The organism is Salinispora goodfellowii, from assembly GCF_059570675.1.
Map to the genome: position 1 here is coordinate 352,372 of NZ_JCANTD010000001.1, position 115,343 is coordinate 467,714.

A 115,343-nucleotide genomic window follows, 5' to 3' on the forward strand; every position below is an offset into this window, starting at 1 on the left:
CTGACGGTCGTCCCATCACCCAACTGGCCCGAGACGTTGAGGCCCCAGGCCAGCACGGTGCCGGCGGGCGTCAACGCCAGACTATGGCGGTTGCCGGCGGCAACGGCGGTGATCGTGATGCCGCCGGGCACATCCACCGCAACAGGAGTGCTGCTACTGACGGTCGTCCCATCACCCAACTGGCCCGAGTCGTTAAGGCCCCAGGCCAACACGGTGCCGGCGGAAGCCACCGCCAGACTATGGAAGCGGCCGCCGGCAACGGCGGTGATCGTGATGCCGGTCGGCACATCCACCGCAACAGGGGTACTGCTACTGACGGTCGTCCCATCACCCAACTGACCGGAACCGTTGGCACCCCAGGCCAACACGGCACCGGCAGAGGTCAACGCCAGACTGTGGAAGCCGCCGCCGGCAACGGCAGTAATCATGGTGCCGCCGGGCACATCCACCGCAACAGGAGTGCTACTGCTGACGGTCGTCCCATCACCCAACTGTCCCAAGTCGTTGAATCCCCAGGCCAGCACGGTGCCGGCGGAGGTCAACGCCAGACTGTGGAAGTTGCCGGCGGCAACGGCGGTGATCGTGATGCCGGTCGGCACATCCACCGCAACAGGGGTACTGCTACTGACGGTCGTCCCATCACCCAACTGACCGGAACCGTTGGCACCCCAGGCCAACACGGCACCGGCAGAGGTCAACGCCAGACTGTGGAAGCCGCCGCCGGCAACGGCAGTAATCATGGTGCCGCCGGGCACATCCACCGCAACAGGAGTGCTACTGCTGACGGTCGTCCCATCACCCAACTGTCCCAAGTCGTTGAATCCCCAGGCCAGCACGGTGCCGGCGGAGGTCAACGCCAGACTGTGGAAGTTGCCGGCGGCAACGGCGGTGATCGTGATGCCGGTCGGCACATCCACCGCAACAGGGGTACTGCTACTGACGGTCGTCCCATCACCCAACTGACCGGAACCGTTGGCACCCCAGGCCAGCACAGTGCCGGCGGAGGTCAACGCCAGAGTGTGGAGACCCCCGCCGGCAAGCGCGGTGATCGTGGTGCCGCCGGGTAAGTCCACCCCAACGGGAGTGCTGCTGCTGATGGTGGTCCCATCGCCCAACTGGCCGGAACCGTTGTCGCCCCAGGCCAGGCCGGTGCCAGGAGAGCCCGCTGCCGCCGACGGCAGGTCCTGTGCAAGGACGCGCGCCGTACCGACCGAGGTTGTGCCCAGCACGATCGCCACCATCAGCAGTACCGCGAACAGCTTCCGCAGACTCGCGGGCCGGGCCCAGCTTCTTTTCACGTCCGCGACCGTGCCGGTCCAGAAACTCGCCACTTAGCCCTACCCCAGCCTTGTCGAAAGCTCACCTGCCGCAAGGTATAAGCGAACGAAGTAGGCATTGGTGACGAATGACCCGAGCCGACGAAGACCCAGAACGGCGACCAGCAGCCGGAGAAGAAGCTCGGGACAGCGCGGTTCATCTCTGGCTGAGATCGTGAGACCGCTCAACCTGCATCTGCACTTACCAGAGAGGCGACGGCATGGCGTTCAAGCTGGCCCTGGGTCTAGCGTTGATCATTTTTGGGTTGGTGCTCAGACTGTTCTTTCCAGACACCGAGCTGCTCTGGTTCCGGGGTGAACCGCTCGGGCTGGTGCTCATCCTGGTGGGTGTAATCGACGTGTTCCAAGCTCTCCGCCCTCGCCGCAGGTCGAAGCCCAAGGGGATTCTTGGCGAGCTCGCCGACGATCTGGGCATCAGCTCCCGGGATCGTCGGCGCGAGGACCGACCGCACTGACGGGTCCAGCCTCAGCGCTGGCAGAAAGCACCGCCGGCGCGACATCCGACGGGACCGCGAACGGCAGGACCCGGGACGTCCACCGACGCACCTGTCGACGGCCGCGCAATCGCACCACCATGACCGCCGGGCCCCGCTGCTGGAGCAGCTGGGCTACGCGCTCACCCGGGCCTTTCTGCGTTCGCCACGCCCATCGGATCACGTGATCGGGGTCGGTCAGGACGGTCCGCAGCGGGGGCTCGACGTTGCCGTTCCACAGCACCTCACGCCGCCAACTGCGGGCCATCGTGCGGGCGATCACCTGCCGCATCACCAACTGCCGGGGATGGTCCAGCCACACCACCAGATCGGCTTTGCCGGAGAGAATGTCGCCGAGCTCGGCGGTGTACTGCCACTCGGTCACCCAGCGCGGCCCAGCGGCAAATCGACTCACCTCGGCAACGAAGCTCGGGCGCGGTACCCAGTGCTCACCGTGGTGCAATGCGTCGAGCTCCACCCGAGGGAGCTGCCATGCCTCGGCGAGCGACGTCGCCAGGCTCGTCTTGCCCGCCCCAGAGGTTCCTGCGACCAGGACCCGGCTCGGCCGCCAAAGTAGCGGGTCACGCCAGCTCAGCAACGGCATGGCGGCATCCTACGGGTCCCGGCCAGGCCGCCCTCCGCCATTGTCGGGCCGGGCCGGACTCCGCCCGGCCCCAGCGGGTCACGACCGCCGACTCATGGGCGCTGGTGGGGTGGCCGACGTCGGTGGGTGAGGTGGATGAGGGTGACTCCGGTGAGGATGAGCAGGACGGCGGCACCCACGGCGCTTGACACGTTGGGGCCGGTGATCGGCAGGTCCGGGTCGGTGGGGGTGTCGGGCTCGGTGGGGGTGTCCGGGTCGGTGGGGGTGTCGATGGTGATGGTGGTGGCCTCGGACCGGCTGTTGGGGCAGGTGTTGGTGCTGGCGTAGTGGGCGGTGAGGGTGTGGGTGCCGGGTGGGAACCCGGTGGTGTGGGTGGCGGTGTTGGTGCCACCCAGCGGCACGGTGGCGAGGTCGGTGGTGTTACTGCGGAAGGTGACGCTGCCGGTGGGGGTGTCGGTGGTGCAGGTGACGGTGGCGGTGAGGGTGACATCCTGATCGGCCGTCGGGTTCCGGGGCGAGACTCGCAGGGCTGTGGTGGACGCTGCTCGCGCTTCGACCAGGGCCAGGCTGTGGCCGCTGCCGGTGGCGATGGCGGTGATCGTGGTTGCCGTGGGCAGGCTGGCCGCGACGGGCGTCCGGCGGACGGTGGTGGTCCCGTCACCCAACTGGCCGACGATGTTGCTGCCCCAGGCGAGGACGGTATTGACAGAGGTGATCGCCAGGCCGAAGAGATCGCCGGCGGCGACCGCGGTGATCGTGACGCCGGAGGGCAGGCTCACCGAGCCCGGCGTGTTCCGGTCCCTGGCGGTCCCATCGCCCAACTGACCCCAGTTGTTGCTGCCCCAGGAGAGAACAGTGCCGACCGAGGTCAACGCCAGACTGTGGGTGAGGCCGCCGGCGACGGCGGTGACCGTGGTGCCCGGGGGCAGGCGGACGGGAACGGAAGCGTCGCGGTTGATATTGCTCCCGTCGCCCAACTGGCCAACGAAATTGTTGCCCCAGGCACGGGCGTTGCCCGCCGAGGTCACCGCCAGGCTGTGCGAGCCACCGCCGGCGACAGCGGTGACTCTCGTGCCCACCGGCAACCCCACCACCACCGGCGTACTGCGGTTCGTTGTGCTCCCGTCACCCAACTGACCGGAGGAATTGTCGCCCCAGGCGAGGACGGTGCCGTCCGACGTCAACGCCAGGCTGTGTACGCCACCGCCGGCGACAGCGGTAATCACCGTGCCGGGCGGGAACCTCACCGCCGCCGGCGTACTGCGGTTCGCCGTGCTGCCGTCACCCAACTGACCGACAGAATTGTCACCCCAGGCAAGGACGGTGCCGGCGGAGGTCAACGCCAGACTGTGGTTGAAGCCGGCGGCGACGGCGGTGACCGTGGTGCCCGGCGGCAGGGAAACGTCAACGGGAGTGCGGCGATTGGTGGTGCTCCCGTCACCCAACTGACCAACGCGGTTTCTGCCCCACGCGAGAACGGTGCCGGCCGACGTCAACGCCAGACTGTGCGCGTCACCGGCGGCGACAGCGGTCAGCTCAGCGCCGGTTGGCAAGCCCACGGGGATGGGCGTGGTGCGGTAGTTGTTGGTGGTCCCATCACCCAACTGGCCGTAGTAGTTGTCGCCCCAGGCGAGGACGGCATCCGAGGTGGCGGTGGTCGGCGACGACGCCTGCTGTGCGAGCGACGTGGGGTGCGCGATCGCGACCGACGCGCGGTGTGCGATCGCGGGCGACCCGCCCGCCGCCGGGGTGGCTGTCACGGCCACCACGAGGGCGAACCAACCTCCGGCGGTCCTTCCTCGCCAGCGCTTTCGGGCACCACAGCCTGCATGCTGGCGGAATCTTCGCACCGCCCAACACCTCCGAGCGCACCACATCCGCAAATAGGACTAAAGCCATGTTTACCGCCCTATTGCTGGAAAGGCGAGGCGAAACGCCTCGAAGGCGTCAGAGGCGTACCAGGACCTTCTCATCGACCACGTCGAAGGCGGTGTTCATCCCCGCCTCGGCCGTGATCTCCGCCAGGTAGTCGCGGACCGCGCGCCCGTCGGGAGTGTCCACCCGGTACGGCACCGGCTCGTCGTTCTCATTGATCAGCACGGGTACAACCTCAACCCACCTGATGCTGCCGTCGGCGATGTGGAACCGGGCGATCGCCGACTTCCGCCCCTCGGCCTTCAGATCCCGGCCGGGGGCGCGCGACTGGTGGAACCTCTGGGCTGCCTCGAACCATTCCCGGTTGAACGACCGCCACCAGCGCTCGTTGAGGTCGAGGGCGAAGTTGCCGAGGCTGTAGAAAATGACTCTGCCCTGGTAGACCTCGACCGGTTTGAGGATGTGCGGATGGTGCCCGATCACCGCGTCCGCGCCGGCCTCGATCGCGGCATGGGCCACCACCGGCTGGTAGTCCGCGAGCCGCGAGCGCTGGAAGTGCAGGCCCCAGTGGAGCGACACAAACAGCACGTCCACCTGCTCCCGCAGCCGGGAGATGTCCGCGATAAGGGCGGCCAGGTCGGCGTCGTTGGTGTGGGTGGAGATCAGGGGCGGCCCGCCGGGCTGGTCGGGCTCGAACGCCTCGTAGTGCGTCATCGCCCGCATCGGCGCGACCCCGTGCTTGTGCCGCCCGGCGTAGTAACCCTCCGGCGCGACGGAACAGTAGGCCAGGAAGCCGACCCGGGTGCCGTCCCGCTCGATGATCCCCGGCCGCCGGGCCTCTTCGATATCCGCCCCCGCACCCACCACCGTGATGCCGTCGCGTCGAAACCGTCCGATGCAGTCGAGCAGCGCGTCGGCACCCCAGTCGCCGGTGTGGTTACTCGCCATCGAGATGACATCGAAACCCGCGTGTGGGATCGCGGCATAGTTCGACACGTCGTGTGGGACGGCGCCGCGCGGCCCGGAGGAGCCCCGGGAACCCTCCTCGGAGTACGCGGTCTCCAACTGGCCGAAGGTGATGTCGGCCCCGACCAGTTGGTCCCGCACGTGCCGAAAAATGTCATGCGGACGATCCCGCACAATGAGCAGATCCCCAACGGCGGCGACGACGAGCCCCTCAGCATCACCCACGGAATCGACGCTAGCACCGTTGGTAACCGGCCACCGGTGGCTCGTCACGATCACACCCGGCCACGCGCGCTACACCGATCCCACCCCAGCGCCGCGCTGCCCGGACTAGCCTCAGGACGGAGGCCGGGGGCGACTCCCGCGGAGGTGATGCCGACATGGCCGCAGCCAGTGACGCGCCGGCGCTCGTCGGGGTCGGCTCGGAACGGGACCTGCCGCTGGTCGAGCTCGCCGCGCAGGAAGCGGCCGCGTTCGGGCACCCCCTCCAGCTGATCCACACCTTCGACTGGGGGGCAGCCTTCGCGGCGGAGTCGGTCGCCGGCACGCACGACGCGGCCACGGAACTCCTCGATCGTGCCGTCGAGGTCGCCCGGGAGGTCGAGGAGACGCTGACGGTAGGTCACGAGATCGCCGAAGGCTCGCGGGTGCAGCCACTGATCCGCAGGTCGGAGACGGCTTTCCTGGTCGCCGTCGGCGACAGCGGCATGAGTACCCGACAGCCCGGCTGCGCCCTCCCCGCCGACACGCCGGCGGTGCAGCTCGTCACCCAGGCCGGCTGCCCGGTGCTGGTGGCCCGCCGCGAACCGCCGACGAAGGGGCCGGTGCTGGTCGGAGTGGACGGCTCGGTCGGCTCCCGGCAGGCCCTGAAGTGGGCATTTGACTGCGCCATCCGTCGGACCGGCCGCCTGGTCGCCGTCCGGGTGGTGGAGCGCGGCTACGACGACACACCGGCGATCCTCGCCGACACGGTGGCGGAGATCGGCGGCCCGGAGCCGGGAGTGCCGGTGGAGTGCCACACCATCCGCGGTGCTCCCGGCGATGTCCTGGTGGAGCAGTCCCGGTCCGCACAGCTGGTGGTGGTGGCCGCGCGCGGCCAACAGCCCGGCCGGGGAATGATCGGCGCAACCTGTCAGACCCTGCTCTACCACTCGCCCACGCCCACGGTTGTGGTGCGGGGAGTCCCTCCGGCAGAGAGTCCGTGAGACCCGGGACCAACGCCTCTTAGCCCGGCGGTAGCCGTCGGCGAGGCTAGCCACAACGCCCCGGATGCGCCACACCCGACCGAGAGGCTCAGGCAAGCATGAACATCGCAACCGCCCAGCACAAACCCCTGACCGAAGAAGAACTACGCCGACTGGACGCGTACTGGCGGGCGGCGAACTACCTCACGGTCGGGCAGATCTACCTGCGGGGCAACCCGCTGCTGCGCGAGCCGCTCACCGTGGACCACGTCAAGCCGCGCCTGCTCGGGCACTGGGGCACCAGCCCCGGCCTGAACCTGCTCTACGCGCACCTCAACCGGGTCATCGTCGCCCGCGACCTGAACGCCATCTACATCACCGGTCCCGGCCACGGCGGTCCCGCGATCGTGGCGAACACCTGGCTGGAGGGCACCTGGAGCGAGCTCTACCACGGCACCGGCCGAGACGAGGCCGGCATGGCGCAGCTCTTCTGCCAGTTCTCCTTCCCCGGTGGCATTCCCAGCCACGTGGCCGCGGAGGTGCCAGGATCGATTCACGAGGGCGGTGAGCTCGGGTACGCGCTCAGCCACGCCTACGGTGCCGCGTTCGACAACCCGGACCTGCTGGTCGCGTGCGTGATCGGCGACGGTGAGGCAGAGACCGGGCCGCTGGCCGGCAGCTGGCTGTCGAACGTGTTCCTGAACCCCGCCCGCGACGGCGCGGTGCTCCCCATCCTGCACCTCAACGGCTACAAGATCGCCAATCCTACGGTGTTGGACCGGCTCCCCGAGTCCGACCTGCTGGATCTGATGCGCGGGTACGGCCACGAGCCGTACCTGGTCGCCGGGGACGATCCGGCCACAGTCCACCAAACGCTCGCCGCGACCATGGACCGGGCGTTGGACGAGATCGCCGCCATCCAACAGCGAGCCCGCTCCGGTGGCAAGATCGAGCGCCCGCGCTGGCCGATGATCGTGCTCCGTACGCCGAAGGGCTGGACCGGCCCGCGCGAGGTCGACGACAACCGGGTGGAGGGCACCCACCGCGCGCACCAGGTGCCGCTGCCGCAGGTGCGCCAGGACCCGCAGCACCTGGCCGAGTTGGAACGCTGGCTTCGCAGCTACCGCCCGGAGGAGCTCTTCGACGCGACCGGGGCACCGGTGGCCGAGCTGTTGGACCTGCCGCCGGAGGGCGACCGCCGGATGAGCGCCAACCCGGTCGCCAACGGCGGGCAGGTACTGCGTGACCTGGTCCTGCCCGACTTCCGCGACTACGCGGTTGACGTGCCGCGTCCCGGTACGGCGGTCACCAGCGCCACCGGCACGCTCGGCAGCTGGATCCGCGACGTCATCGCCGCGAACCCGGACACGTTCCGGCTCTTCGGCCCGGACGAGGTCGCCTCCAACCGGCTCGGCGCCGCCTTCGAGGTCACCGACCGGGCCTGGGTGGCGGCCACCGTCCCTGGGGACGAGAACCTCTCCCCCGACGGTCGGGTCATGGAGGTGCTCTCCGAGCACCTCTGCCAGGGCTGGCTGGAGGGGTACCTGCTGACCGGCCGGCACGGCCTCTTCACCAGCTACGAGGCGTTCATCCACATCGTTGACTCGATGGTCAACCAGCACGCCAAGTGGCTGAAGGTAACCCGGGGCATCCCCTGGCGGCAGCCGGTGGCCTCGCTGAACTACCTGCTCTCCAGCCACGTCTGGCGGCAGGACCACAACGGCTTCTCGCACCAGGACCCGGGCTTCATCGACCACGTCGTGAACAAGAAGGCCGAGGTGGTCCGGGTCTACCTGCCACCGGACGGGAACACCCTGCTCGCCACGATGAGCCACTGCCTGCGCAGCCGGCACTACATCAACGTGGTTGTCGCGGGGAAGCAACCCACACCGAGCTGGCTGTCGATGGAGGAGGCGGTCCTGCACTGCCGGCGCGGCATCGGCATCTGGGACTGGGCCAGCAACGACGGCGGTACGGAGCCGGACGTGGTGCTCGGCTGCGCCGGGGACGTCCCGACGTTGGAAACCCTCGCGGCGGTCGACCTGCTGCACCAGCACCTGCCCGAGCTGAAGGTCCGGGTGGTCAACGTGGTGGACCTGATGCGGCTACAACCGTCGAGCGAGCACCCGCACGGGCTGCCGGACTCGGAGTTCGACACCATCTTCACCACCGACAAGCCGATCATCTTCGCTTACCACGGCTACCCGTGGCTCATCCACCGCCTGACCTACCGGCGGACCAACCACTCCAACCTGCATGTTCGCGGCTACAAGGAGGAGGGCACCACCACCACTCCGTTCGACATGGTGATGCTCAACGACCTGGACCGGTTCCACCTGGTCATCGACGTGATCGACCGGGTACCCGGGCTCGGCGCGCGGGCGGCGCACCTGCGGCAGGAGATGGTGGACGCCCGCCAGTCGTGCCGGGACTACACCCGCAAGCACGGCGCCGACGACCCGCGGGTGGCGCAGTGGCGGTGGGTCCGGGAGACAGACGCCGGCCTGGGCGACTATCAGTGAACGGAACCGAGATCCTGGTCGGCTACGACGGCTCGCCGGACGCGGTCCGGGCCCAGGAGTGGGCCCGGACCGAGGCCGCCCGGAGTGGGCGGTCGGTGCACCTCGCGTACGTCTTCGAGTGGCTCACCATGGCCGGGTGGACCGGCCCCGGTGGGGGGCCCAGCATCTGGCCCGACGACACCGCTCGGCGGCAGGCGGAGGAGCTGGTCCGGCAGGCCGCCGGGGACGCGACCAGCCCGGAGCTGACCGTCACCGGTGCGCTCTACGAGGGGCCACCCGCGCTGGTGCTCCAGGAGCTCTCGGCCCGGGCTGGCCTGCTGGTACTCGGCACGCGCGGGCTCGGCGGCTTCGCCGGCCTGCTGGTGGGCTCGACGGCGGGATCCGTGGCCGCGCACGCCCACTGCCCGGTGGTGGTGGTCCGGGGCGACGCCGACCGCCGGGGGCGGACCGGGCACGTCGCGGCCGGGGTGGACGGCTCGGAGCAGTCGCTGCTCGCCCTGGGCTTCGCCGTCGAGCAGGCCGCCGCCCGGAAGGTACCGCTACACGTGCTGCGTGGGTGGCATTCACCGCCGGGTCAGCGTCCACCATCCGCCCCGGATGCCCGAGCGGATGCCCGGGCGGTCCGCGGCGAGCTGGAGGAGTCACTGGCTCGCTGGCGGCGAGCGTTTCCGGATCTCCAGATCACGGTGGAGGTGGCCGAGGGCAACCCGGCCGAGTTGCTCGTGACGGCCAGCCGCAACGCCCAGCTGGTCGTGGTCGGCAGCCGAGGCCGCGGTGGCCTGGCCGGGATGCTGCTCGGCTCGGTCAGCCAACAGCTGCTGCACCACGCGCACTCCCCGGTCGCCGTGGTCCGCGAACGCTGAGACTGGTCACCGTCGCCGAGACTGGTCACCGTCGTAGGGTGCCCGGGCCGAGTAGGGCGCGCAACGCGTTGAGGATCACCAGCACGTCGATACCCTCCTGAAGGAAGGCACCGGCCACCGGCGGCAGCCGCCCGAGGGCGGCGGCGAACATGGCCAGCACGGCGAGCCCCATGCCCACCGTGGCGCTCTGCACGGCGATGCGGCGCGCGTACCGGGCGATCTCCACCGCGTCGGCCAGGCGCTCCAGCCGGTCAACGGTGAGCACCGCGTCGGCGACATCCGCCGACGCGGTGGCCCCGGTGGCGCCCATCGCCACACCGACATCCGCGGTGGCCAGGGCGGGGGCGTCGTTCACCCCGTCCCCCACCATCACCGTGACCGCCCGATCCACCTCGGCGCGGACCCGGTCCGCCTTCTCGGCCGGTGCGCAGCGGGCGAGGACGTCGTCCACCCCGACCTCTCGGGCCACCCGGCGGGCGGTGGCCGGCCGGTCGCCGGTGACCATGACGATCCGGCGCAGCCCCGCCGCCCGCAGTCGGCCGACCGTACGCGACGCGTCGGACCGGACCGGGTCCGCCAGCAGGATCACGCCGAGCGGCCCGTCGGCCGCACCGACCCACACCAGCGAGTGCCCGGCCTCCTCGGCGCGGTCCCGGGCCGGGGCCGCCCACTGTGGCGGTGTGCTGTCGAGCTGCCCCACCCACAGGTCACGGCCCGCCACCCGCCCGCGTACGCCCCGGCCCGGCTCCTCGGTGACCCCCTCCGGCTCGGCGAGGCCGAGCTCCCGCTCCCGCGCCCCCTCCACCAGCGCGGTGGCCAGCACATGTGGGGAGAGCTGCTCCACGGAGGCGGCGAGGCGCAGCACCTCGTCGGCCGTGGTCCCCGGGGCCGGCACCGTCTCGGCCACCTTGGGCCGGCCGGCGGTCAGGGTTCCGGTCTTGTCCACCAGCAGGGTGCGGGCCCGGCCGAGCAGTTCGAGCGAGCCGCCGTCGCGGACCAGGACCCCGTGCCGGGCGGTACGGGACAGCCCAGAGACGATGGCGATCGGGGTGGCCAGCAGCAGTGGGCAGGGCGTGGCCACCACCAGCACCGCCACCGCCCGGACCAGGTCGCCGGAGACCAGCCAGCCCAGCCCGGCGAGCAGCAGGGTGAACGGAACGAAGGCGATGGCGTACCGGTCGGCCAGCCGGACCGTCGGCGCCTTCTGCGCGGTGGCCTCCCGGGCCAGCCGCACGATCCCGGCGTACGTGCTGGAAGCCGCGTCCGCGGTCGCCCGCAGCCCGAAGGCGGCACCGGCGTTCACCACACCGCTGCCCACCCGATCCCCCGCGGCACGCTGGACCAGCCGCGACTCTCCCGTCACCACCGACTCGTCGAGCGTGGCCGCCGCCGTGAGCTGCCCGTCGACCGGTACCACGTCGCCGGGGCCGACCAGCAGGTTGTCGCCGGCGACAACCTGGTCCGCCGGGACCACCTCGATCGTCCCGTCCGGGGCGCGTCGGCGCGCGCTGCGCGGGGCGTGCGCGAGCAGCGCACGGAGGTCGCGGGTCGCCCGCCCCTGGGCGTACGCCTCCAGCGTCCGGCCGGTGGCCACCATCACCGCGATCACCGCCCCGGCCAGGTACTCCGCCACGACGAGCGCGCCCGCCAGCGCGAGGACGGCGATCACGTCGACGCCGTACCGCCGGTGCCAGAGCTCGCGCAGCATCGACCCGGCGGCCGGCACCAACGCGGCCACCGTGGCGACGGCCCAGAGCAGGTCCGCGAGGCCGGACCGGCCGGCGAGCCACGCCACCACGCCAGCGAGCACCAGCGCGGTCAGCCCGCCCAGCGGCACCCAGAGCAGCCGGCCGCCCGGCCTGGACCGCGCCGGCTGCTCGGGCACGCACTCCGGCTCCGCCGCCATCCCCGAAATCGTCCCAGCGGGTCGGTCGGGGTGGGCGGCACATCACCGAACCCACCGGGTCGAGAGTCGTTCCAGCGGGTCACCGAGGTGGGCAGCGCGTCACCCGGGTCGAATGGTCCAGCGGCGACGGGACCTGCGCCCCATGTGATTGGCGGACGAATGTCGCAGGATGGATCGGCAACCGCACCCGGGTGCCCGCCGGGTGCGGCACGATGTGTTCGAGGGAAGGGTCGAGAGCATGAGCCAGACGGACCACGCGCTGACCACCGCGCTCGCGCAGGCCGCCGCGACGGCCGGTCGCGCCCCCTCGGTGCACAACACCCAACCGTGGCGGTGGCGGGTCCTGCCCGACGCGCTGGAGCTGCGGGTGGTCCGCGACCGGCAGCTCACCGCCACCGATCCGGAGGGGCGGTTGCTCGTCCTGAGCTGCGGTGCGGCGCTGCACCACGCCCGGGTCGCGTTGGCCGCTGAGGGGTGGCAGGCGGGGGTGGAGCGGATCCCCGACCCGGATGAGGTGGAGCGGACCCCCGACCCGGATGATCCGGACCTGCTGGCCCGGCTCACCGGCCTGACCCGGGTGGGGACGGACCCCGAGGCGATGCACCTGGTGCAGTGCATGCGAATCCGGCACACCGATCGCCGACCGATCGGTGACGAACCGATCACTGACTCGGCCCTTACCGAGATCACCGAAGCGGCCACCGCCGAAGGGGTCCGGCTCCAGCAACTTGACCGGGACCAGGTGTTGCAGCTGGCAACCGCCGCGTCTCAGGCCGACACCGTGGAGTCGGAGGATCCCCGGCTGCGCGCGGAGCTGGCGTACTGGACGAGCCGGGCCGACAATGTCGGTCTGCCGGCGGCGGTGTTGCCGGAGTCGCCCCCACAGACCACCGTGCCCGGCCGGGACTTCGGCCGGGCCGGCACGCTGCCGGTGGGGCCCGGTCATGACCAGGCAGCCGCGTACGCGCTGCTCTACGGCGACGAGGACGAGCCCAGCACCTGGTTGCGGGCCGGTGAGGCACTGTCGGCGGGTTGGCTCACAGCGACCCGGCTGGGCGTCTCGGTGGTGCCGTTGAGCGGGGTGATCGAAGTGCCGGGTACCCGCGCGGAGCTGCGCGGGGTACTGGCCGGCATGGGACACCCGTATCTGGTGCTGCGCCTGGGCCGCGCGGATCCGACGCACGCCGGCCCGCCGCACACGCCGCGGCTCCCGGTGGAGCAGGTGGTGGACACCACAGCGGTCCGCGGAACCTGACGGGCGTGTCACGTGCCTGGCCGGCGACGCTAGCATCGGCCGGTGACACCCAGTCCCGAACACGAACCGCACGCCACCCCTTCGCTCGGGTTGACCCCGTTGTCCCGGGTCCATCTGGACGAGCTGCTGCAGGAGATGCTGGAGCGGGTCAGCCAGGTGGTCGCCAGTCGAGAACGGCTGCGGGCCCTGCTCGACGCGGTGGTCGGCATCAGCACCGACCTCGACCTGCGCAGCACGCTGCAACGCATCGTCGAGGCGGCCTCTGAGCTGGCCGGGGCCCGCTACGGCGCGCTCGGCGTCCTCGGCCGGGATCGGACGCTGCACGACTTCGTCACCCACGGTCTCGACGATGAGCAGCGCGCCAAGATCGGTGATCTGCCGCACGGCCGCGGCGTCCTCGGCCTGCTGATCGACGATCCGCGCCCGGTGCGGATGCCCGACATCACCCAGCACCCCGCCTCCTACGGTTTCCCGCCGCACCATCCGCCGATGCACAGCTTCCTCGGCGTCCCGGTGCGGATCCGGGACCAGGTCTTCGGCAACCTCTACCTGGCCGAGAAGCGGGACGCAGCCGAGTTCACCGAGGACGACGAGGAGATCGTGGTGGCGCTGGCCGCCGCGGCCGGGGTGGCGATCGAGAACGCCCGCCTCTACGAGCTGGAGCACCGGCGGGAGCGGTGGCTTGCCGCCGCCGCCGAGATCACCACGCTACTGCTCGGCGAGGTCCGCCGTACCGACGCGCTGTCGCTGGTGGCGCGGCGCGCCCGGGAGGTCGCCGAGGCGGAGCTGGCGCTGGTGTTGCTCTATGACCCCGGCGCGGACACCTTCACCGTGGACGTGGTTGATGGCGCGGGTGAGCAGGCCGCTGCCCTGGTCGGCACGGTCCTGCCGGCCGCCGACACCAGCTTCGGCGCCGCCGTCATCCACGGCCGGCACGACCGGGTGGCGGACCTCGCCCACGCCGCGCCCTGGCCGGCGCTGTTGGACACCGGGCCGGCGGTGCTCTCTCCACTGGCGACCGCGGACACCCTGCACGGCGTGCTGGTGGTGGCGTACAGCGCCGACCACGATGAGACCAGCGAGGACGATCTGGCGCTGCTCGGCAGCTTCGCCGCGCAGGCCGCGCTGGCCATGGAGCGGGCCCGGGGCCAGGAGGAGCGGGAGCTGCTGGTGGTGCTGGAGGACCGTGAGCGGATCGCCCGGGACCTGCACGACGTGGTGATTCAGCGGTTGTTCGCCACCGGCCTGCAGTTGCAGAGTGCGGTGCCGATGAGTACCCGCCCCGAACTCGCCAACCGGATCAACGCGGCGGTGGACGACCTGGACGCCACGATCAAGGACATCCGTCGCACCATCTTCGAGCTGCGCACGCCGATGACCGCGCAGCTGCGCTCGGAGATCCGGGAGGCGGTCGAGGACGCCGCCGAGTCGCTGGGTTTCCGACCCGCGCTGGAGTTGGCCGGCCCGATCGACAGCGCCGTCTCGGATGAGCTGCGTCCCGATCTCACGGCCGTGCTGCGGGAGGCACTGTCGAACACGGTGCGCCATGCCCGGGCCCAGCGCGTCGCGGTCACCGTTCGGGTGGCGGCCGGTCAGGTTTCGGTGACCGTCACCGACGACGGGATCGGCTGCGATCCGGCTGCCGCCCGGGGCGGGCTGGTCAACCTGCGCGAACGTGCCGAGCGCCACGGCGGGGTGTTCGAGGTACGACCGGAGCACCCGCACGGCGCCCGGCTGCACTGGTCCGTGCCGCTGGACAGCTGAGCCGCCAGCGGCACCGGATCACCCCCGCCGGGTCAGTGGGTCTTGCCGAGCAGGCGGGTGGCGAGTACGGCTGCCTGCGTCCGCCGTTCCAGGCCGAGCTTCGCCAGCATGCTGGAGACGTAGTTCTTCACTGTCTTCTCGGCGAGGAACATCTTGCCGGCGATCTCCCGGTTGGTGAGCCCCTCGGCCACGTACTCCAGAATCCGCCGTTCCTGCTCGGTCAGGGACTTCAGCTCCCGTGGCTGCTCGACGCCGCTGCGGATCCGCTCCAGTACCCGAGTGGTGATCGCGGGGTCGAGCAGCGACTGCCCGGCGGCCACCCGCCGGACCGCGTCCACCAGATCGGTGCCGCGGATCTGCTTGAGCACGTAGCCGGCCGCGCCGGCCATGATCGCTGCGAAGAGCGCCTCGTCGTCCTCGTATGAGGTGAGAATCAAGCCCTTGATCGACGAGTCTAGGGCCCGGATGTCCCGGCACACGTCGATGCCGTTGCCGTCGGGTAGCCGCGCGTCGAGAATCGCCACGTCGGGCCGGAGCGCCGGGATGCGGCGGGCCGCCTCCTGGGCTAGGCCGGACTCGCCGACGACCTCAATGTCACCGCTGGCCGTGAGCAGGTCGGCAAGGCCACGACGGACGACTTCATGGTCGTCGAGTAGGTACACGCGGATCATCCCTTGTTTCTACCCTGCTGGCGGCTGTTCTGCAGGGGTCGAAGGTCCCGACCCGCCCCGGCCGGGCGCCCGCTCGGCGATTCCCGCTCCACAGGAACGGACAAGAGGGACAATGCGGACAGCACGGGCTGATAGTACGAACGCCGGGAAGCGGTGAGTCTGGGGCAGGACAGTCGGTCCCGCTGGGAAGGGACATCCGGCCCTGGAAATCCGGGCCCCGTCTGGGAGACGGTGGACGAAGCAGCAGCCGTGGCGCGCCAACGGAGGGGAGCGACACCATGGACGCTTACTACACCGTAGCGCAGCTACGTGCCGCCGCAGCCGACGCCATTCGCGCCCCATCGCTGCACAACACGCAGCCGTGGCGGTTCCGCCTGCGCGACGGCGGGATCGAGGTGCTGGTTGACCCGTCCCGACGGCTACCCGCCACCGACCCGAACGGCTGGGGTATCCGCATCGCCACCGGTGCGGCGCTGTTCAACCTCCGGCTCGCCCTGGCCGTCGCGGAGACACCGGCCGCCGTCCGGCTGCGCCCGTACCCGGCCGAGCCCGACGTGGTGGCCCGCCTGGTCCCGGACGCGCCGCGCCGCCCCACCCCGATCGAGCAGGACCTCCACGGGGCGATCCCCCGCCGGTTCAGCAACCGCGCCCCCTTCCAACCCGACCCGGTGCCCGCCGACGCGCGGTGGCGGCTCACCGAAGCGGCCCGGGCCGAGGAGTGCTGGCTGGAGCTGCTGATCGGTACGAGCGCGGTGAACGCGTTCGCGGAGATCGCCCGGGGCGCCCACCGGGTGCTGGAGCGCAACCCGTCGTACCGCGCCGAGCGGGAGAAGTGGGTCCACCACGACGAGGCCCCCGACGGGGTACCCGCGAACGCCGGCGGCCCGCCGTTCGAGCCGCAGGACCTGCTGCCCGCGCGCGCCTTCGGCGGCCGGGAACGTGCCCCCGGCCGCGACTTCGAACCGGAACCCCTCGTCGCGGTGCTCGGCGGCCCCGGCAACACCGCCGTTGACCAGGTCATCGCCGGCCAGGCCCTACAACGTACGCTGCTCACCGCCACCGACGCCGGGCTCTCCGTGTCGATGCTGTCCCAACCCATCGAGGTACCAACCGCCCGGGAGCAGCTTCGGCTCTCGCTGGGCCGCTACGGCACCCCGCAGATGGTGATGCGGATCGGGTACGGCCAACCCGGCTGGCCCACCCCCCGCCGCGACGTCAACGAGGTGCTCGACCTGACCGTCCCCCAGCTCTGACCGTCCGGCCACTCTGACCGCCTGACCGCCTGGCCGCTCTGACCATCCGGCCGCCTGGCCGCTCTGACCATCCGGCCGCCTCGCGGCGCGCGGTCAGCGTCCGGTCGACAGCAGTGCCGCCTCCCGGGCCGGGTCCAGGCCCACCGGGGCGCGTTGCGGACGGCCCGCGCGGGGCGGCACCACGCCAACCGCCCGCAGCCAGGACCAGGTGTCGGCCACGGTGTCGGCCACCGGGCGGCACCCCAGTCCGGCGGCGTGCGCGGCCCGCACGTCGCGCTCCTGCAACCAGCGGTAGGGATGCCCGGCCGGAATCCAGATCGGCAGGTCGGTCCAGGGCGCCACGCCCGCCGCCAGAATCCGCTCCGGTGCGATCCAGCGCAGCCGGCTACCAGCCCCCGTCACCGCCACGCAGGCGGCGAGCAACTCCCCCATCGTCGCATGCCCGGTACGGCTGACCACGTTGAACGTCCCACCGGACACCTCCGGGTCGAGCAGGAACGCCGCCAGGTCGCGGACGTCGACGTACTGCAGGGCGAGGTCGGCCGGGCCGGGCGCCAGCACGGCACCGCCACGGGCGGTCCGCTGCAGCCACCACGGCAGCCGACCGATGTCCTCACCCGGTCCGAGGATCAAGCCGGCCCGGGCGATCAGCGCCCGCTCGCCGTAGACCTCCCGGACGGCCCGCTCGGCGCCGGCCTTGTTGGCCGCGTAGTCGGCCTCGGCGGCGTCGGGCGCGGCGTCGACCACCGGAGCGTCCTCCGCCGACCCCAACGCCACCGGCTCGGCGTAGACCGACCCGCTGGAGACGTAGCCGTAGCGTCCGACCTGCCCGGCCAACGCCCGTGCCGAATCCCTGGCGGCCCGGGGCGCCCCGTCCCAGGTGTCGACGACCAGATCCCACTCCTGGCCGGCGAGTGCGGCCAGCCCGCCCGGTGCGGTCCGGTCACCCCGGAGCCGCCGCACACCGGCCGGCGTCGTCCCGTGGCGGCCCCGGTTGAAGACCGTCACCTCCCACTCCCGGCGCAGCCCCGCACCGACCACCGCCCCGCCGACGAAACCCGTACCACCCAACACCAGCAGTCTCATGCCTCCACCGTGCCGGCCCGCGACGGCTGCGCCTACCGGCTTCTGCCGCCAGCAGTTCTGCTGACGGCAGAAGACCGGACCGCGACCTCAGCTGGCGTGGACGCCGACCTCCTTCAGCGAGTAGCCCCAGTCGGTACCGCGCTCCTGACCCTGGACGCGGAGGTAGCGAACCGACGTCGGGTCAAAGATCGCCGTGTCCAGACCACCGTCACCATCCGATATGGAGGCCACGGTCTGCCAGGAGCTGCCGTCGGCGCTCACCTCGATCCGGTACGCCTTGGCGTACTCGCCCGCCCACTCCAGGGTGACCCGCCGGACCTGCTGTGCCGAGCCGAGATCCAACCGCAGCCACTGGTCGTCACTCCACCAGCTCGCCCAGCGGGTCGTCGGGTCGCCGTCCACGGCGCGACGGGGGGCGTAGGTGGTGAACGGATACCACGCGGTCGAGCTGGCCGAGGCGGACGCCCCGGCGGCGAGGTTGACACCGGGGACGTGGCCTTCCGTGGCGCCCCACATGCCGAGGTACGACTCGGCGCCGCGCAGCAGGTCGTCCACCACCTCCTGGCCGCCCAGGACCCGAATCTCCTCCACCCAGTCCGGCACCAGTCCGTAGTGGGCGGCACCGTCAGCATTGATGTCCCAGGTCCGGTCACCGGTGGTCTGCCGGTCCATGACGGCACCTCCCTGCGCGGACTGGTACGGGTACTGGACCGGGTTCGGGGTGTCCGCGCCCCGAGGGCCGGGCCAGCTGCCGAAGCCGTTCATGTCGGTGCCGAAGCCGTACCCGACGTCGTAACTGTCGCGCAGCTCCTTCGTCCGATCCGCGTCCGTGATGAACCGCTCGGCACCGTGCATGTACTGCGTGATGAACCCGCCGAGTCGGTAGACCCGCTCGCTCCAGAGCAGGTCCATCCAGCTGTGCGAGGAGACCACACCGGGGTACGACACGGACTCGAAGATGTCCAGCGCCCGGCCGGTGGCCTTGACGCTCATGTGGTCGATCTCCACCATCATGTTGCGGTCCATCAAGCCCCGCAGGGCGTACTCGCCGAGGTTGGTCAGCCCGCGGACGTTGCACCGCGCGTCGGACGAGTACGACGGCATCTCGACGTCGGACGGGAGCAGATCCCCCAGCCCAGCGAGGTCTGCGGAGGCGATCGGGTTGTCCTGCTGCGGCCCCCGGCACTGCTCCGTCGTCCAGAAGGTCCCGGTCGACAGGAACTGCCCGGCGTTGACCGCTATCCCGGTGGTCCCGGAGTCGAATCGCACCCCACAGAGCGCGTTGTCGAACTTGTGGCAGAGGAACACACTGCGTACGCCGATGTCGTGCAGTTCGTCGAGCCCGCGATCGATGTCCTCCTCGTCGCACTGGGCGATGTCCAGGATCTGTTTACAGCCGAACGGCTCGGAGGTCTCCACCCCCAGGACGACGGCGAGCTTGCCCTGCGCGATGACCTCGCGGGCCTGGTCGCTGTCGGTGACGACGCGGAACCATCCCTGGCCCGCTCCGCCGTACATCTGGTCGATGTAGTCCTGCATCTCGTACGTCTTGGCGGCCTGAAGCCGAATCGAGGTCATCTCGTCGCAGCTGCGGTCCTTGAAGAAGTAGACCGAGCAGATCACCCCGTTGGTGACCAGGTGGTTGACCATGACCCGCTGGCCACCACGCCAGGCCCGCTCGATCCAGGCGTAGTAGTTCTGCTGGTGGGTCTGCGAGTCGTGGGCCGGCCAGTCCGCGAACGTCGGCCAGCCGTCGGGGTCGTGCTGGCCGTCACCACCGTTGGTGAGGAAGTCGAACAGGGCCAGGGAGCCGTCGGGGTAGTGCTCCGGGCAGTCCTTGAGCGCGTCGGTGATGCCCGCGTCGGAGAAGGGCTTGCCGCAGAGGAGCCGCCCACCGAAGGCCTCGTTGGACATAATGTGGTTGTGCGCGTCCACGAAACCGCGCACCTGCCCCTGCGCGTCGGTGCCGGTGAACGGCGCTCCGGTGACCCCGATCGCAGAGTCGGGCGCCGGCCGGTCGGTCGGCGTCCACCAGTCGGGCTCCTCCGCCGCGCTGGGTGCCGCCGTGCTGAGCAGCAGGGTGATCACGGCCAGCAGGACGGTCGCCACCACGGATCGTTGCCGGGTCGCTCGGCTCGCCATCAGCGGTCGTCGCCGCCGGGTCAGGAGTGACATCGTTCCTCCAGGGCAGAACTCGGATCGGTGTGCGCAACACCGAAAGGCGATCCGCCGTGGCCTGCCCGGAGGTAGGACCGAGGTGCGGCCGGACTGGTCGTGGCGGGCCGTTACCGGCAGGTCTTCCGGTGCCGCCCAACCGGGCGTTTCGGCGAGATTACGGACCGCGGCCGAGCAAGTTACCGTGGAGTAACCGACTTATTGCAAAATTTAAAATTAACTATTAACAGATCGACTACGGCCAGGCACGACAGCCGGCACGGCGAGCAGGCCACCCCGCCCGCCCACTACACCTAGGTCGACCGAAAAGCCGGAACTATCCCTTGCCGCAGCTCACGAAAAATAAACGAACATCTATCGGCAAGAGCACCTAGACCACGAGCTGGACGTGCCCGTAACGACGTTGTCAGCTTGACTGGGCTCAGATACCTCGACCGCTCGGAACTCCCGGCCCGGGCAGCAGCACCTCGCTGACCCGCTCTTGCACATTCAATGGTGGGCGATACTGGGTTTGAACCAGTGACCTCTTCCGTGTCAAGGAAGCGCGCTCCCACTGCGCCAATCGCCCTGAACCACCGCAACCCGGCGATCCGAGCTGGCGGTGAACGAGCGGACGACGGGATTCGAACCCGCGACCCTCACCTTGGCAAGGTGATGCGCTACCAGCTGCGCTACGTCCGCGTGCCGCCGAACCGCGTCGGCGACGAGGTTTACTCTACCCGACGGCAAGATCGCCGAGATCGGACCCCCCGTTACCTTGTTGATCGTCCCCAGCCGGGGACTGCTCGGTCGCCCAGCCTGGTATGACTACCGCCCCTGTCGTACGGACGATCCGGGGTGTTGTCGCCGGGCCGGGTGGCGTCGACGGACCGCTGATAGCGCCTCCGCCTGTCAAGCGGCCGCTGGGTGTGCTTGTTTCCGATCTCTGAGGACCCGTCGGTAGATGGCGCCGTTCTTGCACCCGCGTCCGACCACGACAGTTGCGGCCATCCCAGACCGAAGGTCCGGGCGTAGGTTATGGGGCCACCGGGTCGTCGTCTCCCTCCAGAGACGGAACGCCTCGCCGAAACCGTCCTTCGGATCGTTGCCCATCTGGTCGATCAGCGAATCGTCGGCGATGACCAGCGCGTCCCCAAACGCGGCATTCATGAACGCGATCCGCCGGTCGATCGCCGCAGCCGGCACCGGCACATGCCGTCGAACCTCGTCAAGAATGGCCGGCGACCAACGCGGCTGATACAAGTCCTCCTCCGCCAGGCGCAGCAGGAAGTCGCAGAGTGCGTTGGGAATCAGAACATTTGCGTCCAGAACTGCGATCGTCGTCACGCATCAGGCCGCGTCGTCCGTCTCGACCGGTGCGGGCTGCCCGTACATGCCCATCTCTACCGCGTCGGCGGTAAGCTCATCGAGGATCGCCCGCCTGGCTTGAGCCCGGCGATCACGGTAAGCCAGCACTTGATCCAGCGGAATCCGGCGCGACGAGTTCGGCCGCGAGTAACCGATCTCGCCGGCCTCCAATAGCTTGATCAGTGTCGGCCGGGACACTCCGAGCAGTCCAGCCGCTTCCGTGGTCGTCAACTCCCGATCCACTGGCACGATCGCCACACCACGACCAGACGCCAGAACGTCGGCAATCCTGGTCAACACGTCCTGGACCGACACCGGAACCTCAAGCTGAGACCCGCCGCGACGAACCGCTAGCTCCCCCGAACCTTCATGAAGCAAGCTGGCCAGCTCGGCCAACGCAGGACGTTCCCCATCCCCTGGCATGATCGCCTCTGTGGCCATGGCCCTCCTCCAATCCAGCACCAAGCACCAAGCACCATCATCCCGCAAAGTGAAAAAAGTGCAACGCCTTCAACTGGCATATGATACCGACGGGCAGTTCCCTCTTGATCAGATTGAGGCTGCGATCAGTAGCAGGTGCGGCAACCCCGCGGAACCCGATTGAGCTCCCGCGCCCGGGGCTCGGTGGCTACACATTCCCGGCAGGCCCGATGTCGCCAACCCACCCCTGAGTGGCGTCAACCAGGTTGCCACGTGGTGCGAGGGCATCAGGGTTTCCGGAGGCCGGATTGCCCACAAACCAGGCCAGCTACCGCCCGGGCATCGTCACGGATCGGGAATGCGTGCAGTTCGAGGAAGTTGGCCGACGAAGCGGCTCCTACGAGCCCTGCCGCTACAACTCGGAAGACATCGACCTTAAACGAAAATGGTGGGCGATACTGGGTTTGAACCAGTGACCTCTTCCGTGTCAAGGAAGCGCGCTCCCACTGCGCCAATCGCCCTCGATGATGCTGAGGTGGGGACGGGATTTGAACCCGCGTACACGGCTTTGCAGGCCGTTGCCTCGCCTCTCGGCCACCCCACCGGGTTGCCCCCGGTCAAACGTGGCGGCATCTCCGAGCGGACGACGGGATTCGAACCCGCGACCCTCACCTTGGCAAGGTGATGCGCTACCAGCTGCGCTACGTCCGCACGCCCCGGCTTCCCGGTGACGGATGAGAACTTTAGCCGAGTCGACGAACAGTTGCCAACTCGACCCCCTCGGCGCGCCCCCGCCACATCTCGACCAGGGCCAGGACCCACCCTGGACCGACCGAGCCGCACCACCGAGGCGCCCCGCCGTGCACCACCGAGGCGCCCCGCCGTGCGGCACCGAGGCGCCCCGTGGTGCAGCACCGAGGCGCCCGTGGAGCAGCACCCGGACGAACTGTCCTACTTCCGACTGCGGTGGGGCGAGTTCACCCTGGGTGGTAACAGCTCGTACCCGTTCGGGTGCACTACGGTAACGGTCGTGACGAGACGTGCGGCCGAAGTCCGCCTGGATGCCCTGCTGCGCACCGCCTGCGACGTGATCGTGGAACGCGGGTTGGCGAACACCCGCACCGCGGACGTGGCCCAGGCGGCCGGGGTGAGTCAGGCACTGGTCTTCTACCACTTCGCCACCAAGGACCGGCTGCTCGCCGAGGCGTTCGCGTACGCCGTCGAGCAGGATCTGAGCCGGCTGGACGCGGTGCTGCGCTCCAGCGCCCCACCGCTGGCCAAGCTCCGCCGGCTGGTGCGGCTCTACACCCCCGCCGGTCGCCCCACATCGTGGGCGATGTGGATCGACGGCTGGGCCGAGTCGCTGCGTACCCCGGAGTTGGAGAAGACCTCCCGCCGGCTGGACCTGCGCTGGCGGCAGGACCTGGCGACGGTGATCGCCGCCGGGGTAGCCGACCACACCTTCGAGTGCGCCGACCCGGCTGGTGCCGCCTGGCGGATCAGTGCCGTGATGGACGGTCTCGCCGTCCAGCTCGCGGTGCACGACCGGGTGATCTCCCGACGCCAGTTCACCGAGTGGGTACGCCTGGTGACCGCCCGGGAGCTGGGCCTCGACCCGGCGCAGCTGGACTGAGCACAGACCGGACCGGGCCGTAACCCCGCCGGTTCGGCTGCGGGAGAATCACGCGGTGTCCGAACTCGCCAGCGCCTTCGTCCGACTACACGCCCGTCTCGCGCCGGTCCCCTTCGTCCCCGAGGTACGACTCCACCAGGCCGACGACGCGGTCGGGCTCTGGGAACTGACCGAGGGTGAGTTCCGCAGCGACCAACCACCCCCCTTCTGGGCCTTCGCCTGGGCCGGTGGGCAGGCCGTCGCCCGATACGTCACCGATCATCCGGACCTGGTCGCCGGTCGGCGGGTGCTCGACCTCGCCGCCGGTTCGGGGCTGGTGGCCATCGCCGCGGCCCGGGCCGGCGCCACCGCCGTCCGCGCGGTCGAGGTCGACCCGCTGGCCGTCGCGGCCGTCGCCGTCAACGCCGAGGCCAACGGGGTACGCCTCGACGCCGAGCTGGCCGACATCCTCGACGGCGACGCGGGCGACGCCGAAGTCGTCCTCGCCGGAGACGTGTTCTACAGCGCGGCGATGGCGCGGCGGATGCTCCGCTTCCTACTCACCGCCGCCCGCGCGGGCGCCACGGTGCTGGTCGGCGATCCGGAACGCGCGTTCCTGCCCCGCGACCGCTTCGACCCGCTGGCCAGCTACGAGGTGCCGGTGCCCGAGACGCTGGAGAGCGTACGCGTGAAGCGGGCCACGGTGTGGCGGCTCCGGGCCGGGCTGCCCGGAACGGCCGGCTAGCGTGTCCGCCGTGCTGTTCCGGAGCTGGACGAAGACCGCCGGCACCCACTGGCCGGCCGTCACCCGGGTGGCCGACCAGCAGGGCACCGAACACCTGGTGGTGACCGAGCACGCGCTGGTCCGGCAGGTGCTCACCGACCAGGTGACCTACCGTCCGGACAATGCCCTGGACGCCGTCACCCCGATCCCGGTAGCCGCCCTGCGGGTGCTCGCCGGGCACCGCTTCCGCCTCCCCCCGACCCTGGCCAACAACGGCGGCGTGAACCACCCGGCGATCCGCGCTCTCGTCGCCGACGCGCTCCACCCGACGAAGGTCGCCGCCCAACGGCCCTGGCTGACCGAGCTGGTGGCGGAGCGGGTGGCCGCGATCCGCGCCACCCTCGACTCGGGTGGCTCCGCCGATCTGCACGCCGAGCTCAGCGCCGACCTGCCGCTGCTGGTCCTGGCCCGCCTGGTCGAGCTCCCGGACGCCCCGGTCTCCGCGGTGAAGCAGTTCGCCCGTGCGGCGCTGGAGTTGTTCTGGGCCCCGCTGGACACCGACCGCCAACTGGCCCTGGCCGACGAGGTCGGCCGGTTCCACCAGGTGCTGCGGGAGTTCGCCGACACCGGCGGTGGGCTGGCCGCCGCCCTGCGGGCCACCGGGCACCCGCCGGATGTGCTCGTCGGGGCGCTGTTCTTCCTACTGGTAGCCGGCCAGGAGACCACGTCGCAGTTCCTCACCCTGCTCCTGCACCGTTTGGCCGGCGAGCCGACGGTTCGCGCCGCGCTGCGGGACGGCAGCGTCTCGGTGCCGAACGTGGTGGAGGAGGGGCTGCGGCTGGAGCCGCCGATCGTCACCTGGCGTCGGGTCGCCGCCGTGGACAGCACGTTGGGCGGGACCGCCGTGCCGGCGGGCACCAGCGTGCTGCTGTGGCTGGCCCGGGCCGGCCGGGACCCGGCCATCGTGCCGGCGCCGGACGAGTTCCGGCCCGGCCAACGGGGGTCGCGTCGGCATCTGGCCTTCGGGGCGGGCGCCCACCGTTGCCTCGGCGACCAGTTGGCCCGGATGGAGGCCGCGGTGGTGGTCGAGCGGGTCACCCCGCTACTCGACGGGGTAACCGTGGTGCGCGCTCCGTGGTATCCGGACAACCTCACCTTCCGGATGCCCGACGCCTTCGTGATCCGCCGTCGACCAGCCGGCTCAGCGGAACACTGACGCCACCTGGCCCAGCGGGGCAGTGGCCAGCCGGGCAGTGGCCAGCCGGGCAGTGGCCAGCCGGCCCAGCGGGGCAGTGGCCAGCCGGCCCAGCGGGGCAGTGGCCAGCCGGGCAGTGGCCAGCCGGCTCAGCGGACCTCCTCGGCCCAGGCCCGCCAGTCGTCGAGCACGCCGTACAGCGCCGGGGTGAGCCAGCCCGGCGCGGACCGCCGGAACACACCCGGATCGATCGCCCCGGCCCCGGCCGGCAACGCCCCGACCAGATACGGCACCAGGTCGGTCAGGTTCGCCCAGTGGACCAGCTCCGGCTCGGCCGGCCAGGCGCCGAGCAGCACCCCCGCCGGCACCGCCCGGCGTTCCAACGCCTCCAGGGTGAGCGCGGTGTGGTTGAGGGTGCCCAGACCGGCCCGCGCCACCACCACGGCCGGGCAGCCGAGGGAGACCGCAAGATCGGCCATCGTCCACGGCTCACCCGACGGGCGTAGCCCCATCGGCACGAGCAGTCCGCCGGCCCCCTCGACCAGGACCAGGTCGTGCTTGTCGGCCTCCGCGCGGACGGCGTCGACCGCCGTGTACAGCTCCAGTGGCGGCAACTCGGCGACCCGGGCCGCGGCCAGCGGGGCCAGCGGATCGGGGAAGCTCGCCAGCGTCCGCCCGGTCAGCGGTGCGGCGAGCCGGGTGACTTCGTCGATGTCGACCGGGTCGCCGGTGGCCGTACCGGACTGGCCGGGCTTGACCACCGCGACCCGCAGCCCGGCGGCCTGCGCCGCCGCGGTGACCGCCGCGGTCGCCACGGTCTTGCCGACCCCGGTGTCGGTGCCGGTCACCAGTACCGGTCCCCGCCACGGCGTCACACTCACGGCGCGCACTCCACGATGACCTCCAGGGCCCGCTCGAAGTCCGCCCGGGGGACACCGACGTTGACGGTCAGCCGGAGCCGGGAACGGCTGTCCGGGGTGGAGGGGGGACGGAAGCAGCCGACCGCGACACCCCGGTCCCGGCAGTCGGTGGCCCAGGCGATGGCCGCCTCCGGTCCGGGTGCGGTCACCGACACGACGGCGCCCTTCGGCGCCGACCCGGTCAGCCCGGCGGCTCGCAACCGCCGAACGGCGTACGCGACCCGGTCGCCAAGCTCCACCCGTAGCTGCTCGCCCCGCCAGGCGAGCCCCAGGGCGGCCCGTACCCCGGCCGCCACCGCCGGCGGCGGGGCGGTGTCGAAGATGAACGTCCGCCCGGTCTCGACCAGGTGCCGGACAAACTCCGCCGGAGCGGCGACGACGCCGCCGGCTCCACCCAGCGCTTTGGAGAGGGTCGCGGTGATGATCACGTCGGGTTCCCCGGCCAAACCGGCCGCGGTCGCTCCCCCGGCACCACCGGGCCCGACCACGCCGAGCCCGTGGGCGTCGTCAACCAGCAGCAGCGCGTTGTGCTCCCGGGCCACCGTGTGCAGCTCGGCGAGGGGAGCGAGGTCCCCGTCAACCGAGAACACCGATTCGGTTACCACCACCGCCGGGCGACCCGGCGCGGCGGCGAGCGCGGCCCGGACCGCGTCCACGTCGGCGTGCGGGGTCACCATGGTCTCGGCACCGGAGATCCGACACCCGTCGATCAGCGACGCGTGGTTGTGCGCGTCGGAGACCAGGAGCGTCCGTGGTCGCACCAGGCCCCGGACCGCGCCGACGTTGGCCAGGTAGCCGGAGGAGAAGAGCAGGGCACGTTCGGCCCCGAGCCAACCGGCCAGATCTTCTTCGAGGGCGTGGTGCGGTGCGGTGGAGCCCCGCACCAGCCGGGACCCGGTGGCGCCCAGCCCGTACTCGTCGAGCGCCGCGGTGGCCGCCGCGGTCACCGCGGGGTGTCTCGACAGGCCGAGGTAGTCGTTGCCGGCCAAGTCAACGATGTCGTCGTCGGCGGCCCGAGGGCGGAGGGTGCGGGTCAGCCCCGCCTTGGCGCGCAGCTCGGCTCGGCGGTCCAGGGCCGCAAGCCAGTCCGACACCGCCGCTCCTTCCCCGGCTCCCGCTCGCCGGGCGCCTCCGCCGGGGCGAACGTACCACCTGGCCGGACCCCGATCCGGCGTGCCGCGCGCCAACCCGGCGCGCCACGCTCCGGTCCCGCTGGTGGTTGGCCCGCGCCGCACCGGGCACCCCTTCCCGCGGCGACGGCCTTGTAGGGTACGGCCATGCCAGAGATCCTCGACCAGGCCCGCACCCAGGTACTGGAGAACGGCGTCGGCCTCGACGAGGCCGGCGTCCTCGCCGTGCTGAACCTCCCCGACGAGCACCTGCCCGCCGCTCTCCAGCTCGCGCACGAGGTACGCATGCGCTGGTGTGGGCCGGAGGTCGAGGTCGAGGGAATCGTCTCGCTGAAGACCGGTGGCTGCCCGGAAGACTGTCACTTCTGCTCGCAGTCCGGCCTGTTCACCTCGCCGGTCCGCGCGGTGTGGCTGGACATTCCGTCGCTTGTGGAGGCCGCGAAACAGACCGCGAAGACCGGCGCGACCGAGTTCTGCATCGTGGCCGCCGTGCGCGGCCCGGACGACCGGCTGATGCGGCAGCTACGGGAGGGCGTCGCCGCGATCCGGGCGGAGGTCGACATCCAGGTGGCGGCCTCGGTCGGCATGCTCACCCAGGAGCAGGTCGACGAGCTGGTCGAGATGGGCGTACACCGCTACAACCACAATCTGGAGACCTGCCGCTCGTACTTCCCGAACGTGGTCACCACCCACTCCTGGGAGGAGCGCTGGGAGACGCTGCGGATGGTTCGCGAGTCCGGCATGGAGGTGTGCTGCGGTGGCATCCTCGGCCTCGGGGAGAGCGTTGAGCAGCGCGCCGAGTTCGCCGCCCAGCTCGCCGAGCTGGACCCGCACGAGGTTCCGCTGAACTTCCTCAACCCCCGGCCCGGCACCCCGCTCGGGGACCGCTCGGTGGTCGAGGGGAAGGACGCGCTGCGCGCCATCGCCGCGTTCCGGCTCGCCATGCCCCGCACGATCCTCCGGTACGCCGGGGGCCGCGAGCTCACGCTCGGCGACCTGGGCACCCGGGACGGCCTGCTCGGCGGCATCAACGCGGTGATCGTCGGCAACTACCTGACCACGCTGGGCCGTCCGGCAACGACGGACCTGGAGCTTCTCCAGGACCTGAAGATGCCGGTCAAGGCGCTCTCCGAGACGCTGTGACCCGGCCGGGATGAGCAGCGACACGACGGGTCCGGCCCCGCTTGGTACGTCGACGCGGTTCGGCGGCCCGGCGGGGGCCGGCGCCTCCTGGTGCGACCGGTGCGGTACGCCGGCCGGCGAGGGGGACCACACCGCCTGCCGGGCCGCCCGGCAGCTGGAGCCACCCCGCTACTGCGGGCACTGCCGGCGACGGATGAAGGTGCAGGTACTGCCGGTCGGTTGGGCGGCGGTCTGCGTCGAGCACGGCGAGACACGGGCCTGACCGCGTCCGGAGATTCCTCACAGCATCCGCGATCTTCGATTTAGTCTGGTTATTCGGCCAGGTCAGGATGGTGGCAGGGCGACTCCACAACCGCTGGACAAGCGGACCGGAGGCAGCCCGCCGTCCTGACATACGAACGTACTGTTGCCGCCCCCACTCACGGCGGGCGACAGTACGCCACACCAGCGGTGCCATCGACGCCGCCGCTCCCCGGACAACCCTGAGGAGATCGCGATGGCTCTACGACTCGCCGACGGGACCGCCTGGTCCGAGGTCCTCGACCGCGCGGTGGCCGCCGTCCCCGAAGCCTTTTCCACCCCGACCGACGGCCTCCGAACGCTACACAACCTGATCGAGGGCGACTGGCGGGCGGTCGGCACCCCGGCCGCCGTCCGCACGCCGGTCGACAACACCGCCCTGGTCCGCCTCCCCCGCCTAGACGCGACCGCCGCCCGCGCCGCAGTCGCCCACGCCGCCGCCGTCCACCGGGACTGGGCCGACACCCCGCTCGCCGAACGGAAGGCGCGGGTCGTCGAGGCACTGGACGCCCTGACCGCCCACCGCGACCTCCTCGCCCTCCTGCTCGTCTGGGAGATCGGCAAGCCGTGGCGGCTCGCCGCCGCCGACGTCGACCGAGCCCTGGACGGAGTCCGGTGGTACGTCGACGAAATCGACCGGATGCTTGCCGACGGCCGGGAACCACTTCCCGGGCCGGTGAGCAACATCGCCTCGTGGAACTACCCGATGAGCGTCCTGGTCCACGCCGAGCTGGTGCAGCTCCTCGCCGGGAACGCCGTGATCGCCAAGACCCCGTCCCAGGGGGGCGCGGTCTGCCTCACCGTCGCGCACGCGTTGCTGCGCCGCGCCGGCCTGCCCGCCACGCTGATCTCCGGCAGCGGGGAGGAACTCTCCGAGGTGCTGGTCCGCGCACCGGAGGTCGGCGCGGTGGCGTTCGTCGGCGGGCGCTCCAACGGCGGAAAGGTGGCGGCGGCCCTGCTGGACACCGACAAGCGGCACTTCATCGAGCAGGAAGGGCTCAACGCCTGGGGGATCTGGGACTTCTCCCGATGGGATCAGCTCGCCGCGCACCTGAAGAAAGGCTTCGAGTACGGCAAGCAGCGCTGCACCGCCTACCCGCGCTTCGTCGTACAACGAAACCTGGTCGACCAGTTCCTCGACATGTACCTGCCGGTGGTCCGATCCGTACGGTTCGGACACCCGCTGGCCGTCGGCGACGGATGGTCCGCTGGTGCCCCCCTGCCCGAGCTGGACTTCGGGCCCCTGATCAGCACGGCCAAGGCCGACGAGCTGCGCCGCAAGGTCGACGAGGCGGTCCGGGGCGGTGCGGTCCCGCTGCACCGGGGCCGGCTCGACGGGGCGCCGTTCCTCGACGGGCAGGACACCTCCGCCTACGTGGCGCCGTCGGTGCTCCTCGCGCCGCCCGGCCGATCTCGGCTGATGCACGCCGAGCCGTTCGGTCCGGTCGACACGATCGTGGTGGTGGACACCACCGACGAACTCCTCGCCGCGATGAACGCCTCCAACGGCGCGCTGGTCGCCTCCCTCGCCTGCGATGACGAGGACGAGGCGGCGAAGCTCGCCATGGACGTGCAGGCGTTCAAGGTCGGCATCAACAAGCCCCGCTCCCGAGGCGACCGCCAGGAGCCGTTCGGTGGGCGGGGTGCCTCCTGGAAGGGGGCCTTCGTCGGCGGCGATCTGCTGGTCCAGGCGGTCACCGTCGGCGGCGCCGACGATCGCCTCTACGGCAACTTCCCGGACCGGACGGCGCTACCGCCGAACGTCTGACGCTTCGGCCGGCTTCGTCGGCAGACGAGCCGGCTCCGTCGCCTCGACGAAGCCACGCCACACGGACGGGCGGTGGATGGCCCCAACAAGATGCCGTCCACCGCCCCCACGACATCAGTCGGCGCCGCACTGACGCGGGCGACCGCCCCTGCCACAGACGCTCGCGTACCGCCTCCCACGAACCCGGCGCCCGCTGGAGCGCCCACGTCTTCGGCCTACACCGACAATCGCCGCCGCGGCGGCCGCAGCTCGCTACCGGGCCCGGCCCTCGTGCCCGGCGGCCTCCCGCGACACCACCGACGGTCCCGGCCGATCAACACACCAAGCTGCTTGTACTCCAAGCCCCAGGCCAGAGCATGGATATCTCTTCACGGCCAGCCGAAGTCGATCTTGAATGCCTTTGACCGAAAAGATCCAGATCTTCACAATGCCGACATGTCGCCCTAGCGAATGACGAAGCGGAACTATCTCGTATAACACGAATATCGCGACAAAACTTCGGTAAAAGGATAGGAGGTTATTTCGAATTCAAATCAAGCCAAGGAGGGTCATGAGTCGCCATCAACACCAGGGGCTGAGAGCAGGCATGCTGACGGGTCGCAAACGGTGGGTGGCCATCGGCGTCATGACACCACTCGCCTTCGCGTTCGTCGGCCTGACCGCCCCCGCCTTCGGCCACGTCTGGGGCGGCGGCACGAGCATGGCCGCCTACCCGAACGAGGAACGGGGATGGGATCAGGACGACTGGAACCGGGGAGGCTGGGGCCAGGAATACTGGGACCGCGGATACTGGGACGACAAGTGTGGACACACATGCCCCTCCGGCCCACCGGGACCTTCAGGCCCACCCGGACCCACCGGCCCACCCGGGCCAACAGGCCCACCCGGACCCACCGGCCCACCCGGGCCAACAGGCCCACCCGGACCCACCGGCCCACCCGGGCCAACAGGCCCACCCGGACCGTGCGCTGACATTGACAGCCTTGCCCCGTCGGCCTCCGAAGAGTTCAGTGCGGTGGTTTCAGATGGGGTCACCTACGCCGGCCGTAGAAGGCTCACGCCAGCGCCGCCGGGGCCCTACACCTGGACCGACCTCAGCGGAAACGCCAACTATCCGGGAGAATCCGTCTGCGGGGTCGCCATCTCCGCCGCCGGCAATGACGCCTGGGTAAAGGTGCTGACCACCGACGGCGAGGTGTGGGAAACCGAATGCGCCACACAGGGACAGAACTTCACCTGCAACAACCCCTGGGTGCAGTTGACAACGCCGTCTTGAACGGAACAGCTCCCGGAAAGGAACGGTGGACGCACCAGTACTGGTGGTGGGTGACTTTTTGGGTCACCCACCACCAGTGACCCGCCACGGCAGGCAGCGGGACGAACGAACGCCTTAGCCCTCGCCCTTACTGGTACGCGACACCTCGTAGACCGGCTTCGCCCGCCGCCCCAGCAGCACACCGAGCCAGGGCCACCGGGTTTCCAGGGCACGGGCGAGGGCATAGTAGACGGCGACGGCGACGGCGACCGCACTGGCGGTCAACGCGGCGGAGGAGTCGGCGTCGAGGATGATTCCCGCTCTGGAGGCGAGCCAGGCCAGTACGGCACCGACAGCGACCGGGACAGCGGTGCGGATGATAGAGATCAGAAAGTCATTGAACATAGGAGTGCCCCCTCGAGGTGTGAGGTGGTGCTCCTTTAACAATACGAGGGAATGCGTTCGGGTGCGCTACACAAAATCATCGCCATTTGCGCGGCGACACTCGGAACTCGGGTTGGCTGCCGCGCAGCCCGAAAATGTCCTACTGCGACAGGAGCTTGGTAGCGACAGCGGCCCAAAGTAACGATCACCGTATTATGGCGGAGAGGTCCAGCGGCGCACTGGTCGGAGAGACGGCCGCGGTCAACGGCACCGTCAGGGTGAGCAGCGAGCCATCCCGGTCAATCGTCGCCGGCCGCTCCAACCGGTCGACGGCCCGCAGCATCGGGGTGTTCTCCGCCTGGATGTGCAGACCCAGCGCGGCGTATCCACTCCGCTCCGCCTGCCACACGAGCCGACGCAGCAGCGCCGATCCGAGCCCGCGGCGCTGCCAGTCGTCGCGCACCAGCAAGGCCACCTCGGCTGTGTCTCCCTCGCCGAGCAGATTGGCCATCGCCACCACCGGCGCGGTCGGCGAATGGGAAACGGTCGGCGTGGCCAGCAGGGTGACCCCCCGTGCTGGCTCCAACAGTCGGCGCATCCGAGCCGGGGCGAGCCGGGCCGCCCCACCGTGGTAGCGACGGTTGCGGCTGCGCGCCGAACACCGCTCGTGCAGGTCGACCAGGCCCGGCAGGTCGTCACCGACCGCTGAGCGTACGCCCAGCTCAGTGCCGTCCGGCAGGCCCAGGACGACCGGGTCGGCCAGCCCTCGACCCGCCCGACGGGTGGGTCGGTCCGCCACCAGCAATTGTCTTCCGCACCGCGTCATGCGCTACTCCCTTCCCCTGGTCCGACCCTCCCCGACGGCTGTTGCGGAACCCATAACCCAGGGTGACAGGTCGGTTTCGGAGCCGGGAAGTGGTCGTTTCTGAGGTCTGCCGCCCCCCACTGGTGGCGATCAACGCCCGGAGCTCTCCTCGGCCGGATACCGGCCCTTGACATCAGAAGTCAGCTGCCATCAACTGTTCGGATGACCGAGCCGGCCATCGACGATTCCGCACCGACCGGCTCCCCGCCGGGTCTGGACCTGGGTCGGCTCGCCGGCTACCTCGCCGCGCATCCGGACCTCGGCGACGGGCCACTGCGCGCCCAGCTGATCCCCGGCGGCCGGTCCAACCTGACGTACCTGCTCGGTGTCGGGGAGCGGGAGATCGTGCTACGCCGGCCGCCGCTGGGCCACGTCCTGGCCACCGCACACGACATGGCGCGGGAGTTCCGGGTGATCTCGGCGCTCGCCCCGACCGAGGTGCCGGTGCCGAAGGCGCTGCTGTTCTGCACCGAACCGGAGGTGATCGGGGCGCCGTTCTATCTGATGGACCGCGTGCCCGGCACGGTGTTCCGCTCCCGAGCGCAGACCGACCCACTCCCCCGCGGGCAGCGACGGGAGCTGGCGATGGCGATGATGGACACCCTCGCCGCGCTACACACCGTGGACCCGGCGGACGTCGGCCTGGCCGACTTCGGCCGCCCGCGAGGTTTTCTCGCCCGCCAGGTCCGCCGCTGGTCCGGGCAGCTCGACGGCTCCCGAAGCCGGCCGCTGCCCGGCATCGACGAGCTACGCGACCGACTGGCCAGCACCGCTCCGGAGAGTTCCGGCCCGGGGCGGATCGTGCACGGCGACTACCGGCTGGACAACCTCCTCGCCACCGTCAACCCGGTCGCCGTCCAGGCGGTGCTCGACTGGGAGCTGGCCACCCTCGGCGACCCGCTGGCCGACCTGGGCCTCCTGCTGACCTACTGGGATGCCATGGGCGGGGATGCGGTCCCGCGCAATCCCGTCGCCGATGGGCTCGGGCCCCGGGCCGGCTTCCCTGCCGGCGCCGAGCTGATCGAGCGATACGCCAGTCGCAGCGGGATCGATGTCGGCCCGCTGGACTGGCATGTGGCCCTGGGGTGCTTCAAGCTCGCGGTGATCTGCGAGGGCATCCACTACCGGTACCGCCAGGGGCAGACTCTCGGCGCGGGCTTCGACCAGATCGGCGAGATGGTCGCACCGCTGGTCGCGCACGGACTGACCGCCGTCTCGAGGAGGAGCTGATGGACTTCACCCACGACGCCCACACCGAACGGCTACGCTCCGAGCTGACCGACTTCCTGGAGCAGCAGGTCTACCCGGCCGAGGCGGTCTACGCCGAGCAGGTCGCGGCTGCCGCAGATCAGTGGGCCCGGCCGCCGGTGCTGGCCGAGTTGCGGGCGGCGGCCCGCCGCCGGGGCCTGTGGAACCTCTTCCTCCCCGATCCCCACCACGGCGCCGGGCTGACCAACCTGCAGTACGCTCCGCTCGCCGAGCTGACCGGCCGGAGCCCGCACCTCGCCCCGGAGGCGCTCAACTGTGCGGCACCGGACACCGGCAACATGGAGTTGCTCGCCGAGTTCGGCACCGAGCCCCAGCGCCAGCAGTGGCTGCGCCCGCTGTTGGCGGCGGAGATCCGCTCGGCGTTCTGCATGACCGAGCCGGAGGTCGCCTCCTCCGACGCCACCAACATCGCCACCCGGATCACCCGCGACGGCGACCACTATGTGATCAACGGCCGCAAGTGGTGGTCGTCCGGCGCCATGGATCCGGCCTGTCAGATCTTCGTGGTGATGGGCCGGACCAACCCGTCGGCCGAGCGGCACCGGCAGCAGAGCATGATCCTGGTACCGCGGGACACACCGGGGGTCACCATCCGGCGTGGGCTACATGTCTTCGGCTACCACGACGGTCCACACGGTGGCCATGCCGAAATCGACTTCGACGACGTCCGGGTGCCGGTGGAGAACCTGATCGGTGCGGAGGGGGCCGGCTTCGCCATCGCCCAGGCCCGGCTCGGTCCCGGCCGGATCCACCACTGCATGCGGCTGGTCGGCATGGCGGAGCGAGCGCTGGAACTGCTCTGCCGTCGCGCCCTCGACCGGGTGGCGTTCGGCCGGCCGATCGCCGAGCAGGGGGTGGTGCGAGAGTGGATCGCCGAGGCGCGGGTCCGCATCGAGCAGTCCCGCCTCCTGGTGCTGAAGACGGCCTGGCTGATGGACACGGTCGGGAACAGGGGCGCGCACGCCGAGATCCAGGCCATCAAGATCGACACACCGTCGATGGCGGAGTGGGTGATTGACAAGGCCATCCAGGCACACGGGGGTGCCGGCGTCAGCCAGGACACCCCGCTGGCGGCGCTCTGGGCCCAGGCCCGCACCCTGCGCCTCGCCGACGGGCCGGACGAGGTCCACAAGGCCGCTCTGGCCCGCCGCGAACTCCGCCGCTACGCCTGAGTCGCTACGTCGGCGACGGTTAGGTGCTGGCGCGCTCGACCAACTCGGTGTCCAGGAGGATGTTCGTGGTGGCCCGGTGCTCGCCACGGATCCGGGATACCAGCAACTGGGCCATCTGCCGTCCCATCTCCTCGATCGGCTGGAAGACCGTGGTCAGCGGCGGGTCCGCCTGGCGGGCGATCGGGGCGTCGTCGAAGCCCACCACGGCCACGTCCTCGGGCACCCGCCGACCGGCCTCCCGCAGTGTCCGGAGCGCACCGAACGCCATCAGGTCCGAGGCGACGAAGACCGCGTCCAGGTCCGGGCAGGCGGCCAGCAGCTGGCGCATCGCGGCCTCCCCACTGCCCTCGCTGAAGTCCCCGTACGCGATCAGGTCTGGCCTGCCCCCGCTCGGCGTTTTCGCGACCGCCTCCTGGTAGCCGGTCAGCCGCCCCAGACCGGCACCCATGTCCTGAGGGCCGGCGATGGTCGCGATCCGCTGCCGTCCCCGCCCGACGAGGTACTCCACCGCGCGCCGGGCCCCACCGACGTTGTCCGCGTCCACGAGCCAGGCCGGCTCCGCGTCGGATTGCGTCATCTGGGCTGGCCGGCCGCCGAGCACGGTGGGCAGGCCCCGTTCTGCCAGCAGCGTGGGCAGCGGGTCGGAACCGTGCAGCGACAACAGCAGGACGCCGTCAACGTGCTGGTTGGTCAGGTGGTGCTCGACCCGTTCCCGCTCGATCGGGGACTGGACCATGACGAGCCAGAGCTGGAACGGGGTCCCCTGCAGGCCGGAGCTGACGCCCCGCACGATGCCGGCGAAGAACGGCTCGGCGAACACCCGGTCCCCGGATTCTGACACCACCAGGGCGATCGAGTCGGTCCGCTGGGTAACCAGGGCGCGAGCGGCCCGGTTCGGCACGTACCCCAGTTCCGCGATGGCCCGCTGCACCGCGGCACGGGCCTCGGGACTGACCTGGGGTGAACCGTTGACGACGCGGGATACCGTGCCCCGGCCGACGCCGGCACGTGCGGCGACCGCATCGAGAGTCGGGCGCCCGAGCGAGCGGGTGCGCTGCGTTGTCATCGTCTGCTCCTCCGACGGCGGAAGGCCCCGGTGCCCACCGGTGGCACCGGGACCACCCGGATAGCTGGTTCGAGCCTATTCTGCAGCCAGACCGTTGCGTCGGATTGTCTCGGCGTACCACCGGCCGCTGGACTTCAGGGTGCGGGCCTGGCTGCGGTAGTCGACGTGGATCATGCCGAAGCGCTTCGTGTAGCCCCAGGCCCACTCGAAGTTGTCCAGCAACGACCAGGCGAAGTAGCCTCGCAGCGGGACACCCGCGGCGATCGCCTGGTGTGCGGCGCGCAGGTGCGCGTCGAAGTAGGCGGTGCGGTCCGGGTCGTCCACCTGACCGTCCAGGACCGCGTCCACGAAGGCCGCACCGTTCTCGGTGATGTAGAGCGGCAGGTCGGTGTACTCCTCGTGCACCCGCCGCAACGTCTCGACCAGCCCGGGAGGGTCGATCTCCCAGTCCATGTCGGTGACCTGTTTGCCCCGGGTGACGAAGCGAACGCCTTCGCTGCCGGGCCAGCACGACGGTTGACGCCAGTACGGCTCCGGCGGGGCCGCTGCCGTCGGCGCGGCGACCACGTGCCGGCTGTAGTAGTTGATTCCGACCAGATCCAGCGGGGCGGCGATGGCGGTCAGGTCCTCCGCCCGCACGTGCCCGAAGTCGGTGACCTGGCTGAGGTCGGAGATCAGATCCGCCGGGTACGACCCGCGCAGCAGTGGGTCGAGGAAGAACCGGTTCGCCAGCCCGTCGACCCGGCGGGCCGCGTCGGCGTCGCCGGGCGAGTCGGTGGCCGGGGTGACCGGGTACAGGTTGAGCGTCACCCCGACCTGGACCTCGGACTGGGCCGCCGCCCGCAGCGCCGGCACGGCCAGCCCATGGCCGAGCAGCAGGTGGTGACCGGCCCGGACCGCGGCGGCGGGGTCGGACCGACCCGGGGCGTGCACCCCGGAGCCGTACCCGAGGAACGCCGAACACCACGGCTCGTTGAGCGTGGTCCAGTACCGGACCCGATCACCGAGCGCGCCGGCGACCAGGGCGGCGTAGTCGGCGAACCGGGCGGCGGTGTCCCGGGCCGGCCAGCCGCCCGCGTCCTCCAGCGGCTGCGGCAGGTCCCAGTGGTAGAGCGTCAGCCACGGCTCGATGCCGTTGGCCAGCAGTTGGTCCACCAGCCGCCGGTAGAAATCAAGTCCCTCCTGGTTGATCGGGCCGCTGCCGCCCGGCTGCACCCGAGGCCAGGAGACCGAGAAGCGGTACGACTTCAGCCCCAGCTCGGCCATGAGGGCGACGTCCCAGTCGAGCCGGTGGTAGTGGTCGCACGCCACGTCACCGGTGTGCCCGCCCACCACCCGACCCGGGGTGTGGCTGAAGGTGTCCCAGATCGACGGGGTCCGGCCGCCGGCGGTCGCCGCGCCCTCGATCTGGTACGCCGCGGTGGCGGCGCCCCAGCGGAAGCCGGGCGGGAAGGTCAGCGGCGGGCGTTCGCCGAGAACGCCGGCGGCGGGTGGGCTCGCGGGATTACTCACGACTTGACGGCACCTTCCATGATCCCGCCGATGATCTGGCGGCCGAACAGGAGGAAGACGATGACCAGCGGCAGAGTACCGATGGCGGTGGCGGCGAAGACCTGTGAGTAGTCGGTGTAGTACGCGTACGACAGGAAGGAGAGGGAGACCTGCAACGTCGGGTTTTCCGGGGTGAGCACCGCGTACGGCCAGAGGAAGGAGTTCCAGGTCTCCATGAAGGTCAGCAGCCCCAGGACCCCGGCCGCCGGGCGCAGCGCGGGCAGGACGATGTTCCAGTAGATCCGCAGGGTGCTGGCCCCGTCGACCCGGCCGGCCTCGATCAGCTCGTCGGAGACCGCCTGGCTGGCGTACTGCCGCATCATGAAGACACCGAAGGCGGTGACCAGGAAGGGCACGGTGACCGCGTAGAGGGTGTCGTACCACCCCAGCGTCTGCATCATGCCCCAGAGCGGGATGATGCCCAGCTGGGTGGGGATCATCATCGTCACGACGATGGAGAGCAGCAGGATGTTGCGGCCCCGGAAGCGCAGCTTCGCGAAGGCGAAGCCGGCCAGCGAGCCGGTGAGGACCACCGACACGGTGACCACCGAGGCGACGATGATCGAGTTCATCATGCCGGTGAGGAAGTTGGCCGCGTCGTTGTCGAGGACCCGGCCGAAGTTGTCGGTGAAGGCGCCACCGGGGGTGACCGGCGGCGGCACGTCGTTGATCGAGTCCAGGGTTCGGGTGCCGATCACCACCATGTAGTAGAAGGGGTAGATCGACAACAGGGTCGCCAGGACGAGGGCCAGGTAGGTCAACGGACTGGTGCGCCAGAGGCGCTTGGATGCGGAGATCATCGAGGGCACCTCACTTGGCCGCGCGGCGGACGAGGACGAAGTTGAGCAGCGACATCAGGCCGATAATCATGAAGAGGGCCCAGGCGACAGCCGCCCCGTAACCGGCGCTGTTCAAATTCGTGATACCCATCTCGTACATGTACATGGCCAGGGTCTGGAAGTCGCGCTGGGTGCCGCCGATGATGTTGCCGTTGCCGAAGAGCAGCGGCTCGGTGAAGAGCTGCATGCCGCCGATCGTGGAGAGGATGACCACGAAGATGAACGTGGGCCGGAGCAGCGGCAGGGTGATCCGCCAGAACTGCCGCCACTGGCCGGCGCCGTCGATCTCCGCCGCCTCGTAGAGGTCCCGGGGGATCGCCTGCATGCCGGCGAGCAGGATCAGGGTGTTGTATCCCGTCCACCGCCAGTTGACCATGGATGCGATCGCCGTCCAGGAGCTCCAGGTCTGCCCGTCCCAGTCGATCTGGTCGATCCCGACGAACCCGAGCAGCCAGTTGGCCAGCCCGTACTCCCGTTGGTAGAGCATGCCGAAGACGATCGCGACCGCGGCGACCGAGACCACGTTCGGGATGAAGATGGCCATCCGGAAGAAGGTCTTGGCCCGCAGCAGGGTGCGGTTGAGCAGGTTCGCCAGGAAGAGCGCCAGCAACAGCTGCGGGACGGTCGACAGCACGAAGATGCCGATCGTGTTGACCAGCGCGTTCCAGAAGTATTCGTCGGTGAGTAGCCGGGTGTAGTTGTCCAACCCGATGAAGGTGTGATCGCCGATCATGTCCCAGTCGTGCAGCGACATCCAGAGGGTACGCAGCATCGGATAGAGCCCGAAGATGCCGAAGATCAAGAAGAACGGCGCGATGTAGAGATACGGCGAGTACCTGAGGTCCAGGCCGGCCAGGGAGAGCCGCCAGCGCCTGGGGGTGCCACTGGGCGGGGGTGGTGCTGCCGGTGCCGGCGGGGCCGCGGTGGTCGAGTGGCTCATGTCGGCGCTCCGCTGCGTTCCGTGCCGACCCGCGGTGCTGGCATGCCAGGCCGACCGGGGGCGGCTCGCTTACGGTGGCTCATGGGGTTTCCTTTCCTGGCAGGGTCCGTGCCCGCGCGCAGGGCGCCACGCACCACGCACTACCAGCAGGTGGCCGCACCCCGGTCCCGGGACCGACCGGTGGCGCACGGAGTGGTCCCCGAACGCCACCGGATCGAATTCACTCAGAAGGCGCCCTGGATCTGGGCATCCTTGATGAACTGCTGCCAGGCCTCGTCCTCAGTGACCTGTCCGTTCTCGAACGCCCGCAGGGCCAGCCCGAAGGCGCTCTCCTTCACCGCCTGGTGCTTCGGCCCGAGGTGGATCGGCTCGATCTTGCTGACGCTCTCACCGAAGATCTTGCCGGTCGGTGCGCCGCTGAAGTACTCGTTGGTGTAGCTGAGGAACGCCTCGTCCTGCAGCGCCTCCAGGTGGGTGGGGAGCGGGCCCTTGGCCTTGAATGCCTCCACCTGGCTGGTGGCGTTGGTCAGGAACTCGGCGAGCTTCGCCGCCTCCTCGTGGTGGGAGCTCTGCTCCGGCACCGCCAGCCAGGAGCCGCCCCAGTTGCCGCCGCCGCCGGGCACCGCCGCCACGTCCCACTTACCCTTGTTCGCCTCCCCGGAGTTGTCCGCGACGATGCCGAGCATCCAGGACGGGCAGAAGGTGGCCGCGAAGCTGCCCTGCTTGAAGCCGCCGGACCACTCGGGGGACCAGGTTTCGATTTTGGCGGAGAGTTCGACCATCGAGGTCGCCGTGTCCCAGGACGCCTTCACCGCGGGGCTGCTGTCCGCGATGATGTTGTTCTCCTTGTCGTAGAAGAGGTCGTCGCCCTGCTGGAAGAGCGCCGCGTCGGAGACGGCGACGATCGTGTCGATGAGGGCCTTGCCGCCACTGCCCTCCTTGTACGCGCGGCCGGTCTCCAGGAAGCTGTCCCAGTCCGGCCAGAGCGCCGACACCTCATCCCGCTCGGTGGGTAGCCCGGCCGCCTCGAAGAGGTCCTTGCGGTAGCAGACGGCGAGGCTGCCGACGTCGGTCGGCAGGCCCATCAGTCGACCGTCCGGCGCCTTGCCCAGCTCCCACTTCCAGGGCAGGTAGTCCGCGGAGTGGTCGTCGATCAGCGGGGCGAGATCCACCCAGTTGCGCGGGTTGGACTTGAACTCGTTGAGGATGCCCTCCTCCAGCGCGACCACGTCACCCGCTCCCTTGCCGGTGGCCAGGTAGCGCACCAGCTTGGGCCGGTACTCACGCAGCTGCGCCGTCTTGCGCAGCTCGATCTTGATGCCGGTGTCCTTCTCGTACTGTTTGACGAGTTCGTCGTAGCCGAACTCGCCGAACGTCTCGACGACCAGCTTGCTGGGCTTCTCGCCGGCGGCCGGCTCGTCGTCGTTGCCGCAGGCCGCGAGGCCGCCGACGGCGGTGATCGCGGCAAGGGCGCTGGCCGCCAGGCGGGAACGCCGCGTGGTGAGGCTCATCCTGACCCCTCTTTTCGATGTGAGGCTGCGTCTGTCGTGATGGGGGATGCGGTACGGGGCGTCGACCGACGATGATGGATTCGACGACGGTCCGGCGTGGACAAATGAGCCGTACCACACCACTGGGAACGCTCCCATGAGATTGCCGGGAGGTGTCAGACGTGTCAATAGGCCGATGGGAGCGAATTCCGGATCGTTACCGCGTGCCCGCGATCACCGCCGCGAAATGGTGCTTTTATCGGGTCAGCGACCCGAAACGGCGAAATAGGTCAGCAGAATCGACGGAGCAGCGTGCCCGCCCGACCAGAATCGAAGACGGCCGGATCAAAACGGTCCCCCGCCCAGTCCCGCAACGTGTGGTGCTCGGGATGCCCCGGATCGGCGAACGCGGCCAGCAGCGCCAGGTAGCCAGCCGGACCACCGACATCCTCCGGCGGGCACGCCCGCTCCCCATCCAGACAATCGGGATAGCGCTCCTCCGGATCGGCCAGGAGGACGTCCTCCACCACCAGATCGTGCTCCCACCAGTTGCCGAAGTCGTAGGTGTAGTGAAACCGGCTGCCCTTACCCACCACCGCGTCCAACCGCACGTCCAGCTCGTCGCGGAGCGACAGCTCACCGTCCGGGTCGGGCTCCCCATACTGCTCACCGTCGACCTCGAACGAGTGCAGGTGGCAGTCCCGCCAACCCATCGCGTGCTGCACCACCCGGTGCACCCGGTCGAGGGTGAAGCCGCCCGGGACCAGCACCCGGCGCCAGACCAGCGGCCGAAGCCCGGCCAGAGAAATCCTCAGCTGGAAGATCTGACGCGGCATGCTATCCCGTCCTCCCGCAGAATAAGCTGCGACCATGATCTGCCGAGCGTGCCGGGCGAGACGGCACGACGACTGTCGCGGCCAAAACTGGTGTGACTGCCAGCACCGTACCCCTGTGCCACCCCCTCCGGTCACGGGTCCGGCCAGCGAATGACCGTCGAAACGCCGATTACCGCCCTCTGGCCGGCACCGTCCAGCATGCCGCTCGACGACTCCGCGCTCACCGCCTGCTACGGCCGGACCGATCGATCACGCCTGCGCGTCAACTTCGTCACCAGCGTGGACGGCGCGGTCACCGTTGACGGATATTCGGCCGGGCTCTCCGGCGAGCCGGACAAGCGGGTCTTCCGACTGCTGCGGATGCTCTGCGACGGACTCGTGGTCGCTGGCGGCACGATGCGCCACGAGCGGTACCGGCCGCTCCGGCTGGACGAGCGACGCCGCGCCTGGCGCCGGGAGCACGGCCTACCGGAGTGCCCGACCCTCGTCGTGGTCTCCGGCTCGGCCAACCTCGACCCGGCCCACCCCGCCCTCGCCGACGCACCGGTACGCCCAATCGTGCTCACGCACGCCGCCGCCACCGCCCCGCCCGGCCTGGCCGACGTCGCCGACCTCGTCGAATGCGGCGACGACCGGGTGGACCTCGCCGCCGGCCTGGCCGAGCTGCGTCGCCGCGGGCTCGACCAGCTGCTCTGCGAGGGCGGTCCGCACCTCTTCGGCGCGCTCACCGCGGCCGACCTGGTGGACGAGGTCTGCCTGACCATCGCCCCGCTGTTGGCCGGCGCCGGGCCGGGCCGGATCACCGCCGGGGAGCCCAGTCCGGTGCGGCACCTGCCGCTGCGGCACGTGCTCGCCGCCACCGATGGCGGGCTACTACTCCGCTTCGCCCGCTGACCCGCTGCGGGCCTCGCAGATCCGGCCGGTGAAGGCGGGGTCCGCCTCCCGCCCCGCCGACCAGACCGGGTTGATCCCCAGCGCCAACGGCGGTGGCTGCCAGGCCGAACCGATACGCTGAAGCACCTCGTACTGCATCTCGGACCGCTGCACCGACTCACCGGAGAGGAAATCGAGCACCAGGTCCGCGACGTCGGCCCGGCCGACCAGCTCACCGTGGAACGCGGGCAGCTCGTACACCGGGATCCGGTGGTACTGGCCGGGCGGCGCCTCGATCGCGGTCACCGTCGGCAGGAAGGCCACCATCCGCACCCCCGCCACCGGGCAGAGCGTACGGTTCCGATAGAACGGGGCATCGGCCAGCAGCGAGCGGATGAAATCCTGGTCCGGCTCCTCCTCCGAGGTGTCGGTGAGGTTCCAGAGCGACTGCAGCGCGCGCAGTTCCCAACCGGCCACCACGCCCCACCCCCGCCTGATCTGCGCGGGCGGGTAGTACACCCGGCCCGGCATCACCAGCGGGCTGAACAGCAGCACCGCCTCCACCTCCGTCATCGGCCACCGCTCCAGGTAGGTCCGGGCCACCATGGCACCCTCGCTGTGCCCGAGCAGGGCGATCGGCCGGTTGGTCCGCTCATGCAGGGTCTCGACCTGCTCCGCCAGCAGGGCCGCGCTCTCGCCCAACGACCGGTGGGTGGCCACCGCCGCGTACGGCAACGGCCGGTTCTGTTCATCCAGTCCGAGGTAGGAGAACCGCTCCACCCGCGGATCCACCGCCGGTTCACCGTCGTACTCGGAGTCGTGCCCGCCGAGGGCGATCACCGCGTACGGGACCGAGTCCGGCAACGGCTCCGTCATGATCGGCGGTCGCCACCCGCCGCGCCCGCCCTGGACCCGCTCGGCCGCCAGCGGCATCGTCGGGAAGCTGAGCAGGATGAGCGCCACCAACAGCGGCACCACCGGCACGAGCCGGAGGCGAACCCGGCCGGGGGCCAGAACGGCGGCGACGCTCTTGCGCCAGAGCAGCGCGTTGACCGCGCCACCGACGGCGGCCAACGGGACCCCCCACCAGATGGGCACCGCCGACAGCACCGCACCGACGATGGTGAGCACGACGAAGTTCAGCCACGCCCAGCCCACTACCTCGAGCCGCGGCAGACCCCGCCACCAGTCCGCGGTCAGCCCGGCCCGCAGCAGGAACGGGGCGAGCAGCAGCAACGGCAGCAGCGAGGCGATCAGATACCAGGAGAGCCCGGTCGTGGCGAAGGCCATCGCCAGCGCCACCCAGGGCGAGAGGAGCACCGCGGTCAGGATGGCGACCCAGATGTTGCGCCGCAGCAGCCAGCGCCACGACGGACGGGGGGTTCCGTCCGGCCAGGCCAGGTTCGCCAGGACGGTGGTGAGGACTCCCCGCAGCGCCGACATCCCCACCAACGTGAGGAAGAACCCCGGGATGGTCCGGTGGTAGACGAACAGCCAACGCAGCTCCTGGAAGGTGCCGTACGGCCAGACGGCGCTCACCTGCGGCGACAGCCCGCGAACAGCCTGGAATCCGAGCACCGCGATGATCGCCGCCTCCACCGCCGGTAGCACCGCCGCCAGTGCGACCAGCGCCTTGAACCGACCGCGGGGCGTCCGCAGCCACTCCTCCCGCAGCCACCTCTCCCGCAGCTTCATCCGTTACAGCATCGCCCAGCTCTCGCCCGACTCGTGGGGAATTTGCCGATAGCGCCCGGCCGCAGCACCCGGGGCGCACCGCCGCCATACCCCCGTCGCCCCCGCCCAACCCGCTCGTCGTGCACCGCCCGTCACCCCCGCCCAGCACACCCGTCCCGCACCGGCCCAAGGCGGAGGTGGGCGGCAGGCACGGCGTGGTCTCCGCCGCGTCACGTGGCGGCCGGTCGTAGGTCTCGGGCAGGATGCAGGGCGTGCCTGCCGACCTCGCCCCCCAGCCCCACGGAGTGACCCGATGACCGACGACGCCGTGGATGGCCCGGGCGAGCTGGTCGGCCGGGTGCTCGGCACCGCCGACGCCACCCCGCTGCAGTTCTGGACGGCGGTCTCCCCCACCAGCTACCTGCAGCTCGACGACGTCGTGGCCACCCGCCGCGAGCTGCCGGACCGGGAGCCGGTGACGATCGCCGGGGTGGTCACCCAGGTGCGCGCCCGACACGAGGGCGCCCAGTTCGACTCCGACGTCTTCGCGATCGCCGACGGCATGCTCCCCGCCCAGGTGCAGGAGGCCGCCGAGATCACCACCACCCGGGTCGACCCGGAGCTCTACGTCCCGCCGTCGCCGGGCGCCGTCGTGCACCGGGCCGAGGGGGACGCCCGAGCCCGGGCGCTGCACTTCGACCGGATGGAGCGGCGGATCCCGATGGGCACCGGCCGCGACGGGGTGCCGGTCTACCTCAACGCCGACTTCCTCGACGGCACCCGGGGCGCGCACGTCTCCATCTCCGGCATCTCCGGCGTCGCCACCAAGACCAGCTTCGCCACCTTCCTGCTCTACTCGGTCTTCCGCTCCGGCGTCCTGGGCGGGGACGCGGTCAACGCCAAGGCGTTGATCTTCAACGTCAAGGGCGAGGACCTGCTCTTCCTCGACCACCCCAACACCCGGCTGGACGAGTCCACCCGCACGGCGTACGCCCGGCTCGGCCTGGACGCCGCGGCCTTCCCCGACGTACGCGTCTACGCTCCGCCCCGGGCCGGCGACGCCACCGGCACGCCGGATGTGAGCAGTCGGCTCAGCGGGGTGGACAGCTTCTACTGGACGCTCGACGAGTTCTGCGCCGACCGCCTCCTGCCGTACGTCTTCGCCGACGCCGACGACGAACGCCAGCAGTACACGATGGTGGTGCACTCGGTCACCGCCCACCTGGCCCGGTACGCGCAGCCCGCCGACGGCGGGGTGAGCATCGACGGGGTCCGCCTCGGCAGCTACGCCGACCTGGTCGATCACATCGTCGAGCGGCTGAACGACGACGAGACCCGGGGCGACTGGGCCGGCAGCGCGGTCGGCCTCGGCACCGTCAACGCCTTCGCCCGCCGGTTGATCGGCAGTAAGAAGGACCTGTCCCGGCTGATCCGCGGCGATCTGGCCACCCGGCGCCCGCATCGGATCAACACCGCGGAGTCGGCGCAGGTCACCGTGGTCGACCTGCACAACCTGCCGGACCGGGCGCAGCGGTTCGTGGTCGGCGTGACGCTCAAGAGCGAGTTCGAGCGCAAGGAGAAGACCGGCACCGCCAAGCCGCTGCTCTTCGTCGTCCTCGACGAGCTGAACAAGTACGCCCCCCGCGAGGGCTCCTCCCCGATCAAGGAGGTGCTGCTGGACATCGCCGAGCGGGGCCGCTCCCTCGGGGTGATCCTGGTCGGCGCGCAGCAGACCGCCAGCGAGGTGGAGCGGCGCATCGTCACGAACTCGGCGGTCCGGGTGGTGGGTCGGCTCGACCCGGCCGAGGCGTCCCGCCCCGAGTACGGTTTCCTCCCGCCGGCGCAGCGGCAGCGGGCACTGCTGGCGAAGCCGGGCACGATGTTCGTCAACCAGCCCGACATCCCGGTGCCGCTCTGCCTGGAGTTTCCGTTCCCCGCCTGGGCGACGCGGGTCGCGGAGGCAGGCGCGGTGCCCTCCCAGACCCTCCGGTCGATCACCCAGTCGGCCGACCCGTTCGCCGTGGTGGGCTCCGGCGACGACGACATCCCGTTCTGAGGTGATTTGAGCCGTGAAGATTCTGCACACCTCCGACTGGCACGTCGGCAAGGTCCTCAAGGGGCAGTCCCGGGCCGACGAGCACAAGGCCGTCCTCGCCGGGGTGATCGAGGTGGCCCGGCGGGAGGCGCCGGACCTGGTCATCATCGCCGGCGACCTCTACGACACCGCCGCCCCCACCCCCGAGGCGACCCGGTTGGTCACCCGGGCGCTGACCGCGCTGCGCCGTACCGGTGCCGACGTCGTCGCGATCGGCGGCAACCACGACAACGGCGCGGCGCTGGACGCGCTGCGGCCCTGGGCCGACGCCGCCGGGATCACCCTGCGGGGCAACGTCCGCGAAGACCCCAACGAGCACCTCATCGACGGTACGACCGGCGGCGGCGAACGCTGGCAGGTCGCCGCGCTGCCGTTTTTGTCCCAGCGGTACGCGGTTCGGGCCGTGGAGATGTATGAGCTGACCGCCGCCGAGGCGAACCAGACGTACGCCGACCACCTGGGGCGGATCGTCGCCCGGTTGACCGAGGGCTTCACCGAGCCGGACCGGGTGCACCTGGTCACCGCCCACCTGACCGTGGTCGGGGCGGCGACCGGCGGCGGCGAGCGCGACGCCCACACCGTCCTCGGCTACGCGGTGCCGGCGACGGTCTTCCCCGGCACCGCGCACTACGTCGCCCTCGGTCACCTGCACCGCGCCCAGCGGGTCGACGGCGGGTGCCCGATCCGCTACAGCGGCAGCCCGCTGGCGGTCGACTTCGGCGAGCAGGAGAACGTCCCGTCGGTGACCGTGGTCGAGGTGACCGCCACCACGGCAGCCCAGGTGCGCGAGGTGCCCATCCCCGCCGCCGCCACCCTGCGGACCGTCCGGGGCACGCTCGCGCAGCTCGCCGAGGTCGAGGTGCCGGACGCCTGGCTGCGGGTCTTCGTCCGGGAGCAGCCCCGGGCCGGCCTCCGCGAGGAGGTACAGGAGCTCCTCCCCCGCGCCCTGGAGATCCGGATCGATCCGGAGCTGGTGCCCGCGCCCGGTGGCGGTGCCCGCGTCGCCCAACGCGCCGGCCGGTCACCGCGGGAGCTGTTCGGCGACTACCTGGACGACCGGGGGCACGCCGACGACGACGTCCGGGGGCTCTTCGACGAGCTCTTCGAGGAGGTCGAGCACTGATGCGGCCGATGCGACTGGATCTCGACGGCTTCACCGTCTTCCGCGCGGCGACAACGATCGACTTCACCGACGCCGACTTCTTCGCGCTGGTCGGGCCGACCGGCTCCGGCAAGTCCACCGTGTTGGACGCCATCTGCTTCGCGCTCTACGGCACCGTACCCCGGTGGGGCGGCACCCGCGGGTTGGCGAACGCCCTCGCCCCGTCGGCGGCCGAGGCGCGGGTCCGGCTGGTCTTCGAGTCGGCCGGTGACCGCTACGTGGCCACCCGGGTGGTCCGGCGGGACAGCCGGGGCAACGTCAAGACCTCCGGCGCCGGCCTCCAGCTCATGCCGCCCGGCTTCGACCCGGCCAAGCTCGACACCGGGCTCAGCCCGGAGGACCTGGGCGAGGTGCTCGCGGGCACGGTCGCCGAGATGGAAGGCGCGGTACTGACGGCGGTCGGGCTGCCGTATGAGCAGTTCACCAGCTGTGTGCTGCTGCCGCAGGGGCAGTTCGCCGACTTCCTGCACGCCCGACCGGCGAAACGGCAGGAGATCCTGGTCAACCTGCTCGGCCTCGGCGTCTACGAGCAGGTGCGGGAGAAGGCGGGGACCCGGGCCAGCCAGGCCGAGGCGAAGTTCGAGGTGGTCAACCAGACCCTCACCGGCCTCACCAATATCGACGACGCCACCCTCGACGAGGTGTCGACCCGCGTCGACCAGATGCGGGAGCTGGCCACCGCCGTCACCGCCGCCGTTCCCGAACGCGCGGCGGCGCACACCGCGGCGCGGGAGGCGGGCGCGGCGCTGACCGCCCTCGACACCGACCTGGCCGTGCTCGACGCCGTACGCGCCCCCGCCGGGGTGGCCGAGGTCGCCCGGGCGGTGGCGACCGCGCAGACCGACGCGGACGAGGCCACGACCGTGGTGGCGCTCGCCGAGGAGCGGGAGGAGAAGCTTCGCGGCGAGCTGACCGCGGCCGGCGACGAGAGCGCGCTACGCCTGCTGCTGCGGGCGTACGACGACCGGGCGGGGCTGGCCGGCGAGGCCGAGACGGTCCGGGCGGCGGTGGCGGCGGCCCAGGCCGGGCACGCGGCGGCGACGGCGGAGCTGACCGCGGCACAGGCGGCGGCCGAGCGGGCCGAGGCCGACCTGGCGGCGGCCTTCCAGGCGCATGAGCAGGCCAAGGCGACCGACCTGGCGATGGCGGTGCGGGAGCCGCTGCACGACGGGGCCACCTGCCCGGTCTGCGAGCAGACCGTCGCCCAGGTCCCGGCGATCCCGGCCGAGTCGGCGGTGTCGGTGGCGGTCGCGGCCGGTAAGGCGGCGCGGGCGGCCAGCGAGGCGGCCAAGGCCACCGTGGCGCAGCGGGACGGCGCCGTCCGCGAGCGGGAACGGGAGCTGGTGGCGGCGCGGGTCCGGCAGGAACAGCTCGACGCACGGCTGGCCGCCCTGCACACCCAGCTGGCCGACGCCCCGGAGCCGGCGGCGCTGCACCAGGCGGTGGCCGAGCACGGGCGGCTACGGCAGGAGTTGGAGGAGTCGGCGGCGGCGGTCCGCGCCGGCCGGGACGAGGCCCGCCGGGCCCGGGCCGCGGTCGGCACCGCGCAGGAACGGCTCCGCACCACCTGGCGGGCCTTCGACGCGACCCGGGACGGGCTGGCCGGCTTCGGCCCGCCGGCCACCGACCGGGAGGACGTGGCGGCGGCGTGGACGGCGCTGACCGGCTGGGCCGCCGCCGAGGTGGCGCGGCGGCGCTCCGAGCGCGCCGACCGGGTGGCGGCGGTCAGCGCGGCCGAGGCGCAGGTGGCCGCGGTCCAGGCGCGGATCGGCGGGCTGTTCGAGGCGGCCGGGGTGCCGGCCACCGACGACCCGGGCCGCGACGCCGCGGTCGCCCTCGAACGGGCCGAGGCGCAGCTGCGGGAAGTGACCCGCCGCCGGGAGCAGGCCGGTGAGCTGCGCGAGCAGCGCGCCACCTACGAACGTGAGGCGCAGGTGGCCCGCGCGCTCGCCGGGCATCTGCGGGCGAACAACTTCGAACGGTGGCTGCTCGCCGAGGCGCTCGACCTGCTGGTGGACGGGGCGTCGACAATCCTGCGCGAGCTCTCCGGCGACCAGTACGACCTGGTCCACGACAAGGGTGAGTTCTTCGTCGTGGACCACCACGACGCCGGCCTGCGCCGGGGCGTACGCACCCTCTCCGGCGGGGAGACCTTCCAGGCGTCGCTGGCGCTCGCACTGGCCCTGGCCGAACAGCTCGCCGGGATGTCCACCACCGCGGCCAGCCTGGAATCCATCGTGCTGGACGAGGGGTTCGGCACGCTCGACACGGCCACCCTCGACACGGTGGCGGCCACGTTGGAGAACCTGGCCGCGCGGGGCGACCGGATGGTGGGCGTGGTCACCCACGTGCCGGCGCTGGCCGAGCGCATACCGGTCCGCTTCGAGGTCCGCAAGGACGCCCGGTCGGCCCGGATCGAACGGACCGGCCGGTGAACGCCGACAGCGGGCGGGGGCGACCCGGGTGACCCGCTTCTTCGTCGACGCGTGGGACCCGGGGTACGGGGCCTCATTCGAGGCCGCCGCCGGCGGACCGGCCGCGCCCAGCAACGCCCAGGTCGAGGCCGACCACGAGCTGCCGGCGGCCGACTGGCGGGCGGTCGGGCCCCGGCCCGGCGTGCACCCCCCGGCCGTGGTGCTCCTCGTCGACGGGGTACGCCGCAACGACGCCAGCCTGTGGCTGACCGAGCCCGACGGGGTCTCGTACCCGGGGCTGGCCGCCTCGTACGCGGCCGGGGTGGTCCGCTGCGACCTGGAGCGCGGCTCGGCCCAACTGGCCGGCGCCCGGGTGGAACGGGGGCTCTTCACCGCCAGCCCGTCCGCGGTGGATGTGCGCGCCGGCAACGTCCACTACCCGGTGCACCAGGTCGGCGGCAGCGGCGAGCTGGCCAAGCTGCCGGCGGCGGTGCAGGGGCCGCTGACCGCGCTGGAGGTGGCGGTCTCCAGCGCCGCCCGCAGCGACGACGATCTGCTGGTGGTGGACGGGCCGCTGCGCAACCGACGGCTCCTGCCCCGCACCCTCGGCTACGTGAAGACCCAGCACAGCCAGTACCTGGACGCGCGGCTCACCGCGGTGGTCACCGGGCTCACCGCCGGGCAGCGCTCCCCGGTGTTCCGGCTGGGCACCGCGTGGGGCGGCTGGTCGTGGTACCTGCGGCTGCCGGTCGCCGGGGGCGCCCCGTGGGCGGGCATCGTCCGGGTGGAGTGCTCCACCGAGCTGGACATCGCGGCGGCGGTCGCGTTGGCGGACCTGTCCGTGGTGACCCTGCCCCGCTTCGCCTCCACCCCGTACAAGGACCCGCGGGCACCGCAGAACCTGATCCCCATCGCCGGCCTGGAACGCCGGCTGCGACGGATGATCGGGGACTCCCGGCTGCTGCACCGCGCCCTGGTCGCCGCCGCGCGCAGCGCCACGCCCGCCGCCGCGCAGCCACCCGGCGGTGCGCTCTGATGGGGCGGCAGCGCTCCGCCGACCGGGCGGCCGTCGAGGTGGACACGGGGGTGGCCGAGCTGGTCCCCGACCCGGACCGGGCGGGCTCCTGGACGCTGCTGCTCGACGGCGCCCCGCAGTCCCACGTGGATCTCACCGACCCCACCCACCTGGAGTTCGAGTACGTGCGCCGGCTCGGCGCCGCGATCGACCTGCTCGCCCCGGCCGACGCCCCGCTGCGCCTGCTGCACCTCGGCGGCGGCGCGCTGACCCTGCCCCGATATGTCGCCGCCACCCGTCCCGGCTCGACCCAACGGGTCTGCGAGATCGACGGCGCGCTGGTGGAGTTGGTCCGCCGGGAGCTGCCCTGGCCCCCCAACCCACGACTACGGGTACGCGTCGCCGACGCCCGGGAAGCCCTCACCGGCCACCGGGACGCCAGCACCGACATCGTGGTCGCCGACGTCTTCGCCGGCGCCCGTACCCCCGCCCACCTGACCTCGGTGGAGTTCGCCGCCGAGGTGGCCCGCGTGCTACGACCGGGCGGCTGGTACCTGGCGAACATCGCCGACGGCCCGCCGCTGCGGCACGCCCGCCAGCAGGTCGCCACCGTCCGGTCGGTGCTACCCAAGGCGGTGTTGGTCGGCGACGCCGCGGTGCTGCGGGGCCGCCGCTTCGGCAACCTCGTGCTGCTCGCCGGCCGCAGCACCCCGCCGGTGCCCGAGCTGACCCGGCGGGTCTCCGGCGACTGGTTCCCGGGCCGGGTGCTCGCCGGCGAGGAACTGGTCCGGTTCACCAGCGGCGCCCCGGTCGTCCACGACACCGACGCCACCGACTCCGCACCACCCCCGCCGGGGATCTTCTCGGTCGGCGGTTGATCCGGCGCACCCCGGCCGGCCACTTTCGACTCGTCCGCAGCGTCTATACGAGGGCAAAAATGCCGACGAAACAGCTGAAAGTTGGCCTGCGGGTACGCGATCTGGACCGGTCGTTCGATCTCTACCGACGGCTCGGTTTCCGGCACCTCCCACAGCCCGAGCAGACGCACCTGCGGTACCTGACCTACGGTCACACCTGGCTCATCCTGTCCGATCTGCACCAGCACGGCTATCACCACGCCGAGCGCGGGCAGCAGACCAGACAGGGCCCGGTCGGGCTCGGCTTCGTCCTCGTCGTACCGACCACAGATCTCGACGCGACGTGGCGGCTCTGGCGGGAGGAGGGCCTGACCGTGACCCTCGACCCGGAAGACGTCGGCTGGGCGCGCATCTTCTACGGCCTGGACCCGGACGGCTACGAGCTCATGTTCGAACAGTTCCCCGGCTAGCACTGTGACCATGAACGTTCGCAATGTTGGTGGAGACGCCGTCTAGCCTGTTGGCCAGGCGTTGGTCAGGCTGTGGTGGTGGCAGATCCTGTATGCGTGCGGCGGCTGTGATCAGGAAGGTCAGCAGCTGCTGCGAATCGATCGCCGGGGAACCGGCTGACCGATCCGACTGCGACGGGCGATGATCGTGCTCGCCTCGGCCGGCGGGAACCGGCGCCGGCTATCGCCGCCCCCACGACCTCATCACCGCCGTGACCAGCACCTATCCGACAACGCAATGACCCTGCCGCTGAAAACCTTCACCGAAACCATCTCCTGCGTCATCGGCCTACACTTCTACCGAATGCTCACTGAATAAGCCTCTAAGGCTGCATGACGAGGCATTTAGTACACAAGGGTCAGTCCGACTCTATCGCTAAATTGATTCAGCGAGCCCGGGGCGGGCCTTCCAAGCAACTTATCCACCGCTTCATTTCGGCGTTGGCTACCGAGCCCAACACCCACCCGCCGCAGGGTCGGCATTTCCACAAGCGGTCGGAATGCCGCAACGGGCAACTTCGACTCCGTAACCAGCAACTCCTCGAGCTTGGGCACACGACATAGCGGCTCCAGCGAATCCACTCCACGCAGGCCTCGCATTTCCGTCAAGTCGACCCTCCTCAGCTCAGCATGCGGGCTCAAATCCGGCAACCGAGCCACCTTCGCTAGAGCGTCGAGCCAGAGCCACTGAAGGGATCCGAACTCAGCGAGGAATTCAACCTCGGCGACTCCCCGAACTCCCCGCAGCGCCAAGTAACGCAGCATCTCCGTCCTTGGCAGCCAGGTGTTCGACTTGTAACTTCCCAGAGTCAGGGCCAAGGATTCCAGGTTCGGAAACTCAAGCCCGCCTAACAACCCATCGAGGGCGCAGCTCCAGAGAGCCAGGGCCTGTAGCTGCTGGTTTGACCGCAGTAGTTCAGCCAAGCCTTTCGAATGACCTCTAATTCGCAGCTTCCGTATGCACGGAAATCGCATTAAAGGCCGTAGATCAAGCGAACGATTGGTCTGGCCCACATCGATGCAGCTCAGGTCGACCGGCAGCTGCCTCAGCCCTTCGAGATTGTCGACGTAATGCAGACCATCGAGGCTGAAGCTGGCAAGGTCCGGAAACCAGCGAAGGAACTCAAGACTAGCGAGCTCCTGGTCGAAGCCATAGGCCCTTAGGGTGACATCAGGATTATCCCTCAGAAAATCCGCTAAAGCGCGATAGTCACTGCCACTCAGCGGCTGGTTGAATTGAACCACTCCAAGATCGCCCCGCCCTGAGTTGAGCAGCTCAACATCAAGGGGAGGTTGAATCTGGACAAAACGCTCCACCTTGCCGCCTTTGATGGGTAGCAGTGCTGGGTGGTCAAGGTCTCGCACCCAATCGCGTACGGCGGTGAAAATACACGCCCCGGCAGCACCGCGCTCCACCTGCTCCCATCCAGGACCCCCAGGATCCCGGCGCCATCCGGTCTCGTCAACGATCCGGTCGATCCAGTTCATTGTCTTCACGTAACGGAACCGCACGGTCTCCGCCAGGGACAGGTCAGGCTGCCGCGCGCACTGCACTCCCGCAATCCCGGGGAGAGCCAGCCAGGCCACAATCCGCGTACCCGCCGGCGGCAGTTGACCGGGCCCGGTGGCAGCATTGTCGGGGTGTCCGGGACCGAACCCACCGCCCGCCGGTTGCTGCACCCGCCGGCCGGGTACCGGCTGGCCGCGTCGGTCCGGCCCCTCACCTTCAGCCCGTACGACCCCTGCGCCCGAATCGTCGCCGGGACGCTCTGGTGGGCCACCCGCACCCCGGACGGACCCGCCACCCTCGCCCTGCGTCCCGACGCCGGCCACCTGGTCGCCGAGGGGTACGGCCCCGGCGCCGACTGGGTGGTGCACCAGGCCGACGCCCTCGCCGGCCTCCGGGACGACCTGACCGGCTTCGCCGAACTGGCCGCCGCGCACCCGGTGGTGGCCGACCTGGCCGCCCGGCACCGGGGGCTGCGGCTGCCGACCAGCGGCCAGGTCTTCCCCCGGGTGTTCCGGGCCATCCTCGAACAGCGGGTGACCGGCAAGGAGGCGTACCGGGCGTACGCCGCCACCGTCCGCCACTTCCGGGCGGTGGCCCCCGGGCCGATGCAGCCGCTGCTGTTGCCGCCGGCGCCGGCGGCGGTGGCGGCCACCCCGTACTGGGCCTTCCACCCCCTCGGGATCGAACAGCGCCGCGCCGACACGCTGCGCCGGGCCGCCGCGGTGGCCGACCGGCTGGAACGGTGCGCCGACTCGGCCGAGGCCACCCGCCGGCTCACCGCCGTCCCGGGGATCGGCCCGTGGACCGCGGCGGAGGTGGTCCGGGTCGCGTACGGCGATCCGGACGCGGTGTGCGTCGGTGACTACCACGTACCGAACACGGTCGCCTGGGCCCTCGCCGGCGAGGCGCGCGGCGACGATGCCCGGATGCTGGCCCTGCTCGAACCGTTCCGGGGCCACCGGGGTCGGGTCTGCGTCCTGCTGGCGGCGGCCGGGATCACCGCTCCGAAGTTCGGCCCGCGGGCACCGCTGCGCTCGTTCGCGCGCTTCTAGCCATCTCGCCGACGTGCAGCGGCGGGCCCGAGCCGACACGACACCACCACTCGCCATATCCAGCAGTAACGATATTCACCAGCTCCGGTAGCTGACTGTCGTCAAGGGACTCGGGCACCATGGGGTCGCGGCGCTGTGGTTGGCTGAGCCGGTGACCGCCCGCCCGCTGATCGCTCCCGCGACCCCGGCCGACGCCGGGGAGATCCTCACCGTCCAGCTCGCCGCGTACCTGGCCGAGGCGCAGCGCTACGCGGACCCGTTCCTGCCGCCGCTCACCGAGACCCTGGACGAGATTCGGGCCGTGCTCGCCGGCCCGCAGATGGTGCTCACCGCCCGGCTGGGCCATCGACTCGTCGGCTCGGTCCGGGTCCGCGTCGATGGCGTCACCGCCGCCATCGGCCGGCTGGCGGTCGCCCCCGACCAGCAGGGCCGGGGCATCGGTGGCCGCCTGTTGCGCGCGGTCGAGACGGTGGCGGGCGCGCAGGTGAGTCGGTTCACCCTGTTCACCGGCGCGGAGAGCGTGCAAAGTCAGCGGCTCTACGAACGCTCCGGCTACCGGTTGGTGGGCCACGACAAGGACCCGAACGGCGTGCCGCTGGTGCTGCTGGAGAAGAGCTGCTGACTCCAGCAGCCCCGCACCCACCCGGGGCAACGGGCTGCTCGGCGGCCAGGAAGGGGGCGGCCGTGGCTGGTGTTCCTCCCCCCGGCTGTCGGTGCCGTCTGGTTGACTGGTCGCCGTGAAGCTGCCGATCAGCCCGCCGGTCGAACCGATGCTCGCCAAGAGCGTCCCGCGGATCCCGACCGCGACCGGGATGACCTACGAGCCGAAGTGGGACGGCTTCCGGTGCATCGTGTTCCGCGACGGCGCGGAGGTCGAACTGGCCAGCCGGGGCGGCAAGCTGATGACCCGCTACTTCCCCGAGGTGGTCGAGCAGGCCCGCCGGCAGCTGCCCGAGCGCTGCGTGGTCGACGGCGAGTTGATCGTGATCCAGCGCGATCGGCCGGGCGGGCAGCCCCGGCTCAACTTCGAGCTGCTGGCCCAGCGCATCCACCCGGCCGCCTCCCGGGTGAACCTGCTCGCCGAGACCACCCCGGCGGATTTCGTGGCGTTCGACCTGCTCGCCCTCGCCGACGAGTACCTCCTGGAGCAGCCCTACCCGCAGCGACGGTCCCGGCTGGAGGCGGCGTTGGGCGGTGTCGCGCCTCCGATGCACGTCACCCAGATCACCACCGACCCGGCCACCGCGCGCCGCTGGTTCGACCGGTTCGAGGGGGCGGGGCTGGACGGCCTGATCGCCAAACCCGCCGAGCTGCCGTACGAGCCGGGCAAACGCCTGATGTTCAAGGTCAAGCACAAGCGTACGGTCGACGTCGTGGTGGCGGGTTTCCGCTGGCACAAGTCCGGCCCGGTCGTCGGCTCACTCCTGCTCGGGCTCTACGACGACGTCGGCGTCCTGCATCATGTGGGGGTGAGCGCATCGTTCCCGATGGCCCGCCGGAAGGAGCTGGTGGACGAGTTGGCGCCATACCGGGGCGCTGTCGCCGACCATCCCTGGGTGCACGGCGACCACCAACGCGGCCAGCGCATCCCGGGCGGGGTCAGCCGGTGGACCGGCGGGAAGAACCTGGAGTGGGAGCCACTGCGGCCGGAGCTGGTGGTCGAGGTGAGCTACGACGCGATGGAGGGCGACCGGTTCCGGCACACCGCCCAGTTCGTCCGGTGGCGCCCGGACCGCAAACCCCGCTCCTGCCGTTACCACCAGCTCGACCGTCCGGTCCGGTTCGACGTGGATCAGGTGCTCCGGGGCGACCCGGAACGCGGTGGCCCCACGTCCGCGCCGGCGTAGCCGGCTAATCCGACCCCGAAAGGTCCACCCCGTGGTTCGCACCCCCACCCGCCGGTTCGCCCCGGCCGTACTCCTCCTGGCCAGCACCTTCCTCGCGGCCGGCTGCACGCTGCCGGCGCTCGCGCCGCGCACCGAGGCCCAGCCCTCGGGACCGTCCGGCACCGCGCCGGGCTGGCAGGCATGTCCGGAGGTGGCCGAGGAGTTGGTGGGGCGTAGCGCCCCGGGCATGCGCTATGAGTGCACCCGGATCCAGGTTCCCCAGAACTGGGCCGACGGCACCGCCGCCACCGCCGGCCCGGGCGCCGGGGAGACCTTCGAGATCGCCCTGCTGCGGGCCCGGTCCACGAACCAGCGGGACCGGATCGGCTCGCTGCTGATCAACCCGGGTGGGCCGGGTGGCTCCGGCGTGGACACCGCGGTCTACCTCTCCTTCCCGGCCGCGCTCGGCGGCCTGCCCGCCACGGTCACCGACCGCTTCGACATCGTCGGTTTCGACCCGCGTGGGGTGGCCCGTTCCAGCCCGGTGGAGTGCATCTCGGACGCCAACCTCGACGCCAGCTTCGGCTACGACCCGGATCCGGAGAGCCAGCAGTCCTTCGACGGTCTCGTCGCGCTGAACCAGCGGATCGGGCGCGAGTGCGGCGACCGCTACGGCGACCAGCTCGCGCTCTACGGCACGGAGCAGGCGGCCCACGACATCGACGCGATCCGGGCTGCCGTCGGCGACGAGAAGGTGACCTATCTCGGCTACTCGTACGGCACCCTGCTCGGCGCCACCTACGCCCAGCTCCACCCGGAGCGGGTGCGGGCGCTGGTGCTGGACGGGGCGGTTGACCCTCGGCTGGACCAGGTAGCCAGCTCGGAGAGCCAGGCCAAGGGCTTCGAGCGGGCCTTCGACAACTTCTCCCTGTGGTGTTCCACCAACGCCGACCGCTGCCCGATCGCCCCGAGCGCACGGGAGGCGGTCACCTCGGCGATCGACAAGGCGCGGGTCTCCCCGGTCCTGGGCGACGATGGGCGGGAGGCGACGCCGGGGTGGATCTTCTACGCGGTGGTCTCCTCGCTCTACACCGAGGCCGGCTGGGAGCAGCTGGCCCAGGCGATCGACGAGTTGGCGGGCGGGGACGCGACCGGGGTGTTCCGCCTCGCCGACGGGTACGCGGGTCGGGAGCCCGACGGCACCTACTCGAACCTGTTCGACGCGAACCTCGCGGTGAACTGTGCCGACGAGGAGGAGAGGCCGAGCCGGGAGCAGATCCGGGAGCTCCAGTCGCAGTGGCGTGAGCAGTACCCGCTGTTCGGCCCGGCGCTCGCGGTCGGCCTGCTCGCCTGCGCCGAGTGGCCCGGCGGCCGGGACCCTTACCCGACCGGGGCCGCGGACGGGGCGCCGCCGATCCTGGTGGTGGGCACCACGGGGGATCCGGCGACCCCCTACGAGCAGACCCCGGCGCTGGCCGAGATGCTGGGCGTGGGTCGGGTGCTCACCTGGGAGGGCGAGGGGCACACCGCCTATCCGCAGACGGACTGCATCAGCGCGGCAGTCGACGCGTACCTGGTTGACCTGACCGTGCCGGCCGAGGGGAAGCGCTGCCCACCTCAGTAACGTCGGTCGCGGGGTGCGGCGGTTCTCGCCGCTGTGGCATTCTCCCCGGATGAGCGATGTGATCTTCCGGGCGGCGGTCCGGGCCGACCTACCCGCCGTGCTCGACCTGCTCGCCGACGACCCGCTGGGCCGGGCGCGCGATGTCGGGCAGGTGGACGCCCGCTACGAGCAGGCGTTCGCGGAGATCACCGCCGACCCGCGTAACCAGTTCGTCGTCGCCGCGGTCGGGGGTGAGGTGCTGGGCTGCATGCAGCTCACCTACATTCCTGGGCTCAGCCGGCACGGCGCCGAGCGGCAGTTGATCGAGTCGGTCCGGGTCCGCTCCGACCAGCGCGGACGGGGGCTGGGTGGACAGCTGATGGCCTGGGCGATCGACCAGGCGCGGGCGCGCGGGTGTGCGCTGGTCCAGTTGACGACCGACAAGTCCCGGCAGGAGGCGCACCGCTTCTATCTGGGTCTCGGTTTCGTCGCCAGCCACGAGGGCATGAAGTTGCCGCTGTGACGGCTCAGCGGGGGCGGTCTCGGGCCTTGGACGGCTGCACCCGCTTCGGTTCCCCGGGCATCTTGGGGTGCTCCGGCGGGTAGGGCAGGTCGCCCTGCCCGTTGGCGGCGTCCCGCTCGACCCACTCCAGCAGGGGTGTGATGTCCCACGGGGCGTGGTCGATGCCGGCGTGCGGGTCGCCGCGCTCGGCCAGCCGCGCCGGCACGCTGCGCAGGTCGAAGTCGTCCGGTTCGGCGTCGGCCAACTCGTCCCAGGCCAGCGGGGCGGAGGCGGTGGCGCGGGCGTTGGCCCGCAGCGAGTACGCGCACGCGATCGTCCGGTCCCGGGCCATCTGGTTGTAGTCGACGAAGACCCGGGCGCCACGTTCCTCCTTCCACCACGCGGTGGTGACCAGCTCGGGGCGGCGCCGTTCCAGCTCCCGGGCCAGGGCGATGGTCGCCCGGCGGACCTCGACGAAGGTCCAGCGCGGCTGGATCCGCAGATAGACGTGGACACCCCGACCGCCGGAGGTCTTCGGCCAACCGGAGACCCCCAGCTCCGCGAGGATCCCGCGGAGCTCGGTCGCCGCTTTCGCCGCGTCGGCGAAGTCGGTGCCGGGCTGCGGGTCGAGGTCGATCCGCAGCTCGTCGGGGCGGTCCGGCTCCGCGGCGCGGACCGGCCACGGGTGAAAGACCACGGTGCCCATCTGGGCTGCCCACGCCACGTGAGCCAGATCGGCCGGGCAGAGCTCGGCCGCCTTCCGACCGCTGGGGAAGCTGATCTGCGCGGTGCGCACCCAGGGTGGCACGCCGCGGGCCGGCACCCGCTTCTGGAAGAAAGCCTCCCCCTCAATCCCCTCGGGAAAGCGTTGCAGGGTGGTCGGCCGCTCGCCGAGCGCCCGCATGATGCCCGGCCCGACGGCGAGGTAGTAGTGGAAGACGTCGGCCTTGGTGAAGCCCCGTTCTGGGAAGACCACCCGACCGGGGCTGCTCAGCCGGACCCGCTGCCCGGCGACCTCGATCTCTTCGGCTGCGGCTTTGGTGCCACCCATTGCGCGACCATATGCGACGGCGCCGACATTCGACGTACTGTTGGCCGGTGAGTCTCGATGACAGTGAACTGCCCCGCACCGAGGACGAGTGGCGGGTCCGGCTCAGCCCAGAGGAGTTCCGGGTGCTGCGGGAGCACGGCACCGAGGCCCCGGGGAGCGGCGAGTACGTGGACACCAAGACCCCGGGGGTCTACCACTGCCGCGCCTGCGGGCTGGAGCTGTTCAGCAGCGATGCGAAATTCGACTCGCACTGCGGCTGGCCGAGCTTCGACGATGCCATTCCCGGACGGGTTCGGGAGGTCGAGGACCGGAGTATGGGCATGGTTCGGACGGAGATCCGCTGTGCCCGCTGCGACAGCCACCTGGGGCATGTCTTCACCGGTGAGGGCTTCACCCCCAAGGACACCCGGCACTGCGTGAACTCGGTGTCTCTCCGGTTGGAGCCACGCGACTCCTGACGGCTCCAGCCCGCGCACCCGGACCCCGACCGGCCGCGCACACCGCGGATGTCGATTGGCCGCACCGGTTTGCCGATTCCGGTTGCCGGCACCGAGTGGATGTTTAACGCTTATCTCCGGTATCCGTACTTTGGGGGAATAGCATGGCGACCTGTGAGGTCTGCGAGAACGACTACTGGTTGACGTTTGAGGTACGTACGATCAGCGGTGACGTGCACACCTTTGACAGCTTCGAGTGCGCCGCGCACAAGTTGGCTCCGATCTGCGAACAATGCCAGGTCAAGATCGTAGGCCACGGCGTCGAGGTCTCCGGCCGCTTCTTCTGCTGCGCGAACTGTGCCCGGATCAAGGAGGGAACCGAGGGCGCCCAGGTCCGCGACTCGGTCGGAGCCCGACCCTCCTGAGCGGACGGGGACAGCGGGGGCAGGCCCGGCTCATCACTCCAGGTGACGGTTTCGGGGCGGAGACCGCCGTGGTGGCGTTCGGGGCGCCGACGTTAGCGAGCGGTAAGAAGACTCGGTGCCACACCCGGGCTAACATCCGGACATGCGCACCATGACCCGGTCAATCCCGATCGCACTGACCATCGTTCTTGCGCTCTCCGCCTGCGGGAGCTCCGAGGACACCGCCGCGGGTGACGAGCCCACCAACGCCCCGACGACCGCGTCCACCAGCGCGCCCGCCAGCACCGCGGCGAGCCCGACCGGCGAGCCGGCCGCCGAGGTGCCGCAGGCCCTCGACTTCACCGCCCGCACCATCGACGGTGACACGTTCACGGGGGCCAGCCTCGCCGGCAAGCCCACCGTCTTCTGGTTCTGGGCCGCCTGGTGCCCCAAGTGTCGGGGCGAGGCCAGCTCGGTGGCGGCCGTGCAGCAGGAGAACGCCGACCGGGTGAACGTGGTCGGGGTGGCCGGGCTCGGCAGCGGTGACGACGCGATGCGCCGATTCGCTCAGGACACGGGCATCGAGGGCTTCCCACAGCTGGCCGACGACGCGGGCGAGGTGTGGCAGCGGTTCGAGGTGGTCTCGCAGCAGTACTACGTGCTGCTGGACTCCACCGGCAAGGTCGTCCACAAGGGTTCGCTCTCCCAGGCCGACCTACGCGAGCGGGTCGCGGAGCTGACCTGAGATGGTTGACGCCCCCTACGGTCTCGCGCTCGGCGCCGGGCTGCTCGCCGCCGTCAACCCGTGCGGCTTCGCGCTGCTGCCGGCGTACCTGTCGATGCTGGTGCTGGGGGACAGCCCGGCGGACGGCCGCGGACCGCTCGCGCCGGTGGGTCGGGCGTTGGCCCTGACGGCCGCCATGACCCTCGGCTTCGTCGCCGTCTTCGGTGGGTTCGGGCTCCTCGCCGGCCCTGCCGCCGACGCCCTGGCCAGCCGCCTGCCCTGGGTGTCGGTCGCGATCGGGCTCGCCCTGATCGCCACCGGTGGCTGGCTGGTCGCGGGCCGGGCGCTACCGACCTTCGCCCCCCGGATCGCCAACGGTCCCGAGGTCCGGCGCAGCTTCGGATCGATGGTCCTCTTCGGTGCGGCCTACGCGATCGCCTCCCTCGGCTGCACCATCGGACCGTTCCTGGCCGTGGTGGTCGCCGGATTCCGGGCGGGCAGCCCGCTCGCCGGGGCCGGGCTCTTCGTCGCGTACGCGGTCGGGATGGGGCTGATGGTCGGCGCCGCCGCGCTCGCGGTCGCGCTGGCCCGGGAGTCTCTGGTCCGGCGCACCCGGCGGGCCGGGCCGCTGCTCGGCCGGGTCGCCGGCCTGCTCCTGGTGCTGACCGGCGGCTACGTCGCCTGGTACGGCTGGTACGAGATCCGGCTCTTCGCCGGCGGCGACGTCAACGACCCGGTGATCGACGCGGCCGGTCGGGTGCAGGCCACGATCAGCGGGTGGGTGGACGGTCTGGGCCCGTGGACGATCGGGGCCGCGGTCGCCGCGCTGCTCGCGGTGGCGGTCGCCGGCACGCTGCTTCGCCGGCGGCGCTCCGCCGCCCGGCAGCCGGCGTCGGCGTCGGCGTCGGGCAGCGACCTACCATCGCAGGATGCCGCCCGCCACTGAGCTCCGGACCGCTGCCTTCGCCAACCTGTCCGCCCGAGCCTTCCATGACCTGCTCCGGCTGCGCGTGGACGTGTTCGTGGTGGAGCAGGGGTGCCCATACCCGGAGTTGGACGGCCGGGACGTGGAGCCGGGCACCCGCCATCTCTGGCTGGAGCAGGCCGGGGCGCCGGTGGCGTACCTGCGGATCTTGGCCGGCCCGAACGGTCGGCGACAGATCGGCCGGGTGGTGGTGGCGAAGGAGGCGCGCGGCGCGGGGTACGCGGGCCGGCTGATGACCGCGGCCCTCGTGGAGGTCGGCGAGAGCCCGTGCACCCTCGAAGCCCAGTCGCACCTGGTCGAGTTCTATGCCCGGCACGGGTTCGCGGTCGACGGGCCGGAGTACCTCGAAGACGGCATCGCGCATACCCCGATGCGCCGCGATGACGCTCCCCACCGCAGGTCTGAACAGAGAGTCTGACCTGCGGTGGGGAGGAGCGCGGTCAGGGCAGGCTGGCGATGATGTCGGCGATCGCGCGGCGCCGGCCGGTGTAGAACGGGAGCTCCTCCCGGACGTGCCGGCGGGCGCGGGAGGCCCGCAGGTCCCGCATCAGGTCAACGATGCGGTGCAACTCGTCGGCTTCGAAGGCGAGCAACCACTCGTAGTCGCCGAGGGCGAACGAGGAGACCGTGTTGGCCCGCACGTCGGGGTAGCCCCGGGCCATCCCGCCGTGCTCGGCCAGCAGCTCCCGCCGCTCCGCGTCCGGCAGCAGATACCACTCGTACGAGCGGACGAAGGGGTACACGCAGAGATAGTCCCGGGCCTGCTCACCGGCGAGGAACGCCGGGATGTGGCTCTTGTTGAACTCCGCCGGCCGGTGCAGCCCGAGCTGGGACCAGACCGGGGTCAACGTCCGCCCCAGCGTGGTACGCCGGAACCGCAGGTACGCGTCCTGGAGCGCGTCACTCGACGAGGAGTGCCACCAGATCATCAGGTCGGCGTCGGCGCGCAGCCCGGCCACGTCGTACATGCCCCGAATGGTCACGTCCTCGCCGGCCAGTTCGTCGAAGAAGGCGGTCGCCTCCGCGGTGACGTTCTCGCGTAGTGACGGCAGGGCGTGGTTCGCCCGATACACCGACCACATGGTGTACCGGATCGTCGCGTTCAGCTCGTTCAGCCGGGCCGCGTTGGTCTGCTCGGTCATATCCCGGAACCCTTCAGTGCAGTGATGATCTCGTCGGCCGCCGCCGTGCCGGAACGGATACAGACCGGAATCCCGACGCCGTCGTAGCCGGCTCCCGCCAGCGCGAGGGTTGGCCGCTGCGCCCGCAGCGTCGCCCGTGCCGACGCCACCCGCTCCAGGTGGCCCGGCGCGTACTGCGGCAGCGACCCACCCCAGCGCTGCACATGGGTGGCGATGGGGGTGGGCAGCTCGGCACCGAGCACCGCCGACAGTTCCCGGTGCACGGTGTCGACGAGCTCCCCGTCCGGGCGCTGCAGCTGCGCCTCGTCCCCGTACCGGCCGATCGAGGCGCGGACCAGGGTCAACCCGTCGGGCCGGCGCAGGTGCCCCCACTTGGTGGTGAAGAAGGTGGACGCCTTCATCAGTAGCCCCTCGCCGGCCGGGACCAGCAGGCCGGAGAGCCCGGGCAGCTCTGTCGCCGGCAACGCGAGGGTGACCAGGGCGATGCTGGCGTAGGCGAGGTCTCCGACGTTCTCGGCGGCAGCCGGGGCGACATCGGCGAGCAGTCGCCCCGCCGGCCGGGCCGGCACGGCCAGCACCACGGCGTCGGCGTGGACCTGCTCCGCGTCGCCGTTCGGGCCGACGGTCAAGTGCCAGCCGGCACCGGCCGGGGTCAGCGCCCGGACCGTCGCGTTCCGCCGGATCGTGGCGCCGCTGGTCGACGCGGCGGCCTCGACCAGGGTGCTGAGGCCACCGGCCAGGGTGCCGAAGAACGGCGTACCGGGTGACCGCGGCGCCGCCGCCTGCGCCGCGCGGACCGCGCCGACCAGGGTGTGTTCGATCCGGACGGTTCGGGTCAGCGCGGGCATGGTGGCGGCCAGGGAGAGGTCGTCGGCGCGGCCGGCGTAGACGCCGCCGAGCATCGGCTCCACCAACCGGTCGACGACCTCGTCTCCCAGCCGGGCCCGAACCAGCTCGCCGACCGTGACGTCCGCGTCGGGGGGAAGTAACGGCCGGCCGGTGTCCACATCGGCCGCCGCGGTCGGGCGGGCCACCGCCGCCACCGCCGCGAGGTCCCCGGGTACGCCGATCAGCGTGCCCCGGGGCAACGGGTGCAGTTCACCGCCGACCAGGAGTGCCGCCTGCCCGACGGTGGGGTGGACGATGTCGTCGGCCAACCCCACCCGGCGGATCAGGGTCACCGCCGCCGACTCCCCACCGCCCGAGTCGCGCATCAGGAACGCTTCCGCGCCGAACTCCACCGGAGCGCCGGCCAGTGCGCCGGTGCGCAGCTTGCCACCGAGGGAGTCACCGCGCTCGTAGACCGTCACCTCGGTGTCGGCGGGAGCGTGGTCCCTCAACTGGACGGCGGCGGCGAGGCCGGCGATGCCACCGCCGACCACCGCGATCCGCCACGGTGTCGTCATGCCACTCAGCTCCTTCTGTCTTCCCGAGCGGTCAACTCGTGGACCAGGGCCACCAGCCGGGTCAGGACGTCGGGGTCGGTCTCCGGTAGCACCCCGTGGCCAAGGTTGAAGATGTGTCCGGGGGCGGCACGCCCCTGCGCCAGCACCCGTCGGACCTCGGCCTCAAGCACCGGCCACGGGGCGAACAGCAGGCACGGATCCAGGTTTCCCTGCACCGCCCGCTGCGGGCCGACCCGGCGGGTGGCGACATCCAGCGGCGTACGCCAGTCAACGCCGACCACGTCAGCGCCGGCCTCGCCCATCGCGGCTAGCAGCTCGCCGGTGCCCACCCCGAAGTGGATCCGGGGAACGCCGGCGTCGGCGAGGCCGGCGAGGACCGTCTGTGAGTGCGGCAGCACGTACCGGCGGTAGTCGGCCTCGGAGAGGGCACCGGCCCAGGAGTCGAAGAGCTGCACGGCGGAGACGCCGGCGTCGATCTGCACCTTCAGGAACGCCAACGCCACCTCGGCGAGCCGGCCGGCCAAGGCGTGCCACAGGTCCGGGTCGCCGTACATCAGGGCCTTGGTCTTCGTGTGGTTACGCGACGGGCCCCCCTCGACGAGGTAGCTGGCGAGGGTGAACGGGGCGCCGGCGAAGCCGATCAGCGGGGTCGCACCCAGCTCTCCGACCAGCATCCGGACCGCTTCATCCACATAGTGAACATCGTCGCGGGTGATCGGCCGGATCCGCTCCACGTCCGCCGCGGCGGTGACGGGATCGGTCACCACCGGGCCCGTGCCCGGGACGATGTCCAACGCCACCCCGGCGGCGGCGACCGGCACCACGATGTCGCTGAAGAGGATCGCCGCGTCAACCCCGTGCCGGCGCACCGGCTGGAGAGTGATCTCGGTAATCAGTTCCGGCCGGCGACAGGACTCCAACATCGCCACGTTCGCGCGGATCTTCCGGTACTCCGGCAGTGAGCGGCCCGCCTGCCGCATGAACCAGACCGGAGTGTGCGGGCCGGGCTCGCGCCGGCACGCGCGAACGAAGGGAGAATCGGCCGGATCGCCGGGGCGCGGCCCCTCGTCTCGGGCGGCGGCGCCCGTGGTCTCGGTGCTCATCGTGGCCCATCGTGCCACGCCGCCCGCCCCGTCCCGCCGTCACCGTCACATCGTGTGATCCGCGCCCACAAAACGACATTCGGGTCCGGACGTGATCGCCAGCTGCCCCGGTTCCCGGCGTGCCGCCGAATCGGCTGACCCGGAGACCCTTACGCTTCAGTAATGACCCCCCCGACCGCGCTCCCGGAGACGTTCGCCCACGCGGTTGACGGGCTGCGATCGGCCGCCACCCGGGCCGAGATCCAGTTGGAAGAGGTCGGCGCACCCCAACGGCTGGCCCCCTTCGCCTTCGCCCTCGCCGCGACCGTCCTCCGGGACGACGACGAGGTGGCGACCGGACGTCTGATCCTCCTCCACGACCCCGCCGGGCACGAGGCGTGGCAGGGCACGCTCCGACTGGTTACGTACGTCACCGCCGAGCTTGAGGTGGATCTGGCCGCCGATCCGCTCCTGCCGGAGGTGGGCTGGGCCTGGCTGACCGACGCCCTCCGGGTGCGGAACGCCCGGCACCGGGCGATCGGGGGGACGGTCACGCAGACCATGTCCACCCGGTTCGGTGACCTGGCTGGGCCACCCGCGGCCGGCGATGTCGAGATCCGGGCATCCTGGACACCGATAGATGACGCACTCGTTCCGCATCTGCACGCCTGGTGCACCCTGCTCGCCTCGACCGCCGGCCTCCCGCCACCCGGGGTGACGGCGCTCCCTGAGCGCCGCCCCACGACCCTGAGCGCCGCCCCACCGGCACGACCCTGAGCGCCGCCCCACCGGCACGACCCTGAGCGCCGCCCCGCCGGCACGACCCTGAGCCCCGGGGCGCGCCCGGTCAGAGATAGTCGTCGGCCTCTGCACACACCTCGTCCAGGCCCTCGTTGGCCTCCTCGAAAGCCTCCACATCACCGAACGCCGCTGCGGTGAGGGCGGTGTTGAGCTTGTCCAGGCAGGTGGCGATAACCTCCTTCTGCCGGGCCTGCTCGTCCCGGTCGTTCTGAGTCCCGGTGAGATCCTGTTGGGTACGCGCCAGCGTCTCCTGAGCCCGTTGCAGGTCGACCTTGACCTGCTCCAGCTCGGCGCCGGTCGCCTCGATGGTCGAGTGCTGCTCGCTGATCCGCTCTTCCGCCCGGTTCAGATCACTGGTGGTGGTCACGAACAGACCGGTCATCACCCCACCAATGAGGAACAGCAGTCCCGCCACCACGGCCAGAATCACCGTCGCACGAGCCGGCCGGACGCTGCCAGCAGCCGCACCAAACGGCGGGCCCGACATCGGCGGACCCGACATCGGCGGCGGACCCGACATCATCGGCGGGGCCTCCATCGGCTGCTCGACCGGGGGGTTGACAGTCGGGAGCGGCATGGTGCTGTCCAAGGGCGCGGCCGACGGGGCGGGGGCAGGATCGCCGGTTGGCTGCCCGGGCACAGCAGGCAGCGGCGCAGTTGAAACCGACGGCGACGGCACGGTGGGCGCTGAAACCGGCTGCACCGGCACGGTGGGCGCTGAAACCGGCGGCGACGGCACGTCGGGCTCCGACGCAGCTCCAGTCGGCTCGATCGGGGGATGGGACATGACTCCTCCTGTGAAGCAGTTCGGGCAGTTCACCCGCGGGTCAGGGCAGAGCGAACTGATATGGAACGAGGAACCGGAACGGGGTTAGCAGATCTCGAAACCGTCGCAGGCGGTGGCGATCGGCACGGCGAGACTGATCCCCTCGGCGTCCCACGCCTTGGCGGTAGCGATCCCGACCACCTGCTGCTCGTCGTTGATGACGGGGCCACCCGAGTTACCCGGATTGATCGGCGCATCGAACTGAATGAATGGCGGATCATCCCCCTTGGCCTCCCGAAACGCGCTCACCACACCGGTGGTGACGCTGTCTTCCAGGCCGAGGGGTGCGCCCACAACGACGATCTGCTGACCGGACTTGACCGCGGTCGGGGCGGCGACCAGCCCGGTAAAGGTGCTGGTCGTGCGGAGCTGGGCGAGGTCGTTGGCCTCATCAACCTCGACGATGGTGGCCGGGAAGCGCTGGTCGGTGCGCTCCAGGAAGACCTGCCGGTCCCCGTCCTCCCAGACCTCTTCGACCACGTGGAAGTTGGTGAAAAGATTGGTGCCACCATCGGCGGCCGGCTCGCCGATGGCGAACGCGCTGCCGGTGTACTGCCCGGCGCGGATCCGAAACACGCTGGGCAACACAGCAGCGGCGATCGCTTCCGGGTCGAACGCAGCACCAATCGCCGACTCCAGTTCCCGCGCCCGCGCCTCCAACCCATCGAGCCGAGCCTGGCTCTCCTGCTGCTCGGCGCCCAGCCGCCGATCGGTGTCGGCGAGTTGGCCGGTGAGCTGATGGATCTGGTATGCCTGAACACCGGTCGCCAAGAGCAGCGCCGCGAGGACCAGCAGCACGGCCACCCGCCCGAACAGGACAGGCCGCCGGGAGGCTGGGGCGGGAGCCGGCTGGGCACTGGACCAGCGCCCGGTTGGACCGCCAGGAGGGGGCACGAACGGCGGTGGAACGTCCGGCCCGAAGGCCGACGGCTGGGTGGGGCCAGACGCGACCGGGCCGCCGTACGGCGGGGCCGCCGGAGGAGCCGGGGCCGCTGAGGGAACCGGTGCCCCGAATGCCGCGCTGGACCGGCCGGGCTGGAGCGGCGGGGACCAGGTGGCTCCAGGCGTGGACTCGCCTCCCACCTCGGATAATCCCTCACCCATATTCATGATTGCCATGCCCTCCCCGTGCCGATGCCGTTGCCGCGTGGCGGCAACCGCCGGCCTTGACCGCTAACTGTTCGACCGCTACGAATGTCGCGGTCTACGACCGTATCCGGCACGCACATCCTTTGTCTGCGTGGTTTGCTCAACCGAAACGGCTGACTCCCGACACGCACTGGACCGGCTGTCCCCGCCCGATCGGGTGGCGCAATAGGGTTGTCGGGTGACCGACGAACCACCCCTACCCCGTCGGGCCGCCGCAAACCGTACGGGAGACACACCGCACCCGCCGATGATCCGGTCGGGGGACACGGACGTTGACCCGACCGCTGGTGGCCCAGCTACTACCCGGCGCGACGCTGAGGGCGACCCCGCCCCGCTGACCATGCCCGGCGAGGGCACCCCTCCGCCGGTGACCACCCCGGCGGAGTTGGCCGAGGTCGTGGCCCGCTTCGCCCAGGGCACCGGCCCGGTGGCGCTGGACGCCGAACGCGCCTCTGGCTACCGGTACAGCCAGCGGGCATACCTTGTGCAACTGCGCCGCGCCGGCGCCGGCACCGCCCTGATCGACCCGCTGCCGCTGCCGGAACTGACCAGTCTGGACGAGGCCATCGGCGAGGCCGAGTGGGTGCTCCACGCGGCCAGCCAGGATCTGCCCTGCCTGGCCGAGTTGGGGCTGCGGCCGCGGCGGCTCTTCGACACCGAACTGGCCGCCCGACTCGCCGGCTTCGAGCGGGTCGGGCTCGCCGCGCTGACCGAGAACCTGCTCGGCTTCAGCCTGGAGAAGCACCACTCGGCGGCGGACTGGTCGAGCCGGCCGCTGCCGGAGTCCTGGCTGACCTACGCCGCCCTGGACGTGGAACTGCTGGTCGAGCTCCGGGACGCGCTCGACGCCGAGTTGACCCGACAGGGCAAGGCCGAGTGGGCGGCCGAGGAGTTCGCCGCGCTGGTCCGCACTGGTGCCCGCCCGCCCCGGGTCCGCGCCGACCCCTGGCGCCGTACCTCGGGCATCCATCGGGTCCGCGGGGCGCGGGCGCAGGCCCGGGTGCGGTCCCTGTGGTATGCCCGGGACCAGATCGCGGCGCGCCGCGACGCGGCACCGGGACGGGTGTTGCCGGACTCGGCGATCGTCGCCGCCGCCGAGTTGGATCCACGGGACGAAAAGACGCTGCTGACCCTGCCGGGCTTCGGCGGTCGCTCGGTACGCCGGCTGGCCCGTACCTGGTTGGCGGCGTTGGACGATGCCCGGGAGTTGCCAGCGGAGGCACTGCCGGTCGCGCCGGCGGTCGAGGGCCCGCCGCCGCCGCACCGGTGGGCCGAGCGGGACCCGGTCGCGGCGGCCCGGCTGACCCGGTGCCGGGAGGTGGTCGTCGGAACCGCCGGCGCGCACACCCTGCCACCGGAGAACCTGATCGCCCCGGACTCGATTCGCCGCCTCGCCTGGGTCCCGCCCGAGGAGATCACCGAGGGCGCCGTGGCGGAGACCCTGCGCGGCCTGGGTGCGCGCGAGTGGCAGATCGCGCTGCTGCAGCCAGACCTGACCCGGGCCCTGGTCAGCCAACCGCCGGCCGGAACCTGAGCCACCGATGTGGGGTGGGCCACACAGGGGGTGGTACTCCAGTTGGTTACTGACAAGTAGCATCCGAGAAAACCCAGTCCGGCTATCCGGCTAGGAGGCTCAAGTGCCCCGTGAAGTTCGGGATGTCGTCTTCGTTGACGGCGTCCGCACCCCGTTCGGCAAAGCGGGGGGCATGTATGCCAACACCCGCGCCGACGACCTGGTGATCCGCTGCATCCGCGAGCTGCTGCGCCGAAACCCGCAGCTGCCGCCGGAGCGGGTCGAGGAGGTCGCCGTCGCCGCCACCACCCAGATCGGCGACCAGGGCCTGACCATCGGCCGGACCGCCGCGCTCCTGGCCGGCCTCCCCAAGACCGTGCCCGGCTTCGCCATCGACCGGATGTGCGCGGGCGCGATGACCGCGGTGACCACGGTCGCCGGCGGCATCGCCATGGGCGCGTACGACGTCGCCATCGCCGGCGGGGTCGAGCACATGGGCCGCCACCCGATGGGCGAGGGAGTCGACCCCAACCCGCGGATCGTCGCGGAGCGACTGGTCGACCAGTCCGCCCTGGTCATGGGCGCCACCGCGGAGAACCTGCACGACCGGGTACCGCACATCACCAAGGAGCGCGCCGACGCGTTCGCGCTCGCCTCCCAGCAGAAGACCGCCAAGGCGTACGCCAACGGCAAGCTCCAGGACGACCTGGTGCCGGTGGCGGTCCGGGACCCGGAGACCGGCTGGGGCCTGGCCACCGTGGACGAGGCGCCGCGCGACACCTCGATGGAGAAGCTCGCCACCCTCAAGACACCGTTCCGCCCGCACGGCAAGGTCACCGCCGGTAACGCGGCCGGGCTGAACGACGGCGCCACGGCGAGCCTGCTCGTCGCCGAGGAGACCGCCCGGGAACTGGGCCTGCCGGTCGCGATGCGGCTGGTCTCCTACGGCTTCGTCGGCGTCGAGCCCGAGGTGATGGGGGTCGGCCCGATCCCGTCGACCGAGAAGGCGCTGCGCATCGCCGGCCTGACCATCGACGACATCGGCCTGTTCGAGCTGAACGAGGCGTTCGCGGTCCAGGTCCTGGCCTTCCTCGACCACTTCGGCATCGCCGACGACGACCCGCGGGTCAACCCGTGGGGCGGCGCGATCGCCATCGGCCACCCGCTCGCCTCGTCCGGCGTCCGGCTGATGACCCAGCTCGCCCGGCACTTCGCCGAGCACCCGGAGGTCCGCTACGGCCTCACCGCCATGTGCATCGGCATCGGCATGGGCGGCACCGTGATCTGGGAGAACCCGCACTGGGAGGGTGGAACCAAGTGAGCACGAACAACGAGTCGAGCCAGTGCGTCCCGCAGTCCCGAACGGAGGAGGCACAGTGAGCCTCGCGGCACCGAACGAGGTCGTCACCAAGGCCCTGCTGCGCCTGGTGGACGTACCGGGACTGGACCGCCCCGCCGCCCTGATCACGCTGGACAACGGCTTCGACCACACCAAGCCGAACACCCTCGGGCCGGGTGGCCTGACCAGCCTGGACGAGGCGATCACGGCGGCCCACGCGGCGCAGCCCGCGTTCGTCGCGGTGACCGGTAAGCCCTACATCTTCTGCGTCGGGGCGGACCTCACCGGGCTGCCGCTGCTCACCGACCGCGCGCAGGCGCTGGAGATCGGGCAGCTTGGCCACCGGGTCTTCGCCCGGCTCAAGGACAGCGACGTTCCGACCTTCGCGTTCGTCAACGGCGCGGCCATGGGCGGCGGCCTGGAGCTGGCCCTGCACTGCCACTACCGGACGCTGTCCGGCGGCGCCGCGGCCCTCGCCCTGCCGGAGGTCTCGCTCGGTATCGTTCCCGGCTGGGGCGGCACCCAGCTGCTGCCGAACCTGATCGGCATCCCGGCCGCGACCCAGGTGATCATCCAGAACCCGCTGATGCAGAACAAGATGCTCAAGCCGAAGCAGGCGGCGGAGATGGGCCTCGCGGATGTCCTGCTGGAGCCGGCGGACTTCCTGGAGCGGTCCCTGGAGTGGGCCGCCGGCGTGGTCCGCGGCGAGCACACCGTGACCCGGCCCGAGGTCGACCGGGAGATGTGGGACGGCGTCCTCTTCTTCGCCAAGCAGACCCTGGATGCCCGCCTGCACGGCGCCGTCCCCTCCGCCAACCGGGCCCTGGAACTACTCGGCCTGGCCAAGGAGACGGACTTCGCCGCCGGCACCGCCGCCGAGGACGAGGCCCTGGCCGACCTGATCTTCTCGTCGGAGCTGCGCAGCGGCCTCTACGCGTTCGACCTGGTGCAGCGGCGGGCCAAGCGGCCGGCCGGGGCACCCGACCGGGACCTGGCCCGGCCGGTGACCAAGGTCGGCATCGTCGGTGCCGGCCTGATGGCCAGTCAGCTCGCGCTGCTGTTCGCCCGCCGTCTCCAGGTGCCGGTCGTCCTGACCGACCTGGACCAGGCCCGGGTCGACAAGGGCGTGGCCTACGTGCACGAGCAGATCGAGAAGTCGGTCAGCAAGGGCCGGATGGACAAGGGCACCGCCGCCAAGCTGTACGGCCTGGTGAGCGGGTCGGTCGACAAGTCCGTCTTCGCCGACGCCGACTTCGTCATCGAGGCCGTCTTCGAGGACCTCAACATCAAGAAGCAGGTCTGGGCCGAGCTGGAGAAGATCGTCACGCCCGAGGCGGTGCTGGCCACCAACACGTCGTCGCTGTCGGTGACGGCGATGGCCGAAGGGCTCGAGCACCCGGAGCGGGTGGTCGGCTTCCACTTCTTCAACCCGGTCGCCATCCTCCCGCTGCTGGAGATCGTCCGCGGCGAGCAGACCGACGACGCCACGCTGGCCACCGCGTTCGCGGTCGGCAAGCAGCTGAAGAAGTCGAGCGTGCTGGTGAAGGACGCGCCCGCCTTCGTGGTCAACCGGCTGCTGACCCGCTTCCTGGGCACGGTGTTCGCCGCGGTGGACGCCGGCACCCCGCTGGAGGTGGCGAACAACGCGCTCGACCCGCTGGGCCTACCGATGCGCCCGCTGGCGCTGCTTCAGCTGGTCGGCCCGGCGGTGGCGCACCACGTCGGCGGCATCCTGCACGCGGCCTTCCCGGACCGCTTCGGCGTCAGCGAGAACCTCAAGCGGATCGCCGAGGCCGGCAAGCCGATCGTCGTTGACGACGAGATCAACGCCGAGGTGGCCGACCTGCTGGTCGTCGGCGACCAGCCGCTCACCGCCGAGCAGGTCCGGCAGAACGCACTCGACGCGCTGGCGCAGGAGATCCGGCTGATGCTCGACGAGGGCGTGGTCGCCGAGGCGCAGGACATCGACCTGTGCCTGATCCTGGGCGCCGGATGGCCGTTCCATCTGGGCGGCATCACGCCGTACCTGGACCGCACCGGTACGACCGAACGGGTCACCGGCAAGCGGTTCCTGCCGGCCGGTGTCGCCAGCCTCCCGGCCTGACCTGCTCCTTCCCCGTGGTCGCGGTGGCCGCCCGTCGGGCGGCCACCGCGATTCGCTCTACCCGACGGGGTCGGTGCCGTGGACCGGATCCCCGACCGGCTAGCATCAGCCGCCAGCACCCTCGCCTGGAGGCGTTGTCATGTCCTCACCGGTCGATCCCTGGTCCGGCCCGCCGGAGCACGGTGCCCAGCCCAGCTACCCGCCGCCGTCCTCACCGCCGCGCGCGGCCCGGCACGCGCATCCGGAGCACCCCGAACCGCGACCGGACGGCTGGCGGCCCCCGCCTCCGCTCGACCCCACACCGGCCCCTCCCAACTGGTCAGCCACACTTGACGAGCCGACCCAGGTGCACCGCGCCATCTCGCCGGTCCCTCCGGCCAAACCCGACCTGGCTGACCAGGACCGGCAGCCGGCGGAGACGGGTGGCCCCGCTGCCCCGTCCGATTCCGCTGCCCCGTCCGAGCCCGTGGCAGGGGCGTCCCGGCGGCCGGCACGATCCACTCTGCTGCTCTCCTTTGGCCTGGCCGGTCTGCTCCTGCTCACGCTGGGTGGCCTCGCCTACCTCACCCGTTCCAGCGGAGAAATCTCGGCCCCGCCCCCGGCCGCCGCCCCGCCCTCGGCGGAAACGCCGCACGCCGCCGGCAGCGCGGAACCAACCCCGTCGACCGAGCCCAGCCCTGAGCCCAGCCCTGAACCACAGATCCGCCTCGTCGCACCGAAGACACTCGACGGTCGGGCCAGGAGCACCGACTCGGAGCTGAAGGCGCTCGCCGCCGAGCTGGTGAAGGACCTGGAGGCCAAGGTCAGCAGCGGGAACAGCACGGTTGGGGCCTTCTACGGCAGCTTCGAGGATGAGGACATCATCATGATCGCTGCTGCCTCCGGCTTCGTCCTCAACCCGGAGCAAGAGCTGGACGCCACCGTCAAGAAACTCGCGTCGGACCTGAACGTCCGCAAGATGTCCACGATCTCCGCCGGCCCGCTCGGCGGCGTCGCGAAATGTGGGGACGGTAGCGCCTCGGACATCAAGCTCGGAGTCTGCGCCTGGGCCGACAAGGGCAGCATCGGCATGATTGTGATGTTCTCCGCGTCGGCCAGCACGGCCCGCTCCAATTTCGCCGACATCCGAGCGGAGATCGAGAAACGCTCCTGACCGCCGGTCACCGTCCGAGAAACCCACCAGCCTGTCTCGCCCACAGGGCGGCGTAGCGGCCGTTGTGGCGCAGCAGTTCGGCGTGGGTACCGTCCTCGACGATCCGCCCCTGGTCGAGTAGGACGATCCGGTCCATGCGGGCGATCGTGGACAGTCGGTGCGCGACGGCGATCACCGTACGACCGGCCATGACCTTGTCCATGGTGTCCTGGATAGCCGCCTCGACCTCGGAGTCGAGGGCGCTGGTCGCCTCGTCCAGGATGAGGATCGGCGCGTCCTTGTGGATGGCACGAGCGAGGGCGATGCGCTGGCGCTGGCCGCCGGAGAGTTTGACGCCCCGTTCGCCGACATGAGCGTGGTAGCCGGTACGACCACCCTGGTCCGACAGGACGGTGATGAAGTCGTGTGCGGCCGCCTGGCGCGCCGCCGCGACGATGCTCTCCGCCCCGGCTGTGGGCAGACCGATGTTGTCCCGGACGGACCGGTGTAACAACGTGGCCTCCTGGGTCACCATGGCGATCTGCTGCCGCAGACTCCGCTGGGTCACCGCCGCGAGGTCCTGGCCATCGATCTCGATGGTGCCCAGCTCCGGGTCAAAGAACCGCAGAATCAGATTGACAAGCGTTGACTTGCCGGCACCGGAGCGTCCGACCAGGCCGACCTTCTCGCCCGCGGCGATCTCGAGGCTGAGCCCATCCAGCCCACCGCTGCCCGTGCCGTAGTGGTGACTGACGTTGGTGATCCTGATGGCACCGCCCCGCACCGCCAGCGCTCCCGCGTTCGGCCGGTCGGTGACCACTGGTGGCTGGGCGATCGTGCGCAGCGCGCGTCGCAGGGTACCGAGACACCCGAAGAGCGCCGACACACCGTCGAGCAGCCACTCGGCCATCGCGGTGATCCGAAAGGTCAGCGCCAGCGTGGCGGCGACCATACCGATGGGGGCGGCACCGGCCTGCCACAGCAGAATGCCGTAACCGATCAGCCCCACCATCAGGATCCCACTGAGGCACACCATCCCGACGTTCATGGTGACTTCGAGCCGCTCTATCCGCAGCCGGGCGCGGCGCTCGGCGGCGAAGACGGCCCGGTCCGCTGCGGCTGGTACGTCGAGCAACGCGAGCGTGTCGACGTTGGCGTATGAATCGACCAGCAGGCCGGTGACCGCCGAGTCCGCGTCCTGATGGCGTTCGGCGGCGGCGCGGTAGCGCGGCACGACGTACGCCATCAGCCCGGCGTAGAGCAGGATCCACACCGCCAGCGGCAGGGTGAGGCGTGGGTCGACGGAGCCCAGCAACCAGATCGACCCGAGGATGTAGACGAAGACGAAGGCGAGCGTGTGCACGACGTTGTACGTCGCCATGGCCGCCGCAGCCGAACCCTCCCGCACCCGGGTGGCGATGCGACCGGAGAGGTCTTCGCGGAACCAGCCAACCGGCTGCCGGGACACCCGCCGATGCGCTCGCCAGAGCGCGCGGGTGCGCGCGTTGGGCCGGAAGGCGATGTCGTCCAGGCCCTCGTTGAACAGGTGCAGGAGCGGACGGGCGAAGAGAATCAGCGCCCCGACCACGAAAAGCTCCACGCCGTGGGCCTGCCACAGCGTCGCCGAGTCGGCCCCGGCGAGCGTGTCCACCAGGCGGCCAGCGTAGGCGATGAGCCAGAGCTCGACGCCGGCGCTGACGACGGTGGCGAGCAGGCCGGCGGCGAGGATGAACCGCAGCGGCCGGAACTCGGAGATCAGATAGGGCAGGACCCGCTGTGGTGCGTCAGCGGGCTCATCGGCACCGAAGGGGTCGGCGGCGTTCTCGAAGAAGCGAAACACGAATACTCCAGGCAGGGAGGGAAGTAGGAAGCCAAAGACCGCCTGGTGTCCTCATCTGTTTCTCCTCCGGTATCCGCCTGATATCGATGTGAGCCGCAGCCTAGCGAACGCCAACCGGCGCACCGCAACCGGATTTTTCGTCGATCCGGGGGTCCAGGGCGGAAGGATCGGCTGCTGGAGCGGTGGAGATCGGCGACTAGCATCGGGCCGATGCTCACCCTGACTCGCGACGATGGCTACCTGCTCAGCACCGCACCCGAGCAGCTCGACCTGGACCGGGTCCACCACTGGCTCGCCACCGACGCGTACTGGGCTCGCGGGCGGGACCGGGCGACCGTGGAGCGCACCTTCGCGGGCTGGGCACCTGGCTCACCGGCGCGGTCCGCGACCATCTCGCGGAGCTCGGCGTACACCGCATCCTGCTGGCCACCGCGGACGCGCACGGCGTGTACGCCAAGCTCGGCTTCGCTCCGCTCCCGCGGCCGGACCGGTGGATGCAGCTCGACAACCGGTGAACGTGGCTGATGGCCGGTAACAGCGGGCGCCACGCGCACACCCACTTGCTGGAGTCCTGGGACGGCTGCTGGGCGGACTCAGGCTAGGAAGGTGAAGCGGGTGGGTTGGTGCAGGATGGCGGCAGCACCTTCGACGTTGGCGGAGCGAGCCGCAAGCGTGGCTTCAGCTAGCCGTTTGGGAAGTGCGGCAGAGAACTTGAGGCCTTCCAGAGCTTTCTCGTCAATCTCCGGAAGGCAGAGTCGCTCTTTCGCCGTCGCTGCCGCCACAGCCCACTCCGCTGGCGTCAGGTCTGCTCGCAGGCGGATGCTGCGGTCGTCGAACCGCTCGACCGGATCAATCACGTGGCCGAGCGTCGCGGTCAGGGTTGTGTTGACGCGAAAGCCTGCCCACGTCCACCAGCGTAGGTCGCCGCTCTTGGTACGCACGATGACGTTCCCGCCGGGATGCACGAGGTGGAGCTTCTCCTCGCGCTCCCGGGCGAGCCGGTCCGACGCTCGTGTGGTCAGCTTCACCGGAGGGACTCCGCCGAGCAGCACTTCGCGGACGGCACGGGCCAGCATGAAGCTCAGCCCAGCCCATCCGGTGCCGAGCCAACGCGCTCGTCCGCCAGCGTCAGCCGGCGCCACAAAGCACCGTCGCCGGCGCCAGTCGATGTGGGTGACACGCCAGCTGCGACCGCCCAACAGCAGTCGGCGGTCGCCTTGGACCTCCTCGGTGAGCAGGCTCGGATCGATCCGGCCGAGTTCGTCGCGCCCGACCAGCACCGTGAATTCCGGGGGCCCGGTGAAGACCGCGGTCAGCTCCATGAAGTGCCGACGGCCAAAGCGCTGTTCGGCCATGGGCCCGATGAACAGCATGTTCGCGTCGCGATCGAGATAGCCCTGCTCGACCAGGTGACGGACGATCGGTCGGGCGCTCTCACCGAAGGGGCCAAGCCCATTCCACGCCTGGGTCCAGAGCTGGTCGCCGACTTGGTGCTCCTGGAGACAGAGAGCCAGGATCTGCTGGGCGACGATGTGCCGCGGTTCGGGTGGCGCGGTCACTGGTTCCACCCAGCCGCGGGACCAGAGCAGCAGCAGCGCCGCTGCCTCGGTCAGCGCCTCCCCGTCGAGGGTCAGGAAGAGGCAGTTGCGGCTGGTTCCCGCGCGTCGGCCGGTGCGGCCGAGGCGTTGCAGGAAGGAGGCGACCGAGGCGGGAGCGTCGATCTGAATGACCCGATCCAGGTCGCCGACGTCGATGCCAAGCTCAAGTGTGCTGGTCGAGACGATGACACAGTCCCGCGCCTCGCTGAACGCCTGCTCGGCGCGGCGACGCTCGTCGGTCGACAGCGACGCGTGGGAGAGGAAGGTGGTGATCCCCTTCGCCCGCAACAGTTGGCCAAGCTCTTCGACCGTCTGCCGAGACTCGCAGAAGACCAGGCGTTTCTCCCCGTGGTGAAGCCCTGCGATCACCCTCGCCGCGTTGGGTAGGGAGCCCACGTAGTCCAGCTCGATGTCGCCCGGTGGTGGACGATCGGTCACCGCAGCCACGTCCGGGGCGACCACCTGGGCGGGTCGACTGCCGGCCCCGGAGCCCTGGAGCCAGGTCAGGAGGTGAGCGGGGTTACCGACGGTGGCGGACAGCCCGATCCGCTGCAACGGCCGGTCAGCTACCCTGCTCAGCCGTTCCAACACGGCGAGCAGATGCCACCCGCGGTCGTCCCCGGCGAAGGCGTGTACCTCATCGATGATGACGGCACGTAGGCCGGCGAAGAAGAGCCGGTGATCCACCCGAGTGCTGACCAGCATGGACTCCAGTGACTCGGGGGTGGTGAGCAGGATGTCGGGCTGTTCGTAGGAGATGGCACGTCGGCGAGCGGCGCTGACGTCGCCGTGCCAGACGGCGGCTCGGCGGCCGAGCCAGCCGGCGTACTGCTCAATTCGGGGTTGCAGGTTGTTGAGCAGTGCCTTCAGCGGGGCGAGATGGAGCACCGAGGTGCCGGTCCAGCGCTGCTCCGCCATCCGGGTGAGCAGTGGGAACAGCGCCGCCTCGGTCTTGCCGCCGGCGGTCGGGGCGAGAAGCAGGGCGTCCGAGCCGTCGCGAACCGGGGAGATGGCGGCGCGCTGCATCGGGCGCAGGTCGCGCCAGCCGAGGGTGTTGACCACGTGGTGCAGGACGACCGGGTCGAGGTCCGACCGCATGTCAGATCGGCAGTTCGATGTCGTCCGCCGAGGCGGCTGCGTTGCGCTCGACGTCGGTCAGTTCGTCGGCGCGGAGGGTCAGCTCGTAGTGGCGGCGCGGGTCCCAGTCCGAGAACTGGTCGACACGGTCGAACACCTCCGCGACCAGTTTCTTCAGGTAGATGCGGGGCGCGACTCCAACCCGGCCGCCGAGCGCTCCGGTGACGGCGCGGGCCAGCATGGCGAGGTAGTCGTCGTCCACTCGAGCCGCAACCGCGGGACTGGCGTAGATCGTGCGCACCCGGTCGCCGAGTTCGACGAGCGCGTCGGTCGGGAAGCCCGGCAGCCGCAGCTGCGTGGCGCGGGGGTTGTCCCAGCGTGGATCTGGCCCGAAGTCGGTGGCGAGCCGCTGGGCGAGCGGCGCGAGGCGCTGCACCCCCTGCGGCCCGTCGAAGAAGGCCGGTGTGCCGGTGATGACGACCATCAGCCCGGGAAAGCGGTCGGCGTGCACCTCGTCGATGAGTTGGCGCAGCGAGTTGAGCGCCTTGTCCCGCGCGTCGGAGCGTACCCGTTGCAGCGTCTCGACCTCGTCGAGCACGAGCAGGAGCCCCTGGTGCCCGCTGTCGCGCAGGACGGTCAGCAGCCCGCGCAGGAAGCTCAGCGCCGCGTAGTGGTCGAGGTCGCCCTTCACCCCCGCGGCCCGGCGCACGGAGGCGGCGACGTGTGGCTGACCGCCGAGCCAGGCGGCGAGGCCGTCGGCGGTGTGGTGGTCGCTGGCGGCGGTGGCGGCACGGTAGCCGCGGAGCGCCGCCGCGAAGCCGGGGGTGCTTCGGGAAATCTCACCGAGACGGCGTTCCAGCAGTTCGCCCACCGCCCGGTCGAGCCCCGCGGCGTCGTCCTCGGTCAGGGCGCCGTCGGCGAGTGCATCCTCCTCGAGCACGAAGATCCAGGCGTCGAGCACCGGCCGGAACGCGCTGGGCGAGAACTGTTCGGTGCTGAGGTGCTCGACCAACCGACGGTAGACGGTCTCCATCCGGTGCAGCGGCGTCTCCAGTTCGGAGATCTGCACCTCGGCGGCGGCGAAACCGCGTCGCTTGGCCCGCTCGGCCAGCCACCGGGTGAAGAAGGTCTTACCGGCGCCGTACTCACCGCGGACGGCTTTGAACACGCTGCCGCCACCGGCGACCCGGTCGAGGTCGTCGTCGAGGGCGGCGGTGAACCGATCCAGCCCGACCGCGAGTGCGTCGAGCCCGTTACTCGGCACGACTCCGCGGCGCAGCGCGTCAACGATGTCTCGGCGGCGGCGGGCGGAGATCTCGACGGTCATTGCGACTCCAGCTCGAACTGCTCGACCAGCAGCGCCCGGTTGAGGTGGACCGTACGGCCGTCGGGGTCGACGGTGATGACGGGGTAGCCCTCGACCTGCAGCAGACGGCGCAGCGCGGTGATGGTGCCGGTGATCCGGTGCGCCGGTACTCCGGCCCGGGCGGCGAGGGTGTCGAGGGTGGCCCGGTCGCCACCGGCGAGCAGGATGCCGAGCAACGCGCCGACCCGCTCGTCTGCCAGCGGTGTCCGGGGGTTCCGCCGCTCGGCGTAGCGGGCGCTGTCGAGCAGGGCCTTCACCAGGTCGGGGAGAGTGGGGTCTGGGGCGGGAGCCGCGGCTGCTGGGGCGGGCGCTGGATCCAGGTCGAACAGGCTCTCGGCCTGTGGTTCGACGGGGCGCCGGTGTCGGTTGCGGGCGGGCGAAGCCGAGTCGGACGGCGCTGCCACCACCTCGGGCAGCGGTTCCCGCCACCAGTCGGGGCTGGCCACTGGGCCACCGGCCCATCCGGGTACGGCCTGGTCGTCGTTCGTGGTCAGCACGAGCAGTGGAATGACGGCCTCCGCCGGTGCGGCGCCGCCGTGGTAGCCCGCTTTGCGCGGTCCGTACCGCGCCTCCTCCCGCCACGGCAGGACTACCGAGCCGCCGCCGAGCGCCACCCGGCCGCCGCTGACCGCGATCTCGTCAGCGCCGGCCGGCCCACTGCCCGTCCGCCACCGGTTCTCGCTGCCGGCGCTGGGCAGCACGACCGATTCGGGCCCTCGGTCGACCACGTGCCCGTGGTCAGAGACCAGCACAACCATTCGGTCGGCCGCCGACGCGAGCAGGTCACCGACGGCGGTGACGGTGTCCCTGCCCCAGACCGTGCTGCCGGGGTCGCCACGGTCGAGGGCGTCGTCGATCGTGTTGATCACCGCGGCGACCACCGGGGTCGCCCGATCGTCGAGCGCGGCCAGCACCTCCGGGTCCAGGGCGGTGCCAGCAGCGGCCCGTATCGCTTTCTTGTGCAGCAACCGCCCGGTGGGCCACCGCTTTGCGAACGCCGTCAGCTCCGCCCGTTGGCCACCGGTGGTGATTCGCCCGCTGAGCAGACTGCACCGGCTGACCTCGGTGACCGTGGGCAGCGCCGCAAGTACACCGGTCCGTGGCCCACCTGCGGGGGTGAGTTCCACCCAGGCCCCGCTGCTGGTGACCGACTCAGCCAGCTCCGTGGCCGCCGCCACGCCCATGCCGTCGAGGATGAGCAGCAGCACCCGGCGACCATGGTCGAGGATCGGCTGGACCACCCGGTCGAGTACGTCTTCGACGAGTAGCAGCGCGCCCGGTTCGGCGTTGGCGGCGGTCTCGCGAGCGAGCAGGGTGGCGAACTGCTGGTCGTGGCGGGACCGGCGAGCGTCCACGGCCTCGTGCAGCAGTCGGTACGCCTCGGCGACCGGCAGATCGGGGTCGCCGGCGAAGATGTCGAGCCGGGCCCGGTCGACCCATCCGTCCTGGCGGACCTGCCGATGCACCGCCTCCTGCAGGGTGGCGGGCGCGGGGCCGTCCACGGTGTGCAGCCAGCGCAGCAGCCGCACGGCCATCCGGGCGGTCTCCACCCGCCGGGTGTCTGCTGCGCGATGCGCTTCGACCGCGGCGAGCGCCGACTGGGCACGGGCGACCGCAGCCGGCAGGGCCGACCCGCTGGTCGGCACCGCGAGCCGTACGGCGTCGGCGAACGCCCGCAGTCGGTACCCGAAGCCGGTGGGCAGGACGGCGGAGGAGCCCAGCAGATCGGTGGTGCCGATCTCGGCGGCGATGGCCTCGGCCTGCCGCAGCATCCGCATCGCCTCGGCCTGCCCGTGGGGGCCGGAGTCGACCGTTCGGTAGATCCACGCTTCGGCTGCCTGGTGTAGCGCCTGGGCCTGCGCTGGGGAGAGCCGCAGTCCGCCGAAGCGTGGCTCCATCCGGGTCCTGCCGATGGCGGCGGCCACCTCGTCGGCAGTCTCGCTGCCGGTGGCCCACAGCAGCCCGGCGAGCAACCCCAGTGGGATCGCGTCCACCCCGTGCCCGGCGCGGACGCAGGCCATGATCGGGGTGGCAGCCGGGCCGGCGGTGCTGGTCAGGTAGTCGGTGATCCCGTCAGCGACGGCGTCGGGCACCGTGGTGATGCGCCGTTGCCGGTGGGCGTGCGTGCTCCACTGCACGAGGCCGCTGTCGTCGAGTTCGGCGGGGGGCAGGTCGAGCAACTCGGCGGCGAGGCTTCGCAGCGCGTGGTCCCGGGTGAGGAGCACCCCGGGCGGAGGTGGCCATCCGGTTGGCGGAGCGAAGTCGGTGAGCGCGTTGGCGACCCAGCGACCGAGCCGAACCAGGGTCGGGTCGAGGGCGCTCACCCCGCCGAACAGTTGCCGGACCAGATCCCACGGGTCGATCTTGCGGACGGTATGGCGGCTGAGGTGAGCGAGCAGACCGTCGCCCAGTTCGCTGTCGGTCAGCTCGGTCAGCAGCACCAGTCGCTCACCGTCGGCCCGGTCGTGTAGGGCGGCGCGGGCGGCGATCGGGGTGGGGCAGGGCACCACCCGCACCGCGGTTCCGGCGACGGTGAACAGCGGTTCGACGGGCCATTCCGGGCGGGCTGTCAGCGCGATGGCTTCGGCGGGGTCGTCCTCGGCGAGCCACGCCTCGACCTTCCGACGAACGGCGTCCGGCTGCGCGGTGCTGACCGGCGCGCTCACGACAGCGACCGGTGGTCTGTGGCTGCCGTTCGTCGGTCAGCCGCGCTCCCGGTATCGCCCCGTTCGGCTGCGGTGCCCATCAGCGAATCTCCCAGGTGACGATGATCCGACGGCCGGCGCTGACCTCGCTCGCGATCTCGGCGGCGACCTTGTCCCAGCCGGCCGGGTCAGTCACCTCGCGGGTGTGCCGCGCCACAGCGACCGGGCCATCGGCCGTCCGGTCGACAGCGCCACCGATCGGCGGCGGACCGGCGGTCTGGGCCGGCACGCCGCCGACCGTCGTGCCGCCGGTCGTCGTGCCGGCGATGGTGCCGCCGGTGGCGGGGGCGGGCTGACGGCCGGCTGGGTTGAAGCCCTCGTCGTCCGGCCGCGTACCGGATTGTGGCGGCACCGGCCCGGTAGCCCGGTCGGCGGGCGTTCCGCCAGCAGCCGTACCGTCGTCGGGGCGAGCTGACGGCGCGGCGGCCAACAGGCCGGCGGAGGCGGTGACGGCCGCCTCGAGGGCGTCGACGAGGCCCTGCCCGTGCTGGTCCCGTCGGGCGGCATCCCGCAGCTCTTCGATGATCGCTCGGGCCTGCTGGTCGTGGGCGGCCCGGGCCGAGATGGCCTGGAGTACCGGCCACTGGTGCTGCTGGGCCAACGCACCGCTGACCTTCTCGGCCTGGCTGAGTACCGCCCCGACTGCCTGGTCGTCGATTTCGCCCAGGTCGGCGCGGGCCATCGTCTCGACCAGCACCACGTCGTCGCGCTCCCCGGCCAGGTCGGCGACGAACTGGGCCGCCCGACGTGCGGTCGCCAGGCGGCCGGTTGCCGCCGCGACGTCCAGGCCGAGCACGTTGGCGTGCGCGGTGAGCGCCTTGACCAGTTCCCGCGCCGCCTGCTGCCGGCTCGCCGCCGACGAACGCAGCGCGCCGGCGAGCTCGCCCAGGTTGGCCGGGGTATGCCAGGCGGGCAACACGCCACCGAAGATCGCCGAGCCGCGGTGGACCGCCGTGGCCCACGCCTGCTCGTCGGGCATCGGCGGGTGCCGCAGTTCCAGCTCGTCTCGCACCGCGGCGAGGTCGGCCACATCGATCTTGACCTCGTGCTGGTACCAGGCGAGTTGCTGGTCCAGCCCGAACACCATGATGATCAAATTCTGCAGATCGCGCTCGAAGCCGAACGCGGCGGGCTCGTCAATGAGCCTACGCAGCACGCCCACCGGGAAACGGTCGGTGTAGCCGTCGTTGGCGGCGGCCTGGAGCAGCTGCTGGCTCCACCGGCAGGTGGAGGTGGTGAGCACGTACCGGCCGTCGTGGTACTCACCGAGACGCAGGGTGTTGCAGATCCGGCGCAGCGTGCGCTGGTCGGTCGGGTTGGCGACGGTGACACCGCGGGTGGGGTCGGCGGCGGCCCGCCGGACGTACTCCAGGACCTTGGCCAACTCGCCACGGGTGACCGGCTTCTCGTCGTCGGGCATCGCCGGTTGTCCCGGGTAGGCCCAGGCGAGAAGTTCCCCGGTCAGGTTGTGGAAGGCTTCCGCGAGGGTGCCGCCGCGCGGATCGCCGACGTGCAGCCCCTCGGCGAGGGTGTGTAACACCCCGACGGTGTCGTCCTGTACGTCCGACCCGTGCGAGGCCGCCGACCCGTAGCTTTGCATGAGCGCACTGAGCAGCGTGCCGCGCAGCTGGGTCTGGCGCTGTTGAAGGTAGACCTTGCCCTGCTGCCGGTCGGCGAGGGACCAGTCCGCGGCGAGGGAGTTGAGTCGGTCGCCGGTGCCGCTGCCGAGCAGATAGTTGATTTTGGCGAGCTGGCCGACCTTGCCCATCAGCTCGTCGGTCAGGAAGTACGGCAGCCAGAACACGGTGCGGGAGCCGCGTTCGAGGCTCTCGATCCGGGCCCGGTCATCGCTGCGCTGGTATTCCGGCAGGTCGAACGGGTAGTCGATGACGATCCGCCACGCCTCCCCGGTGCCGATCAGCGCGGCGGCCGGCATGGTGTCGGGGTCGCGGACGTTGCCGAACTTGACCTGGACGGTGTGCGTGCGGCCCCGCCACGGACGCGGGACCAGCAGCTCACCGAGCTGCCCGCCGGCCCCAATGATGCCCATCTCGGCGGTGACCAGGTCCCGGAGGAGTTGCTGTCGGACGCCGGTGGTGGTGGTCTCCTCCTCGGGCACCAGGTCGAGCAGCTTGTCGTAGTCGACGGTGTGCAGCTTGAGGCTGATCACCGGATCGGGGGTCTTGGTGAGGTGCAGCTCGCCCGCGCTGTCGGCGACCCGGTTCAGGCGGTTGAGCACGATCTGCCGCTCGTAGCCGGGGATCGGGGACGCGATCGAACCGAAGTTGAGCGCGTGCAGCTTGGCGGCGGTGAGGTTGTGCAGGGCCGGCACCTCGGGCACCAGCGCGCCGAGCAGCACCGTCTTGATCAGCTTGTCGTCGAGCTGGAACTGCTGGTGCCCGGCGGCCTGCGGCTCGGTGATGCCGTTGAGGTCGAGCAGGATCGGCCGCAGCTTCTGCCGGTAGAGGGTGCGGGCAGACTGGAAGAGCTGCTTGAGTTTGGGCCGGTCCGGGAGTTCGCCGTGCAGGACGAGCGGGTCGAAGAGCGCGGCGACGCCGATCAGGTCGTTGACCTTGAGGGTGTCGCGGCGGTCCACGAGCAGCTCGGTCATCACCTTCAGCGCCGTGCGTTCCCGCTGCAGGGCCTGGGAGAGCGCGACCAGGGTGGCGACCAGCGCGGGCGAGAACGGGTAGAGCTTGCGGAAGGCGGTGGCGTCGGAGCCGATGCCGGCGTCGCCGTACTGGGCGCCGAGCAGCAGCGCGTCCCACACCTCCCGGTTTCCCTTCACGGCGGCGAAGGCACTGTCGATCACCGCCCGTCCCTCATCGGTGAGCGGTTTGAGTAGCCGCTTTTCGGTGATCTCCGGCAGGTTGGTGTCGGCGAGGGCGACCTCGCCGAACCGGCCCTGCACGCTGCGCATGACGTGTGCGAGCGCCTCCCGCTCGGTGCCGCCGACCTGCGGGCCGAGGAAGTCCTCCAGGTTGCGCTGGCGGGCGACGAAAGAGATCAGTGGCAGGGGGCGGGTGGCGTCGGCCGACTCGACCAGCTTGTTGAGCTTGGCGCCCTCGGTGTTGACGAAGACGTGGTCGCTGATCTTCGTGGAGAGCCAGAGGATCAACTCGTCGAGAAAGAGCACGAGCCCGTCGTACCCGAGCGACTTGGCGTGCCGGGTAATCACCGCGAGGCCGGTGTCCAGATCGAGGTATTCCCCGCTGCGGACCGCCCCGGTGTAGAAGGTGCTGGTCAGCGCGCTGACGAGGCGGTCCCGGTCGGAGGTGCCCGGCGGCGCCGCCGCGGCGGCGGCGTAGCTGTCCGGGGTCCAACCGGCGGCCCGGGTGACCAGCACGGCGAGCCCAGCGCCGTCGGCCGCAGGCCCACCGCCATCGGCCGCAGGCCCGCCGCCATCGGCCGCAGGCCCGCCCCCATCGACCGCAGGCCCGCCCCCATCGACCGCAGGTGCGCCGCCGCCGTCGCGCAAGGTGGCGAAGAAGGCGTCGTCACCCAGCTGTTCCCGCAGCCGCGCGGCGTCTTTGAGTAGCGCGTCCGACCGGTGTACGGCGGGGACGGGCGCCGCCGGGTGCAGTGCGGTGATCTGGTTGAGATAACCCTCCAGGACGGCCTGCTCGACCGAGCGGGCGTCGAGCATGTGAAAGGTGAGCGGGAGCAGCTTTCGGTCGCGCAGCCACGGGTCAGCGGCCAGCACCGGCTCGGCCAGGCCGCGCACCTCGCGGGCCTCCGGGTTGTGCTGGAGGATCTCCCGCAGCACCGCCATGAAGTGCGACTTGCCGGAGCCGAACGAGCCGTGCAGGAACACCGCCTGGGAGCGGCCGGTGGTGACGGCATGGCCGACCCGGCGCAGCGCCTCGACGAAGTTCTCCCGCAGCTGGTCGGTCACGACATACCGACGCAGGTCAGCACCCTCGGCGGCGCGGACGACGAAGTCACCGTCCCCGACCGAGGTCGGAATGTCGATCACGTCCCGTAACAGGGTCATCCTTGCTCCTCGCGTCGCCGCCCGACCGTGCCGCCGGCGTCACCGGCGACCCGACGATCCTAAGCCGTCCCGTCACCCTGAGCTGCGATCGACTCCTTCCGCTATTCCCCGCCGGGAAACCGCAGGGCGGAGACCGCGTCGTCGAGGGTCGCGGCGCGGGCCAGCGACCGGACGCGCTCCCCCTCGGCCAGCCAGAGCCGGCAGCCCGCCCGGTCGAACGACACCAGCACCGGCTGCCCGGCGTAGTGCCGACCGACCCGCCGCAGCAGCCCGGTCGGGTCCGCCACCGGGGGCGATGGTGCCGCCTGCGGCGCGGGCACCGGCCGGTCCGGCTCCCGGGGAACGGCGGCGAGCAGGTGGCTGTCGAGGTACTCGACGCACCGGGCCACGGCGAGTTCGACGCTGGCGCAGAACGGAGATTCCGCCCCGAGCGGCGCGTCCCGGGCCGTGAGGCGGAGGTCCCACCGTTCCCCCTGGACCTTGGTCGGGTCGCCCGAGTCGAGGCGGTGATCACAGTAGGTCAGTACGGCGGCAAGGTCGAGCGCGTGGGCGAGCCGCAACAGGTCGGTCAGCGGCGGTACGTCGGGCGCGGCGGCCAGCACGAACAGTCGGGCTCCGGGCAGCCCGGCGCCAACCCGCTCGACGTGCTGGCGGGCTGGCTCGACGACGGGGTCGTGGACCGTCACCGTGCCGTGGAGCAGGTCCTGGTCGACCGGCCGCTCCTCGTCGAGGCGGCTGAGGTCGGCCGGGCGTACCCCGAAGATGGCGGCGTGGCGGGCCAGCCGCCAGTGCGGGCGTAGCTGGTGCACGGGGGTGCCGTTGGGCTGGTAGCCGACCACCGGAGCCGACTCCCCCGCGACCGGGCGCCACGTCTCGTGGCGCACCCGGCGCAGGTCGGTCACGGTCACCGTCAGCGCCGCCGGGATCCGACCGCCGTCGCGGCAGGTGAAGCAGGCCAGACCCGACGGGGCGAAGCCGGCCCCGGAGCAGCGCGAGCACTGCGGGTCGGGGCCGGGCGCACCGATTCGGCAGTGGCAGCGGCGCAGCCGGGTGCCGGGCCGGCAGTCCGGGCAGGGGCGGTGCGCGACCGGCTCGCCCCACCAGGCCGGGTCGGGCGGCTCCACGGCTCTACGTACCAGCTGCCGCACGTACCGAACGATCTGGCCGGTGTCGCGTTCGTGCAGCTTCTCGACGGTGCCGGCGGGTCGCAACGGGGTGTGCCACCAGCGCCCGTCGCGCCAGACCGCCTGGGCGCCGGGCGCGTCGTCGGCCAGGTCCGCGAGGACGGCCCGGCCGAGCCGGTCAGGGTCCACCCTCGGTGGTACGCCGGCAGCTCGCACCGGACGTACGGTGTAGGCGGGCGCCGCACGTCCCCGCTCGTCGAACCCGCGCAGCGCCTCCTGGAACGTCGTCGCGGCGACCGCCGAGGGCAGGTCCCGGGCGTGGGCGGGCGGGCGGGTCGAGCGGCACCTGCCCGCCGGGCAGCTCGTAGCGGATCGCCCAGACCGCCACGTCGTACGGACGGCGAGCCTCCACCACCAGATCGAGGTGGAGCAGGTCGGCCAGTTCGCAGAGCCGGGCCAGCTCGCGGCCGGGTTCCGGGGGCGGCGGCGCCTCGGTACCCCGTCCGACGTAGACCCGCCACGGCGCGTACTCCTGCTGGGCAAGGGCTTCGGCCTCCAGGGCCAGGCGTTCCCGCGCCGGCAGGTCGGCCCGCCACTGCCGGGGCAGCCAATACACCGGGTCGTCCAGGGCGCACTGCCCCCAACGTGGGCGTAGCCCGCGCACGCCGACGGTGGCGGCCAGTTCAGTGACAATGTCCCGCGCCCGCGTGATGCTGTCGGGCCCGGCCGGCGGGTCGAGGCGGCCGGGCAGCAGCCGCCGGGACGCCGCCGCCCCGGTGTCCAGGTTGACCACGGTGACCACGAGCTGCGCCCGCCGCCGCCCCGCACGCCCACACCGGCCGCAGGACTCGACCACGCTGCCGTCACCGCCGCAGACCCGACAGTCGGCGTACGCCTGGTCGGCGTACCCGTCCCCCTCGACGACGAGTTGGTCCCCGCCCTGGACACAGACGCAGCGCCGAACGCGGAAGCCCAGCCCGTCGCACTCGTCGCAGTCGATCACCTCAGGCATCGTTCGGTCCTTTCGCCCACCCGAGCGCGGCCCCTTCGCGCGGTCACGAGCGCCGACCGCCGAGCCGGCGGGAGCAGACACCGTCGTGGCCGTCCCGCAGCAGACAGCGCCGGCCGCCGGGCAACGGCAGGTCGCAGAAGACCCGATGGCGTACGTCCTGCGCGTCCTCGGCCGACACGGTGGTCTCCCCCGGGTCGGTCCGCGGCAGCACCTGCGCCCAGCGGGCCAGCACCCGGGCCAGCCGCTGCGCGGCGGGCAGGTCACGGGCCACCACCGGCAGGTGGACGACGTAACGGCCGGTCACCGCCGGGGCTCCGCTTCCGTGCCTGCCCACTGGACACGGGCCTGCTCGGACTGCCAGCGGCGCAGCGCGTCCTTGACCCGGTCGGTCTCCCGCCGGCTGCGGGCCAGCGCGTCGTAGACAGCGGCCAGGTCGCCGGCGACCCGGCCGAGGAACTCCCCCACCTCCTGCGGGTCCAGCCCGCGCCGGCCCAGCCGCGTGGACCGGAACCGCCGCCCCCGCACCTGCCACGGCCACAGCGGATCGTAGGCCGCCGAGCGGTAGCAGGTCGGCCCGAGAACCGACCGCCGACGACGCCTGGAACGCCGGAAGAAGACGCGCATGACAGCACCTGCCCCTCACCGTTGAGATTGAGCTGTGGAAGGGGTAGGCCCACCGGCCCGCCCCGCACCGGCGGACCCACCCCGGCACCTGCCACCGCAGCCCCGATCGGCAGTACGGCAGCAGGGCAGACGTTCAGCCCCGGACGCGTAGACCGTTCGTAACTCAGTAGATCCGAGACCTCACTCATCGTGCAGCGAACTGCACCCTTTCCGCAACTCCCGATCAGGAACTAAATCATTGCGATGTTCGTCCGGTTCCGGCACACTGACTCCCATGACTGGAAGCCCGACTGTCCGTCGTCGACGTTTAGCCGCTGCGCTGCGCCGCCTTCGTGAGCAGACCGGCATGACCGCCGACCAGGTCGCCAACGAGGTCGGCATCTCGAAGTCCGCGCTCAGTCGGATCGAGAACGCCCAGGTCTCGGTGATGCCGCCAGTCGCCCGCGGCCTCCTTGAGCTGTACGGCGTGGAGGGCGAGGAGATCGACGCGCTCGTCCAGATCGCGCGAGATGCCCGCAAGCGCGGCTGGTGGCAGGCGTACGACGATGTGCTGCCGAACTGGTTCGGGGTCTACGTCGGGCTGGAGGCCGAAGCCTCGGAAATCCGCGCCTTTCAACCGCAACTCGTGCCCGGCTTGCTCCAGACCGCCGACTATGCCCGCGCCGTCATCCGGGCCGAGCATCCAGACTCCTCGGACGAGGAGGTGGACCGACGGGTGGAGTTGCGGATACGCCGCCAGGAGTCCGGCAATTCGCCGAAGCTCTGGGTGGTGCTGGACGAAGCGTCGCTACGGCGACCGGTCGGTGGAGTCGAAGCCTTCCGCACTCAGCTACGGAGGCTGATCGAGGAGTCAGACCGGCCCGGCAACATCGTGCAGATCTTGACCTTCGGCGCCGGCGAATACGGTTCGATGGGCAGCGCGTTCAGCGTGCTGAGCTTCCCGGAGTTGGCGGACTCAGGGGTCGTCTACGTCGAAACGCGAGCGGGTAGCCTCTATCTCGAAGGCCATCAGGTCAGGGAGTACAGCCGGGTCTTCGAGCACCTGGTCGCCACGGCGGCCGGCGCTCGTGAGTCCCGCGACCTGGTCCAAAAGGCGATCAACGAACAGTGAGAGGATGGTGCGCGGTGAACAAGATGGACATGACCTGCGTGACCTGGCGGAAGAGCACTCGCAGTAACGGCTCCGGCGACTGCGTCGAGGTCGCGGCCGACCTGGCGGGGAAAGTCGGGCTTCGGGACAGCAAGGACCCGAGCGGCCCGATCCTGACCTTCTCACCAGCAGCCTGGACCACCTTCGTCCGAGCCACCAAGTCCGAAGGTTCACGCCACTGACGAGGTAGCCACACGCACAAAGAGGCTGCGCGTCCTCTCCCGGACGGGCAGCCTTGCTCTTACCGTCCGCGCCTGTCTCGCGATGAGCATCGAGACCTTGCCGGGAGGGAACGTGAATACCTGGGGGCGTACCACGGCATCTGGGTGCCAGGAGATGGCGGTCGGCCATCGCGCGATGGCACCCTGAATGAGTACCGCTCCATCCGCTTGATCCAGCAAGTCGTAGAGGAGCACTCCCATGCGTGACCTGGCCGGTGCCGCCTGGCGCAAGTCCACCCGCAGCAACAACGGCGGCGACTGCGTCGAGGTCGCCGACAACCTTTCCGACATTGAGGCCTTTCCGGTAACGGCTCGTTGCTGATTGTGATCATGTGGTGCGGGCGTGTTCGGTGTGCAGTAGGACGAGGGCGGCAGCGACGACTTTCCCGATGCTGCTGGGTGACAGGCTGATCCGCCGGAGCGCTTTGAAGGTGGTCTTGAGCAGGGAGTTCGCTTGCTCGGCGCGGGCTCGGGCGTACGCGTGCAGCAGGTTGTGTTGGCGTTGGGTGTCGGTGAGCCGGCCCTTGGTGGGTTTCTTGATCGGCAGGACGAAGATGTCGGGTTCGCCTTCGTAGCCCAGGTCGGCCAGGGCGGGCAGGTCGTCGCCGGTCCACTCGCGTAGCGCGGGCAGCATCTCGGGGTGCTGGCGCAGGCAGGTGGTGTCGTGCTCGCGGCCGGGGCGCACCGGCGAGGTCCAGATCGGCCATCCGTCGGGGGTCGAGACGACCTGGACGTTGCCGCCGTGGTGGTGATGCTTTCCCGACCACCACAGGTCCACCCCGGGTGTCGGGCCCGGCTGGTGGCAGCGGTCGGTGGCCAGCAGTGTGCCGTCGACGTTGATGTGGGTGTGTCCGGCTGTCTTCGCGGCCAGCAACGCCGCGTGCAGGCTGGGCTTGCGCGCGGCGAGCACGTCGATGCCTTCGTGTAGGTAGCGGTAGGCAGTCGACAGCCCGATCGTGTTGTCGGCGGCGAGCTGGGTCAGGCGGGTGCCGTCGAGGAGCCAGCGCAGCACCAGGACGGCCTGCTTGAAGCAGCTCAACGCCCGGGTACCGGTCCGGGTGCCCACCAGCTGCTGGTGGGCGTGCAGCAGGCTGGACAGGAAGACCACGGTCTCCCTGTGGACGTCGAGCACAGCGCGGTATGTGACACTGGACGGCACGCGAGGCCCCTGTCTTGAAGTTGATCAGTGAGATGACCACTTCTTACAGGGGTTTCGTCTACTTCGCTTGCAGGCCAAGCGGATCCGGCGTGTCACGCATGGACAGACACGTACCGTAACCGCAGCCTTGCCGGGAAAGCCTCATTGTCGGGCTCCGGGACAGCAAGGACCCGAGCGGCCCGATCCTGACCTTCTCCCCGACAGCCTGGGCAACCTTCATCCGAGCCACAAAGGCCGAAGGTCCGCGCCACTGACCCGGTAGCGCCACCTCCACAAGGCTGCGCGTCCCCTCCCGGACGGGCAGCCTTGCTCTTGCCATCCACGCCGCTGAACACGGGGCTGCACAAGCTTGGTCTATGCCGGATAGTGTTCGTCTCGCCACAGAGACGCGCCAATCCGTCTCGCGCGTCCTCACGATCAACCGGGAAGGACGGCATGGCCAACATCGAGCAAGTTAAGGCCGCACTCGCCCAGGCAGCCGAGCAAAGCAACGCCACCAAGAACCAGATCCGGGCGGCCATCGACGGCACCGAGCAAGTACTCGTCCGGCTGCGGCTGGTGGCCGCTGGCACCGGTCACCCCGCTCTCGCCGCGGCAATCAGCCGCGCTGAGCAGAGCAAGCAACGGCTGATCGAGGCGTCCACGACCCTTCAGGGCAGTTCCCACGCTGCACGCCAGTACGTCAGCGTCCTGGGCTGACCGTGAGCATCGGTGACGTCAAGGCGGAGCTTCGAAACGGCAACCAGTCACTCAACCAGGCCAAGACAACGATCGAGAGCATCGGTGCCGACCTGGCCGAGGTGAGCGGCCTCGCGCTGGCCACCCTCCACGACAGCCAACATCCGGAGGCGAAAGAGGCCCGCAGGGCCCTCGCCGATGCGACTCGCGAAGTGGAGCTGACACTGCGGACAGTCGTGGCCGCCAAGGACGGGGCAACAGGGTTCCTGAAAGCGCTCGGATGAGCGGCCCCGTCGCAGAGGTCGTGGCCCAGCTCAACGCGGCGATCCAACGGCTCGACACGCTCGCCGTCACGGCCACGCACGCGCAGGAAGAGATCGGTCAGAGCCATCGCCGCTTTGCGGAGATCAGCCAAGGTACCGATCACCAGGATTGCCGAAAGGCTGTGACCCAGAGCCGCATAGCGATGGACAAGGCGGGCCGGCTCGGTCGCCTGACCAGCAAGGCAGCCGGGCACCTCGCCGCGTACGCGAACGCCATCGCTCCCGGCGCTGTCCCCAACCGCCCTGGCGCAGCATCGCCCTCGGGCGAGCGTCTCGCCGCCGAGGCAGAGAATCGAGGTAGCAGAGCGGAGGCCTTCCTTCGACGCCACGTCAAGAAGGCAGATCAGACAGAAGGTAACCTTCAGAACGCCGAGAAGGCAGCGACAGCGGGGTTCCGTGAATTCGTCCAGCAGACGAAGGGCGGCCCCGGCGGCACCTCAACGTCCACCACCCAACCAAAGCCCGCTACACCGGCAGATCGACCACATCTGGAGCACCCGGTCGCCTCGGTCATCATGGCGGCCGGAGCGGTGGCCGTTGGTCTCAAAGGGCTGTGGAACATGACCAAGAAGCATCGGGAGAGGAAACGTCGTGACGATTAGTCCTGACATGGTCGCCTACATTCGCACGATGGTGAAAGGCGAGCACGCCGAGAACGACCGCATCGAAGCCCGCCTCGATGACCAGGGCTGGGAAGGCTTCGGCACGCTACTCGGCGCGGTCTTCTACTTCGCCGTGAACCGCCGCTTCCCGCACGGCGCTAGCCAGGACGAGGTGATCCGGTTCGTTAGCGAGATGCGAAGCACGACGACAGGTGGACCCGAAACCGATGCGGCAAGCGCGGAGACGTTGATCAACGCCGCTCTCGATCCAAGCATTGACTCGGACATCGACCCAAAGGTGGCCGGGCGGGTCCAGGGCCTGACCATCCTGCACACGCTCGGCGCTGGCGCCATCTCGGACGAGGAGTTGGACGACCTTTTGACGGAGGGATCAGCCCTGGCCAGCCGGGTCTAGCCACTCGCTGGTGATGCGCGGCGCACAGGCGCGATCTACCTCGACAAGCCGCACGAGACCGATGCCTATGACAGCATCTGGGCAACATGGCGAACCGCGCCCTGAACGAATCCCGACCCATCCACCTGATCCAGCAAACCGCAGAGGAGTACTCCCATGCGTGACCTGACCGGTGCCACCTGGCGCAAGTCCACCCGCAGCAACAACGGCGGCAACTGCGTCGAGGTCGCCGACAATCTTTCCGACGTTGTCGGGCTACGCGACAGCAAGGACCCGGCCGGCCCGATCCTGACCTTCGCAACCACGGCTTGGCGAACATTCATCAAGGTGGTGAAGGCTGAAGGTCCCAGACCGTAGCTCGGTCGTCGCGGGGGCAGCGACATCGATCCCTGTCAGATGGTGTTCGTCTCGCCACGAAGACGCGAACATGTTTCCCGCACGCCCCTCGCAGTCAACCGAGAAGGACGGCATGGCCGACATCGAGCAAGTAAGAGTCGCGCTCGCAGAGGCAGCCGAGCAGAGCGATGCCAAAGCGGCCCGCAGCAACATCGCCGACGCCACTCGTGAGGTCAGGTTGCTCCTACGCACCATCACGGCCGCCCAGCTGCACGCAACTGCCCGCCTCAAGTCCCTGGGATGAGCGGTCCGCTCGCCCAGGTCGCGGCGCAGCTCACCGAAGGGGCACCGGCACTACACCACCGCCGGTCAGGGCAGTGCCAGCCCAGGCATGAAGGCGGCGGTGGACACGAGCCGAACTGCGTCCGAGAAGGCGAACCGCCTCGGCCGGCTCAACAGCCTCGCGGCTCAGCATCTGACGCGCTATGTGAACATCGTCGAACCCGGCTCCGTCCCCAGCCGCGAGGCGATGAGCTCCGCAACGCCCTCTGGCGAGGATCTGCTCGCCGACAGCCAGCGGCGGGACGTTGCTCGCGCGAACGTGGGCAACTTCCTCAAGCGGCAGGTACGCAAGGCCGACGAGTTGCAGGAGCAGACGACCAACGCTACCCAGGCAGTCCAGCAGTCGATCAAGATTCTCCGGAACCCGAACGGTCCGCGCGGCGCTCAGTCCACCGGAACAGGTACCCCGACTACACCAGCCGCGTCGCCACGGCCGAAGATTGATGCCGCAGAGGCCGCCGGAAACCTCGTCGTGGTCGGCCTGCTGGCCGGTGTTGCAGCACATCGGATCGCAGCGGTGATCCGTAGTCGGGTAACAAGCTTGAGGAGACGACGACGTGACCAAACTGGGCGATCTGATTCGGGCGCTGGCCGACACTGACTGGGACCGCGTCGACGCTCTGGTGGATGAGCTTGACCGCGCCAATTGGGAGGACGGTCTCCAGGTTGTCGGAGCCGCCTTCGCTGTAGCGGTCAACCGCCGCTTCGGTCCCGGCACCACACCCGCCGACGTGGCACGTTACGTCTCATCGGCGCGAGCCAACTACCACGACGGCAGCGCCCTACCCGCGCTGGAGATGGAAGGGCTGATCCGCGCTGCTATCGGTGAGCCCGAACTGGCCGACAACATCCCCCCAGCCGTCGCGCTCGGCGTTGAGGTGTTCATCCTCGGACAGCTTCTGCAGGACGCTCACCTGATGCCGGAGCAGCTCGACGAGTTCATTGCCGAGGCCGAACGAACTGCCGCCGAGTACCGGTAGCGCGGGCCGGCTACCACGTCCGGGTTGTCGACTGTCGTACGTGCTAGCGCCTACTTCCACCACCCGGACGAGTTGGCCGGTGAGGCGACGGAGGCGGGTTTCGGCGTACGGCGGCGGGTTTCGGTCGAGGGCCCGCCCCTTCGACGGTCGTGGCTGCTTCGGCGCGCAGGCGCGTGGCGGCGTTGACGTTCGATCCGGGCGATACCAGGATGGCCCGGTGGAATCGCACGAAGTTAAGACACAGGCGCAGGCTCTCCGTGCCGCCGGCAAGACACCCAAGCAGATCGCCCGGGAGCTCGGGGTCACCCGCGCGGTGGTCACCCGGCTGGTCCGGGGCGTCGAGGTCGTACGGCCGGGGCGGGCCCATCCGTCGCAGCTACCGCTGGTCGGGTGTTGGATCAGCCGGCAGTGGAGCAACGGACTCGGCATCGCCGACCGCCCGTCCGACTGGGTGGACGATGAGGAACTGCCACCGATGGCGATGGGTGCGGGGCTGGTCAGTGTGGCCGTCGCCCGTGCCGACGGCGACGCGGTGACCACCAGCGGCTTCCTGGTCGACACCTACTGCCTCGGCGTCAAGAACGCCCTGCCGCCGACCACGTCCGACCCCGCCGAGGTGCCGCACTTCGTGGGCGACTTCTTCGCCGCGTACGACCAGGGACCGATCGAGGTCCCGATCGACCTGGCCCGGCACCTGGTCTTCGGGGCGGTCGACTACGCTCGCGGCCTCGGCTTCGACCCGCACCGTGACTTCTACAGCGCCGCGCCGCTGCTCGGCACCTGGGAGCCGCCGAGCCGGATCACATTCGGCCTGGACGGAAAGCCCTACTTCCAACAGGGGCCACACGACAAACCGGACCGGATCCTCCGCACCCTCGACCGGTCAGTCGGCCCCGGCAACTACCACTCCACCATCGTCGCGGAGCTGCACCACTGACAGATCAGCGCAGCTCCGGCACCCCCCGCAGCAGGGTCAGGGCCGAGCGGTCGGAGCTGAGCTGCGCCAGCTCGGTATTGATGAAGTCGGTGAAGAACTCGGCCGGCGGCCCGGGAAACGCGGGATGCTCACCGGAGTGCCACTGGTGCAGCCACGGCTCGATCTCCACCAGCCCGGCGAGCAGCGGCAGCAGCCGGTACGCCGGCCACGCCTCCTGCGTCTTCCGGTCCAGATAGACGGTGGCGAGCGCCCGCGCCTGCGCCAGGTGGTCCCACCCGGCCCAGCCGAGCAGCTCGCTGCCGTCGCTGTCCCGACCCGCCTGCGGGTACGAGATGAACCGCTCCTTCGGCACATCGAGCTTGCCGCGCGCCCGCCAGTACGACGGCCGGGCGAAGTCCGTTGACGTGTACTTCGGCGGCACCTCGATCTCGACCTGCTCCCCCGCGTCCTCCCGGCGCTGCAACGCCCAGGTCCGCTCCCACTGCGCCCGCTTGCGCAGCCCGGACGGCTTGTGACGCTGCGCCGGCAGGTACGGCACGTGCTCGTCGGCGACCAGCAGGCCGATCGTCTTCGCCAGTTCGAAGTTGTCGTGCCCGACCCACAGCTCCAGCACCGCCCGGAAATCCTGGTCGCCGCCGACCCGGTCAGCGAGCTGCGCCACCGACAGCGGGGCCGGCTGCCCACCCCACAGCTCTGGCGCCTCCAGCCGGTCGAGCAGCCAAGCCCGCAGCGCGGCCGACTGCATCTTCTCCCACCCCTCGGTGGACCACCGCCGCTTACACTCCGGCCGCTCGATCAACCCGATGTGTCGGTTGGACCCGATGACGGCGATCCGCCGCTCCACCAGTGTTCGGTACTCCGCCGACCAGTGCGGCTGCGGCCGATCGATCGGCTTCGACCCGTGCCGGTTAAACCATTCGGTCTGCGCCCCGCTGGTGTGCAGCACGATCTCGAAGGCCCGCTCCCCCAACGCGACCTCCGGCGGGTTGGCACAGGTCAGATCCTCGCCGATCAGCCCGTAGAGCCGGTAGACCTCCCAGTCCAGCTCCTCCTGGAGCGCGATCATCCGCGCCCGCACCGAGCGGTACTCCGCCTCAGCCTCCGCGAGCCGCTGCCGGGTCGGCACCCCCGAAGCGGCAACCGCCGCCGGAGTCAGGCCCGACAGCCGCTGCGCCAGCCCGTCCAACTCCCGCGCCCGCCCCAACGGGTACGCCGAAGGCAACGGAAACTCCTGCAACTTGGTGCCGGTGAACTCGAAGAATCGCTCCCAGTCATCGCTGGTGAAACCGCCGCCCTCGCCCCGGATACCCTTGTCATGACTCACCTGCTTCAGCCAGAAGCAGGCAGTCGAACTGTTCAGCACCCCGAGCAGCCGCAGGTGATCATCCTCCGTCGCCCCCTCCCGTAACTTGATCACCGGCGCAGACTGCTTGAATACCTTCCCACCCCGGTCCAGCACAAAGTGGTTATGCGTCGCCACAAAAGCGAACGCAATCGACAACGAGACGCGATACCTCTTCGGAAAAAACATGCTGTGGTCGAACCAGCGCAGTCCACGCTGCTCCGGAGTCTGCTCGAAGTCAACCCGTAGCCGCAATGCCGCCCGGTTCGGCCAATAGAATTTGGGCTCATTTTCGGTCAGGCCTCGCGGACCCCCGACTTCATCGTAAGGAAAAAGCGTCCAGGTTCGCGGCAGGAGGGCGAAGTCGCGGACGTCCTCACCGAGCACAACGGGCACTGCGGCAGTTTGGAGCCCTCTCGTTCTGAGCGCAGCATCCAAGGCATAGAAGGCATCGTCGAGTCCGGTATGAGTCGTACGGCCTACGACCTCAATGTGTTCGCCAAGTTGAAATGCGCGATCTCTCGCCATACTCCTGAGCAAATCAACGGCACCACCCCCCGACAGACTCCAGGGGTGGGCTGCGAGTTGGCTACGGGGGAGGTCGACGACGCTCACCCACTCGGACTCCGAGTTTGGTCGCTCAACCTGGTTGGCGATTGCCCGCCAAACCAGGCCGTCGGCGGCATTTTCAGGCGTCGACGGTTCCCCCCGAACACCGAGGACCATACGCAAAGTGGAGGTTCGTCGGCGCTTGTTGGTGCGGCCGACAAGAATCACGGTCGGCGTGCCGTGACCTGGGATGAAAGCGCCGGAGGTGTCGATGGCCTCGGTCAGTTCGATCTCATGAGCGAAGTAGTCCTCGATCAGCTTCTTGCCGAACTCGCGCTTCATGAAGCCATTACCGGTGATCTGACCGACGTAGCCCGCGCCCTCGCCGTGCTCGTCCGAGCGTTTGGCCAGGTCGAAGAAGCGCTTGGCGAAGGGCACCGTCAGCGCGTACTGCCGATGACACACCGTCGGATAAATACTGCGGTAGAGCTTGTTGCGGGCGGAGTCGGCGACGGTGATGTAGGGCGGGTTCCCGACCACCACCGTGTACTGGTTCTCGGCCAGGTAGTCCTTGAGCAGGTCGGCGTCCTCGCTCTCGTACGCGAAGACCTCCCGGCCCTCGATGGCGGCGAGCAGGTCGCCCTGTGCCCGGGAGCGTTCCGGCTCCCACGGCAGCAGGGAGTCGCCGGTGGCGACCCGGACCGGAAAGGCCGGCGTGCGTTCCAGCCGGTCCAGGTCGCACACCTTCATTGCCGCGATCAGCAGCCGGAAGCGGGCGATCGCCACCGCGAACGGGTTGATGTCGACCCCGGTGACCTGGCCGAGGGCCCGCTCGGCCAGCACCCGGACGTCGGTGGCGGGCTCCCGGTCCCGCCATTTGCCCAGCAGCCGGTGGAACGCGCCGAGCAGGAAGTGGCCGGAGCCGCAGGTCGGGTCGATGACGCTGGTGGCGGGCAGACCGAACTCCTGGACCGCCGGCTCGAAGGTGCGGTCGAGGATGAACTCCTCCACGAACTCCGGCGTCTGCAGCAGCGCGTACGTCTTCTTCGCGTGCGTCGACAGGTCCTGGTAGAGGTCGCCGAGGAAACGGGTGTCCAGATCGTCGCGGCGCAGCGACTCCCGACCGGCGCCCCGACGGAAGAAGTCGCTCAGCTCCTCGGCGGCCGGGCCGGAGATGTCGAACCGCCACACCGGGTTGTGCCCGTCGAAGATCTTGCCGGTGGCACGCAACTCGGCGAGGTACGTGAACGCCTCCCGCAGCCAGTGCCGGTCGTTGTGCCGGGGGTTGGCGATCAGGTACGCCTGCCGGTGCTGCACCCCCCGGTCGGCTGGGGCGGCCGGGTCGCCGCCGCCGATCCACAGCTTGCCGACCAGCGCGTTGTCCTCACAGAACCGGACGAACACGCAGCCGAGCACCCAGGCCACCGCCGCCTGGTCGAGCACGCCCTCCAGCCAGGTCTCGAAGCTCGCGCCGACCCGCTCGGCGGCCTTGGCCCGCTCGTGCTCCTGCCGCAGCTCGGCGCGGAGCACCGGCGTCTCCGCGACCTGCCGGCGCAGATCCTCCACCAGGCTCTTGACCTGAGCTTGCAATGCCTTCAGCTCGACCACCGCTAGATCCTAAGGTCTACCGCCGCGCCCGCCCTACTCCGAATCGTCGTCGGCCGCGCCGATCGCGGTGCCGCCGACCGGCACGCCCAGGTGCGCAGCGAAGCGGCGCAGCCGCTGCTCCAGTAACTCGGTGCGGTCCTCGACGAAGATCTGGCCGCCGTTGCCGCCCTCGCAGAGCCGTCGCCACGCCTTGATCGGGATGCCGTGGCTCTCCAGGATCAGCTCGGTCTGCGACGGGACCACGGGCCGTGCCGGCTCCGGGAAACCGTCGAACAGGCCCGGCCCGGTTGGTGGGCTGAGCGCCTTCAGCGCCGACAACACGCTCGTGTTCGGGGTGGTGGGAAAGATCAGGCGGTTGGCGGGGCGTTTGTCCCGCGGCACCACGTGCCGGAAGACCTGGTTGTCGGCCGTGGCAAGCACCTCCATCACCTCGACGGGCTGGCCCAGCATGTTGAGCCGGCGGGGAAACTCCAGCGCCTCCCAGATCACGTACGCCCTCGTCCGGGCGCTGTTCAGATTGAACACCTCGGGCATCGGCTGCACGTCGTCCACATCCGGGGCCAGGTCACCCTTGCCGGTGGCGTACGACCGCATCTCCGCCAGGGCCCGACGCAGCACGGTCGAGGTCGCCCCGGCGAACGCGTTCGACCACGACGTTACCCAGAACCAGCGGCGCAGCCCGTCGTACTGCTCGCCGCTCGGCTCGGGGCAGCAGTGGAAGAACGTCGCCAGCAGCACCAGTTGGTGTGCGTAGGGCAGGAACCGGGCATGTGGCACCCCGACCCCACTCTGCAGGAACTCCACTGCCAGCCGTACCGCCCGCTCGGTCTGCGGCAGGGCGTCGTGCAGCCGGTTCTGGATATAGTTCGCGACCAGGCTCCAGCGCGGCGACAGGACGTCGGACTCACCGGCCACCGCCAATATCGAGCGGAACACGGCGAGGCGGGGCAACTCACCGAAGCCCGTCTCGACGATCGAGGCGACGAGGTCGTCGATCCGGTCCGCCAGGGAGGGCTGCTCCTCCCGATAGGTCAGTGCGGAGAGCATCTGGTCCGGTTCCATCCGGGTGCCCGTCCGGTTCAGCCGAGCGTAGACGTTCACCGCCTGGTCGAGACTCGCGCCCTGCAACCGGACCATGGTGAGCTTGTATGCCTTGATCCGGTACGCGACCGCCTCGGCCTCCCGGATCAGCGAGTCCGCCTGGGTGGTGTCCTTGACACTCAACTCCACCCGCTGGAAGTGCCGCAGGAAGTCACGGGTGCGCATCACCGCGGCCAACGGCAGCAGGTGCGGAGTCCATCGACCGGAACGGTGGTGTCGGTAGCGGTCCGAGCCGCGCTGGTCGGCTGGGCGCAGGTCCCGGTAGATCTGCCAGATCCAGTCCCGGTCGTCCTCGGCCGGGCCGTCGCGCAGCGGCCGGTTCAACACCCCGAAGAGGGTGGAGACCCGCTGGTGACCGTCCAAAAGGTAGGAGACCTGCCGGCCCGCCGGTGGTGGTGGCACCGGCAAACCGCCGATCTGGTCCAGCGAGGGTACCTGCGTGTCGGTCTGCCAGAGCAGCAGGCTGCCGATCGGATAGCCACGCTCGATGCTGTCGAACAGCTCCAGCATCTGCTCCGGCCGCCAGACGAAGGGCCGTTGGAAGGCCGGCACCCGGATCTCTCCTCGCCCGATACCACCCAGCAGGTCATCGACGAGGGCGATGGTCGGGTCGGGCCGGATCTCGGCCTGGTCGGCACACATGGACCCAGTCTCCTACAGGATGCGGTGGATCATTGCGAGCAACTCCCGCAGCTCGGCGACGACCTCGGGCCCCAACTCGGCGAAGTCCTCCGCGGTCAGGGTCAGCTCGGCGGGAAAGACCCTCTTGGGCGGATGGCATCGCCGGTCCTTGAACCAGGTCTTGAGGTGCAGGTAGCCGCGCTGCTCCGGCTCGATGCCGCGAAGTTCGTCCACGTGCTCCAGCCGGTGCGCGAAGTGGTGCTCCCAGACCCGGAACGGCGCGTAGTTCTCCATCATCCGCCAGGCCAGCAGATGCACCTCGGCGACACCGTTGTCGCGGCACTTCATCACCTTGTCCTGGTTCCGGCCGGGGTCGCTGGCGGCTTTGCGGTCACTGTCGAACAGCACCGCGACCCGCACCAGCACCGTGAAGCCGGCCCGCTCGTCGGCCGCCAACTCCGGGATGTCACCGCTGCCGCCGCCGTGGCTGAAGCCCAACCATGGCGGCTGCTGCGACAGCGCCTTCACCACTCGGTGGTCGCCGAACGCCGCCGCCACCGCGCGGACGAAGCCGCCATCGGCGATCCGGTTCTCCACCACGAGGGTGGCGGGGCGGCCTAGATCCGCCACTAGTTCCTTGAGCTTACTGGCAGTGATCCGGGCAACCGCCGGCGCAGCCGGGGCCGGGTTCGCCGCCTCCACCAATGCCTTCTGCACAAACTCGGAAAACACCGAGGCCTTCTCGGTGGCGAACCGTTCGGCGCTGAGCGCGGCCGGCAGGCTCGGCCGCCACTCGTGCCGTCCCTTCACGGCAAGCGCCAGCAACTCCACAACCGACAGGTGGTCGCCGGACGTGAAGACGTCCGGTTCGATGTCAAGACGCATAGCCGCCCTGCCTGAGCTGCGCGGCGGCGAGCGCCCGCACCTCGTGGTAGTCCTGGGAGAAGTAGCCCTCGGGCCAGTCCTCGAGGTTGCCGAGCCGGTCGATGCCGACCCGCCGCACCTCGGAGACGCCGCCGTGCTGTTCCACGACATACACCGCCACCATCTCCGGCGGGCAGCCCTCGGCGATGTGTCGCCGTAGTCGCAGCAGGAGGGTTTCGCTGTGGGTTTCGATGAGGAAGCGGGTCTGGGTGGCTCGCGCGGTGTTCAGGTAGAGATCGGCTAGCGCGGCGTGCGCGCCCGGGTGCAGGTGCATCTCCGGTTCCTCGATGATCTGCAAGGCCGGTTGCGTCTCCTCGCCCTGCAACTCGTCCATTGCGCACTGCACCAGGATCGGCAGCACCTGCGACAGACCGGTGCCCGCGTCCGCCAGGTTGACCCGAACCGAGCTGCCGCTACGGGTCAGCACCGTCGACCACAGCGGCCCGGCCTCGATCTCCTCGATCCGCCAGCCCGGCACGATGACCGCCAGCCGCTCGTTGACCCGGGCGAGCAGTTCGCCACCGTTCCGCGCCTGGTCGTGGGCGAGGATGGCAAGGGTGCCCTGCCCCTGCTCGCCGATGCCGCGGGGCACTCCCAGCGGCAGCCGGTGTTGCCGCCCGGGACGGTCCCGGTAGGCGCTGAGAAAGCGGATCGGCCCGAGATTCAAGCCATCGCGCCGGTCACTCAGGGGACGCAGCTCCGGAATGCCGGCCGGGCGCGGAAGCAGCCCGGCGAACGGCACGGTCCGTACGACCGGAGTCTGCCCCGACGCCTGGATCTGGTAGGACAACCTCGCAAAGTCATCGGTCAGGGTCGACTGTCCTGAGAGGACGAACTCGTGCTCCATCAGCCCGCCTCGCCCCGCAAATCCGACCCGCAGGGCCGAAACGAACGCGGTCCTATCCTCGATGACCAGCTGGACCGTCGCCTCCATCGAGAACGGAAGCGGCCCATCCACCTCGAACCCGAGGAAGAATTTGCCAATCGGGCTCTGCTCGAAGACCAGATCGGCGAAACCGTCCACCTGCTGTGGTTCGAGCCGGTCCAGGTCGAGCGGGGCGGTGCTCATGGTGTCGAGGCCGGTGGAGATGACCAGCGGCGCCCGGGTCAGGACGCTCTTGCCGGAGTTGTTCTTACCGAGGACCACCGTGACCGGGGCCAGCTCGATCTCCTGCCGGTCCCGGAAGCAGCGGTAGTTCCCCAACACGATCTTGCTCAGCGGCATTCCTAGACTTTTACCACAGTCGGTGACAGCTCACCTGCCCTCCGAATAGCCACACCGGATAGTCCGGTCGGCGCTGGCCGGGAATCGGTACCTCCCGTACTGCCGCAGATACGCCCCGCTACCGGTTCGGGGCTACCGGCCGGCCGACCGCTTTGATCCAGTCGTCGGCCAGCCAGAGCAACTGGCTGGCCGACGATGTCAACGGCACCTGCACGCCGTCCAGCAGCGCCGGCTCGGGTCGGCGGGCCGGCACCAGCAACAGCCGGGCGGCCGGGCGCGGCCGGGTCGGGTCGGCCAGCTCCTGGAGTAGCCCGAGCTGACCGTAGCGGGCCAGCGGCGCCGCCTCGGTGAGCAGCACCGGCCCGTCGGCGGCGGCGATGTTCTCCGCGATCGCCGGCACAACCTGATGCCGGACGAGATCCAGCAGGCTCCGGAAGTCGGCGTCCAGCGCCACGCCCTTGTCCGCCGCGACGATCGCCTCCCACGGGAAGCCGAGCGACCGCAGCCGGTCCAGCAGGATCCCGGTGATGTCCACCTCGGTCAGTGGCAGGCGGGCCAGCAGCGCCCGCCGGGCCGCGCCCAGCCGGCGCAGCGGGGCCAGCACCGCGAGGAAGGCGCGCCGATCAATCGCTGAGGCCAGCTTCTCTGTCACCTCGTCGGCGGCGGAGAGCCCAAGGAGCGGAGCCTGGGTGGTGACCATCTGGGTACCGGTCACCGAGGCGTTGGCGGTCACCGGCCCGTACGCGCGGTCGGCTGCGTACCAGGTCAGCGGCACCCCAGCCGCGGCCAGCAGCGTGTTGAGGTCCGGTCGGCCCGGCAACCGCTCGGCCTTGGGGAATCGGCTGTGCACCCGGTCGCGGAGTGGCCCTTCGCCGAGGCGCTGGCCGATCAGGCTGCCCATCGACAGCCGCAGCGCCCGCTGGGCCGACATCCCCACCGGGTAGAGCTGCCCCTGCGGGGTGGCGTCGACCCGATCGTTGCTCCCGACCGCCGCGAGCTGCAACAGCCGCACGTCTGCCACCGCCGGCATGCCGGCCGGCGCGGGTAGCCGGCGCAGCTCGTCGATCGCGCGTTGCCGGGTGAGGAGCGGGTCGGCGGCGGCCAGCTCCACGCCCCGGCCACCCAACCCCACCACGTACTCGAGAAGGTCGGCGGCGGTGACATCAGACGCCGGATCGTCCGGTTCCCGACCGACCAGGACGACGCCGGGAGCACGGAACCGGTAGAGAGCCACCCGGGCGTCCCCACCCGTGCTCAGCTCCGCCTCGCAAGCGGCCCGGACCAGGCCGATCGCCTGCGGCAGCCGCTTCGGCTCCGCGGTGTAGGAGCCGCGCGCCGCGACCAGTGCCTGCGCCAGCTCCTCGGCGGACATCACCGCACCACGAGCATCGAGCAGCGCGACGATCTCGTTGCGCACCGCATCCAGCGCCGGCTCGTCCAGCCAGGTACGGGCCTGACTCGTCAGCAGCTTGGAGATCTGCGGCTGGCTCCTGCCCGTGGCCCGGGCCGCCTCGCTCTGCGTCGGCCAGCGAAGAAAGGCACCATCGACGGTGGGTGCCTGCCCGAGGAGCACGGCCAGGGTGTGGTGGTTGCGGGACGCCTTCGGCGGCAGCAACGTCACGCAGAGCGCCTCGACGCCCTGCGCCAGCGGCAGGACATCGATGTCGGCTGTTTCACTGGCGGCGGGCAGTACCGCACGCAGGGCACGGATCTGGCCGGTGATCTCCTTGCGGGTGGCGTCCGGCACGCCCTTGACCCGGGTGAGTTTGGACAGGTCCGCCGCCAGCAGATCACCAACGCTGTGCATGCCGAGCCGTTCCAACGCCGAGCGGGCCCGCGCCGTCAGCTCGGTCGCCTCCAGCGGCGACTCGCGGGTCAGCCCCACCACCACCGGGGCCGAGTCAACCGGCGTCACCGCCGACCGCGGTACCTGCTGGAAGATGGCCCGCCACGCGTCGGTCATCTCGTCAACCGTGTCGAACCGGGCCGTCGCGTCCCGGGCCAGGGCCCGCCGGAAGAACCCCACCAGCCGGTCGGCGACCGCCGAATCGAACACCGACGGTTCGAGGGTCACCTCCTCACTGACCGCGGCCGGGTTGGCGTTGTCGCCCCACTGGGGCAGCGTGCCGGTCGCCATCTCGTAGAGCACCACAGCCGCCGCGAACCGTTCCGCCGCCGCGTCAAAGCGCAGCCGACGTGGCGGTCCGAGGAACGGGTCCAGGTAGCCGACTGTGCCCGCCCCAACCTGGTCCGCCGGCGTCGATGACAGCGAGAAGTCGAAGACGCACAGGTGCGGCTGCTTGTCCTTCGGCCGGGGCCGAGCCGCCAGGTTCGCCGGTTTCAGGTCGCGGTGCCAGACACCCTGCCCGTCCAGGAAGTTGACGATGTCGAGCAGATCCCGCCCGTAGCGCTCCAGCAGGTCCAGCGCGAGCCGGCCGCCGCGCAACTCCTCGGCGAGGGTTCGCCGCCCGGCGCTCTCCACCAACAGAGCCGTCCGGCCGCCGACCCGCACCGGGCCCTCGACCAGGGCGGCAACCTGCGGATACTTCAGGTTGGCGAGGGTACGCGCCTCCGCGATCAGCCGATCCTCGTGCCGCTCGTCACGCGCCACCTTCAACACCAGATCGCGGGAGTCCTCGCCGACGCGGCGCACGAGCAGGGCGACCGCCGTGGCACCAGAACCCAGCCGGTCGCGCACCTCCAAGCCACCGTCGAGCAGGTCACCGCGGTGGGCCGAGAGCGGGTCCGCCACCGGCTCGGGCTCGGGTGCGGTCAGCGTGTCCCACACCGCTTCCAGCCGCTCCCGGATCGCCACCACCCCGACGAGCCGCTGCCCCGGATCGCCCCGGGTCGCGTCGTAGACCAGCTTGACCAGTTCATCCGGCATGCCGTCGACAGCGACGTCCAGGTGCAGACCGCTGTCACGCACCTCGGCGACCAGTTCCTCCGGCGTCGTCGCTGGCGCCGATCCGGCAAAGATCCGGTACGCCAGCGCGCCGAGAGAGAACACATCGAGCTGGTGCCCGGGCAGCCGGGCGGCGTTCCCTGCCTCCGGTGCCTGATAACGACGGACCTCGTCGTCGAAGAACAACTCAAGGCTCGCCGGGTCGCTCGACGGACCGAGTCGAGCGGTCTGGGTGACCCCTGCCAAGCGTCCCCCGGTCTGCCAGTCGGTCACCACCAGTGAGGGGCGCGGCCCGTCAGCGTCGGTGACGTAGACCGCCCGGGGCGAGAGCGCCCGGTGCGCCAACCGGCGGGAGTGCGCGTAGTCAATGATCTCGGCGAGATCCTGGACCAGTTGCAGCCGCTGAGCCAGGGTCAGCGAATCGCCCCGGCGCACCAGCCACTGGTCGAGGCGGACCCAGTCCTGCTGGTGGTCGAAGACGACCGCCGAACCCCAGGCGTGGTCAACCAGGTCATGCGCCCGGGCCACCCCCGGGTGGTGGATGCCCTGTAACAGGCGGAACTCCCGCTCGGCCGCCTTGCGGATCGCCGGCACCTCGTGCTCGGCCGCGCGACTGGTCAGGTAGAACCGCACCCGGCGCACCAACGAGGTGTCCAGTGCATGCCCGGCGAGGAAGTCCTGCCAGCCAAGCCCTTCCGCGAGCGGCCTCGGGTACAGCAGCAGCTGACCGATCTTGCGGTCGGCGACCGACGGCCGGATTTTGGCACCTCGCACGAGCTCGACGATCTGCCGCCCGCGCGCCTCGTCGACCCGGTGCCCCGGGTTGCGGGGCTGGGTCAGCAGCAGGTCCTTGAGCCCGGGCAGCCCCGAATCGTGTCCCTCCAGGCCGTAGACCTGCTTCCGGCCGATCACGTCCAGGCCCTTCGCGTCCAGGGCTCTGGCATGCAGGAAGACCGCAGCGCCGACGTACGGTGCCTGGGCCTCCCGGCCCTGTTTACGGGCGTAGTAGCGGATCAGGCTGGCCAGCCGCTTCGCCTTCCGGTTGGCCAGAATGTAGGGGTTGTCCTCGGGAATGAGCCGGCTGTTGGGCGCTCTCCGCACCCACTGGGACCCGTCCCCACGAATCTCCCCCTGCCAGTGCTTCAGCTCCAGCACGTAAAGGCCGCTGGGGGTGAGTACCAGGGCGTCAACCTCGTTGATCGAGCCGTCGGCACCGACGAACTCGACGTTGGCCCAGACGTGGTATGGGTCGGTATCGGGCAGGTAGCCGGCCAACTCGCGCAGCCCGTCCTGCTCATGGGCGTAGGAGCTGGCGTTGATCTGCTCCCAGCGCGGCGAATCCTCACGCATGCACTGGCTCCCTCGGCCGCTGACGAACTCTGGCACTTTACCTGCTCGGTGGGAACTCCCCCGCCGAAGAACATTCCGGCTTTCGCCGGGGAACGCAACCACGCCGGCCTCTTGCGGCAATGGCCATCCATCGGCTATTCGCTGTCACGCTCCCGGCCGGAGTGGGACCGAGCGGCCCTTTCGGGGATGACCGGCCGGGCCGATCCGGGCACCCAGCCACAGCCCGCCCAGCAGGACAACTATGAAGACGGGCAGCCAGCGGAGGCGGGCGAGGAGCCACCACCACGAGTCGGGCGCGGTGTGCAGTCCGGGCAGTGGGGCGGAGCCCAGGGCGAAGAGTGTCACCGCCACCAACGCGGTCTGGTGCCACAAGAAGATCCGCATGGCCCACAGATTCGTCCCCGCCACGACCGCCCAGGCCAGCCGCCGGTGGGCGAGCCGGGTCAGCGGCCCACGTAACAGCAGGGCGAGCCCCACCTGGGCCAGACCGAAGCTCACCGCGACGAGGGTGGGCGGGTTGAGGTTTGACCGACCCTGACCTGGCACACCGACCAGGCTGGCGGGATAGTCGAACCAGCGCACCAACACGGCGGTGGCCGCGATTCCGCCGAGAAGCAGCCCGACCGCTGGTAGCCGGGTACCGCGGACGCAGGCAACCCCGAGACAGAAGGGTACGAGCCAGGCGGTCCCCACGTTCACCCAACCGAGCCAGGCCGGGCCGCCGAGCCCGAACCGCGCCACGTCGATCGCGGCGACCGCCGCCACCAGCGGCACGACGACCCGGACGGGCCGGTTCCACACGAGCGGGGTCACGGCGATGAGCCCGGCGTACACCACGACGAACCACAGTGGGCTGAGCACGATGACCCGGACGGTCCGCGCTGACTCTGCGCCGACGGCTGGCATCCAGACCAGGGCCACCACCGCCCAGAGGGCGAGGAAAGCCAGCACCGGACGGAAGAGCCGGGCCATCCGCGCCAGCAGCCACCCGAGGTAGCTTCCCGCCCTCGGCAGTCCACCCGCCGCGGCGAACCCACCGACGAAGAAGAAGACCGCGAGGGTCTGCAACAGCCAGGAGAGTGGGGTGAGGCCGGGCAGGTACGTCAGCGGGCTGGCCACCCTCAGCCCTGACTCGGCGACCACGAAGGCGGTCACCAGCCAGTGGCCGAGCACCACGCCGGCGACAGCTAAGGCTCGTAGCACGTCGATGGACCGGTCCCGGCCGGCCGGGGTGGCCGCTTCAAGGCGGGCGGGAAGCGATCTCGCGGTCATGATGTCCCCAACGCCACGGCAGCGAGACTCTCCAGTGCGGTGGTGCCGGGCAGGAAGTATCCGTCGTGACCTTCGGCGCCCGTGACATCCAGGTTCCGCGCGCCGAACGAGCGCCGGCTCGGATCCACCCCGTGACCGAGGCCAAGGACCCGCACCTCGGGGATTCGCCGAATCCAGTCGTCGTCGGCGCTGCCCGCCCAGAGCCGCGCCTCGGTATCCAGCTGTTCGGCCGCACCGACATCGAGGCCGGGGCTTCCCAGTACCACGAGATCGGTGACCTGAACGGGCAGCCGGGCCGCGGCGTAGGCGAGCACCAGGGAGCCGTAGCTGTGCCCGATCACCGCTATCGCCGTGTCCGGCCGGGCCGTGGCGAGCTGCCGGACGTACTCGGTCAGGGCCGTCGCTCCGGCCCTCGCGCGCTCCGACCGGACCGCGGCGAGGTCGATGCCGCCGGGCGGCTCGTAGCCGAGCCAGGCCACCACCGCAACCCGCCCGCCACACGCGGCGTGCAGCTGCCGGGCCTGCCAGTGCGGCGAGCGCCGCAGCACGCCCCCGTGCCCCCGGTCGAGGTTCTCCGGTGTGGTGGCTGCACCGGGCACCAGCACGACAATCCGGTCCGCGACCTGCAGATCGCCCACGGTTCGTACCGCCGGCGGACCAGCCGCCGGGCTCGGGGCCGGACACGCGGCGGCCAGCAACGCCGTGACGAGCAGCCGCAGCAACCATCGCTTCATGGCGGCGACGCTAGGTGGTGACCGCCCCCGGCGGCGTCACCCGCGAGCGCTAACCCGGACCGGTACGCCGGTACTACTCCCCCGGGTTGATCATGCCGCTTTCGTAGGCGTAGACCACCGCCTGCGCCCGGTCTCGTAGGTTCAGCTTCATCAGTACGCGGCTGACGTGAGTCTTGACGGTTTGCTCGGCGAGCACCAGCTCCGCCGCGATTTCCTGGTTCGACAGTCCGCGCGCGATCAGCCGCAGCACTTCCGCCTCGCGTCGAGTGAGGGTGTTGAGCGAATCCGGTTCGGCTCGCCGTGGCCGGGCTCGGCTCGCATAGTCCGCGATGAGCCGGCGGGTGACCGAGGGAGCGAGCAGTGCGTCGCCCGCGGCGATCACGCGTACCGCGTGCATAAGTTCGGCGGCGGGCGCGTCCTTCAGCAGGAACCCGCTGGCGCCGGCCCGCAGCGCCTCGAACACGTAGTCGTCCAGGTCGAAGGTGGTCAGCATGAGTACCCGCGGCCGGCGCCCACCGGGCGGCGCCGCCAGGATCTGACGCGTCGCGGTCAGCCCGTCCATTGTCGGCATCCGAATGTCCATCAGGATGACGTCGGGGTCGTACCGGCGCGCGGCGGCGACCGCCTGCTCACCGTCGGCGGCGTCCGCCACCACCACCATGTCCTCCTGGGCGGTGAGCAGCGCACCGAACCCCTCCCGGACCATCGCCTGGTCGTCAACGAGCAACACCTTGATCATGACTGACTCTCCAGGGGCAACGTCGCCCGCACCTCGAATCCACCGTCGTCGGTCTGGTCGGCGCGCATGCTGCCGTGCAGCATGGCCACCCGCTCGCGCATCCCGAGCAGGCCGTGGCTGCCGCTCGCGCCGGTCAGCGCGGCGGCCGGAGGGGGCACCGGGCGGCCGTTGGGGTCCACCTTGACCGCGTTGCGGACCCGGATGATCAACTCATGCTGGTTCCGATGCAGGGTGAGGTCAGTGGGCGCACCCGGAGCATGTCGAGCCACGTTCGAGAGCGCTTCCTGCACGATCCGGTAGGCGGAGAGCCCCACCGAATCCGGCACACCGGTGATCATGCCCTGCACCGATACCGTGACTGGGGTTCCGGCTGCCCGCGCGCCCGCCACGAGCGCGTCCAGATCCGCGAGGCCGGGCTGCGGCGCCGTCGACGGCTGCTCCTGCGGGGCACGCAGTACGCCCAGCAGCCGCCGCATCTCGGTGAGCGCTTCCCGGGATGACTCCGCGATCTCGGTGAACTCCGCGCGCGCCGCTGGCGAAAGCTCGTTCAGGCGGTAGGCGGCGGTCTCCGACCGCACCGCGATGAGGGACATGTGGTGGGCGACGACGTCATGCAGCTCGCGGGCGATGCGCGCGCGCTCGGTCAGCATCGCACCCCGTTCCTGCTCGACGGCCAGGCCGGTGCGCACCTGCGCCCACCGGCCCAGCAGATGCCCCACCCCCAGGACGCCGCTGACCAGCAGCATGCTGCCGTAGCCGACGCCCGGGCCGAGAAACAGCAGAGACATCGCGATGCTGAACGCCCAGACCCAGAACAGCACCCCCAGCGGATGGCGGTAGCCGACCACGACAAGCACGGCGAGGTAGACCCCAATCAATACTGGGTTGCCGGGCCAGGGGGCACCAGCTTCGTGTAGTCCGTTGACGCCACTGACCAGGGTGGCCACCGCTGCCACCCGCCACGCCGGCAGCGCCCGGCGGGGCATCAGGGCCACCGGTGCCGCGGTCAGGGCGGCGAGGAGGATCGTCTCGAGTCGGCCAACCTGGTACGGCGCGAGGCCCGCCATCGCGAGGAGCCACAGCAGGAACGCGACCAGCGGCGCCAGCACCCGCAGATACGGGCGCAGCCGCGCCAACCGACGAGTCCGACCCGACCGGGCAGCTCCCCCCGGCTTCGGGTCGTGGCCGGTGGCGACCGCCCGCAGCAGATCACGCAACGCTGCGGCTACCGGCATACGGTCAGGGTACTGTCACGCTCCGGCTGAGTGGGGACCGCTCCGGCTGGGTGGAGACATGGCCAGCTGGGTGGAGACATGGCCAGCTGGACCCAGGCCGCTTCCTCGATGTGCTGCTGGCCCGCAACATCGACACCGGAAGACTTCGCTTCACCACCGACTTCGCGGCGGCAGCCGGCTTCGGCGATGTGCACCTCCTCGCGGTCGATATCCCCTCCGGCCTGGACGGCACCTACGACCTGACCCAGATCAGCGCGGCGATCGAACGGCTGGCCCCGCATCTTCGGCGAGTCCGGCTAGCACGGCTTGAGGGCTGCGGCAGCTGCACACCGCCACCCCTAACGATTTCGCCTACGTCAGGGGGAAATTTGCGTGGCGGCACCAGCGGGGCGGCAGGGGCGTCAGTCGAGGCAGAACTCGTTGCCCTCGACATCCTGCATCACCAGGCACGACTCGTTGTAGCCGTCGGCGGTCAGGAGTCGCACACGTACCGCGCCGAGCGCGACCAGCCGGGCGCACTCAGCCTCGAGGGCGGCCACCCGCTCGGCACCAACAAGCCCGGTGCCAACCCGCACGTCAAGGTGCAGCCGATTCTTCACCGCCTTCCCCTCCGGAACGCGCTGAAAGAACAGGCGCGGACCCACACCGGAGGGATCAAGGCAGGCGAACGCCGAACCCTGACGTTCCGGCGGCAGGGTGCGTCCGAAGTCGTCCCAGGTGGCGAAGCCCGGCGGGGGCGACGGCACGACGTACCCCAGTGCCTCGCACCAGAACCGTGCCACCCGCTCCGGCTCCGCGCAGTCGAAGGTGATTTGGACCTGCTTGACCGACGGCATCAGCCCACCCTAGGCGTGGGGAGACGACGTCGCGACACCAATTTCGCGGCGGCGGCCTGACTCACGACAACTACCGACCATTGACGGTGTGAACGCGATCCGATAGAAAGCCCGGCATGCGCTGGGCCTGGGTTCGCACCGCGACCGTGATCGTCCTGGCGGTCGTGCTGCTACCGCTGCTGACGCTGTACGCCTACCTACTCCTCTGGTTCCTACCGGATCTCACGTACAACGACCGGCCGGCGCTGTGGCTCGTGACCTTCACCTTGTGGGCGGGGGCGGTGGGATGCCTGGTGGCCGGTTGGTTCCGCCGGCACCGGTCGAAGCTGTGGTGGGGTTGGCTGCCCGCGGCCGCGCTCTGCGCCACGGCCGCTTTGCCCCTGGTCGAGCGTTTCTAGCCGGCCCGCTCAGCATTGCTGCGTAGGACGCAGAACTCGTTGCCCTCCGGGTCGGCCAGCACCGCCCATCCGGTGCCGTCCGGGTTCCGGTGGTCGCTGACGAACCTCGCCCCCAACGTCAGGACCCGGTTGACCTCCTCGTCCCGCGTGAGCTCAGGGGTGAGGCAGACATGGACCCGGTTCTTTCCGACCTTGCTCTCCGGTACCCGCTGGAAGCACAGGCTCGACCCGCCAACCGCATCGAGGTACGCCTCTTCCAGGCCCGGCGCACACTCGGCGGCAATCGGCTGATCCAGGACCTGGCTCCAGAAGGTGGCCAGCTGGTACGGGTCAACGGCGTCGAAACAGACGTTATGCAAGGATGTCGACATAGAGGGTTTCTACCCGTTCCCAGTCAGTCGATCAACCGAGTTGCGCCGACGGCTCGCCGAACCACCGCCGCAGCTGGGTGCCCAGCTCCTCCCGATCGTCGCCAACCCACGCCACGTGGCCGTCCGGCCGCAGCAGCAGCGCGGGCACGTCCAGTTCCGGGCTGACGTCCACCACGTGGTCGACCCGGTCGGCCCAGCCGGCCACCGACAGCCGGCCGGTCTGGTCGAGCACCATTCCCCGGCCGCGGTGCATCAGGCCGTAGAGGCGCCCCTGCTTCAGCTCCACATCGCGCAACCGCCGGC

Annotated in this window: 98 protein-coding genes, 5 tRNA genes and 7 pseudogenes (1 of these 110 running past the window's edge); 56 read left to right on the top strand and 54 right to left on the bottom strand. The window is 70.7% G+C overall.

Annotated features, from left to right (window positions below):
* On the bottom strand, nt 1–1,331 hold a 1,331-nt coding region (locus T398_RS01670), incomplete at its 3' end, for an RCC1-like domain-containing protein (protein ID WP_496443776.1).
* A gap of 206 nt (nt 1,332–1,537) precedes the next feature.
* Here T398_RS01670 and T398_RS01675 point away from each other — a divergent pair.
* A complete protein-coding gene (locus T398_RS01675; RefSeq protein WP_018725431.1) occupies nt 1,538–1,792 on the top strand; it encodes a hypothetical protein in 255 nt (84 codons plus the stop codon).
* On the opposite strand, the gene T398_RS01680 is transcribed toward T398_RS01675, so the two are convergent.
* The 3 genes from T398_RS01680 to T398_RS01690 form a co-directional block, all read right to left on the bottom strand.
* Nucleotides 1,752–2,414: a P-loop NTPase family protein gene (locus tag T398_RS01680; RefSeq protein ID WP_496443778.1), complete on the bottom strand. Its 663-nt coding sequence runs from the start codon at nt 2,412–2,414 to the stop codon at nt 1,752–1,754. The genes T398_RS01675 and T398_RS01680 overlap by 41 nt on opposite strands.
* A gap of 92 nt (nt 2,415–2,506) precedes the next feature.
* Nucleotides 2,507–4,264 carry an RCC1 domain-containing protein gene (locus T398_RS01685; protein WP_496443780.1) on the bottom strand — a complete coding sequence of 586 codons (1,758 nt, stop codon included), beginning with the start codon at nt 4,262–4,264 and terminating at the stop codon, nt 2,507–2,509.
* Nucleotides 4,265–4,361: 97 nt separating this feature from the next.
* Nucleotides 4,362–5,480, bottom strand: coding sequence for a CapA family protein (locus T398_RS01690; RefSeq protein WP_496443782.1), 1,119 nt, complete (start codon nt 5,478–5,480; stop codon nt 4,362–4,364).
* Nucleotides 5,481–5,635: 155 nt separating this feature from the next.
* Between T398_RS01690 and T398_RS01695 the strand changes: the two genes are divergently transcribed.
* From T398_RS01695 to T398_RS01705, 3 genes are all read left to right on the top strand, one after another.
* The gene (locus tag T398_RS01695; protein ID WP_496443784.1) at nt 5,636–6,460 is read left to right on the top strand and encodes a universal stress protein; all 825 of its coding nucleotides are present in this window, start codon (nt 5,636–5,638) and stop codon (nt 6,458–6,460) included.
* Between the two features lie 98 nt (nt 6,461–6,558).
* On the top strand, nt 6,559–8,961 hold the full coding sequence (locus tag T398_RS01700; protein WP_496443786.1) for a phosphoketolase family protein: 2,403 nt from the start codon (nt 6,559–6,561) through the stop codon (nt 8,959–8,961).
* Nucleotides 8,958–9,824: a universal stress protein gene (locus tag T398_RS01705; protein WP_496443789.1), complete on the top strand. Its 867-nt coding sequence runs from the start codon at nt 8,958–8,960 to the stop codon at nt 9,822–9,824. The genes T398_RS01700 and T398_RS01705 overlap by 4 nt, the downstream gene beginning before the upstream one ends.
* Before the next feature lie 25 nt (nt 9,825–9,849).
* On the opposite strand, the gene T398_RS01710 is transcribed toward T398_RS01705, so the two are convergent.
* Nucleotides 9,850–11,730, bottom strand: coding sequence for a heavy metal translocating P-type ATPase (locus T398_RS01710; RefSeq protein WP_496443791.1), 1,881 nt, complete (start codon nt 11,728–11,730; stop codon nt 9,850–9,852).
* A gap of 238 nt (nt 11,731–11,968) precedes the next feature.
* On the opposite strand from T398_RS01710, the gene T398_RS01715 reads away from it, so the two are divergent.
* Nucleotides 11,969–12,985 carry an Acg family FMN-binding oxidoreductase gene (locus T398_RS01715; RefSeq protein ID WP_496443793.1) on the top strand — a complete coding sequence of 339 codons (1,017 nt, stop codon included), beginning with the start codon at nt 11,969–11,971 and terminating at the stop codon, nt 12,983–12,985.
* A gap of 42 nt (nt 12,986–13,027) precedes the next feature.
* The gene (locus tag T398_RS01720; protein ID WP_496443796.1) at nt 13,028–14,749 is read left to right on the top strand and encodes a sensor histidine kinase; all 1,722 of its coding nucleotides are present in this window, start codon (nt 13,028–13,030) and stop codon (nt 14,747–14,749) included.
* A gap of 32 nt (nt 14,750–14,781) precedes the next feature.
* Here T398_RS01720 and T398_RS01725 read toward each other — a convergent pair whose 3' ends face one another.
* Complete coding sequence (locus tag T398_RS01725) at nt 14,782–15,420, bottom strand: response regulator (protein WP_018253417.1); 639 nt, start codon at nt 15,418–15,420, stop codon at nt 14,782–14,784.
* 278 nt (nt 15,421–15,698) lie between these two features.
* On the opposite strand from T398_RS01725, the gene T398_RS01730 reads away from it, so the two are divergent.
* On the top strand, nt 15,699–16,673 hold the full coding sequence (locus tag T398_RS01730) for an Acg family FMN-binding oxidoreductase (RefSeq protein WP_496443798.1): 975 nt from the start codon (nt 15,699–15,701) through the stop codon (nt 16,671–16,673).
* Nucleotides 16,674–16,766: 93 nt separating this feature from the next.
* Here T398_RS01730 and T398_RS01735 read toward each other — a convergent pair whose 3' ends face one another.
* The 9 genes from T398_RS01735 to T398_RS01775 form a co-directional block, all read right to left on the bottom strand.
* Complete coding sequence (locus T398_RS01735; protein WP_496443800.1) at nt 16,767–17,759, bottom strand: NAD-dependent epimerase/dehydratase family protein; 993 nt, start codon at nt 17,757–17,759, stop codon at nt 16,767–16,769.
* Between the two features lie 87 nt (nt 17,760–17,846).
* Entirely contained in the window at nt 17,847–19,901 is a 2,055-nt protein-coding gene (locus tag T398_RS01740) for a discoidin domain-containing protein (protein ID WP_496444079.1), read from the bottom strand.
* Nucleotides 19,902–20,427: 526 nt separating this feature from the next.
* Nucleotides 20,428–20,502, bottom strand: a tRNA-Val gene (locus T398_RS01745).
* Between the two features lie 40 nt (nt 20,503–20,542).
* A tRNA-Gly gene (locus T398_RS01750) sits at nt 20,543–20,615 on the bottom strand.
* A 210-nt stretch (nt 20,616–20,825) separates the two neighbouring features.
* A complete protein-coding gene (locus tag T398_RS01755) occupies nt 20,826–21,260 on the bottom strand; it encodes a hypothetical protein (RefSeq protein WP_496443802.1) in 435 nt (144 codons plus the stop codon).
* 3 nt (nt 21,261–21,263) lie between these two features.
* The gene (locus tag T398_RS01760; protein WP_496443804.1) at nt 21,264–21,722 is read right to left on the bottom strand and encodes an excisionase family DNA-binding protein; all 459 of its coding nucleotides are present in this window, start codon (nt 21,720–21,722) and stop codon (nt 21,264–21,266) included.
* A 425-nt stretch (nt 21,723–22,147) separates the two neighbouring features.
* A tRNA-Val gene (locus T398_RS01765) sits at nt 22,148–22,222 on the bottom strand.
* 12 nt (nt 22,223–22,234) lie between these two features.
* Nucleotides 22,235–22,305, bottom strand: a tRNA-Cys gene (locus T398_RS01770).
* 34 nt (nt 22,306–22,339) lie between these two features.
* A tRNA-Gly gene (locus T398_RS01775) sits at nt 22,340–22,412 on the bottom strand.
* Between the two features lie 319 nt (nt 22,413–22,731).
* Here T398_RS01775 and T398_RS01780 point away from each other — a divergent pair.
* From T398_RS01780 to T398_RS01790, 3 genes are read left to right on the top strand one after another with little or no spacing between them, the layout of a single operon-like run.
* Complete coding sequence (locus tag T398_RS01780; protein ID WP_496443806.1) at nt 22,732–23,334, top strand: TetR/AcrR family transcriptional regulator; 603 nt, start codon at nt 22,732–22,734, stop codon at nt 23,332–23,334.
* A 55-nt stretch (nt 23,335–23,389) separates the two neighbouring features.
* A complete protein-coding gene (locus T398_RS01785) occupies nt 23,390–24,058 on the top strand; it encodes a class I SAM-dependent methyltransferase (protein ID WP_496443808.1) in 669 nt (222 codons plus the stop codon).
* A gap of 1 nt (nt 24,059) precedes the next feature.
* Nucleotides 24,060–25,253: a cytochrome P450 gene (locus tag T398_RS01790; protein ID WP_496443810.1), complete on the top strand. Its 1,194-nt coding sequence runs from the start codon at nt 24,060–24,062 to the stop codon at nt 25,251–25,253.
* A 128-nt stretch (nt 25,254–25,381) separates the two neighbouring features.
* On the opposite strand, the gene bioD is transcribed toward T398_RS01790, so the two are convergent.
* The gene (gene bioD / locus T398_RS01795) at nt 25,382–26,122 is read right to left on the bottom strand and encodes a dethiobiotin synthase (protein WP_496443812.1); all 741 of its coding nucleotides are present in this window, start codon (nt 26,120–26,122) and stop codon (nt 25,382–25,384) included.
* Entirely contained in the window at nt 26,110–27,246 is a 1,137-nt protein-coding gene (locus T398_RS01800) for an 8-amino-7-oxononanoate synthase (RefSeq protein WP_496443814.1), read from the bottom strand. The genes bioD and T398_RS01800 overlap by 13 nt, the downstream gene beginning before the upstream one ends.
* Nucleotides 27,247–27,429: 183 nt before the next feature.
* On the opposite strand from T398_RS01800, the gene bioB reads away from it, so the two are divergent.
* The 4 genes from bioB (at nt 27,430) to T398_RS01820 (ending at nt 31,769) form a co-directional block, all read left to right on the top strand.
* The gene (gene bioB, locus T398_RS01805; RefSeq protein WP_018733671.1) at nt 27,430–28,425 is read left to right on the top strand and encodes a biotin synthase BioB; all 996 of its coding nucleotides are present in this window, start codon (nt 27,430–27,432) and stop codon (nt 28,423–28,425) included.
* A 10-nt stretch (nt 28,426–28,435) separates the two neighbouring features.
* The gene (gene bsaP / locus T398_RS01810) at nt 28,436–28,687 is read left to right on the top strand and encodes a biotin synthase auxiliary protein BsaP (RefSeq protein ID WP_496443817.1); all 252 of its coding nucleotides are present in this window, start codon (nt 28,436–28,438) and stop codon (nt 28,685–28,687) included.
* A gap of 234 nt (nt 28,688–28,921) precedes the next feature.
* Entirely contained in the window at nt 28,922–30,493 is a 1,572-nt protein-coding gene (locus T398_RS01815; RefSeq protein WP_496443819.1) for an aldehyde dehydrogenase family protein, read from the top strand.
* A 550-nt stretch (nt 30,494–31,043) separates the two neighbouring features.
* Nucleotides 31,044–31,769: a hypothetical protein gene (locus tag T398_RS01820; RefSeq protein ID WP_496443821.1), complete on the top strand. Its 726-nt coding sequence runs from the start codon at nt 31,044–31,046 to the stop codon at nt 31,767–31,769.
* 114 nt (nt 31,770–31,883) lie between these two features.
* Here T398_RS01820 and T398_RS01825 read toward each other — a convergent pair whose 3' ends face one another.
* Together T398_RS01825 and T398_RS01830 are read right to left on the bottom strand one after the other, a co-directional pair.
* Nucleotides 31,884–32,153: a hypothetical protein gene (locus T398_RS01825; protein WP_496443823.1), complete on the bottom strand. Its 270-nt coding sequence runs from the start codon at nt 32,151–32,153 to the stop codon at nt 31,884–31,886.
* A 184-nt stretch (nt 32,154–32,337) separates the two neighbouring features.
* Nucleotides 32,338–32,958, bottom strand: coding sequence for a GNAT family N-acetyltransferase (locus tag T398_RS01830; protein WP_496443825.1), 621 nt, complete (start codon nt 32,956–32,958; stop codon nt 32,338–32,340).
* Between the two features lie 201 nt (nt 32,959–33,159).
* On the opposite strand from T398_RS01830, the gene T398_RS01835 reads away from it, so the two are divergent.
* Both T398_RS01835 and T398_RS01840 read left to right on the top strand, forming a co-directional pair.
* The gene (locus T398_RS01835; RefSeq protein ID WP_496443827.1) at nt 33,160–34,227 is read left to right on the top strand and encodes a phosphotransferase family protein; all 1,068 of its coding nucleotides are present in this window, start codon (nt 33,160–33,162) and stop codon (nt 34,225–34,227) included.
* A complete protein-coding gene (locus T398_RS01840) occupies nt 34,227–35,438 on the top strand; it encodes an acyl-CoA dehydrogenase family protein (RefSeq protein WP_496443829.1) in 1,212 nt (403 codons plus the stop codon). The genes T398_RS01835 and T398_RS01840 overlap by 1 nt, the downstream gene beginning before the upstream one ends.
* A gap of 19 nt (nt 35,439–35,457) precedes the next feature.
* Here T398_RS01840 and T398_RS01845 read toward each other — a convergent pair whose 3' ends face one another.
* The 6 genes from T398_RS01845 to T398_RS01870 all read right to left on the bottom strand — a co-directional run bounded on the left by T398_RS01845 (nt 35,458) and on the right by T398_RS01870 (nt 42,160).
* Nucleotides 35,458–36,504 (bottom strand): LacI family DNA-binding transcriptional regulator, encoded by a 1,047-nt coding sequence (locus T398_RS01845; protein ID WP_496443832.1) that lies wholly within the window; start codon nt 36,502–36,504, stop codon nt 35,458–35,460.
* A gap of 75 nt (nt 36,505–36,579) precedes the next feature.
* Complete coding sequence (locus tag T398_RS01850; RefSeq protein WP_496443834.1) at nt 36,580–38,016, bottom strand: GH1 family beta-glucosidase; 1,437 nt, start codon at nt 38,014–38,016, stop codon at nt 36,580–36,582.
* Nucleotides 38,013–38,855 carry a carbohydrate ABC transporter permease gene (locus T398_RS01855; RefSeq protein WP_496443836.1) on the bottom strand — a complete coding sequence of 281 codons (843 nt, stop codon included), beginning with the start codon at nt 38,853–38,855 and terminating at the stop codon, nt 38,013–38,015. Before T398_RS01855 ends, T398_RS01850 begins: the two co-directional genes overlap by 4 nt.
* Nucleotides 38,856–38,865: 10 nt before the next feature.
* Nucleotides 38,866–39,834 carry a carbohydrate ABC transporter permease gene (locus T398_RS01860; RefSeq protein ID WP_496443838.1) on the bottom strand — a complete coding sequence of 323 codons (969 nt, stop codon included), beginning with the start codon at nt 39,832–39,834 and terminating at the stop codon, nt 38,866–38,868.
* 224 nt (nt 39,835–40,058) lie between these two features.
* A complete protein-coding gene (locus T398_RS01865; protein ID WP_496443840.1) occupies nt 40,059–41,345 on the bottom strand; it encodes an ABC transporter substrate-binding protein in 1,287 nt (428 codons plus the stop codon).
* 269 nt (nt 41,346–41,614) lie between these two features.
* Nucleotides 41,615–42,160, bottom strand: a complete 546-nt coding sequence (locus tag T398_RS01870; protein ID WP_496443842.1) for a plasmid pRiA4b ORF-3 family protein — start codon at nt 42,158–42,160, stop codon at nt 41,615–41,617.
* Nucleotides 42,161–42,310: 150 nt separating this feature from the next.
* Here T398_RS01870 and T398_RS01875 point away from each other — a divergent pair, with 150 nt between their 5' ends.
* Nucleotides 42,311–43,054 carry a pyrimidine reductase family protein gene (locus tag T398_RS01875; RefSeq protein ID WP_496443844.1) on the top strand — a complete coding sequence of 248 codons (744 nt, stop codon included), beginning with the start codon at nt 42,311–42,313 and terminating at the stop codon, nt 43,052–43,054.
* Here the strand turns inward: T398_RS01875 and T398_RS01880 are convergent.
* Nucleotides 43,034–44,728: a lipase family protein gene (locus T398_RS01880; protein WP_496443846.1), complete on the bottom strand. Its 1,695-nt coding sequence runs from the start codon at nt 44,726–44,728 to the stop codon at nt 43,034–43,036. The genes T398_RS01875 and T398_RS01880 overlap by 21 nt on opposite strands.
* Nucleotides 44,729–45,020: 292 nt before the next feature.
* Between T398_RS01880 and T398_RS01885 the strand changes: the two genes are divergently transcribed.
* The 6 genes from T398_RS01885 to T398_RS01910 are packed head-to-tail and all read left to right on the top strand — an operon-like array spanning nt 45,021 to nt 52,720.
* The gene (locus T398_RS01885; protein ID WP_496443848.1) at nt 45,021–46,763 is read left to right on the top strand and encodes an ATP-binding protein; all 1,743 of its coding nucleotides are present in this window, start codon (nt 45,021–45,023) and stop codon (nt 46,761–46,763) included.
* 13 nt (nt 46,764–46,776) lie between these two features.
* Entirely contained in the window at nt 46,777–47,925 is a 1,149-nt protein-coding gene (locus tag T398_RS01890) for an exonuclease SbcCD subunit D (RefSeq protein ID WP_496443850.1), read from the top strand.
* On the top strand, nt 47,925–50,399 hold the full coding sequence (locus T398_RS01895; RefSeq protein WP_496443852.1) for an AAA family ATPase: 2,475 nt from the start codon (nt 47,925–47,927) through the stop codon (nt 50,397–50,399). The genes T398_RS01890 and T398_RS01895 overlap by 1 nt, the downstream gene beginning before the upstream one ends.
* A 28-nt stretch (nt 50,400–50,427) precedes the next feature.
* A complete protein-coding gene (locus tag T398_RS01900; RefSeq protein ID WP_496443854.1) occupies nt 50,428–51,414 on the top strand; it encodes a hypothetical protein in 987 nt (328 codons plus the stop codon).
* Complete coding sequence (locus T398_RS01905) at nt 51,414–52,271, top strand: spermidine synthase (protein WP_496443856.1); 858 nt, start codon at nt 51,414–51,416, stop codon at nt 52,269–52,271. The genes T398_RS01900 and T398_RS01905 overlap by 1 nt, the downstream gene beginning before the upstream one ends.
* A 59-nt stretch (nt 52,272–52,330) precedes the next feature.
* A complete protein-coding gene (locus T398_RS01910) occupies nt 52,331–52,720 on the top strand; it encodes a VOC family protein (RefSeq protein WP_496443858.1) in 390 nt (129 codons plus the stop codon).
* Between the two features lie 384 nt (nt 52,721–53,104).
* Here T398_RS01910 and T398_RS01915 read toward each other — a convergent pair whose 3' ends face one another.
* Nucleotides 53,105–54,256, bottom strand: a complete 1,152-nt coding sequence (locus T398_RS01915; RefSeq protein ID WP_496443860.1) for a hypothetical protein — start codon at nt 54,254–54,256, stop codon at nt 53,105–53,107.
* 144 nt (nt 54,257–54,400) lie between these two features.
* On the opposite strand from T398_RS01915, the gene T398_RS01920 reads away from it, so the two are divergent.
* From T398_RS01920 to T398_RS01940, 5 genes are all read left to right on the top strand, one after another.
* Complete coding sequence (locus T398_RS01920) at nt 54,401–55,321, top strand: DNA-3-methyladenine glycosylase family protein (protein ID WP_496443862.1); 921 nt, start codon at nt 54,401–54,403, stop codon at nt 55,319–55,321.
* A 151-nt stretch (nt 55,322–55,472) separates the two neighbouring features.
* Entirely contained in the window at nt 55,473–55,943 is a 471-nt protein-coding gene (locus T398_RS01925) for a GNAT family N-acetyltransferase (protein ID WP_496443864.1), read from the top strand.
* Nucleotides 55,944–56,058: 115 nt separating this feature from the next.
* On the top strand, nt 56,059–57,168 hold the full coding sequence (locus tag T398_RS01930; protein WP_496443866.1) for an ATP-dependent DNA ligase: 1,110 nt from the start codon (nt 56,059–56,061) through the stop codon (nt 57,166–57,168).
* Nucleotides 57,169–57,199: 31 nt separating this feature from the next.
* Nucleotides 57,200–58,771 (top strand): alpha/beta hydrolase, encoded by a 1,572-nt coding sequence (locus T398_RS01935; protein ID WP_496443868.1) that lies wholly within the window; start codon nt 57,200–57,202, stop codon nt 58,769–58,771.
* Nucleotides 58,772–58,820: 49 nt separating this feature from the next.
* Nucleotides 58,821–59,273 carry a GNAT family N-acetyltransferase gene (locus T398_RS01940; RefSeq protein ID WP_496443870.1) on the top strand — a complete coding sequence of 151 codons (453 nt, stop codon included), beginning with the start codon at nt 58,821–58,823 and terminating at the stop codon, nt 59,271–59,273.
* A gap of 4 nt (nt 59,274–59,277) precedes the next feature.
* Here the strand turns inward: T398_RS01940 and ligD are convergent, their stop codons facing one another.
* Nucleotides 59,278–60,303, bottom strand: a complete 1,026-nt coding sequence (ligD, locus tag T398_RS01945) for a non-homologous end-joining DNA ligase (RefSeq protein WP_496443872.1) — start codon at nt 60,301–60,303, stop codon at nt 59,278–59,280.
* Between the two features lie 47 nt (nt 60,304–60,350).
* Between ligD and msrB the strand changes: the two genes are divergently transcribed.
* The 5 genes from msrB to T398_RS01970 all read left to right on the top strand — a co-directional run bounded on the left by msrB (nt 60,351) and on the right by T398_RS01970 (nt 63,271).
* Entirely contained in the window at nt 60,351–60,761 is a 411-nt protein-coding gene (gene msrB, locus T398_RS01950) for a peptide-methionine (R)-S-oxide reductase MsrB (RefSeq protein WP_496443874.1), read from the top strand.
* A gap of 143 nt (nt 60,762–60,904) precedes the next feature.
* Nucleotides 60,905–61,165 carry a metallothionein gene (locus T398_RS01955; protein WP_496443876.1) on the top strand — a complete coding sequence of 87 codons (261 nt, stop codon included), beginning with the start codon at nt 60,905–60,907 and terminating at the stop codon, nt 61,163–61,165.
* Nucleotides 61,166–61,307: 142 nt separating this feature from the next.
* Complete coding sequence (locus tag T398_RS01960) at nt 61,308–61,889, top strand: TlpA family protein disulfide reductase (protein WP_496443878.1); 582 nt, start codon at nt 61,308–61,310, stop codon at nt 61,887–61,889.
* A 1-nt stretch (nt 61,890) separates the two neighbouring features.
* Entirely contained in the window at nt 61,891–62,814 is a 924-nt protein-coding gene (locus T398_RS01965; RefSeq protein WP_496443880.1) for a cytochrome c biogenesis CcdA family protein, read from the top strand.
* Nucleotides 62,798–63,271: a GNAT family N-acetyltransferase gene (locus T398_RS01970; RefSeq protein WP_496443882.1), complete on the top strand. Its 474-nt coding sequence runs from the start codon at nt 62,798–62,800 to the stop codon at nt 63,269–63,271. The genes T398_RS01965 and T398_RS01970 overlap by 17 nt, the downstream gene beginning before the upstream one ends.
* A gap of 22 nt (nt 63,272–63,293) precedes the next feature.
* On the opposite strand, the gene hemQ is transcribed toward T398_RS01970, so the two are convergent.
* The 3 genes from hemQ to hemE are packed head-to-tail and all read right to left on the bottom strand — an operon-like array spanning nt 63,294 to nt 66,504.
* Nucleotides 63,294–63,995, bottom strand: a complete 702-nt coding sequence (gene hemQ / locus T398_RS01975) for a hydrogen peroxide-dependent heme synthase (RefSeq protein WP_496443884.1) — start codon at nt 63,993–63,995, stop codon at nt 63,294–63,296.
* On the bottom strand, nt 63,992–65,401 hold the full coding sequence (gene hemG, locus T398_RS01980; RefSeq protein WP_496443886.1) for a protoporphyrinogen oxidase: 1,410 nt from the start codon (nt 65,399–65,401) through the stop codon (nt 63,992–63,994). Before hemG ends, hemQ begins: the two co-directional genes overlap by 4 nt.
* 5 nt (nt 65,402–65,406) lie before the next feature.
* Complete coding sequence (hemE, locus tag T398_RS01985) at nt 65,407–66,504, bottom strand: uroporphyrinogen decarboxylase (RefSeq protein WP_496443888.1); 1,098 nt, start codon at nt 66,502–66,504, stop codon at nt 65,407–65,409.
* 162 nt (nt 66,505–66,666) lie between these two features.
* On the opposite strand from hemE, the gene T398_RS01990 reads away from it, so the two are divergent.
* The gene (locus T398_RS01990; protein WP_496443890.1) at nt 66,667–67,260 is read left to right on the top strand and encodes a DUF3000 domain-containing protein; all 594 of its coding nucleotides are present in this window, start codon (nt 66,667–66,669) and stop codon (nt 67,258–67,260) included.
* Between the two features lie 70 nt (nt 67,261–67,330).
* Here the strand turns inward: T398_RS01990 and T398_RS01995 are convergent, their stop codons facing one another.
* Nucleotides 67,331–67,861 (bottom strand): hypothetical protein, encoded by a 531-nt coding sequence (locus T398_RS01995; protein WP_496443892.1) that lies wholly within the window; start codon nt 67,859–67,861, stop codon nt 67,331–67,333.
* Between T398_RS01995 and T398_RS02000 the strand changes: the two genes are divergently transcribed.
* Nucleotides 67,860–68,159 carry a hypothetical protein gene (locus tag T398_RS02000; RefSeq protein ID WP_496443894.1) on the top strand — a complete coding sequence of 100 codons (300 nt, stop codon included), beginning with the start codon at nt 67,860–67,862 and terminating at the stop codon, nt 68,157–68,159. The genes T398_RS01995 and T398_RS02000 overlap by 2 nt on opposite strands.
* Here the strand turns inward: T398_RS02000 and T398_RS02005 are convergent.
* Nucleotides 68,156–69,220 carry a S1C family serine protease gene (locus tag T398_RS02005; RefSeq protein WP_496444081.1) on the bottom strand — a complete coding sequence of 355 codons (1,065 nt, stop codon included), beginning with the start codon at nt 69,218–69,220 and terminating at the stop codon, nt 68,156–68,158. The two genes, T398_RS02000 and T398_RS02005, sit on opposite strands and share 4 nt — an antisense overlap.
* A 217-nt stretch (nt 69,221–69,437) precedes the next feature.
* Between T398_RS02005 and T398_RS02010 the strand changes: the two genes are divergently transcribed.
* The 4 genes from T398_RS02010 (at nt 69,438) to T398_RS02025 (ending at nt 75,368) form a co-directional block, all read left to right on the top strand.
* Complete coding sequence (locus T398_RS02010; protein WP_496443896.1) at nt 69,438–70,793, top strand: HRDC domain-containing protein; 1,356 nt, start codon at nt 69,438–69,440, stop codon at nt 70,791–70,793.
* Between the two features lie 103 nt (nt 70,794–70,896).
* Nucleotides 70,897–72,093 carry a thiolase family protein gene (locus tag T398_RS02015; RefSeq protein ID WP_496443898.1) on the top strand — a complete coding sequence of 399 codons (1,197 nt, stop codon included), beginning with the start codon at nt 70,897–70,899 and terminating at the stop codon, nt 72,091–72,093.
* A gap of 55 nt (nt 72,094–72,148) precedes the next feature.
* Nucleotides 72,149–74,215 carry a 3-hydroxyacyl-CoA dehydrogenase NAD-binding domain-containing protein gene (locus T398_RS02020; RefSeq protein ID WP_496443900.1) on the top strand — a complete coding sequence of 689 codons (2,067 nt, stop codon included), beginning with the start codon at nt 72,149–72,151 and terminating at the stop codon, nt 74,213–74,215.
* Nucleotides 74,216–74,354: 139 nt separating this feature from the next.
* Entirely contained in the window at nt 74,355–75,368 is a 1,014-nt protein-coding gene (locus T398_RS02025) for a hypothetical protein (protein ID WP_496443902.1), read from the top strand.
* 7 nt (nt 75,369–75,375) lie between these two features.
* On the opposite strand, the gene T398_RS02030 is transcribed toward T398_RS02025, so the two are convergent.
* On the bottom strand, nt 75,376–77,187 hold the full coding sequence (locus tag T398_RS02030) for an ABC transporter ATP-binding protein (RefSeq protein ID WP_496443904.1): 1,812 nt from the start codon (nt 77,185–77,187) through the stop codon (nt 75,376–75,378).
* Nucleotides 77,188–77,397: 210 nt separating this feature from the next.
* Between T398_RS02030 and T398_RS02035 the strand changes: the two are divergent.
* Nucleotides 77,398–77,702 (top strand): annotated as a pseudogene (locus T398_RS02035) (GNAT family N-acetyltransferase).
* A gap of 78 nt (nt 77,703–77,780) precedes the next feature.
* Here the strand turns inward: T398_RS02035 and T398_RS02040 are convergent.
* The 7 genes and pseudogenes from T398_RS02040 to T398_RS02070 form a co-directional block, all read right to left on the bottom strand.
* Complete coding sequence (locus T398_RS02040) at nt 77,781–79,883, bottom strand: DEAD/DEAH box helicase (RefSeq protein ID WP_496443906.1); 2,103 nt, start codon at nt 79,881–79,883, stop codon at nt 77,781–77,783.
* A gap of 1 nt (nt 79,884) precedes the next feature.
* Nucleotides 79,885–81,189 carry a BREX system ATP-binding protein BrxD gene (brxD, locus tag T398_RS02045; protein ID WP_496443908.1) on the bottom strand — a complete coding sequence of 435 codons (1,305 nt, stop codon included), beginning with the start codon at nt 81,187–81,189 and terminating at the stop codon, nt 79,885–79,887.
* Nucleotides 81,186–83,894 carry a BREX-2 system phosphatase PglZ gene (gene pglZ / locus T398_RS02050; RefSeq protein WP_496443910.1) on the bottom strand — a complete coding sequence of 903 codons (2,709 nt, stop codon included), beginning with the start codon at nt 83,892–83,894 and terminating at the stop codon, nt 81,186–81,188. The genes brxD and pglZ overlap by 4 nt, the downstream gene beginning before the upstream one ends.
* A 79-nt stretch (nt 83,895–83,973) precedes the next feature.
* Entirely contained in the window at nt 83,974–87,927 is a 3,954-nt protein-coding gene (locus T398_RS02055; RefSeq protein WP_496443912.1) for a DUF6079 family protein, read from the bottom strand.
* A 101-nt stretch (nt 87,928–88,028) separates the two neighbouring features.
* Nucleotides 88,029–90,063 (bottom strand): annotated as a pseudogene (locus T398_RS02060) (hypothetical protein).
* 43 nt (nt 90,064–90,106) lie between these two features.
* Entirely contained in the window at nt 90,107–90,367 is a 261-nt protein-coding gene (locus tag T398_RS02065) for a hypothetical protein (RefSeq protein ID WP_018725360.1), read from the bottom strand.
* The gene (locus T398_RS02070) at nt 90,364–90,687 is read right to left on the bottom strand and encodes a DivIVA domain-containing protein (RefSeq protein ID WP_496443915.1); all 324 of its coding nucleotides are present in this window, start codon (nt 90,685–90,687) and stop codon (nt 90,364–90,366) included. The genes T398_RS02065 and T398_RS02070 overlap by 4 nt, the downstream gene beginning before the upstream one ends.
* A gap of 274 nt (nt 90,688–90,961) precedes the next feature.
* Between T398_RS02070 and T398_RS02075 the strand changes: the two genes are divergently transcribed.
* The 3 genes and pseudogenes from T398_RS02075 to T398_RS02085 form a co-directional block, all read left to right on the top strand.
* Nucleotides 90,962–91,798, top strand: coding sequence for a helix-turn-helix domain-containing protein (locus T398_RS02075; RefSeq protein WP_496443917.1), 837 nt, complete (start codon nt 90,962–90,964; stop codon nt 91,796–91,798).
* Nucleotides 91,799–91,812: 14 nt separating this feature from the next.
* Nucleotides 91,813–92,019, top strand: coding sequence for a DUF397 domain-containing protein (locus T398_RS02080; protein ID WP_496443919.1), 207 nt, complete (start codon nt 91,813–91,815; stop codon nt 92,017–92,019).
* A gap of 238 nt (nt 92,020–92,257) precedes the next feature.
* Nucleotides 92,258–92,350: pseudogene (locus tag T398_RS02085) on the top strand (DUF397 domain-containing protein); the annotation flags it as partial.
* Nucleotides 92,351–92,386: 36 nt separating this feature from the next.
* On the opposite strand, the gene T398_RS02090 reads toward T398_RS02085, so the two are convergent.
* Nucleotides 92,387–93,190 (bottom strand): HARBI1 family protein, encoded by an 804-nt coding sequence (locus T398_RS02090; protein WP_496443921.1) that lies wholly within the window; start codon nt 93,188–93,190, stop codon nt 92,387–92,389.
* A gap of 173 nt (nt 93,191–93,363) precedes the next feature.
* Between T398_RS02090 and T398_RS02095 the strand changes: the two are divergent.
* From T398_RS02095 to T398_RS02145, 11 genes and pseudogenes are all read left to right on the top strand, one after another.
* Nucleotides 93,364–93,471: pseudogene (locus tag T398_RS02095) on the top strand (DUF397 domain-containing protein); the annotation flags it as partial.
* A gap of 181 nt (nt 93,472–93,652) precedes the next feature.
* Entirely contained in the window at nt 93,653–93,916 is a 264-nt protein-coding gene (locus T398_RS02100) for a hypothetical protein (RefSeq protein WP_496443923.1), read from the top strand.
* 2 nt (nt 93,917–93,918) lie between these two features.
* On the top strand, nt 93,919–94,179 hold the full coding sequence (locus T398_RS02105) for a hypothetical protein (protein ID WP_496443925.1): 261 nt from the start codon (nt 93,919–93,921) through the stop codon (nt 94,177–94,179).
* Entirely contained in the window at nt 94,176–94,820 is a 645-nt protein-coding gene (locus T398_RS02110) for a hypothetical protein (protein ID WP_496443927.1), read from the top strand. The genes T398_RS02105 and T398_RS02110 overlap by 4 nt, the downstream gene beginning before the upstream one ends.
* A gap of 7 nt (nt 94,821–94,827) precedes the next feature.
* Nucleotides 94,828–95,235, top strand: a complete 408-nt coding sequence (locus T398_RS02115) for a hypothetical protein (RefSeq protein WP_496444083.1) — start codon at nt 94,828–94,830, stop codon at nt 95,233–95,235.
* Nucleotides 95,236–95,256: 21 nt separating this feature from the next.
* Nucleotides 95,257–95,399: pseudogene (locus T398_RS02120) on the top strand (transcriptional regulator); the annotation flags it as partial.
* On the top strand, nt 95,392–95,592 hold the full coding sequence (locus tag T398_RS02125; protein WP_496443929.1) for a DUF397 domain-containing protein: 201 nt from the start codon (nt 95,392–95,394) through the stop codon (nt 95,590–95,592). The pseudogene T398_RS02120 and the gene T398_RS02125, both read left to right, overlap by 8 nt.
* Before the next feature lie 70 nt (nt 95,593–95,662).
* The gene (locus tag T398_RS02130; protein ID WP_496443931.1) at nt 95,663–95,875 is read left to right on the top strand and encodes a hypothetical protein; all 213 of its coding nucleotides are present in this window, start codon (nt 95,663–95,665) and stop codon (nt 95,873–95,875) included.
* Nucleotides 95,872–96,514: pseudogene (locus T398_RS02135) on the top strand (hypothetical protein). The gene T398_RS02130 and the pseudogene T398_RS02135 overlap by 4 nt, the downstream one beginning before the upstream one ends.
* The gene (locus T398_RS02140; RefSeq protein ID WP_496443933.1) at nt 96,471–96,893 is read left to right on the top strand and encodes a hypothetical protein; all 423 of its coding nucleotides are present in this window, start codon (nt 96,471–96,473) and stop codon (nt 96,891–96,893) included. The pseudogene T398_RS02135 and the gene T398_RS02140 overlap by 44 nt, the downstream one beginning before the upstream one ends.
* A gap of 217 nt (nt 96,894–97,110) precedes the next feature.
* Complete coding sequence (locus T398_RS02145; RefSeq protein ID WP_496443935.1) at nt 97,111–97,830, top strand: hypothetical protein; 720 nt, start codon at nt 97,111–97,113, stop codon at nt 97,828–97,830.
* Between the two features lie 4 nt (nt 97,831–97,834).
* Here T398_RS02145 and pglX read toward each other — a convergent pair whose 3' ends face one another.
* The 9 genes from pglX to T398_RS02190 all read right to left on the bottom strand — a co-directional run bounded on the left by pglX (nt 97,835) and on the right by T398_RS02190 (nt 113,435).
* Nucleotides 97,835–101,329 (bottom strand): BREX-2 system adenine-specific DNA-methyltransferase PglX, encoded by a 3,495-nt coding sequence (gene pglX / locus T398_RS02150; RefSeq protein ID WP_496443937.1) that lies wholly within the window; start codon nt 101,327–101,329, stop codon nt 97,835–97,837.
* A gap of 33 nt (nt 101,330–101,362) precedes the next feature.
* On the bottom strand, nt 101,363–103,072 hold the full coding sequence (locus T398_RS02155) for a DUF262 domain-containing protein (RefSeq protein WP_496443939.1): 1,710 nt from the start codon (nt 103,070–103,072) through the stop codon (nt 101,363–101,365).
* A gap of 12 nt (nt 103,073–103,084) precedes the next feature.
* Nucleotides 103,085–103,936 (bottom strand): hypothetical protein, encoded by an 852-nt coding sequence (locus tag T398_RS02160; protein ID WP_496443941.1) that lies wholly within the window; start codon nt 103,934–103,936, stop codon nt 103,085–103,087.
* Nucleotides 103,926–105,200 carry a DUF3696 domain-containing protein gene (locus T398_RS02165; protein WP_496443943.1) on the bottom strand — a complete coding sequence of 425 codons (1,275 nt, stop codon included), beginning with the start codon at nt 105,198–105,200 and terminating at the stop codon, nt 103,926–103,928. Before T398_RS02165 ends, T398_RS02160 begins: the two co-directional genes overlap by 11 nt.
* Before the next feature lie 118 nt (nt 105,201–105,318).
* Nucleotides 105,319–109,455 carry a BREX system serine/threonine kinase PglW gene (gene pglW, locus T398_RS02170; protein WP_496443945.1) on the bottom strand — a complete coding sequence of 1,379 codons (4,137 nt, stop codon included), beginning with the start codon at nt 109,453–109,455 and terminating at the stop codon, nt 105,319–105,321.
* Between the two features lie 144 nt (nt 109,456–109,599).
* Nucleotides 109,600–110,727 (bottom strand): acyltransferase family protein, encoded by a 1,128-nt coding sequence (locus tag T398_RS02175; RefSeq protein WP_496443947.1) that lies wholly within the window; start codon nt 110,725–110,727, stop codon nt 109,600–109,602.
* Nucleotides 110,724–111,461 carry an alpha/beta hydrolase gene (locus T398_RS02180; RefSeq protein WP_496443949.1) on the bottom strand — a complete coding sequence of 246 codons (738 nt, stop codon included), beginning with the start codon at nt 111,459–111,461 and terminating at the stop codon, nt 110,724–110,726. The genes T398_RS02175 and T398_RS02180 overlap by 4 nt, the downstream gene beginning before the upstream one ends.
* 73 nt (nt 111,462–111,534) lie before the next feature.
* Nucleotides 111,535–112,200 (bottom strand): response regulator, encoded by a 666-nt coding sequence (locus tag T398_RS02185; protein ID WP_496443951.1) that lies wholly within the window; start codon nt 112,198–112,200, stop codon nt 111,535–111,537.
* Nucleotides 112,197–113,435, bottom strand: coding sequence for a sensor histidine kinase (locus T398_RS02190; protein ID WP_496443953.1), 1,239 nt, complete (start codon nt 113,433–113,435; stop codon nt 112,197–112,199). Before T398_RS02190 ends, T398_RS02185 begins: the two co-directional genes overlap by 4 nt.
* A gap of 50 nt (nt 113,436–113,485) precedes the next feature.
* Between T398_RS02190 and T398_RS02195 the strand changes: the two are divergent.
* A pseudogene (locus tag T398_RS02195) lies at nt 113,486–113,725 on the top strand (UDP-glucose 6-dehydrogenase); the annotation flags it as partial.
* A 111-nt stretch (nt 113,726–113,836) separates the two neighbouring features.
* Here T398_RS02195 and T398_RS02200 read toward each other — a convergent pair.
* Nucleotides 113,837–114,271, bottom strand: a complete 435-nt coding sequence (locus T398_RS02200; RefSeq protein WP_018833857.1) for a VOC family protein — start codon at nt 114,269–114,271, stop codon at nt 113,837–113,839.
* 116 nt (nt 114,272–114,387) lie between these two features.
* Between T398_RS02200 and T398_RS02205 the strand changes: the two genes are divergently transcribed.
* Nucleotides 114,388–114,669 carry a hypothetical protein gene (locus T398_RS02205; RefSeq protein WP_496443956.1) on the top strand — a complete coding sequence of 94 codons (282 nt, stop codon included), beginning with the start codon at nt 114,388–114,390 and terminating at the stop codon, nt 114,667–114,669.
* Here the strand turns inward: T398_RS02205 and T398_RS02210 are convergent.
* Together T398_RS02210 and rox are read right to left on the bottom strand one after the other, a co-directional pair.
* Nucleotides 114,666–115,040, bottom strand: coding sequence for a VOC family protein (locus tag T398_RS02210; protein WP_496443958.1), 375 nt, complete (start codon nt 115,038–115,040; stop codon nt 114,666–114,668). The genes T398_RS02205 and T398_RS02210 overlap by 4 nt on opposite strands.
* A gap of 31 nt (nt 115,041–115,071) precedes the next feature.
* A protein-coding gene (gene rox / locus T398_RS02215) for a rifampin monooxygenase (protein WP_496443960.1) crosses the window boundary here: on the bottom strand, nt 115,072–115,343 show its 3' portion. It continues 1,171 nt past the right edge of the window; the window shows 272 of its 1,443 coding nt (coding positions 1,172–1,443); its start codon lies beyond the right edge, outside the window — the gene reads right to left on this strand; it ends in the stop codon at nt 115,072–115,074.

Coding starts and splice junctions, on each gene's coding strand:
- T398_RS01675 (WP_018725431.1), top strand. CDS start 1,538: ATGGCGTTCAAGCTGGCCCTGGGTCTAGCGTTGATCATTTTTGGGTTG.
- hemE (WP_496443888.1), bottom strand. CDS start 66,504: ATGAGCACCGAGACCACGGGCGCCGCCGCCCGAGACGAGGGGCCGCGC.
- T398_RS01740 (WP_496444079.1), bottom strand. CDS start 19,901: ATGGCGAGCCGAGCGACCCGGCAACGATCCGTGGTGGCGACCGTCCTG.
- T398_RS02130 (WP_496443931.1), top strand. CDS start 95,663: ATGTTTCCCGCACGCCCCTCGCAGTCAACCGAGAAGGACGGCATGGCC.
- T398_RS01680 (WP_496443778.1), bottom strand. CDS start 2,414: ATGCCGTTGCTGAGCTGGCGTGACCCGCTACTTTGGCGGCCGAGCCGG.
- T398_RS02110 (WP_496443927.1), top strand. CDS start 94,176: ATGAGCGGCCCCGTCGCAGAGGTCGTGGCCCAGCTCAACGCGGCGATC.
- T398_RS02200 (WP_018833857.1), bottom strand. CDS start 114,271: ATGCCGTCGGTCAAGCAGGTCCAAATCACCTTCGACTGCGCGGAGCCG.
- T398_RS01695 (WP_496443784.1), top strand. CDS start 5,636: ATGGCCGCAGCCAGTGACGCGCCGGCGCTCGTCGGGGTCGGCTCGGAA.
- T398_RS02115 (WP_496444083.1), top strand. CDS start 94,828: ATGGTCGCCTACATTCGCACGATGGTGAAAGGCGAGCACGCCGAGAAC.
- T398_RS02100 (WP_496443923.1), top strand. CDS start 93,653: ATGGCCAACATCGAGCAAGTTAAGGCCGCACTCGCCCAGGCAGCCGAG.
- T398_RS01730 (WP_496443798.1), top strand. CDS start 15,699: ATGGACGCTTACTACACCGTAGCGCAGCTACGTGCCGCCGCAGCCGAC.
- T398_RS02175 (WP_496443947.1), bottom strand. CDS start 110,727: ATGACCGCGAGATCGCTTCCCGCCCGCCTTGAAGCGGCCACCCCGGCC.
- T398_RS01905 (WP_496443856.1), top strand. CDS start 51,414: ATGGGGCGGCAGCGCTCCGCCGACCGGGCGGCCGTCGAGGTGGACACG.
- T398_RS01845 (WP_496443832.1), bottom strand. CDS start 36,504: ATGACAACGCAGCGCACCCGCTCGCTCGGGCGCCCGACTCTCGATGCG.
- T398_RS02125 (WP_496443929.1), top strand. CDS start 95,392: ATGCGTGACCTGACCGGTGCCACCTGGCGCAAGTCCACCCGCAGCAAC.
- brxD (WP_496443908.1), bottom strand. CDS start 81,189: ATGACCGTCGAGATCTCCGCCCGCCGCCGCCGAGACATCGTTGACGCG.
- T398_RS01815 (WP_496443819.1), top strand. CDS start 28,922: ATGGCTCTACGACTCGCCGACGGGACCGCCTGGTCCGAGGTCCTCGAC.
- T398_RS01710 (WP_496443791.1), bottom strand. CDS start 11,730: ATGGCGGCGGAGCCGGAGTGCGTGCCCGAGCAGCCGGCGCGGTCCAGG.
- T398_RS01840 (WP_496443829.1), top strand. CDS start 34,227: ATGGACTTCACCCACGACGCCCACACCGAACGGCTACGCTCCGAGCTG.
- T398_RS02070 (WP_496443915.1), bottom strand. CDS start 90,687: ATGCGCGTCTTCTTCCGGCGTTCCAGGCGTCGTCGGCGGTCGGTTCTC.
- T398_RS01880 (WP_496443846.1), bottom strand. CDS start 44,728: ATGAAGCTGCGGGAGAGGTGGCTGCGGGAGGAGTGGCTGCGGACGCCC.
- T398_RS01965 (WP_496443880.1), top strand. CDS start 61,891: ATGGTTGACGCCCCCTACGGTCTCGCGCTCGGCGCCGGGCTGCTCGCC.
- T398_RS02210 (WP_496443958.1), bottom strand. CDS start 115,040: ATGTCGACATCCTTGCATAACGTCTGTTTCGACGCCGTTGACCCGTAC.
- T398_RS01820 (WP_496443821.1), top strand. CDS start 31,044: ATGAGTCGCCATCAACACCAGGGGCTGAGAGCAGGCATGCTGACGGGT.
- T398_RS01990 (WP_496443890.1), top strand. CDS start 66,667: ATGACCCCCCCGACCGCGCTCCCGGAGACGTTCGCCCACGCGGTTGAC.
- T398_RS02205 (WP_496443956.1), top strand. CDS start 114,388: ATGCGCTGGGCCTGGGTTCGCACCGCGACCGTGATCGTCCTGGCGGTC.
- T398_RS02185 (WP_496443951.1), bottom strand. CDS start 112,200: ATGATCAAGGTGTTGCTCGTTGACGACCAGGCGATGGTCCGGGAGGGG.
- T398_RS02040 (WP_496443906.1), bottom strand. CDS start 79,883: ATGCGGTCGGACCTCGACCCGGTCGTCCTGCACCACGTGGTCAACACC.
- T398_RS01735 (WP_496443800.1), bottom strand. CDS start 17,759: ATGAGACTGCTGGTGTTGGGTGGTACGGGTTTCGTCGGCGGGGCGGTG.
- T398_RS01895 (WP_496443852.1), top strand. CDS start 47,925: ATGCGGCCGATGCGACTGGATCTCGACGGCTTCACCGTCTTCCGCGCG.
- T398_RS02025 (WP_496443902.1), top strand. CDS start 74,355: ATGTCCTCACCGGTCGATCCCTGGTCCGGCCCGCCGGAGCACGGTGCC.
- T398_RS01825 (WP_496443823.1), bottom strand. CDS start 32,153: ATGTTCAATGACTTTCTGATCTCTATCATCCGCACCGCTGTCCCGGTC.
- T398_RS01855 (WP_496443836.1), bottom strand. CDS start 38,855: ATGATCTCCGCATCCAAGCGCCTCTGGCGCACCAGTCCGTTGACCTAC.
- T398_RS01940 (WP_496443870.1), top strand. CDS start 58,821: ATGAGCGATGTGATCTTCCGGGCGGCGGTCCGGGCCGACCTACCCGCC.
- T398_RS02190 (WP_496443953.1), bottom strand. CDS start 113,435: ATGCCGGTAGCCGCAGCGTTGCGTGATCTGCTGCGGGCGGTCGCCACC.
- bioB (WP_018733671.1), top strand. CDS start 27,430: ATGCCAGAGATCCTCGACCAGGCCCGCACCCAGGTACTGGAGAACGGC.
- T398_RS01700 (WP_496443786.1), top strand. CDS start 6,559: ATGAACATCGCAACCGCCCAGCACAAACCCCTGACCGAAGAAGAACTA.
- T398_RS01835 (WP_496443827.1), top strand. CDS start 33,160: ATGACCGAGCCGGCCATCGACGATTCCGCACCGACCGGCTCCCCGCCG.
- T398_RS01960 (WP_496443878.1), top strand. CDS start 61,308: ATGCGCACCATGACCCGGTCAATCCCGATCGCACTGACCATCGTTCTT.
- T398_RS02165 (WP_496443943.1), bottom strand. CDS start 105,200: ATGCCGCTGAGCAAGATCGTGTTGGGGAACTACCGCTGCTTCCGGGAC.
- T398_RS01955 (WP_496443876.1), top strand. CDS start 60,905: ATGGCGACCTGTGAGGTCTGCGAGAACGACTACTGGTTGACGTTTGAG.
- T398_RS01875 (WP_496443844.1), top strand. CDS start 42,311: ATGACCGTCGAAACGCCGATTACCGCCCTCTGGCCGGCACCGTCCAGC.
- T398_RS02075 (WP_496443917.1), top strand. CDS start 90,962: ATGACTGGAAGCCCGACTGTCCGTCGTCGACGTTTAGCCGCTGCGCTG.
- T398_RS01885 (WP_496443848.1), top strand. CDS start 45,021: ATGACCGACGACGCCGTGGATGGCCCGGGCGAGCTGGTCGGCCGGGTG.
- T398_RS01715 (WP_496443793.1), top strand. CDS start 11,969: ATGAGCCAGACGGACCACGCGCTGACCACCGCGCTCGCGCAGGCCGCC.
- bsaP (WP_496443817.1), top strand. CDS start 28,436: ATGAGCAGCGACACGACGGGTCCGGCCCCGCTTGGTACGTCGACGCGG.
- ligD (WP_496443872.1), bottom strand. CDS start 60,303: ATGGGTGGCACCAAAGCCGCAGCCGAAGAGATCGAGGTCGCCGGGCAG.
- T398_RS01760 (WP_496443804.1), bottom strand. CDS start 21,722: ATGGCCACAGAGGCGATCATGCCAGGGGATGGGGAACGTCCTGCGTTG.
- T398_RS01995 (WP_496443892.1), bottom strand. CDS start 67,861: ATGCCGCTCCCGACTGTCAACCCCCCGGTCGAGCAGCCGATGGAGGCC.
- T398_RS01870 (WP_496443842.1), bottom strand. CDS start 42,160: ATGCCGCGTCAGATCTTCCAGCTGAGGATTTCTCTGGCCGGGCTTCGG.
- T398_RS01910 (WP_496443858.1), top strand. CDS start 52,331: ATGCCGACGAAACAGCTGAAAGTTGGCCTGCGGGTACGCGATCTGGAC.
- pglW (WP_496443945.1), bottom strand. CDS start 109,455: ATGCGTGAGGATTCGCCGCGCTGGGAGCAGATCAACGCCAGCTCCTAC.
- T398_RS01970 (WP_496443882.1), top strand. CDS start 62,798: ATGCCGCCCGCCACTGAGCTCCGGACCGCTGCCTTCGCCAACCTGTCC.
- hemQ (WP_496443884.1), bottom strand. CDS start 63,995: ATGACCGAGCAGACCAACGCGGCCCGGCTGAACGAGCTGAACGCGACG.
- T398_RS01725 (WP_018253417.1), bottom strand. CDS start 15,420: ATGATCCGCGTGTACCTACTCGACGACCATGAAGTCGTCCGTCGTGGC.
- T398_RS02180 (WP_496443949.1), bottom strand. CDS start 111,461: ATGAAGCGATGGTTGCTGCGGCTGCTCGTCACGGCGTTGCTGGCCGCC.
- hemG (WP_496443886.1), bottom strand. CDS start 65,401: ATGACGACACCGTGGCGGATCGCGGTGGTCGGCGGTGGCATCGCCGGC.
- T398_RS01830 (WP_496443825.1), bottom strand. CDS start 32,958: ATGACGCGGTGCGGAAGACAATTGCTGGTGGCGGACCGACCCACCCGT.
- T398_RS02155 (WP_496443939.1), bottom strand. CDS start 103,072: ATGTGTGCCGACCAGGCCGAGATCCGGCCCGACCCGACCATCGCCCTC.
- T398_RS01865 (WP_496443840.1), bottom strand. CDS start 41,345: ATGAGCCTCACCACGCGGCGTTCCCGCCTGGCGGCCAGCGCCCTTGCC.
- T398_RS02005 (WP_496444081.1), bottom strand. CDS start 69,220: ATGAATATGGGTGAGGGATTATCCGAGGTGGGAGGCGAGTCCACGCCT.
- T398_RS02000 (WP_496443894.1), top strand. CDS start 67,860: ATGGTGCTGTCCAAGGGCGCGGCCGACGGGGCGGGGGCAGGATCGCCG.
- T398_RS02160 (WP_496443941.1), bottom strand. CDS start 103,936: ATGCGTCTTGACATCGAACCGGACGTCTTCACGTCCGGCGACCACCTG.
- T398_RS01860 (WP_496443838.1), bottom strand. CDS start 39,834: ATGAGCCACTCGACCACCGCGGCCCCGCCGGCACCGGCAGCACCACCC.
- T398_RS02055 (WP_496443912.1), bottom strand. CDS start 87,927: ATGACCCTGTTACGGGACGTGATCGACATTCCGACCTCGGTCGGGGAC.